At 68.4% G+C, this 111,493-nt stretch carries 105 protein-coding genes, 1 tRNA gene and 3 pseudogenes; 60 read left to right on the forward strand and 49 right to left on the reverse strand.

Features of this window, described 5'->3' with window-relative positions; genetic code table 11:
* Nucleotides 1–774: 774 nt before the first annotated feature.
* Nucleotides 775–1,431: a heme exporter protein CcmB gene (gene ccmB, locus DTQ71_RS11860; protein WP_109564516.1), complete on the reverse strand. Its 657-nt coding sequence runs from the start codon at nt 1,429–1,431 to the stop codon at nt 775–777.
* A gap of 103 nt (nt 1,432–1,534) precedes the next feature.
* Nucleotides 1,535–2,167, reverse strand: a complete 633-nt coding sequence (gene ccmA / locus DTQ71_RS11865; protein WP_109564517.1) for a heme ABC exporter ATP-binding protein CcmA — start codon at nt 2,165–2,167, stop codon at nt 1,535–1,537.
* A 216-nt stretch (nt 2,168–2,383) separates the two neighbouring features.
* On the opposite strand from ccmA, the gene acnA reads away from it, so the two are divergent.
* The 4 genes and pseudogenes from acnA to DTQ71_RS24905 form a co-directional block, all read left to right on the forward strand.
* Complete coding sequence (acnA, locus tag DTQ71_RS11870) at nt 2,384–5,176, forward strand: aconitate hydratase AcnA (RefSeq protein WP_109564518.1); 2,793 nt, start codon at nt 2,384–2,386, stop codon at nt 5,174–5,176.
* A gap of 431 nt (nt 5,177–5,607) precedes the next feature.
* Complete coding sequence (locus DTQ71_RS11875; protein ID WP_109564519.1) at nt 5,608–6,072, forward strand: methyltransferase family protein; 465 nt, start codon at nt 5,608–5,610, stop codon at nt 6,070–6,072.
* Between the two features lie 83 nt (nt 6,073–6,155).
* Nucleotides 6,156–6,836, forward strand: a complete 681-nt coding sequence (locus DTQ71_RS11880) for a DUF1223 domain-containing protein (RefSeq protein WP_109564520.1) — start codon at nt 6,156–6,158, stop codon at nt 6,834–6,836.
* Nucleotides 6,837–7,308: 472 nt separating this feature from the next.
* Nucleotides 7,309–7,401 (forward strand): annotated as a pseudogene (locus tag DTQ71_RS24905) (transposase); the annotation flags it as partial.
* Between the two features lie 411 nt (nt 7,402–7,812).
* Here DTQ71_RS24905 and DTQ71_RS11890 read toward each other — a convergent pair.
* A complete protein-coding gene (locus tag DTQ71_RS11890) occupies nt 7,813–8,832 on the reverse strand; it encodes a LacI family DNA-binding transcriptional regulator (RefSeq protein WP_109564806.1) in 1,020 nt (339 codons plus the stop codon).
* Between the two features lie 127 nt (nt 8,833–8,959).
* On the opposite strand from DTQ71_RS11890, the gene hisD reads away from it, so the two are divergent.
* From hisD to comE, 4 genes are read left to right on the forward strand one after another with little or no spacing between them, the layout of a single operon-like run.
* On the forward strand, nt 8,960–10,267 hold the full coding sequence (hisD, locus tag DTQ71_RS11895) for a histidinol dehydrogenase (protein WP_109564521.1): 1,308 nt from the start codon (nt 8,960–8,962) through the stop codon (nt 10,265–10,267).
* Nucleotides 10,264–11,214 carry an alcohol dehydrogenase catalytic domain-containing protein gene (locus DTQ71_RS11900; RefSeq protein ID WP_109564522.1) on the forward strand — a complete coding sequence of 317 codons (951 nt, stop codon included), beginning with the start codon at nt 10,264–10,266 and terminating at the stop codon, nt 11,212–11,214. The genes hisD and DTQ71_RS11900 overlap by 4 nt, the downstream gene beginning before the upstream one ends.
* 13 nt (nt 11,215–11,227) lie before the next feature.
* Nucleotides 11,228–11,734, forward strand: a complete 507-nt coding sequence (locus DTQ71_RS11905) for a sulfopyruvate decarboxylase subunit alpha (protein WP_109564523.1) — start codon at nt 11,228–11,230, stop codon at nt 11,732–11,734.
* Nucleotides 11,731–12,285, forward strand: a complete 555-nt coding sequence (gene comE / locus DTQ71_RS11910; protein ID WP_109564524.1) for a sulfopyruvate decarboxylase subunit beta — start codon at nt 11,731–11,733, stop codon at nt 12,283–12,285. The genes DTQ71_RS11905 and comE overlap by 4 nt, the downstream gene beginning before the upstream one ends.
* A gap of 635 nt (nt 12,286–12,920) precedes the next feature.
* On the opposite strand, the gene DTQ71_RS11915 is transcribed toward comE, so the two are convergent.
* The 4 genes from DTQ71_RS11915 to DTQ71_RS11930 form a co-directional block, all read right to left on the reverse strand.
* A complete protein-coding gene (locus DTQ71_RS11915; protein ID WP_109564525.1) occupies nt 12,921–13,499 on the reverse strand; it encodes a nucleoside/nucleotide kinase family protein in 579 nt (192 codons plus the stop codon).
* Nucleotides 13,496–14,266, reverse strand: a complete 771-nt coding sequence (locus tag DTQ71_RS11920) for an ATP-binding cassette domain-containing protein (protein ID WP_109564807.1) — start codon at nt 14,264–14,266, stop codon at nt 13,496–13,498. The genes DTQ71_RS11915 and DTQ71_RS11920 overlap by 4 nt, the downstream gene beginning before the upstream one ends.
* 85 nt (nt 14,267–14,351) lie before the next feature.
* Nucleotides 14,352–15,410 carry an ABC transporter permease gene (locus tag DTQ71_RS11925; RefSeq protein ID WP_109564526.1) on the reverse strand — a complete coding sequence of 353 codons (1,059 nt, stop codon included), beginning with the start codon at nt 15,408–15,410 and terminating at the stop codon, nt 14,352–14,354.
* Between the two features lie 181 nt (nt 15,411–15,591).
* Nucleotides 15,592–16,614, reverse strand: a complete 1,023-nt coding sequence (locus DTQ71_RS11930) for a sugar ABC transporter substrate-binding protein (protein ID WP_109564527.1) — start codon at nt 16,612–16,614, stop codon at nt 15,592–15,594.
* 137 nt (nt 16,615–16,751) lie between these two features.
* Here DTQ71_RS11930 and DTQ71_RS11935 point away from each other — a divergent pair, with 137 nt between their 5' ends.
* Nucleotides 16,752–17,930, forward strand: coding sequence for an ROK family transcriptional regulator (locus DTQ71_RS11935; RefSeq protein WP_109564528.1), 1,179 nt, complete (start codon nt 16,752–16,754; stop codon nt 17,928–17,930).
* Here DTQ71_RS11935 and DTQ71_RS11940 read toward each other — a convergent pair.
* Nucleotides 17,927–18,811 carry an amidohydrolase family protein gene (locus tag DTQ71_RS11940; protein ID WP_109564529.1) on the reverse strand — a complete coding sequence of 295 codons (885 nt, stop codon included), beginning with the start codon at nt 18,809–18,811 and terminating at the stop codon, nt 17,927–17,929. The two genes, DTQ71_RS11935 and DTQ71_RS11940, sit on opposite strands and share 4 nt — an antisense overlap.
* Nucleotides 18,812–18,895: 84 nt before the next feature.
* Between DTQ71_RS11940 and DTQ71_RS11945 the strand changes: the two genes are divergently transcribed.
* Nucleotides 18,896–19,666: an HpcH/HpaI aldolase family protein gene (locus DTQ71_RS11945; RefSeq protein WP_109564530.1), complete on the forward strand. Its 771-nt coding sequence runs from the start codon at nt 18,896–18,898 to the stop codon at nt 19,664–19,666.
* A gap of 82 nt (nt 19,667–19,748) precedes the next feature.
* Here the strand turns inward: DTQ71_RS11945 and ispG are convergent, their stop codons facing one another.
* The 3 genes from ispG to hemA form a co-directional block, all read right to left on the reverse strand.
* The gene (gene ispG, locus DTQ71_RS11950; protein WP_109564531.1) at nt 19,749–20,882 is read right to left on the reverse strand and encodes a flavodoxin-dependent (E)-4-hydroxy-3-methylbut-2-enyl-diphosphate synthase; all 1,134 of its coding nucleotides are present in this window, start codon (nt 20,880–20,882) and stop codon (nt 19,749–19,751) included.
* Nucleotides 20,883–20,967: 85 nt separating this feature from the next.
* Nucleotides 20,968–22,296, reverse strand: a complete 1,329-nt coding sequence (locus tag DTQ71_RS11955) for a RodZ domain-containing protein (protein WP_109564532.1) — start codon at nt 22,294–22,296, stop codon at nt 20,968–20,970.
* 137 nt (nt 22,297–22,433) lie between these two features.
* Nucleotides 22,434–23,660 carry a 5-aminolevulinate synthase gene (gene hemA, locus DTQ71_RS11960; RefSeq protein ID WP_109564533.1) on the reverse strand — a complete coding sequence of 409 codons (1,227 nt, stop codon included), beginning with the start codon at nt 23,658–23,660 and terminating at the stop codon, nt 22,434–22,436.
* Nucleotides 23,661–23,898: 238 nt separating this feature from the next.
* Between hemA and DTQ71_RS11965 the strand changes: the two are divergent.
* Nucleotides 23,899–25,261, forward strand: a pseudogene (locus tag DTQ71_RS11965) (M20/M25/M40 family metallo-hydrolase).
* Nucleotides 25,262–25,298: 37 nt separating this feature from the next.
* On the opposite strand, the gene DTQ71_RS11970 reads toward DTQ71_RS11965, so the two are convergent.
* The 3 genes from DTQ71_RS11970 to ppk2 form a co-directional block, all read right to left on the reverse strand.
* Nucleotides 25,299–25,619 carry a hypothetical protein gene (locus DTQ71_RS11970; protein ID WP_109564534.1) on the reverse strand — a complete coding sequence of 107 codons (321 nt, stop codon included), beginning with the start codon at nt 25,617–25,619 and terminating at the stop codon, nt 25,299–25,301.
* Between the two features lie 185 nt (nt 25,620–25,804).
* The gene (locus DTQ71_RS11975; protein ID WP_109564535.1) at nt 25,805–26,422 is read right to left on the reverse strand and encodes a TetR/AcrR family transcriptional regulator; all 618 of its coding nucleotides are present in this window, start codon (nt 26,420–26,422) and stop codon (nt 25,805–25,807) included.
* Nucleotides 26,415–27,287 (reverse strand): polyphosphate kinase 2, encoded by an 873-nt coding sequence (gene ppk2, locus DTQ71_RS11980; protein ID WP_109564536.1) that lies wholly within the window; start codon nt 27,285–27,287, stop codon nt 26,415–26,417. Before ppk2 ends, DTQ71_RS11975 begins: the two co-directional genes overlap by 8 nt.
* Nucleotides 27,288–27,378: 91 nt before the next feature.
* Here ppk2 and DTQ71_RS11985 point away from each other — a divergent pair, with 91 nt between their 5' ends.
* Complete coding sequence (locus DTQ71_RS11985; protein ID WP_109564537.1) at nt 27,379–27,681, forward strand: GCN5-related N-acetyltransferase; 303 nt, start codon at nt 27,379–27,381, stop codon at nt 27,679–27,681.
* A gap of 54 nt (nt 27,682–27,735) precedes the next feature.
* On the forward strand, nt 27,736–28,230 hold the full coding sequence (gene coaD, locus DTQ71_RS11990; protein ID WP_109564538.1) for a pantetheine-phosphate adenylyltransferase: 495 nt from the start codon (nt 27,736–27,738) through the stop codon (nt 28,228–28,230).
* A 9-nt stretch (nt 28,231–28,239) separates the two neighbouring features.
* On the opposite strand, the gene DTQ71_RS11995 is transcribed toward coaD, so the two are convergent.
* The 5 genes from DTQ71_RS11995 to DTQ71_RS12015 all read right to left on the reverse strand — a co-directional run bounded on the left by DTQ71_RS11995 (nt 28,240) and on the right by DTQ71_RS12015 (nt 33,701).
* Nucleotides 28,240–28,446: a hypothetical protein gene (locus DTQ71_RS11995; protein ID WP_109564539.1), complete on the reverse strand. Its 207-nt coding sequence runs from the start codon at nt 28,444–28,446 to the stop codon at nt 28,240–28,242.
* The gene (locus DTQ71_RS12000) at nt 28,443–29,561 is read right to left on the reverse strand and encodes an aromatic ring-hydroxylating oxygenase subunit alpha (protein ID WP_109564808.1); all 1,119 of its coding nucleotides are present in this window, start codon (nt 29,559–29,561) and stop codon (nt 28,443–28,445) included. The genes DTQ71_RS11995 and DTQ71_RS12000 overlap by 4 nt, the downstream gene beginning before the upstream one ends.
* 213 nt (nt 29,562–29,774) lie before the next feature.
* Complete coding sequence (ilvN, locus tag DTQ71_RS12005) at nt 29,775–30,338, reverse strand: acetolactate synthase small subunit (RefSeq protein ID WP_109564540.1); 564 nt, start codon at nt 30,336–30,338, stop codon at nt 29,775–29,777.
* 193 nt (nt 30,339–30,531) lie between these two features.
* Nucleotides 30,532–32,304 (reverse strand): acetolactate synthase 3 large subunit, encoded by a 1,773-nt coding sequence (locus tag DTQ71_RS12010; protein ID WP_109564541.1) that lies wholly within the window; start codon nt 32,302–32,304, stop codon nt 30,532–30,534.
* Nucleotides 32,305–32,651: 347 nt separating this feature from the next.
* Entirely contained in the window at nt 32,652–33,701 is a 1,050-nt protein-coding gene (locus DTQ71_RS12015) for a sodium-dependent bicarbonate transport family permease (RefSeq protein ID WP_109564542.1), read from the reverse strand.
* Between the two features lie 156 nt (nt 33,702–33,857).
* Here DTQ71_RS12015 and DTQ71_RS12020 point away from each other — a divergent pair, with 156 nt between their 5' ends.
* The 3 genes from DTQ71_RS12020 to DTQ71_RS12030 are packed head-to-tail and all read left to right on the forward strand — an operon-like array spanning nt 33,858 to nt 36,027.
* On the forward strand, nt 33,858–34,571 hold the full coding sequence (locus DTQ71_RS12020) for an HpcH/HpaI aldolase family protein (RefSeq protein ID WP_109564543.1): 714 nt from the start codon (nt 33,858–33,860) through the stop codon (nt 34,569–34,571).
* Nucleotides 34,568–35,566 carry a hypothetical protein gene (locus DTQ71_RS12025; protein WP_109564544.1) on the forward strand — a complete coding sequence of 333 codons (999 nt, stop codon included), beginning with the start codon at nt 34,568–34,570 and terminating at the stop codon, nt 35,564–35,566. Before DTQ71_RS12020 ends, DTQ71_RS12025 begins: the two co-directional genes overlap by 4 nt.
* The gene (locus DTQ71_RS12030; protein WP_109564545.1) at nt 35,563–36,027 is read left to right on the forward strand and encodes a YaiI/YqxD family protein; all 465 of its coding nucleotides are present in this window, start codon (nt 35,563–35,565) and stop codon (nt 36,025–36,027) included. Before DTQ71_RS12025 ends, DTQ71_RS12030 begins: the two co-directional genes overlap by 4 nt.
* 96 nt (nt 36,028–36,123) lie before the next feature.
* Here DTQ71_RS12030 and trpE read toward each other — a convergent pair whose 3' ends face one another.
* The 4 genes from trpE to ssb are packed head-to-tail and all read right to left on the reverse strand — an operon-like array spanning nt 36,124 to nt 41,281.
* A complete protein-coding gene (gene trpE, locus DTQ71_RS12035; protein WP_109564546.1) occupies nt 36,124–37,626 on the reverse strand; it encodes an anthranilate synthase component I in 1,503 nt (500 codons plus the stop codon).
* Between the two features lie 7 nt (nt 37,627–37,633).
* Nucleotides 37,634–39,505, reverse strand: a complete 1,872-nt coding sequence (locus DTQ71_RS12040; RefSeq protein ID WP_109564547.1) for a SurA N-terminal domain-containing protein — start codon at nt 39,503–39,505, stop codon at nt 37,634–37,636.
* A 58-nt stretch (nt 39,506–39,563) separates the two neighbouring features.
* Complete coding sequence (locus tag DTQ71_RS12045) at nt 39,564–40,763, reverse strand: aminotransferase (RefSeq protein WP_109564809.1); 1,200 nt, start codon at nt 40,761–40,763, stop codon at nt 39,564–39,566.
* A 20-nt stretch (nt 40,764–40,783) separates the two neighbouring features.
* Nucleotides 40,784–41,281 (reverse strand): single-stranded DNA-binding protein, encoded by a 498-nt coding sequence (gene ssb / locus DTQ71_RS12050; RefSeq protein ID WP_109564548.1) that lies wholly within the window; start codon nt 41,279–41,281, stop codon nt 40,784–40,786.
* A 202-nt stretch (nt 41,282–41,483) separates the two neighbouring features.
* Between ssb and DTQ71_RS12055 the strand changes: the two genes are divergently transcribed.
* Nucleotides 41,484–42,083 carry a lytic transglycosylase domain-containing protein gene (locus DTQ71_RS12055; protein ID WP_109564549.1) on the forward strand — a complete coding sequence of 200 codons (600 nt, stop codon included), beginning with the start codon at nt 41,484–41,486 and terminating at the stop codon, nt 42,081–42,083.
* Nucleotides 42,084–42,220: 137 nt separating this feature from the next.
* Here the strand turns inward: DTQ71_RS12055 and DTQ71_RS12060 are convergent, their stop codons facing one another.
* Nucleotides 42,221–42,868, reverse strand: a complete 648-nt coding sequence (locus DTQ71_RS12060; protein WP_109564810.1) for a response regulator — start codon at nt 42,866–42,868, stop codon at nt 42,221–42,223.
* A gap of 165 nt (nt 42,869–43,033) precedes the next feature.
* Between DTQ71_RS12060 and DTQ71_RS12065 the strand changes: the two genes are divergently transcribed.
* A complete protein-coding gene (locus DTQ71_RS12065; protein ID WP_146204850.1) occupies nt 43,034–43,312 on the forward strand; it encodes a hypothetical protein in 279 nt (92 codons plus the stop codon).
* An 85-nt stretch (nt 43,313–43,397) separates the two neighbouring features.
* Nucleotides 43,398–43,727: a VPLPA-CTERM sorting domain-containing protein gene (locus DTQ71_RS12070; RefSeq protein ID WP_170125416.1), complete on the forward strand. Its 330-nt coding sequence runs from the start codon at nt 43,398–43,400 to the stop codon at nt 43,725–43,727.
* A 240-nt stretch (nt 43,728–43,967) separates the two neighbouring features.
* Here DTQ71_RS12070 and DTQ71_RS12075 read toward each other — a convergent pair whose 3' ends face one another.
* Entirely contained in the window at nt 43,968–45,365 is a 1,398-nt protein-coding gene (locus DTQ71_RS12075) for a cache domain-containing protein (RefSeq protein WP_109564552.1), read from the reverse strand.
* Between the two features lie 990 nt (nt 45,366–46,355).
* On the opposite strand from DTQ71_RS12075, the gene DTQ71_RS12085 reads away from it, so the two are divergent.
* From DTQ71_RS12085 to DTQ71_RS12120, 8 genes are all read left to right on the forward strand, one after another.
* On the forward strand, nt 46,356–47,438 hold the full coding sequence (locus tag DTQ71_RS12085) for a TRAP transporter substrate-binding protein (protein ID WP_109564554.1): 1,083 nt from the start codon (nt 46,356–46,358) through the stop codon (nt 47,436–47,438).
* A gap of 63 nt (nt 47,439–47,501) precedes the next feature.
* Entirely contained in the window at nt 47,502–48,419 is a 918-nt protein-coding gene (locus tag DTQ71_RS12090; RefSeq protein ID WP_109564555.1) for a TRAP transporter small permease subunit, read from the forward strand.
* Between the two features lie 75 nt (nt 48,420–48,494).
* Nucleotides 48,495–50,849, forward strand: a complete 2,355-nt coding sequence (locus DTQ71_RS12095; RefSeq protein WP_109564556.1) for a TRAP transporter large permease — start codon at nt 48,495–48,497, stop codon at nt 50,847–50,849.
* Nucleotides 50,850–50,893: 44 nt separating this feature from the next.
* Entirely contained in the window at nt 50,894–51,556 is a 663-nt protein-coding gene (locus tag DTQ71_RS12100; protein WP_109564557.1) for a DUF533 domain-containing protein, read from the forward strand.
* 104 nt (nt 51,557–51,660) lie between these two features.
* Nucleotides 51,661–52,773: a PAS domain-containing protein gene (locus DTQ71_RS12105; RefSeq protein WP_109564558.1), complete on the forward strand. Its 1,113-nt coding sequence runs from the start codon at nt 51,661–51,663 to the stop codon at nt 52,771–52,773.
* Between the two features lie 70 nt (nt 52,774–52,843).
* Nucleotides 52,844–53,344: a peptidylprolyl isomerase gene (locus DTQ71_RS12110; protein WP_109564559.1), complete on the forward strand. Its 501-nt coding sequence runs from the start codon at nt 52,844–52,846 to the stop codon at nt 53,342–53,344.
* Nucleotides 53,337–53,888, forward strand: coding sequence for a peptidylprolyl isomerase (locus DTQ71_RS12115; protein ID WP_109564560.1), 552 nt, complete (start codon nt 53,337–53,339; stop codon nt 53,886–53,888). Before DTQ71_RS12110 ends, DTQ71_RS12115 begins: the two co-directional genes overlap by 8 nt.
* Before the next feature lie 83 nt (nt 53,889–53,971).
* A complete protein-coding gene (locus tag DTQ71_RS12120; RefSeq protein ID WP_109564561.1) occupies nt 53,972–54,925 on the forward strand; it encodes a DUF3179 domain-containing protein in 954 nt (317 codons plus the stop codon).
* A 33-nt stretch (nt 54,926–54,958) separates the two neighbouring features.
* Here the strand turns inward: DTQ71_RS12120 and DTQ71_RS12125 are convergent, their stop codons facing one another.
* Nucleotides 54,959–55,147: a hypothetical protein gene (locus DTQ71_RS12125; protein WP_109564562.1), complete on the reverse strand. Its 189-nt coding sequence runs from the start codon at nt 55,145–55,147 to the stop codon at nt 54,959–54,961.
* Between the two features lie 64 nt (nt 55,148–55,211).
* Nucleotides 55,212–56,462: a tyrosine--tRNA ligase gene (gene tyrS, locus DTQ71_RS12130; protein WP_109564563.1), complete on the reverse strand. Its 1,251-nt coding sequence runs from the start codon at nt 56,460–56,462 to the stop codon at nt 55,212–55,214.
* Between the two features lie 67 nt (nt 56,463–56,529).
* Here tyrS and DTQ71_RS12135 point away from each other — a divergent pair, with 67 nt between their 5' ends.
* From DTQ71_RS12135 to pgi, 4 genes are all read left to right on the forward strand, one after another.
* Nucleotides 56,530–57,672, forward strand: a complete 1,143-nt coding sequence (locus DTQ71_RS12135; protein WP_109564564.1) for an anhydro-N-acetylmuramic acid kinase — start codon at nt 56,530–56,532, stop codon at nt 57,670–57,672.
* 30 nt (nt 57,673–57,702) lie between these two features.
* Nucleotides 57,703–59,157: a glucose-6-phosphate dehydrogenase gene (gene zwf / locus DTQ71_RS12140; RefSeq protein ID WP_109564565.1), complete on the forward strand. Its 1,455-nt coding sequence runs from the start codon at nt 57,703–57,705 to the stop codon at nt 59,155–59,157.
* A 105-nt stretch (nt 59,158–59,262) separates the two neighbouring features.
* Entirely contained in the window at nt 59,263–59,934 is a 672-nt protein-coding gene (gene pgl / locus DTQ71_RS12145) for a 6-phosphogluconolactonase (protein WP_109564566.1), read from the forward strand.
* A 24-nt stretch (nt 59,935–59,958) separates the two neighbouring features.
* Entirely contained in the window at nt 59,959–61,545 is a 1,587-nt protein-coding gene (pgi, locus tag DTQ71_RS12150; RefSeq protein ID WP_109564567.1) for a glucose-6-phosphate isomerase, read from the forward strand.
* Nucleotides 61,546–61,558: 13 nt separating this feature from the next.
* Here pgi and DTQ71_RS12155 read toward each other — a convergent pair whose 3' ends face one another.
* The 5 genes from DTQ71_RS12155 to DTQ71_RS12175 all read right to left on the reverse strand — a co-directional run bounded on the left by DTQ71_RS12155 (nt 61,559) and on the right by DTQ71_RS12175 (nt 67,291).
* Nucleotides 61,559–62,362 (reverse strand): cyclic nucleotide-binding domain-containing protein, encoded by an 804-nt coding sequence (locus DTQ71_RS12155; RefSeq protein WP_109564568.1) that lies wholly within the window; start codon nt 62,360–62,362, stop codon nt 61,559–61,561.
* Nucleotides 62,363–62,458: 96 nt separating this feature from the next.
* Nucleotides 62,459–63,889, reverse strand: coding sequence for an aldehyde dehydrogenase family protein (locus tag DTQ71_RS12160; protein ID WP_109564569.1), 1,431 nt, complete (start codon nt 63,887–63,889; stop codon nt 62,459–62,461).
* 110 nt (nt 63,890–63,999) lie between these two features.
* Complete coding sequence (locus tag DTQ71_RS12165) at nt 64,000–65,544, reverse strand: ABC transporter ATP-binding protein (RefSeq protein ID WP_109564570.1); 1,545 nt, start codon at nt 65,542–65,544, stop codon at nt 64,000–64,002.
* The gene (locus DTQ71_RS12170) at nt 65,541–66,344 is read right to left on the reverse strand and encodes an ABC transporter permease (protein WP_407066404.1); all 804 of its coding nucleotides are present in this window, start codon (nt 66,342–66,344) and stop codon (nt 65,541–65,543) included. Before DTQ71_RS12170 ends, DTQ71_RS12165 begins: the two co-directional genes overlap by 4 nt.
* Nucleotides 66,345–66,352: 8 nt before the next feature.
* Nucleotides 66,353–67,291: an ABC transporter permease gene (locus DTQ71_RS12175; RefSeq protein WP_109564572.1), complete on the reverse strand. Its 939-nt coding sequence runs from the start codon at nt 67,289–67,291 to the stop codon at nt 66,353–66,355.
* Between the two features lie 369 nt (nt 67,292–67,660).
* Between DTQ71_RS12175 and DTQ71_RS12180 the strand changes: the two genes are divergently transcribed.
* Both DTQ71_RS12180 and DTQ71_RS12185 read left to right on the forward strand, forming a co-directional pair.
* Nucleotides 67,661–68,194 carry a biliverdin-producing heme oxygenase gene (locus DTQ71_RS12180; RefSeq protein WP_109564573.1) on the forward strand — a complete coding sequence of 178 codons (534 nt, stop codon included), beginning with the start codon at nt 67,661–67,663 and terminating at the stop codon, nt 68,192–68,194.
* 87 nt (nt 68,195–68,281) lie between these two features.
* The gene (locus DTQ71_RS12185) at nt 68,282–70,441 is read left to right on the forward strand and encodes an esterase-like activity of phytase family protein (RefSeq protein WP_109564574.1); all 2,160 of its coding nucleotides are present in this window, start codon (nt 68,282–68,284) and stop codon (nt 70,439–70,441) included.
* A gap of 131 nt (nt 70,442–70,572) precedes the next feature.
* Here DTQ71_RS12185 and DTQ71_RS12190 read toward each other — a convergent pair whose 3' ends face one another.
* Together DTQ71_RS12190 and DTQ71_RS12195 are read right to left on the reverse strand one after the other, a co-directional pair.
* Nucleotides 70,573–73,098 carry an ABC transporter permease gene (locus tag DTQ71_RS12190; protein ID WP_109564575.1) on the reverse strand — a complete coding sequence of 842 codons (2,526 nt, stop codon included), beginning with the start codon at nt 73,096–73,098 and terminating at the stop codon, nt 70,573–70,575.
* Entirely contained in the window at nt 73,095–73,787 is a 693-nt protein-coding gene (locus DTQ71_RS12195) for an ABC transporter ATP-binding protein (protein WP_109564576.1), read from the reverse strand. Before DTQ71_RS12195 ends, DTQ71_RS12190 begins: the two co-directional genes overlap by 4 nt.
* Before the next feature lie 43 nt (nt 73,788–73,830).
* On the opposite strand from DTQ71_RS12195, the gene DTQ71_RS12200 reads away from it, so the two are divergent.
* Nucleotides 73,831–74,496 carry an arylesterase gene (locus DTQ71_RS12200; RefSeq protein ID WP_109564811.1) on the forward strand — a complete coding sequence of 222 codons (666 nt, stop codon included), beginning with the start codon at nt 73,831–73,833 and terminating at the stop codon, nt 74,494–74,496.
* Nucleotides 74,497–74,625: 129 nt separating this feature from the next.
* On the opposite strand, the gene DTQ71_RS12205 is transcribed toward DTQ71_RS12200, so the two are convergent.
* The gene (locus DTQ71_RS12205) at nt 74,626–76,584 is read right to left on the reverse strand and encodes a bifunctional 2',3'-cyclic-nucleotide 2'-phosphodiesterase/3'-nucleotidase (RefSeq protein WP_109564577.1); all 1,959 of its coding nucleotides are present in this window, start codon (nt 76,582–76,584) and stop codon (nt 74,626–74,628) included.
* A gap of 147 nt (nt 76,585–76,731) precedes the next feature.
* On the opposite strand from DTQ71_RS12205, the gene DTQ71_RS24630 reads away from it, so the two are divergent.
* The 4 genes from DTQ71_RS24630 (at nt 76,732) to DTQ71_RS12220 (ending at nt 79,375) form a co-directional block, all read left to right on the forward strand.
* On the forward strand, nt 76,732–76,854 hold the full coding sequence (locus tag DTQ71_RS24630) for a four-helix bundle copper-binding protein (RefSeq protein ID WP_281271240.1): 123 nt from the start codon (nt 76,732–76,734) through the stop codon (nt 76,852–76,854).
* A 365-nt stretch (nt 76,855–77,219) separates the two neighbouring features.
* A complete protein-coding gene (locus DTQ71_RS12210; RefSeq protein ID WP_109564578.1) occupies nt 77,220–77,645 on the forward strand; it encodes a TadE/TadG family type IV pilus assembly protein in 426 nt (141 codons plus the stop codon).
* A 60-nt stretch (nt 77,646–77,705) separates the two neighbouring features.
* Entirely contained in the window at nt 77,706–78,047 is a 342-nt protein-coding gene (locus tag DTQ71_RS12215) for a hypothetical protein (protein WP_170125417.1), read from the forward strand.
* On the forward strand, nt 78,044–79,375 hold the full coding sequence (locus DTQ71_RS12220; protein ID WP_109564580.1) for a pilus assembly protein TadG-related protein: 1,332 nt from the start codon (nt 78,044–78,046) through the stop codon (nt 79,373–79,375). The genes DTQ71_RS12215 and DTQ71_RS12220 overlap by 4 nt, the downstream gene beginning before the upstream one ends.
* Before the next feature lie 495 nt (nt 79,376–79,870).
* On the opposite strand, the gene rplI is transcribed toward DTQ71_RS12220, so the two are convergent.
* From rplI to rpsF, 3 genes are read right to left on the reverse strand one after another with little or no spacing between them, the layout of a single operon-like run.
* The gene (gene rplI, locus DTQ71_RS12230) at nt 79,871–80,506 is read right to left on the reverse strand and encodes a 50S ribosomal protein L9 (RefSeq protein ID WP_109564582.1); all 636 of its coding nucleotides are present in this window, start codon (nt 80,504–80,506) and stop codon (nt 79,871–79,873) included.
* 10 nt (nt 80,507–80,516) lie between these two features.
* Nucleotides 80,517–80,744 carry a 30S ribosomal protein S18 gene (gene rpsR, locus DTQ71_RS12235; RefSeq protein WP_109564583.1) on the reverse strand — a complete coding sequence of 76 codons (228 nt, stop codon included), beginning with the start codon at nt 80,742–80,744 and terminating at the stop codon, nt 80,517–80,519.
* A 12-nt stretch (nt 80,745–80,756) separates the two neighbouring features.
* A complete protein-coding gene (rpsF, locus tag DTQ71_RS12240) occupies nt 80,757–81,110 on the reverse strand; it encodes a 30S ribosomal protein S6 (protein WP_109564584.1) in 354 nt (117 codons plus the stop codon).
* Between the two features lie 176 nt (nt 81,111–81,286).
* Here rpsF and DTQ71_RS12245 point away from each other — a divergent pair, with 176 nt between their 5' ends.
* Nucleotides 81,287–81,913: a DNA-3-methyladenine glycosylase I gene (locus tag DTQ71_RS12245; RefSeq protein WP_109564585.1), complete on the forward strand. Its 627-nt coding sequence runs from the start codon at nt 81,287–81,289 to the stop codon at nt 81,911–81,913.
* 57 nt (nt 81,914–81,970) lie between these two features.
* On the opposite strand, the gene DTQ71_RS12250 is transcribed toward DTQ71_RS12245, so the two are convergent.
* Entirely contained in the window at nt 81,971–82,399 is a 429-nt protein-coding gene (locus DTQ71_RS12250; protein ID WP_245947478.1) for a PRC-barrel domain-containing protein, read from the reverse strand.
* A gap of 204 nt (nt 82,400–82,603) precedes the next feature.
* Nucleotides 82,604–83,818 (reverse strand): acyl-CoA dehydrogenase, encoded by a 1,215-nt coding sequence (locus tag DTQ71_RS12255; RefSeq protein WP_109564586.1) that lies wholly within the window; start codon nt 83,816–83,818, stop codon nt 82,604–82,606.
* 99 nt (nt 83,819–83,917) lie between these two features.
* On the opposite strand from DTQ71_RS12255, the gene DTQ71_RS12260 reads away from it, so the two are divergent.
* The 9 genes from DTQ71_RS12260 to DTQ71_RS12300 all read left to right on the forward strand — a co-directional run bounded on the left by DTQ71_RS12260 (nt 83,918) and on the right by DTQ71_RS12300 (nt 95,076).
* On the forward strand, nt 83,918–84,805 hold the full coding sequence (locus DTQ71_RS12260) for an AAA family ATPase (protein WP_109564587.1): 888 nt from the start codon (nt 83,918–83,920) through the stop codon (nt 84,803–84,805).
* A gap of 79 nt (nt 84,806–84,884) precedes the next feature.
* Nucleotides 84,885–86,117 carry a vWA domain-containing protein gene (locus tag DTQ71_RS12265; protein WP_109564588.1) on the forward strand — a complete coding sequence of 411 codons (1,233 nt, stop codon included), beginning with the start codon at nt 84,885–84,887 and terminating at the stop codon, nt 86,115–86,117.
* Between the two features lie 71 nt (nt 86,118–86,188).
* Nucleotides 86,189–86,650 (forward strand): DUF1203 domain-containing protein, encoded by a 462-nt coding sequence (locus DTQ71_RS12270; RefSeq protein ID WP_109564589.1) that lies wholly within the window; start codon nt 86,189–86,191, stop codon nt 86,648–86,650.
* 134 nt (nt 86,651–86,784) lie between these two features.
* On the forward strand, nt 86,785–88,956 hold the full coding sequence (locus DTQ71_RS23805) for an OmpA family protein (RefSeq protein WP_177876725.1): 2,172 nt from the start codon (nt 86,785–86,787) through the stop codon (nt 88,954–88,956).
* Nucleotides 88,957–89,096: 140 nt separating this feature from the next.
* The gene (locus DTQ71_RS12280) at nt 89,097–90,062 is read left to right on the forward strand and encodes an XdhC family protein (protein WP_109564590.1); all 966 of its coding nucleotides are present in this window, start codon (nt 89,097–89,099) and stop codon (nt 90,060–90,062) included.
* Nucleotides 90,059–91,051, forward strand: a complete 993-nt coding sequence (locus DTQ71_RS12285) for a molybdopterin-binding protein (protein WP_109564591.1) — start codon at nt 90,059–90,061, stop codon at nt 91,049–91,051. Before DTQ71_RS12280 ends, DTQ71_RS12285 begins: the two co-directional genes overlap by 4 nt.
* A gap of 84 nt (nt 91,052–91,135) precedes the next feature.
* Nucleotides 91,136–91,627 (forward strand): (2Fe-2S)-binding protein, encoded by a 492-nt coding sequence (locus DTQ71_RS12290; protein WP_109564592.1) that lies wholly within the window; start codon nt 91,136–91,138, stop codon nt 91,625–91,627.
* A gap of 147 nt (nt 91,628–91,774) precedes the next feature.
* A complete protein-coding gene (locus DTQ71_RS12295; RefSeq protein ID WP_109564593.1) occupies nt 91,775–94,144 on the forward strand; it encodes a xanthine dehydrogenase family protein molybdopterin-binding subunit in 2,370 nt (789 codons plus the stop codon).
* Between the two features lie 131 nt (nt 94,145–94,275).
* Nucleotides 94,276–95,076, forward strand: coding sequence for an FAD binding domain-containing protein (locus DTQ71_RS12300; protein ID WP_109564594.1), 801 nt, complete (start codon nt 94,276–94,278; stop codon nt 95,074–95,076).
* Nucleotides 95,077–95,154: 78 nt separating this feature from the next.
* Here the strand turns inward: DTQ71_RS12300 and DTQ71_RS12305 are convergent, their stop codons facing one another.
* The 4 genes from DTQ71_RS12305 to DTQ71_RS12320 form a co-directional block, all read right to left on the reverse strand.
* Nucleotides 95,155–95,520, reverse strand: a complete 366-nt coding sequence (locus tag DTQ71_RS12305) for a hypothetical protein (RefSeq protein WP_109564595.1) — start codon at nt 95,518–95,520, stop codon at nt 95,155–95,157.
* A gap of 74 nt (nt 95,521–95,594) precedes the next feature.
* Nucleotides 95,595–96,161: a L,D-transpeptidase gene (locus tag DTQ71_RS12310; protein ID WP_109564596.1), complete on the reverse strand. Its 567-nt coding sequence runs from the start codon at nt 96,159–96,161 to the stop codon at nt 95,595–95,597.
* Between the two features lie 166 nt (nt 96,162–96,327).
* Nucleotides 96,328–97,425, reverse strand: a complete 1,098-nt coding sequence (gene ychF / locus DTQ71_RS12315) for a redox-regulated ATPase YchF (RefSeq protein ID WP_109564597.1) — start codon at nt 97,423–97,425, stop codon at nt 96,328–96,330.
* 153 nt (nt 97,426–97,578) lie between these two features.
* Nucleotides 97,579–97,764 carry a hypothetical protein gene (locus DTQ71_RS12320; RefSeq protein ID WP_109564598.1) on the reverse strand — a complete coding sequence of 62 codons (186 nt, stop codon included), beginning with the start codon at nt 97,762–97,764 and terminating at the stop codon, nt 97,579–97,581.
* 111 nt (nt 97,765–97,875) lie between these two features.
* Here DTQ71_RS12320 and trpA point away from each other — a divergent pair, with 111 nt between their 5' ends.
* Nucleotides 97,876–98,667 (forward strand): tryptophan synthase subunit alpha, encoded by a 792-nt coding sequence (gene trpA, locus DTQ71_RS12325; protein WP_109564599.1) that lies wholly within the window; start codon nt 97,876–97,878, stop codon nt 98,665–98,667.
* 10 nt (nt 98,668–98,677) lie between these two features.
* On the opposite strand, the gene DTQ71_RS12330 is transcribed toward trpA, so the two are convergent.
* The 3 genes from DTQ71_RS12330 to DTQ71_RS12340 form a co-directional block, all read right to left on the reverse strand.
* On the reverse strand, nt 98,678–99,937 hold the full coding sequence (locus tag DTQ71_RS12330; RefSeq protein WP_109564600.1) for a hypothetical protein: 1,260 nt from the start codon (nt 99,935–99,937) through the stop codon (nt 98,678–98,680).
* A gap of 122 nt (nt 99,938–100,059) precedes the next feature.
* The gene (locus DTQ71_RS12335) at nt 100,060–100,404 is read right to left on the reverse strand and encodes a hypothetical protein (RefSeq protein WP_109564601.1); all 345 of its coding nucleotides are present in this window, start codon (nt 100,402–100,404) and stop codon (nt 100,060–100,062) included.
* 3 nt (nt 100,405–100,407) lie between these two features.
* On the reverse strand, nt 100,408–101,097 hold the full coding sequence (locus DTQ71_RS12340) for a DUF599 domain-containing protein (RefSeq protein ID WP_109564602.1): 690 nt from the start codon (nt 101,095–101,097) through the stop codon (nt 100,408–100,410).
* 86 nt (nt 101,098–101,183) lie between these two features.
* Here DTQ71_RS12340 and DTQ71_RS12345 point away from each other — a divergent pair, with 86 nt between their 5' ends.
* The 9 genes from DTQ71_RS12345 (at nt 101,184) to DTQ71_RS23175 (ending at nt 109,560) form a co-directional block, all read left to right on the forward strand.
* Complete coding sequence (locus DTQ71_RS12345; RefSeq protein WP_109564603.1) at nt 101,184–102,617, forward strand: FAD-linked oxidase C-terminal domain-containing protein; 1,434 nt, start codon at nt 101,184–101,186, stop codon at nt 102,615–102,617.
* Nucleotides 102,618–102,669: 52 nt separating this feature from the next.
* Complete coding sequence (locus tag DTQ71_RS12350; RefSeq protein ID WP_109564604.1) at nt 102,670–103,761, forward strand: FAD-binding protein; 1,092 nt, start codon at nt 102,670–102,672, stop codon at nt 103,759–103,761.
* Nucleotides 103,758–104,087 (forward strand): hypothetical protein, encoded by a 330-nt coding sequence (locus tag DTQ71_RS12355; RefSeq protein WP_109564605.1) that lies wholly within the window; start codon nt 103,758–103,760, stop codon nt 104,085–104,087. The genes DTQ71_RS12350 and DTQ71_RS12355 overlap by 4 nt, the downstream gene beginning before the upstream one ends.
* Before the next feature lie 7 nt (nt 104,088–104,094).
* On the forward strand, nt 104,095–105,489 hold the full coding sequence (gene glcF / locus DTQ71_RS12360) for a glycolate oxidase subunit GlcF (protein WP_109564606.1): 1,395 nt from the start codon (nt 104,095–104,097) through the stop codon (nt 105,487–105,489).
* Nucleotides 105,490–105,549: 60 nt separating this feature from the next.
* Complete coding sequence (locus tag DTQ71_RS12365; protein ID WP_170125418.1) at nt 105,550–106,398, forward strand: trypsin-like serine peptidase; 849 nt, start codon at nt 105,550–105,552, stop codon at nt 106,396–106,398.
* Between the two features lie 131 nt (nt 106,399–106,529).
* On the forward strand, nt 106,530–107,318 hold the full coding sequence (locus tag DTQ71_RS12370) for a trypsin-like serine peptidase (protein WP_170125419.1): 789 nt from the start codon (nt 106,530–106,532) through the stop codon (nt 107,316–107,318).
* A 63-nt stretch (nt 107,319–107,381) separates the two neighbouring features.
* A complete protein-coding gene (locus DTQ71_RS12375; protein ID WP_109564609.1) occupies nt 107,382–107,936 on the forward strand; it encodes a tetratricopeptide repeat protein in 555 nt (184 codons plus the stop codon).
* 41 nt (nt 107,937–107,977) lie between these two features.
* Nucleotides 107,978–108,063: transfer RNA gene (locus DTQ71_RS12380), tRNA-Leu, on the forward strand.
* A 372-nt stretch (nt 108,064–108,435) separates the two neighbouring features.
* Nucleotides 108,436–109,560 (forward strand): hypothetical protein, encoded by a 1,125-nt coding sequence (locus DTQ71_RS23175; RefSeq protein ID WP_146204852.1) that lies wholly within the window; start codon nt 108,436–108,438, stop codon nt 109,558–109,560.
* 162 nt (nt 109,561–109,722) lie between these two features.
* Here DTQ71_RS23175 and DTQ71_RS12385 read toward each other — a convergent pair.
* A pseudogene (locus DTQ71_RS12385) lies at nt 109,723–109,935 on the reverse strand (IS66 family transposase); the annotation flags it as partial.
* 177 nt (nt 109,936–110,112) lie between these two features.
* Between DTQ71_RS12385 and DTQ71_RS23495 the strand changes: the two are divergent.
* Nucleotides 110,113–110,385 carry an amidohydrolase family protein gene (locus tag DTQ71_RS23495; protein ID WP_170125415.1) on the forward strand — a complete coding sequence of 91 codons (273 nt, stop codon included), beginning with the start codon at nt 110,113–110,115 and terminating at the stop codon, nt 110,383–110,385.
* A gap of 129 nt (nt 110,386–110,514) precedes the next feature.
* Here the strand turns inward: DTQ71_RS23495 and DTQ71_RS24910 are convergent, their stop codons facing one another.
* Nucleotides 110,515–110,724, reverse strand: a complete 210-nt coding sequence (locus tag DTQ71_RS24910) for a hypothetical protein (protein WP_425452102.1) — start codon at nt 110,722–110,724, stop codon at nt 110,515–110,517.
* A 181-nt stretch (nt 110,725–110,905) separates the two neighbouring features.
* Here DTQ71_RS24910 and DTQ71_RS12400 point away from each other — a divergent pair, with 181 nt between their 5' ends.
* Nucleotides 110,906–111,196, forward strand: coding sequence for a PhnD/SsuA/transferrin family substrate-binding protein (locus DTQ71_RS12400; protein WP_109564611.1), 291 nt, complete (start codon nt 110,906–110,908; stop codon nt 111,194–111,196).
* The last annotated feature ends 297 nt before the right edge of the window (nt 111,197–111,493 follow it).

Consider the following 111,493-nt stretch of genomic DNA (forward strand, 5'->3'; position numbering starts at 1 on the left):
ACGCGCCGCCGCAGCCCTACCGCTCATCCCCTCCCCGATCAGACGCGCGAAGCGACGCCGCACATCCATCGACAACGTTCTCGCCATGACAAGACACCCGACAGAGGGAGCCACGGGACCGCCGCCAACGCAAAATGTGACTCGGAGATAACGTCCGGTGCTTTAATGGAGGGGAGCTTGCGGTCAAGCGAGGGGAAGGGACTCGGTTCGAGCCGCTCTTGCCAGCGCGCCGATGCGCGGTGGAGCCCGGGGGCGCCTGTGGGTCGCCATGGTCGAGCGGTTGGTCGAGGCGGCCGCTCGCGGCGAAGCCCGAACGGTGGCCGCGTCGGTCGAAGGCCTCGCCGCAGGGCGCGGTCGCAACGCGCCCAGATTGCGTCGATCTCGCGCTCTCGCCGGCCCCCCAACGTCGTGGAACGCTCTGCCCCGCGTCTCTGGGACCGGTGCCATATCGCAGGCATCGGTCGCCTCTGGTCACATGCCTGGAGCCTCGGCTGTGGCATGCCGGGCGGGGCGAGACGGGCCGAGAATCCGCTCCAACCGGCTGGGCCAGGGAAAGGTCGCGGCGGCGATGGTCGTCACCTGAGCGGGAGACATGAGGGGCTTGGGCTTCGCCGAAGGGCTGGACGGTGCAGGGCACGCTGTTCAGCGTCTCGGTGGTCGCGACCTCCATCGCCGTCAGACAGGACAGGCCCCCGTCGGGCATCCCACATCGCCCCCTATCGCGCTTGGGGCGCAAGGCGGTTGGAAGGCGCGACCTCGCCCGGTCGGCCGGGGCTATCTCAGGTTCACCCGCAGCGCCGCAGCGGTCGCGAAGGGGAGGAGGGCGACGCAGCCCAGGGTGACCCCGCCCATCAGCGCGAGCGGCGTCGAGGCGTCGAGCCCTTCGGCCCCGCGCCGCACGACCTCCGCCCCGAAGACCAGGGTCGGGATGTAGAGTGGAAGAACAAGCAGGGAGAGGAGGAGCGAGCCGCGCTTGAGCCCAACGGTCAGGGCCGCGCCGAAGGTGCCGATCCAGCTGAGTGCCGGCGTTCCGATCGCGAGCGACAGGGCGAGCCAGGGCAGCGCCTGACCCGGCAGGAAAAGCAGAAGCGACAGCGGCGCGGCGATCAGCGTCAGGGGCAGGCCGGTCGTGACCCAATGCGCCAGGGCCTTGACCGAGGCCGCGCCCTCCAGCGGCACCGGGGCAGTGGCGAGCAGGTCGAGGGAGCCATCCTCCGCGTCGAGCGCCCAAAGACGGTCGAGCGACAGCAGACAGGCGAGTAGCGCGCCGAGCCAAAGGATACCGGGCGCGATCGGGGCCAGCAGGTCGGGCTGCGGGCCCACCGCGAGCGGGACCAGGGTCGCCAGGATCAGGAAAAAGGCGAGCCCTAGGCCAAAGCCGCCGCCGGCACGCAGGGCGAGGCGGAGGTCGCGTTGAAGCAGTGCTAGCATTGGCCGATAGGGGGGAGGGGGGCTCTGCCCCCCGTCGCCAAGGGCGACTCCCCCCGAGGTATTTCGGGCAAGATGAGGACCGGGCCATGTGGGCTGGGCGGGGTCATTCGACGGCCTCCGCAAAGGGGTCGGCGGCCCTGTCGGGGGTGCCGCGCGCGGCGAAGGTCGAGATGTCGAGCAGCCGGGTCTCGGGCAGGCCCAGATCGATATGGGTGGCGATGAGGGCCGCGCCCCCGGATGCCAGATGGGCCTGCACAGCCGCGGCGAAGCGGGCTGTGTTCTCGGCGTCGAGAGAGACCGTCGGCTCGTCGAGGAGCCAGATCGGACGGTCAGTCAGGACGAGGCGGGCCAGGGCCGCGCGGCGTTTCTGTCCCGCCGAGAGATCGGCGGCGCGGCGGTTGCGGAGGGGGGCCAGGTCGAAGGCCGCCTCGGCGCGGGCGGCGGCTGCGGGTCCGGTGCCGAAGGCCGCGGCCCAGAAGGCCAGGTTCTCTGCCACGGTCAGCTGCGCTTTCAGCCCGTCCGCATGCGCGCCATAGGCCATCGCCTCGGTGGGGGCCGTCACCTTGCCGGCGACGGCCGGGGTCAGGCCGGCAAGCGTCCGCAGCAGCGTCGTCTTGCCCGAGCCGTTCGGCCCCCGAAGGATCAGCGCCTCGCCCGCCCGCACGCGAAACGACACGTCGCGCAACACGATCGCCTCGCCGCGGCGGCAGGTCAGGGATTGGGCTTCGAACTCCATCCCGGGGGTGATGGCCTATCCGTCGCCTTAGGGGAAGGGCAGGACGAAGGGTCGCGTGCCGGGCGCTTGCCAGAACGTGGCGGAAGGGCGCACGGTAGAGCGGCGAAACCTGTGCCCGAGCCAATTGTATGCGACGGCATACATTGATCTTGCCAAACCCCCGCCCGTGGTGCAGATGACGCGCAAGCGCGTAAGACGCCAGACCGGAGGACGCCCATGACCATTCAAGTCGGAACAGACACCGCCAAGACCCGCCGCCAGCTGACCGTCGGCGACCAGACCGTCAGCTACTACTCGATCGCCGCCGCGACCGAGGCGGGGCTGGGCGATTTCTCCAAGCTGCCGGCCGCGTTGAAGGTCGTGCTGGAGAACATGCTCCGCTTCGAGGATGGGGGCCGGACGGTCTCGGTCGAGGACGTGAAGGCCTTCGCCGAATGGGCCGAGAAGGGCGGGAAGAACCCCCGCGAGATCGCCTATCGCCCGGCGCGCGTGCTGATGCAGGACTTCACCGGGGTGCCGGCGGTCGTCGACCTCGCCGCCATGCGCGACGGCATCGTCGGCCTCGGCGGCGACGCGCAGAAGATCAACCCGCTGAACCCCGTCGACCTGGTCATCGACCACTCGGTCATGATCGACGAGTTCGGCAACCCCCGCGCCTTCCAGATGAACGTGGACCGCGAATATGAGCGGAACATGGAGCGGTATCAGTTCCTCAAATGGGGCCAGACCGCCTTCAACAACTTCCGCGTAGTTCCGCCGGGCACGGGCATCTGCCATCAGGTGAACCTGGAATATCTGGCCCAGACCGTCTGGACCGACGAGGACCAGGCGGGCGAGACCGTCGCCTATCCGGACACGCTGGTGGGCACCGACTCGCACACGACCATGGTCAATGGCGCGGCCGTGCTGGGCTGGGGCGTGGGCGGCATCGAGGCCGAGGCCGCGATGCTGGGCCAGCCGATCTCGATGCTGATCCCCGAAGTCGTGGGCTTTGAGCTGACCGGCGAGATGGTCGAGGGCACGACGGGCACCGACCTGGTGCTGAAGGTCGTGGAGATGCTGCGCGCGAAGGGCGTGGTCGGCAAGTTCGTGGAGTTCTACGGCTCCGGCCTCGACACGCTGCCGCTGGCCGACCGGGCGACCATCGCCAACATGGCGCCGGAATACGGCGCGACCTGCGGCTTCTTCCCGATCGACGCCGAGACGCTGCGCTACCTGCGCACCACGGGCCGCACGGAAGAGCGTATCGCCCTGGTCGAGGCCTATGCCAAGGAGAACGGGTTCTGGCGCGATGCCGATTACGCGCCGGTCTACACCGACACGCTGAGCCTGGACATGGGCACGATCGTGCCCGCCATCTCCGGCCCCAAGCGGCCGCAGGACTATATCGCGCTCGACAAGGCCGCCCGCGCCTTCGTGGAGTATGTCAGCGGCGTGCGCGGCGCCGAGGACGCGTCCGCCAAGGCCGAGACCCGGTGGGAAGGGGAGGGCGGTGCGCCCGAGCCTGTCGACATCCCGGGCGACGAGGGCCATCACCGGAAAGGCTTCGTCGCGGGCGGGGAGGCCGACCGGTCGCAGCTCCATGACGGCTCCATCGTGATCGCGTCGATCACCTCCTGCACGAATACGTCGAACCCCTATGTGATGATCGGCGCGGGCCTCGTCGCGCGCAAAGCGCGGGAGCTGGGTCTGAACCGCAAGCCCTGGGTGAAGACTTCGCTGGCGCCGGGCTCGCAGGTGGTGTCGCATTACCTGGAGGCGGCCGGCCTTCAGGACGACCTGGACGCCATCGGGTTCAACCTCGTGGGCTATGGCTGTACGACCTGCATCGGCAACTCGGGGCCGCTGGCGCCGGAGATCTCCAAGGCGATCAACGACAACGACCTGATCGCGACCTCGGTGCTTTCGGGCAACCGCAACTTCGAGGGCCGGATCTCTCCGGACGTGCGGGCGAACTACCTCGCCTCGCCGCCGCTGGTGGTGGCCTATGCGCTGGTGGGCGACATGAATGTCGATATCACCAAGGAGCCGCTGGGCACCGACAAGGACGGCAACCCGGTCTATCTCAAGGACATCTGGCCCTCGCAGCAGGAGGTCGCCGAGCTGGTCGAGAAGACCGTGACCCGCGCCGCCTTCCAGGAGAAATATGCCGACGTCTTCAAGGGCGACGAGAAGTGGCAGTCGGTCGAGGTGTCGGGCGGCGAGACCTACGATTGGCCGGCGACCTCGACCTATGTGCAGAACCCGCCCTACTTCCAGAACATGGCCAAGGAGGCCGGGGAGATCCACGACATCGTCGGCGCCCGCGTCCTGGCGGTGCTGGGCGACATGATCACCACCGACCACATCTCTCCGGCGGGCTCCTTCAAGGAGAGCTCGCCCGCCGGCCAGTATCTGATCGAGCGGCAGGTGCCGGTTCGGGAGTTCAACTCCTACGGCTCGCGCCGTGGCAACCACGAGATCATGATGCGCGGCACCTTCGCCAATATCCGCATCAAGAACGAGATGCTGGACGGGGTCGAGGGTGGCTACACGGTCGGGCCGGACGGCGAGCAGACCTCGATCTACGACGCCGCCATGGCCTGGCAGGCGCAGGGCGTGCCGCTCGTGGTCTTCGGCGGGGAGCAGTATGGCGCGGGCTCGTCCCGTGACTGGGCGGCCAAAGGCACGGCGCTGCTGGGGGTCAAGGCGGTGATCGCCGAGAGCTTCGAGCGCATCCACCGCTCCAACCTCGTCGGCATGGGCGTGATCCCGTTCGAGTTCACCGGCGGCGACACCCGCAAGAGCCTGGGCCTGACCGGGCAGGAGCAGGTGACGATCGAGGGGCTCGGCGATGTCCGTCCGCTCCAGGAGGTCGAGGCCAAGATCGCGATGGCGGACGGGACCGAGCAGACGGTCACGCTCAAGTGCCGGATCGATACCGAGGTCGAGATCGACTACATCAAGAACGGCGGCGTGCTGCACTACGTGCTGCGCAACCTGGCCCAGTCGCCGGTCGCCGCGGAGTGACGCCTCATCCATCCTGACGGATGTCTTCGGCGGGGCCTTCGGGCCCCGCTTGCTTTTTGCGGCGGCATGGGCGCAGGCTGCGGCATGGGGGCCGATCTCTTCATCTCCGGAGCCATGCCGCCTTTCGGCGCGGGCTTTGTCGTTTGTGACCAGTCGCGGCTGATGCGCCCTCCAAGAGCCGGGGGCCGCGTTCGGTCTCGTCCCTGTCCCAAGATCGCTGCCGCCCCGCGCCGCCTCGGTCTTGCCCGCCCCAGGCGGCGCGCGGCGGTGGAGCTGGACGCAGGCGCGCTGGCGGCCCGATCCCCCCGGGGAGAGCGGATCGCGCGCCCGTTGCGCCCGGTGGGGGGCGGGGCCGGGGGCGCCACCGCGCGCCCTGCCGAAGTGTTGACGCCGGGAGCAGCCATGCCAGGGCACGCGCGCGAGGCCCGCCCATGAACCTCGCACGCCATCTGAAGGGCTTCCCCGACCTGCCGCCCATCTGGCTGTTGGGCGCGCTGTTCTGCGTCTGGAGCCTGGGTCGCGGGCCGGGGCCGTCCGCCGCCGGTGCGATCGGCCAATGGCTGGGCGGCGCGCTGATCGTCGCCGCGCTGGCCCTGATCGGTTGGGCGGCGCTCTGGTTCCTGCGCAAGCGCACGCCGATCGAGCCGCATCATCGGCCTGAGGCGCTGATCGTCGAGGGGCCCTATCGCATCAGCCGCAATCCGATCTACCTCGCGCTCGTCACCATCGCGCTCGGCGCCGCGTTGCGGCAGGACAGCCTCCTGGCGCTGTTGCCCGTGCCTGGGCTGTGGTGGGTTCTCGACAGGCGCTTCGCCGCCCCGGAGGAGGCGGGCCTGCGTTCCGCCTTCGGGAGCGCCGCCGAACCATACCTGAAAGCCACGCGCCGTTGGATCTGATCTGTCCCTCACCGCACGGTGATTGGCAAAGGCGCCAGGGCTCCTCTAGGTATCGGACCTGACCGAACGACCGGACACCGCCTATGCGTCTCGCCACTGCCGCCTTCGCCGCTTTGTTGCCTCTCTCAGCCGCCGCCGATCCGGTTGTGGTCGAACTCTACACCTCTCAGGGCTGTTCCTCCTGTCCGCCCGCTGACGAGATGCTGGGGGAGTTGACCGCGCATGAGGACGTGATCGCCCTCTCGCTTCACGTCGATTACTGGGATTGGATCGGCTGGGAGGACACGTTCGGCAAGGCCGCCCATTCCGAGCGTCAGCGCGCCTATGCCTCGGCCGTGGGTTCCAGTGTGGTTTACACGCCGCAATTCGTCGTCGGTGGGGCCGATCAGGTGGCGGGGCCGTCGGGGATGAAGCTGGCGCAGCTGATCGAGGCGCACCGAGGCGCCACGGGGGACGTTCTGCGCGCTGCCTCCACCGCCGAAGGGCGCAAGGTCGTCGCGATGGAGGTCGAGGGCGGCGGGCAATTGGTGCTGGTCACGGTGCTCCCGCGGGCCGAAGTCAAGATCATGCGGGGCGAGAACGCGGGTCGGGTCATGACCTATCACAACGTGGTCATCGGCTGGGACGTTCTGGGCGAGTGGTCGGGCGAGGCCGGAAGCTTCTCCCTGCCCGCGCCCCGGGACGGTTATGCGCAGATCGTGCTGGCGCAGAGGGTCGACGGGGGTAAGCTGGGGCCGATCCTCGGCGCGGTGAAGCTCGACTAGGGCCGCTTGGGACTCGATCCCGGGCGTTCGTGTGTCCGTTAGGAGGTCGGCGGAGCGGGGGCGGGTCTGGGGCACGCGCAAAGCGGCGCGTGACACCGCGCGAGCCGTGGCGGCCGGGCACGGAGCCGCACATCCGACGATCGCGGGCGGAGATGTGAGGGCAGGGGCCGCGACAAACGGTGGGACGGCGGCAGAGGTTCCAGGCTCGAAGAGACATCCATGGGTGGCCGCTCCAAGTGCCCACGCGACTCCCCTCCCGCGCCGGGGCTGTGGGTCGAACGGACACTAGGCTCTTTAACTTATTAGGATTTGGTCCACGGGTCCTGGGTGCTTCAACCTTCCCGAGAGGTTTGGGGAGCGGGATGGCCAGGGGGCATTCTTGTATGAGCGATGCGGAGTGGGGGCGGGTCGCGCCGCTTCTCCCCTGCGGTCAGCGCGGTGCGTCGACGACTGCCGGGTGATCTCTCTGCACATGCTGCGGTCAGGGGCGCGGTGGCGGGCCTGCCCGGAGGGCTACGGCTCTCACACGACCGTCTACAAACGCTTCACCAGGTCGTCCCGGCAGGGCGTCTCACATGGGATCTGCGAGGCGCCGGCCGGCCATGCCGGCATCCACGGGTCGCATGCGGAGGTCTCGATCGACGCGCCCCACGTCAAGGCGCACCGCTCGGCGGCCGACGCAAGAGGGGGAGCCTTCGCGCAGGGGATAGGCTGCTCCCGCCGAGGGGGCGTCCAGGCTGCACGGGCTCGCAGAGCGCGGGAGGCAAACGGCCAACTCGTCCACGACCTTCCGGCGCGTCTCGATCCCATAGGATCGGACCGCCCCTCCCGCGCGCGAAACCTCGTCGAGCGAAGGTGGCGCCGCCTCACGGACTTACGCCGCGTCGCGACCCGATACGACACGCTCGGGCGAAACGTCTTCGCCGCCGCTCACATCGCCGCAGCCTGCACCTGCTGGATTAATGGAGTCCGCAGCCTAGGCGGCCCGCGGTACGGGACCAAGCGAGCCGCGCAGGCGCAGCACACAGGGCAGCGCGACGCTGTCTGGCTGCGCCCCGGTGCGCACCATCTCCGTCAGCATGATCGCGGCGCGCGCGCCCATCTCCCCATGGGGGATCGAAACGGTGGCCAGCGGCGGGTCCGCGACGGTCGACAGCTCCGTGTCGTCGAAGCCGGTGATGGAGACGTCCTCGGGCACGCGCAGCCCCATCGCCCGGGCCTGCCGCAAGGCGCCGAGCGCCAGCACGTCATTGCCGCAGATCACGGCGGTAGGCGGATGCGGGGCCGTCATCAGGTCGGCCATGGCCCGGGCGCCTGTCTCGATGCCGTAGGGCGTTTCGATCACCGTCAGGGTGGCCGGGTCCAGCCCCTGGGCCGCCATGGCGGCGCGCACGCCCGCCACTCGGTCCCGCGTCCGGTCGTTGAACCGGGTATGGCCCGAGATCGTGGCCAGCCGCCGATGGCCCTGCGCCAAGACGGCCGCGGTCATCTCCGCCATCGCCGCCTTGTTGTCGAAGCCAACCGAGGGCCGGGGCTCGGACGGGTCATAGACCCAGGCCACCAGGACCGGCACCCGATGCAGAGCGAGGAAATCGTAGAGCGCCGGATCCCGCTCATGGCCGATCAGCAGCAACCCATCGGCCCCGCGGGCCACCAGCGTCCGGATCTGCGCCGCCTCCAGGTCCGGTCGATAGGCGGAGGAGGCCAGCAGCAGCGTCATCCCCTGCGCCACGAGACCCGTCTGGAACGCCTGCAAGCCGCGCGCGAAGACCGAGTTTTCCAGAGTGGGCACGATTGCTCCGATCGTGTCGGTCCGCTTGGCCGCGAGCGCCCGCGCGCCGAAATTCGGCGAATAGCCGATCTCGGCCACCGCCGCCTCGATCCGTTCCCGGGTCTCGCGTTGGACGCGTTCGGGCGCGTTGAGGCACCGAGAAACGGTCGCCGTCGAGACGCCCGCGCGGCGGGCGACATCGGCCAGGGTCGGGGTCTTGGTCATGCGCGCGGCGTCCATGTGGCGGGGGTGTAAGGAAGACCGATAGCAGATCGTCTGCCCTCATGTAAGCGCTTGCATCGCTCGATGAAAGCGCTTACATGACGACTCAGCGATGTGGGGAGGATTCGACATGGCGCGCGAGTATCTGAAAAAGGCCACCAAGACGGCGCGGTCCGACGCAGCCGACGTTTCGGCCACGGTGCAGGGCATCCTGGACGATATCGAGCAGGGCGGCGACGCCAAGGCGCTGGAATACGCGGCCAAGTTCGACAAATACGACGGCCCGATCCTGATGTCCGAGGCCGAGATCGAGGCCGCCTGCGCCCAGGTTCCCGAAAAGCTCAAGGCCGACATCGAGTTCAGCCACGCCAACGTCAAGCGTTTCGCCGAGCTTCAGAAATCGACCATGACCGATGTCGAGACGGAGGTCGTTCCAGGCCTCATCGCCGGTCAGAAGGTCATGCCGGTCGAGGCCGCGGGCTGCTACGTGCCGGGCGGGCGCTACAGCCATATCGCCTCGGCCATCATGACGGTGACGACGGCCAAGGTCGCCGGCTGCAAGCACATCACCGCCTGTTCCCCGCCGCGCCCCGGCGTCGGCATCGCCCCGGCTATCGTCTATGCCGCCAAGATCTGCGGCGCGGACGCGATCCTCGCCATGGGCGGAGTGCAGGGCGTGGCCTCCATGGCGTTCGGCCTGCACGGGCTGCCCAAGGCGAACATCCTGGTGGGCCCGGGCAACCAGTTCGTGGCCGAGGCCAAGCGCATCCTCTACGGCCGTGTCGGCATCGACATGATCGCTGGTCCGACCGATTCGCTGATCCTGGCCGACAAGACCGCCGACCCGGAGATCGTCGCCGCCGACCTCGTGGGGCAGGCGGAGCACGGCTATAACTCGCCGGTCTGGCTGGTCACTGACGACCGCGCCCTGGCCGAGACGGTGATGGCCCGCGTGCCCGAGCTGATCGCCGAGCTGCCCGAGGTGAACCGCGACAACGCCACCGCCGCCTGGCGCGACTATGCCGAGGTGATCCTCTGCGACGGGCGCGAGGAAATGGCCGCGACCTCCGACGAATACGCGCCCGAGCACCTGACGGTGCAGGCCGAGGATCTCGACTGGTGGCTGGACCGGCTGACCTGCTACGGCTCGCTCTTCCTGGGCGAGGAGACGACGGTGGCCTTCGGCGACAAGGCCTCCGGCACCAACCACGTGCTGCCGACCAGCCGGGCCGCGACCTATACCGGCGGTCTGTCGGTGCACAAATACATGAAGGTCGTGACCTGGCAGCGGGCCACCCGCGAGGGGGCGAAGGACGTGGCCATCGCCACCGCGCGGATTTCCCGGCTGGAAGGGATGGAGGGCCATGCCCGCACCGCCGATATCCGGCTGGCCAAATACTTCCCCGGCGAGAACTTCGACCTGAGCGCTGAGGAGTGAAAGCGCTCGTCTATACCGGCCCCGAGGCGCTGGAGGTCCGGGAGGTCCCGGATCCCATCGCTGCCGATGGGGAGGTCGAGGTTCGGGTCGCGCGGGTCGGCATCTGCGGCTCGGACATGCACGCCTTTCTCGGTCATGACGAGCGGCGCCCGGCTCCGCTGATCCTGGGCCATGAGGCGTCAGGGCTTGCGGGCGGCCGCCGGGTGACCGTGAACCCGCTCGTCACCTGCATGACCTGCCCCGCCTGCCTGCGCGGAGAGACCAATCTCTGCGCGCGCCGCCAGATCATCTCCATGCCCCCGCGAGAAGGCGCCTTTGCCGGTGCCGTCGCCATGCCGGAGCGCAACCTCGTCGATGTGCCCGATCACGTGACCGACGCACAAGCGGCCCTGGCCGAGCCCATCGCCTGCGGCTGGAACGGCGCGCGCAGCGGCATCGCCGCCGCGGGCGTGGCGGACCGGGCGCTGGTTCTGGGCGGCGGGGCGATCGGATTGGGCGCCGCGCTCTGCCTCATGGCGCAAGGCGTGGGCGACGTCACAGTGGTCGAGCCCAACGACATGCGCCGCGCCTTTCTCGACGGGCATGTCCAGACGGCCGCCAAGGCGCCCGACGGCGCCTTCGATGTGGTGGTGGACGCGGTCGGGATCGATCCGACGCGGGCGGCGGCCTCCGCCGCCGTGCGGCCCGGCGGCGCCATCGTCCATATCGGTCTGGGCGGCGGGCAGGGGGGGCTGGATCTGCGGCGCATCACGTTGCAGCAGATCGCCTTCCTCGGCATCTACACCTACACGGCGCAGGACTTCCGCGACACCTGCGCCGCCATGTTCGACGGTCGCCTGGGCCCCCTGGACTGGGTCGAGGAGCGCCCGCTCACCGAAGGTGCCCGCGCCTTCGCCGACATCCGCGCGGGGGCCGTGGCGGCCCCTAAGATCCTACTCGTTCCCTGAAAGGAGCCCCGTTTTGGATATCGACAAGAGGATTTGCGACGACCTGGTCGCGAACGACATCTCGTTCGTCACCACCGTCCCCTGCAAGCAGCTGGCCGGCGTGATCGACGAGGTCGAAAAGCGCCCCGAGATCTTCCACATCCCTTCCAACAAGGAAGATGAGGGCATGGGCCTCTGCGCCGGCGCCTGGATGGGCGGCAAGCGGCCGATGATCATCATGCAGAACACCGCGCTGGGCGTGACGCTGAACACGCTGGCGACGCTGACGCAGTTCTACCGCATGCCCCTGCCGATGCTGATCTCCTATCGCGGAGAGCTGCGGGAGCCCGTCGCCTGCCAGGTCGAAATGGCGGTCCACACCAAGGCCCTGCTCGCGCAGATGCACATCCCGACCTACCATTTCCACTGGCAGAAAGATGTCGAGGAGTTCGACAACATCCTCAAATACACCTTCATGTGCAACAAGCCCGTGGCGATCCTGACCGACGCCAATTTCTGGGGAGGCTACGGCGACCAATGATCCGTTCCGAAATCCTGAAAGAGATCGCTCCGATCCTTCGTGACCAGCTGGTGGTCTGCAATATCGGCATCCCGTCGCAGGAGCTGCACGCGATCGACGACCAGCCGACCAACTTCTACATGCTGGGCACGATGGGCCTAGCCTCGTCGATCGGCCTGGGCCTCGCGCTGGCGCAGCCCAAGACGGTGATCGTGATCGACGGCGACGGCTCGATCCTGACCAATATGGGCACGCTGCCGACCATCGCGAACAACGTGGCCGACAACTACATCCTGATGATCATCGACAACGGGTCCTACGGCTCGACCGGGGATCAGCCGACCTATACGGGCAAGAAGACCTCGCTCGCCAAGGTCGCCGAGGCCTGTGGCTGCGAGAACGTGATCGAGTGCAAGGATGTGGACACCGGTGAAGTGCTCCAGAAGGCTATCGACTCCAAGAAGATGCACATCATCGTCGTCAAGTGCGACAGCGGCAACGCCAAGATGCCCGTCATCACGATGGATCCGGTGGTGATCAAGCATCGCTTCATGGAAGCCGTGAAGGCCTGAGGGCCGGCGGTCCAACAGTGAGTATTTAGAAACCCGTGATGAGGGGCGCGCGTCTCTCCTCATCACGGGTTGTAAAATACTCACGACGCGACGGGAGCGGCTGGGTACGTCCTCAGGACAAGGGCCCGTCCCCCGCCCGCGCCCCTGCGCCCTCCCGCCCACGCGTTACGCCAGGCGCAGTGCGTCGTCGGTCATCTCCAGCCGCGCCGTCCCCTCCCCGTCGATCTCCGGCCAGCCCGGCGGGTCGGGCCGCGGTCGCCCGTCGCTCTCCACGATCACCGACCGCGTAGCGCCGGGGATGCCCCCGGCGCCGGCGGTGGCGATCTCGCGGAAGTGGTCGGAGATAGGCCGACAGACCTTGCCGCCCGCGCCGCGCCTCTGGCTCGCAGCCGAAGCGATCCTTCCGATCTGCTCGATTGACCTCCTCGGCCGTTCATCCGACAGGACTGCGGAAACCTGACGGGCGCTCGAACGGCGCTGGGAGGCAGCGGCGGACGGGACGACGTCTTGCAGTGTGGCTTTCCTGCCCGGAGAGGGCCGTGACGGCAGAGATCGGATGTGACGGGGCGACGTTTCTCACGTCTAGGCTTGAGACGCGCGGACAGCCGTGCCCCGCCCGCCGGATGGGCGAGCGGCTATGTCAGAACCAAATCCGGTTTCCGCGACCCCTCGCGGACCAGCCGTGCGTTCGGCATGTCGTTGCCGTCGATCTTCGCGGCACGCGCCTCGGGCGTCATCCAGGCCCAGCGCTCGGCAAGGCGGAGGCGCAGCTCGTCGTCCGGCACCTCCAGCCGGGCGGTGATGTCCCACTCGATGTCGCGCCAGCCCGGCGCGTCGAGCAGCAGCCAGTTGCCTTCGACCACGACGACACGTGTCTGGGCGGGGATATGGCCAGCGCCCGCGATGGCTATCTCGCGGGAGCGGTCGAAGATCGGGTGATAGACGTCCTCGCCCGCGCGCAGCGCCGCGACGGTCCGGGCGAAGCCGCCCAGGTCGAAGGTCTCGGGCGCGCCCTTGCGGGGCAGCAGGCCGCGCGGTCCGAGGATCCTGTCGTCCAGGTGAAAGCCGTCCATCGGCAGCACCGCGCCGCCGGTCCGCTCCGCCAGGGTTTCGGCCAAGGTCGACTTACCGGAGGCGGGCGGGCCGGCCAGCGCCACCACCACCCGGTCGCCCGGATGAGCTTCGATGCGGGCGAGCAGGGCGTCGAGGCTCACGCGGCCTCCGGCTCCTTGGCGCCGGTCATGTAGGCCACGGCGTCGGACATCGTATGTTCCTTTGGGTCGATGACCGTCAGGCGCTTGCCCAGGCGATGGACATGGATGCGGTCGGCGACCTCGAAGACATGCGGCATGTTGTGGGAGATCAGGATGATCGGGATGCCCCGTGCTTTCACGTCCTGGATCAGCTCCAGCACGCGGCGGCTCTCCTTGACGCCCAGCGCCGCGGTCGGCTCGTCCAAGATGATGACCTTGGAGCCGAACGCGGCGGCGCGGGCCACGGCCACGCCCTGTCGCTGACCGCCCGACAGGGTCTCGACCGCCTGGTTGATGTTCTGGATCGTCATCAGGCCCAGGTCGCTCAGCTTTTCGCGCGCGAATTTCTCCATGGCGGCGCGGTCGAGCATCCGCAGATACTTGCCTCGCCAGCCGGGCTTCCGCATCTCCCGACCCATGAACATGTTGTCGGTGATCGAGAGGGCCGGGGACATGGCGAGCGTCTGGTAGACCGTCTCGATCCCTGCCTCCCGAGCATCGATGGGCGAGGTGAAATGAACCTGCTTGCCTTCCAGCCAGACCTCGCCCTCGTCGGGGATCACGGCGCCGGAGACGGCCTTGATCAGGCTCGACTTCCCCGCACCGTTGTCGCCGATCACGGCGAGGATCTCGCCGGGATAGAGGTCGAAGTCGCAATGGTCGAGCGCGGTTACGCGGCCATAGCGCTTGACCAGGTTGCGGCCTTTGAGAATGGGCTCCTGGGTCATGGCGACACCTTTCTGATCCATTGGTTCCCGTTCGGATCTACTGTCACGATGGGAACGGTGCAGTCCGCGGTCCGGTCGAGCAACGTCATGCCGACACCTTCCTGATCCACTGGTCCACGGCCACGGCGGCGATGATGAGCACGCCGATGAGGAGGTAGGTCCACTGCGCGTCCGCGCCGAGCAGGCGCAGGCCCAGGGTGAACACGCCGACGATCAGCGCGCCGAAGAACGTCCCCAGGATCGAGCCGCGCCCGCCGAAGAGCGAGATGCCCCCGATCACGACGGCGGTGATGCTCTCGATGTTGAGCAGCTGGCCCGAAGTCGGAGAGACCGAACCGATCCGGCCGATCAGCGCCCAGCCCGCCATCGCGCAGATCAGACCGGCGAGGCCATAGACGGAAATCAGCGTCATCTTAACGTTCACACCAGAGAGCTGCGCCGCCTCTGGGTCGTCGCCGACCGCGTAGACATGCCGCCCCCAGGCCGTGTGTTTGAGCACGAAGGCCAGGACGACGACGAGCAGGACCATGAAGATCACGCCCACCGTAAACACCGCGCCGCCGATCGAAAACTTCGCCCCCAGCAATTGCAACAAGGGGGCCGCTTCCTGGATGTCCTGCGACCGGATCGTCTCGTTGGCGGAGTAGAGGAAGTTCGCCGCCAGCACGATCTGCCACATGCCCAGCGTCACGATGAACGGCGGCAGCTTCATCACGGCGACCAGCCACCCGTTGATGCAGCCGATGGCGGTGCCGAACATCAACCCGCAGGCGACGGCGACCTCGACGGGCAGGCCGTAGCGGAATGTGAACTGGCCCATGATCACCGAAGAGATCACGGCGATGGCGCCGACGCTCAGATCGATGCCCGCCGTCAGGATGACCAGGCTCTGTGCCGCCGCCACGATGCCCACGATCTGCACCTGTTGCAGGATCAGCGTGAGCGCGAACGGGCTGAAGAAGCGCGAGCCGAGCAAGAGGCCGAACACGATGACCGATGCGACCAGTACGATCAGCGGCACAAGCGCGGGGTTCACGTGGAGCAGGTGCTGGATCGTCCCGACGATGCCGCGGTTCTTATGTTCGAACTCTGCGACTTTGTCGGCGCGGTTGATCGCGGATTCGTAGCTGTCGGATTGGGACATCTTTGGCCTCTCGCCGGATGAGGGTGCGCGCGGCCTGGGACCGCGCGTCCGGTTGGTCTGAGGGTGCTAGGCCTGGGTCAGCCTGGCATCTGGGGAGGCCGAGCCGGTGATCGGCTCCGCCCGATCGCATCCCGGAGGCCCCGCAGGGCCCCCGCCGGGCGTGAGCGCCCGATGTGGATGCTCAGCCCCAGCAGAGCTCTTTGCCCTCGGCGACCGAGATGCTCTCGATGCCGTCGACGGGCTGGTCTGTCACAAGGCCCACGCCGGTGTCGAAGAACGCCTTGCCGGGCGTTGGTTCCGGCTTGGTGCCTTCCTCGGCCCAGGTCTTGATGGCCTCGACCCCCAGCGATGCCATGAGCAGCGGGTACTGCTGCGAGGTCGCGCCGATCACGCCGTCCTCGACGTTCTGCACGCCGGGGCAGCCGCCATCGACGGAAACGATCAGCACGTCGTTTTCACGGCCGATCGCACGGAGCGCTTCGTACGCACCGGCAGCGGCAGGTTCGTTGATCGTGTAGACGACATTGACCATCGGGTCGGCCGCCAGGATGTTCTCCATCGCGGTCCGTCCGCCCTCTTCGGAGCCTTGGGTGACGTCCTGACCGACGATGCGGGGGTCCTCTTCGTCGCCCCAGCGGTTCGGGTCTCCCAGTTCAATGCCAAAGCCGTCCAGGAAGCCCTGGTTGCGCAGAACGCCGACGGTCGGCTGGGAAACCTGGATGTTCAGCATCGCGATCTTGGCGTTCTCGGCCTCGTCGCCCATCTGCGCGCGCGCCCACTGTCCGATCAGAAGCCCCGCGAGGTAATTGTCGGTCGCGAAGGTGGCGTCAGCTGCGTCGGCGGGCGTCAGAGGCGTGTCCAGGGCGATGACCAAGAGGCCCGCGTCCCGCGCCTGCTGGACGGCGCCGGTGATGGAAGACGTGTCCGAGGCGGTGATCAAGATGCCCTTGGCGCCGTCGAGAATGCAGGTTTCGATGGCCTGAACCTGCGTCTCGTGGTCGCCGTCGAACTTGCCTGCGAAGGTCTTGAGCTCGACGCCAAGCTCTTCGGCCTTGGCGGTCGCGCCCTCGCGCATCTTCACGAAGAACGGGTTGGTGTCGGTCTTGGTGATCAGGCAGGCCGTCGTGGTGGCGTGGGCGTCCGCGAAGGCGGACCCGGTCATGGCCGTAAGCGCAAGAGCCGTGCCAGCGAGCAGTTTCTTCATCTTGGTATTCCTCCCAGTGGGACGGCACGATTCGGCCGTCATCACGCGAGATTTGACGCGAATCGAGAGAGGCGTCAATTAATAAATCCGGTTGATTTATTAATCCGCCTTTGGCACGGAGGAGGGCGGAGGTGCGGATGCCCGACGACGCCAATCCGATGATCGGCTCGGTTGCGACCCGGCGCGACCAGCGCGATTACAACGAGAGAGTGCTGCTCTCGGCGATTGCGCGGCTTGGCGCGGCCCCCGCCGCGGAACTGGCTCGCCGCACCGGCCTGTCGGCGCAGACCGTCTCGGTGATCCTGCGGGCGCTGGAAGCCGATGGGCTGATCGCGCGCGGCGCGCCCCGGCGGGGCCGGGTCGGTAAGCCGTCGGTGCCCATTGAGATCGCTGCGGACGGGGCGTTCTCGGTCGGGTTGAAGGTCGGCCGGCGCTCGGCGGATCTGGTCCTGATGGATCTGCGCGGAGAGGTGCGGGGGCAGCTCCAGACCGCCTATCGCTATCCGCTCCCCGAGGATGTCTATCGCTTCGTCGACCGGGCGCTTGAGGCGCTCGGCCGCGAGCTGCCCGCCTCCGCGCGGGACCGTCTCTGCGGCCTCGGGCTCGCCATGCCGTTCGAGCTTTGGCGCTGGGAGCGGGAACTGGGCGCCCCGCCGCGAGGCTTGGACGCCTGGCGCGATACAGACCTCGCCGCCGAGATGGCCCATCGCACGGGGCTGGAAACCGTGGTGGTCAACGACGCGACCGCCGCCTGCCGTGCCGAGGCGATGCTGGGCCGCGGACCGGGCGTTTCCGACTGGGCCTATCTTTATGTCGGGTCGTTCATCGGTGGTGGAGTGGTTTTGGGTGGGACGGTTTATGAGGGGCCGCACGGCAATGCCGGCGCCTTCGGCGCGATGCAAAGCCGCACAGTGGATGGCCGGTCGGCGCCTCTGGTCGAGACGGCGTCGCTCTACCTGTTGGAGATTGCCATCACGGGAGCCGGCGGGGATCCCCGGCTGCTCTGGACCGAGCCGAGGGACTGGTCCGCCTTCGAGCCGCAGATCGCCCCCTGGATCGATGAGACCGGCGAGGCCATTGCCCGTGCCGCCGTTTCCGCCTGCGCGGTGATAGACTTCGCGGCGGTGGTGGTCGACGGCGCCGTGCCGCCTCCGATCCGCGCCCGCCTCGTGGCCCGCATCCGGGAGGTTCTGCCGGGGCTCGACGCTCGCGGGCTGGTTCTGCCCAAGGTGATCGAGGGGCGGGTGGGCGAGAACGCCCGCGCCGTCGGCGCCGCCTGGGCGCCGCTTTCGGCGCGGTACCTTTCGATCGGCTAGGGCTGCGGAAACCCGTAGAGCCGCGCGGGCGTATCGCTCAGAATGGCGCGCCGCGCCGCCTCCGATGTCACGACATCGAGAAAAGCGTCGAGCAGCCGCCCCGCATCCGGCTGCTTGGCGTCGGCCAGCATGATATGCGGCCAGTCTGAGCCCCAGAGACAGCCCTCCGGGTTCGCCCGGACCAGGGCGTCGACATGGGCGGCGGCCGCGTCATAGGGCGCATCGCTGAGCCGGTAGGCCCCGGAGAGCTTGACCAGGGCCGTGCCCTCCGCGACCAGCGCGCGCAGCATGTCGAAGCCCGGCTCGGCCAGTCCGGCGCCCAGATCGGGCCAGCCGATATGGTCGAACACCACGGGTACCGGCATCTCGCGCACCTGCGGGGCGAGATCCTCCATGTGCCTGTGCGCGTTCATCAGCATCTGCACATGCATCCCGCGCGCCGCCAGCCGCGGCGCCATCGCGCGCACGCCCTCCCAGGTCAGGATGCCGCCATGGACGTAGTTGAGCCGCACGCCCATGACCCCGGCCTCGGCCAGCGCGTCCAGCTCCGCGTCGGTGGCGCCGTCGCGGACCAGCCCGATCCCGCGCGCCCGGTCGCCCAGCCGGGAGACGGCGTCGACGGTCACGGCATTGTCGCCGCCGTAGAGGATCGAATGGACGATCACGGCCCGCGCGAGGCCGAGCGTCTCCAGGTGCCGCTCCAGCCGCAAGGCCCAGTCCTCCAAGCCGCCCGGCGCCGGGTCTTCCACCCGCCCCTCCCAGAGCGGATAGTCATCGGCGAGCATGTGGACATGGGCATCGCAGGCGCCAGGGGGCAGGGACGCCTTGGGGCGCGAGGGCGGGTCGAGCGGGAGATCGGCGTGATGCATGGGCCGGAGCATGGTGCGGGATGAATACCTATGCAACCACCGCTTGACCCGGCGCGCCGGGCGCGGTCGTATGGCGGCCAGCCGGGAGGTAGGATCATGGCGGACGCGAAGTTCAAGACACGGATGTTGGCGGGCGAGGTGCTGGCGGGCACTTTCTTCAAGACCCCCGCCCATGAGCTGGTCGAGGTGCTGGCGAAATCGGGCCTCGACTTTCTGTGCCTCGATGCGGAGCACGCGCCCTTCGATCACGGCCGGATGGATACCTGCCTGGCGCTGACCCGCGCTCTAGGCGTCCCGGCACTGGTCCGGGTGCCGACTGGCTCGCCGATGGAGATCCTGAAGGCGCTGGACGGCGGCGGCTTGGGCGTGGTCGTGCCCCATGTCGATTCGGTCGAGAAGGCCCGGGCCGTGGCCCGGGCCGCCCATTTCGGCGAGGGCGGGCGCGGTTATGCGGGCTCCACCCGTTGGGCGGGCTTTGCGACGCGGGGCATGGCGGATGTGCTGGCGCAGGACGCGGAGACCATCGTGATCGCGCAGATCGAAGAACCCGCGGGGGTCGAGGCCTGCGAAGAGATCGCGGCCGTGGACGGCATCGACGGGCTCTTCGTCGGCCCCGCCGACTTGTCGGTCTGCTACGGCGTCACCGACATCACCGCCGAGCCGGTGCGCGCGGCGATGGCGCGGGTGGGGGCGGCCTGCAAGGCCAATGGCAAGGCCTTCATGACCTTCGCGCCGAACGCGGCGGCCTGCAGGCCGTTGATGGAACAGGGCGTGACGATGTTCTTCGTCGCCTCGGAACATGCCTTCATGTTGCAGGGCGCCCGCGCCGTCGCGGATGCGCTGCACGATATGGGCGAGGCGGACTGAGCCACGACGGGGGAGGGGGGCTCTGCCCCCCGCCTTCGGCCCCCCCCGGGATATTTCTACAGGGAAGAAGAGGGGTGGGGGCTTATTCCGCTGCGGTGGCCTCGGCGGCTTGGGCGGCCTCGATCTCGGCGGCCTTCTTTTCGACCTGCTCGACGATGTGGTCGATCATCTTGTCGTTGTCCAAGGCGTGGCTCTTAGAGCCGGCCAGATAGACCATGCCGCGCCCGTTGCCGCCGCCGGTGAAGCCCACATCGGTCATCAGCGCCTCGCCCGGGCCGTTGACCACGCAGCCGATGATGCTGAGCGACATGGGCGTCTTGATATGCTCCAGCCGCTTCTCCAGGATCTCGACGGTCTTGATCACGTCGAAGCCCTGGCGCGCGCAGGAGGGGCAGGAGATGACGTTGACGCCGCGATGGCGCAGGCCGAGCGACTTGAGGATCTCGTAGCCGACCTTGACCTCTTCCACCGGGTCGGCGCTGAGCGAGACGCGGATCGTGTCGCCGATCCCCATCCAGAGCAGGTTGCCCAGACCGATGGCCGATTTGATCGTGCCGGAGACGAGGCCCCCGGCCTCGGTGATGCCGAGATGGATCGGCGCGTCGGTCGCCTCGGCCAAGCCCTGATAGGCGGCGGCGGCGAGGAAGACGTCGGACGCCTTGCAGCTGATCTTGAACTCGTGGAAATCGTTGTCCTGCAGGATGCGGATATGGTCGAGCCCGCTCTCGATCATCGCTTCGGGGCAGGGTTCGCCGTATTTCTCCAGCAGGTGCTTTTCCAGCGAGCCCGCATTGACGCCGATGCGGATGGAGCAACCATGGTCGCGGGCGGCCTGGATCACCTCCTTCACGCGGTCCGCGCTGCCGATATTGCCGGGATTGATCCGCAGGCAGGCGGCGCCGGCTTCGGCGGATTCGATGCCGCGGCGGTAGTGGAAATGGATGTCGGCGACGATCGGAACGGGGCTTTCGCGGACGATCTCTTTCAGCGCCTTCGACGACGCCTCATCCGGCACGGAGACGCGGACGATGTCGGCGCCCGCCTCGGCGGCGGCTTGGACCTGGGCGACGGTGGCGGCCACGTCGGTCGTCAGCGTGTTCGTCATGGTCTGGACGCTGATCGGGGCATCGCCGCCGACGGGGACGGTGCCGACCATGATCTGGCGCGACTTGCGCCGGTCGATCTGGCGCCAGGGGCGGATCGCGTGGAGGGACATGGGGCGGCCTCGCTGTCGTCTCGGCCGCTTGGCTGCCGCGGCCCTTTCGATGAGGTAAGCCCCTAAGCGGCGCTGCGCAACCGCGTCACTCCGCCGGGATATCCTGGCCGGGCAGCGCGGCTTCGGCGGCAAGTTCGGCCACCACGCGCGCGATGGGGCTGTCCTCCGTCAGATCCGCCACGGCGAAGCTATCGCCGATGGTCGCGGCCGAAACCTCGGTGGTGGCGACCTGCGGGCCGGGGGCCACGGGGCCGTAGGTCGTGCCCGCGACGGAGAAATAGACCGCGCCGGTATTTCCCGTTCGCAGCGACACCTCGCCCTCGGAGGCGGGAACCTCATAGGTCTCGCCCTGCTGCATCGTCCGCTCAAAAATCGTCGAGCCGTCGGCGGCGCGAATGCGGACCCAGGCTTCGGCGGTGGCGACCACGACGATGGCTTCCGGTTCGGAGGCGAGGACTTGCGGGGTCGCGGGGGTTTCGGCGGTCTCGCTCGGCTCGCGCAGCGCTTCTGCCAGGGCCAGATTGACCCCAGCGGCGATGCTTTCGGGCGTGCCGGTGGCCAAACCCGCGTCAGCTGCGATCGAATCCGCCGGCTCGATCGAGGCGAGCGCCCCGGTGGAGCCCGGCGCGATGGTGGAGATCGGCTGGTCGCGCGCCGTCAGGATCGGCGCGTCCAGGGCCTGCGGGCGATAGAGGCGGGAAAGCGCCTCGGTCGCGGGCATGTCCACGCCGGCGACCTCGGGGGCGGCGCTTGCCGGGGCCACGGGGGCGAGGGGGTCGAGTTCCGCCAGGAGGGCAGGCTCTTCCTCGACCGGGGCGACCTGCACGCGCTGGATTTCCTTCACGAGGGTCCAGCCGCCATAGCCCAGCCCGCCGACCAGCAGCGCGAGCACGGCCAGCGAGCCCAGCGCGCCCGGCTCGAAGCCCGCGAAGACGGGGGTGGTCTTTTTGGCGAAGGGGTTGCCGGCGCTCAGCAAAGGGTCGATCGGCTTCGCTTCGGTCTTGGGCTGGCGCAGGGCCGATCCGCGGCCCGCGGCGGGGGCGGCCAAGGCGGCGCCCAGGCCGTCGCGGCGCGACAGGGCGGATTCCATCGGCCGCAGCGACCCGATCCCGCCAAAGCCGGATTCTTCGCAGAAGCGAGCGAACACGATTTCGGGGTCCATACCGAGATAGCGCGCGTAGCTGCGCACATATCCGGCGACGAAGGATTGGCTGTCGAACGCCTCCAGGTCGGCATTCTCGATGGCGGCGATGTAACTGGCCTTGATGCGCAGTTCCCGCTGAACGTCCATGAGCGACTTGCCGAGCGTCGCCCGTTCGCCGCGCATCTCGTCGCCCAAACGCATCTCGTACGAGTCGAACCCGCGCTCAGGATTTTCGACGATAGTCTTCTTCTTCGACTTGCGGCCGAACATCAGCCTGCCCCTTCAAAGGTTGTGGTCGCGCCGTCTCTGGGTGCGATTCCGTCCCGTTGAACGAACCCCGGCCTTTACCGTGGGTCCCACTGCTTCGCGTAGACTAGCAGTGTTCCCCTCACAATGCACGGGCCTTGTCAGCCGGCCGCATGGGCGCGATTCAGCGCACAATGCGACCACAGATCGTCCATCGCGCGCACCAATGCGTCTATCATGGGCGGTGTGTGGACGGGCGAGGGGGTGAAGCGCAGCCGCTCGGTGCCCCTCGGGACGGTGGGGAAGTTGATCGGCTGAACGTAAACCCCGTGATCCGAGAGCAGGCGGTCCGAGATCATCTTGCATTTCACCGGGTCGCCGACATGGACGGGGACGATGTGGCTCCCGTGGTCGATGATCGGTAGGCCCAGGCCGCGGAGGCGCAGTTTCAGAACCGCCGCCCGCTCCTGATGGAGGGCGCGCAGATCGTGATCGGTCTTGAGGTGGCGGACCGAGGCCGCGGCGCCCGCGGCAACGGCGGGCGGCAACGAGGTCGTAAAGATGAAGCCGGGCGCATAGCTGCGGATCGCGTCGCACATCCGGGCCGAGGCGGCGATGTAGCCGCCCATCACGCCATAGGCCTTGGCCAGCGTGCCGTTGACGATGTCGATCCGGCCCATCAGCCCGTCGCGCTCGGCCACGCCGGCGCCGCGGGGGCCATACATGCCGACGGCGTGGACCTCGTCGATATAGGTCAGGGCGCCGAATTCCTGCGCCAGATCGCAGATCGCCTCGATCGGGCCAAAATCGCCATCCATGGAATAGACGCTCTCGAAGGCGATCAGCTTGGGCGCTTTCGGGTCGTCGGCCTCCAGCAATTCGCGCAGGTGCGCCACGTCGTTATGGCGGAAGATGCGCTTGGCGCCGCCGTTGCGGCGCACGCCCTCGATCATGGAGGCGTGGTTGAGCGCATCCGAATAGATGATCAGACCGGGGAACAGCTTGGGCAGCGTGCTCAGCGTGGCGTCGTTGGCGATATAGGCCGAGGTGAAGACCAGCGCTGCTTCCTTGCGGTGCAGATCGGCGATCTCGGCTTCCAGCGCCTTGTGGTAGACCGTGGTGCCCGAGATGTTGCGCGTACCACCAGACCCGGCGCCGGCGGCGTCCAGGGCTTCGTGCATGGCTTGCAGCACCACGGGATGCTGGCCCATGCCGAGATAGTCGTTGCCGCACCAGACGGTGATCTCCTGGGTGGAGCCGTCGGGCTTGTTCCAGGTCGCGTGCGGAAAATGGCCGCGATGGCGCTCGATATCGATGAAGGTGCGGTAGCGGCCTTCGCTGTGCAGGGCGGCAATCGCGGTGTCCAGCGCCTGGGCGTAGTCGGTCATTCGGCGTCCTCGTCAATCTTGGTCCGGCGCTTACCGGGTCGTCGGCAGGGCGCACAGGCCACAGATTGTCGCGTCATTTAGGGTATGCCGCAGGATTCGCCAACCGGTTGTGCGCTCCGGTTGAGCCGCTTACCTCCGCGACAGGCTGCGGGCGCGTCTCTGGCCGGTCAGAGCGCGCCGCGACTGCAATGGGCACGCCCGCTGCGGTGGGCGTGAGGGTGCGTCGTCAGAGGTCCACATGCCCGACTCCCTCCCTGAAATCCTCGATCGCATCGACGCGGCGCAACCCGCCGCCTTGGCCCGTCTGTCGGAGTTGCTGCGCATTCCGTCGATCTCCACCGATCCGGCCCATGCCGCCGATTGCCGGGCCGCCGCCGACTGGCTGGTGGCGGAGCTGGACACGCTCGGCTTCGACGCCTCGATCCGGGAGACGGCGGGCCATCCGATGGTGGTCGCCCATGGCGGGGAAGGGGCGCGGCACGTGCTCTTCTGCGGCCATTACGATGTGCAGCCGGCCGATCCGCTCGAATTGTGGGAGACGCCGCCCTTCGAGCCGGTGATCGGAGCCTCCGCCATCCGCGCGCGGGGGGCGTCGGACGACAAGGGCCAGCTGATGACCTTCCTGGAGGCCTGCTGCGCCTGGATCGACGTGACCGGTAAGCTGCCTTGCCGGATCACCGTGCTGCTGGAAGGGGAGGAGGAATCCGGCTCTCCGGCGCTGGTGCCCTTCCTGGAGGCGCATGCCGAGGAGTTGCGCGCGGAGATCGCCCTGGTCTGCGATACCGGCCTCTATGACGGGCAGGTCCCGGCCATCGTCACCCAGCTGCGCGGACTTCAGGGGGAGGAGGTGACGATCACCGGTCCCAACTCGGATCTCCATTCCGGCGCCTATGGGGGGGGCGATGAACCCGGCGCGCGTGCTTACCCGCATTCTGGGCCGGCTGCATGACGAGACCGGCCGGGTGACCGTCCCCGGCTTCTATGACGGAGTCGGCATGCCGCCGGAGGAGGTGCTGGAGAATTGGCGCGGCCTCGGCTTCCGGAGCGAGGCGTTTCTCGGGGATGTGGGCCTCTCGATCCCGGCGGGCGAAGCGGCCTATTCGGCGCTGGAGCAGCTATGGGCGCGGCCGACAGCCGAGATCAACGGGATCGAGGCGGGCTATACCGGGGCCGGGTTCAAGACCGTGCTGCCCTCGGTCGCGCGGGCCAAAGTGAGCTTCCGCCTGGTGGCGGGGCAGGATCCGCACCGGCTGCGCACGGCTTTCCGCGACTGGGTGATCGCCCAGCTGCCCGCCGATTGTCGGGCCACATTCGCGCCCCACGGGGCCGATCCGGCAGCGGCGATGCGGCTCGACCATCCCGCGTTTGAGGCCGCCCGCGCGGTGCTGACCGAGGAATAGGGGCGGCCCGCCGCCTTTGTCGGCGAGGGCGGGTCGATCCCGATTGTGGGGCATTTCCAGTCCATCCTGGGCATGGACGCGCTGCTGACCGGATTTGCCCGCGACGACGACCGGATCCACGCGCCCAACGAAAAATACGATCTGGAGAGCTTTCGGAAAGGCGCCGGGTCTTGGGCGCGCCTCCTGGACCGGCTGACCTGAGGGGGGCGCCCCCGGCTGAGTGCCGGGGGCGCTGATGTCATTCGGATTCGGCGCCGATGCGCTCGAAGATCTCGACGGCCAGGGTAGGCGTGCCCGGCACGAAGGTCACTCCAACGGTTCCGCGGCGGTCGTCCTGGCCATCCGCCTCCGCGTTGAACTGCGCGAAGACCGGCTCATGGCTATGAGCGCGGGCCGAGATCGAGACGACGTCCGGGCCGGGCACCGAGATGTGCTCGCTGGTTTTGCGGTCCTGGTTGAAATGGGCGATCGCGCCGTGCAGGCCGCTTTCGACCTGGGTGGCGGAGGCGGCGCCGGTCAGGGCGGCGACCGCGACAAGGGCGGAAACAAGAGTTTTCATGGCGTCGGTTCCTTTCGGGCCGAGGTCCCGTGTTACGCCGGGGCCTGATTTGAGGGGCAGGGGCGATGCTCTGCCGATGACCGGGAGCTATGCCCGAGGCCCGCTCTCATCAATGAACGCTTGCGTGAGATGTGCAGGATAATGGTGCGAAATCGCACGTCCACTGGCGGCCAGCGCACAGTCGGTCAGGCTTCCGCTTCGATCAGGCCCAGGCCCCGCAGATAGACGCCGATCCCGGCCTCCAAAAGATCCTCGGGCGCGAAGGGCGTGTTGGCACCCGGCTTGCCCCGGGCGAACAGCTCCACGACCCCATGGCACATCGCCCAGATATGGGCGCTGACCATTGCCGAGGGCGGGCGGCGCTCGGGCGGGATGTGACGCGAGAGGTTCTCGGCGGCCTGCTCCAGCACCCCGCGGGAGCGGGCGACGGCGCGGGCGAGATCCGGCGTCGCATGGCGCGACAGGCCGCTTTCGAACATCGCCATGTAATGTCCGGGATGCTTGCGCGCGAAGGCGAGATAGGCCCGGCCCGTCGCCTCGAAGGCCCGTAGGGCGGAGGGCTGGCCGCTTTCGAAGGCGTATTCCATCAGGTCGCCGAAGATCGCGTGGCCTTGCAGGGCGCATTCGATGATCAGGTCTTCGCGCCCCTCGAAATGGCGGTAGACGGCGGCGGGGGTCACGCCCGCCTGCTTGGCCGCCTCCGACAGGGTGAAGCCGGTCGGCCCCTTCTCCTCGATCAGGGAGAGCGCCGCGTCGACCAGCGCCTGACGCAGGTTGCCGTGATGATAGCCGCGCTTAGGCACCGGCCATCCACAGCTCGGGCCCGCCCGCGATGTTCGGGTCGATCTCCAACACGGCATCGTCGCGGCCCGCATAGGGGATGCGCGACAGGATCGCCGCGATCGCGTTCAGCCGCGCCCGCCGCTTGTCGTCGGAGCGGATGACGGTCCAGGGTGCGACGTCGAAATGCGAGCGCGCGAAGGTCTCGCCGATGGCGGCGGTGTAGGCGTCCCATTTCCACAAGCCCTCGACATCGATCCGCGACAGCTTCCATTGCTTGAGCGGATCGCCCTCGCGCGCGAGCATCCGGCGCAGCTGCTCGGCCTGGCCCACATTGAGCCAGAGCTTCACCAGGATGATGCCGTCGCGGACCAGCAGGTGCTCCACTTCGGGGAGTTGCTCGAAAAAAGCCTCGCGCTGGGGATCGGTGCAAAAGCCGAAGACCTTCTCGACCACAGCGCGGTTATACCAGGAGCGGTCGAAGACGGCCAACTGGCCCGCGCTGGGCAAATGGCGGATGTAGCGTTGGAAATACCACTCGCCGGCCTCGGTCTCGGTCGGTTTGGACAGCGCGACGATCTTGGCCGAGCGCGGCGAGAGGTTGTCGGTCAGCCGCGAGATCGTGCCGCCCTTGCCCGCCGCGTCGCGCCCCTCGAACACGCAGACGATCCGCGCCCCTGTCTCCCGCATCCAGGACTGCATCTTGACCAGCTCGATCTGGAGCGCGTCGAGCCGATCCTGATAGAGATTTTTGTCGAGCCAGCGGTCGTAGGGATAGTCGTCCGTCAGCACGTCCTTCTTGTGGCCCTCTTGGATCGCGGTTCGCACCTCCTCCGGCGCCGCTTCTTGGAAGAAGCGCGAAATGGCGGCGTCGAAGGGTTTGGGCATGCACGTCTCCTCGGGCTCTGTCTTATATGGCGATGCGTGGGGCTTGGGCCACCCCTTGGCGGGCGGGCCGCTGTCCCCTAGCTCCGCGCTCATGGACCGCCGCCGCCTCGAAGCCGTCTGGCTTGACCTGACCCGCCGCCGCCTGCCGGAGGCCGCCCGCTCGGCCCGCCACTGGCCGGTGCGCGCCGATCATTGCTTTCAGCGCATCCTGCTGGACCATGCCACGGGCGGGGTCTGGTATGACGCGATCCCCAAGCGCCCGGCCTATGCCCATGCGCCCGAGGCCGTGCTGCGCCGGGCCGTCGCGCTGGGCGAGGCGGTGCTGGCGGGCGAGGCGGACCTCGCCGCGCTGAACCGACAAAGCCTCGTCTGGCGCGGCAAGCGCCTGGCTTGAACCGCGCGCGCCCCCGTGCCACGCAAGAGCGGCACGACCGAGGGGGACACGCGCATGAGGACTGGTTTGTATCCGGGGACCTTCGACCCGATCACCCTGGGACATACCGACATCATCAAACGGGCCTGCCGTCTGGTCGACCGGCTGGTGATCGGCGTGGCGATCAATCGCGACAAGGGCCCGCTCTTCACATTGGAGGAGCGGGTGGCGATGGTCGAAGCCGAAGCCGCCTACTGGACGGCCAAGACCGGGACCGAGATCGTCGTCCACCCGTTCGAGAACCTGCTGATCGATTGCGCCCGGGATGTCGGTGCGCAGGTCATCGTGCGCGGCCTGCGCGCGGTCGCCGATTTCGAGTATGAGTTCCAGATGGTCGGTATGAACCGCGTGCTCGACGACCAGATCGAGACCGTGTTCCTGATGGCCGACGCGAAATACCAGGCCATCGCGTCGAAACTCGTCAAGGAAATCGCGCGGCTGGGTGGCGACGTGTCGCGCTTCGTCACGCCGTCGGTGAATGCGGCGCTTCAGGCCAAGTTCGCCGGCTGATCCGGGCCGTCAGGCGCGCCCCTGGGCGCGCAGCGCCTGCTCGATCCGGGCGGCGCGGACGTCTCCGGCCTCCAGTGCGAAGATCCAGGCCTGGGTGAGGAAGAACGCCGCCGCGTCGGGAGCGGCCTGCTCGGCCGCTTGCTGATAGAGGCCCACGAGCCCGGGCCCGTCGCCCTGCGCATGGGCGTCGAGCAAGGCGTCATTCAGGGACGTCATCCCGTAAGTTTCTCCGCGACCCAGGCGTGGAAGCGGTGCGTTGGCCCATCCATCGCGGGCGAGAACCGCCCGCCATCGAAGCCCGGCGCGGCCCGCCCGCGCTGCATCCCTTCGACGACGAAGACGTCTTCTTCGAAAACCTCGCGCCATTGCGCCGTGTTGCGGTCGGCGAGGCCCGCGTCGAATTCCGGCGTGGTATAGTAGATATGCACGTCCTCGGTGGTGCGATCGACGCCCTCGGGCCGCAGGACGATGGCGAAGGCGTGGTCGCGATGCACACCCAGCAGCACGTTCGGGAAGAGGGCCAGATACTCCGCGCCCGTGTCCCACTTCGCCGAGAGACCCGGGAAATCCGGGAAGCGCGTCTCGCCATCCGTCAGCTGGCGGTAGACGGTCGTCCCCTGGCCCGCAAAGCCGCCATCCTCGATGTTGTAGTGATCCTCGAGCCGTGAATAGGCGTTTAGGCCGGGATGGACCCAGGGGAGGTGGTAGCTCTCGCAGTAATTCTCGACCGCGAGTTTCCAGTTGCACCCGACCTCCAGCGTGAAGCTGCGGCCGTCATGGTAGAGCGGCGCCTCGAATTCCGACCAGCGGGCCAGGGCGGTTGCGTTCGCCTCCTCGAAGGGGGGCGCGGTGCCGTCGAGATTGACGAAGACCACATCGCGCCAGACATGGCTGCGCACCTCGATCAGGCCCAGCGTGCTGCGGTCGACCTGCGGGTCGACATTGCGGCCCGGCCCGCCGACATGGGGCGTGGCGACCAAGTCGCCTTTCGTCGAGTAGCACCAGGAATGGTAGGGGCAGCGGATCGCGCCCTCGATCCGGCGCGGCTCGGCCACGAGGATCATGCCGCGATGGCGGCAGACATTCTGGAACACGCGGACCGTGCCCTCCCGGTCGCGGATCAGCAGGAGCGGCGCGCCCGCGAGGTCCAGCGGCACCGCGTCGCCCGTCCGGGGCACTTGCGCTGCCACGCCCAGCGCGGCCCAGCTGCCATGCAGGACGGCTTGCGCCTCGGAGGCATAGGTCTGGGGGGCGGTGTAATGGTGGTTGGGCAGGCCGTTGGCCTCTGCGATGGGGCGGCGCACCGCAGCGAGCGCATCGTAGTCTTTCATGCCAACCTCCGGTTCCGACGTCCGGAGGAATTGGACCCGGTCCATGGCCGAACCGTCGCGCCTGACCGCGACGAAGGCTTGTCCCATGGCGACCTCTCCGCCGCCTATGCCACGGGCAACCGCCCGAGATGTGCGCCCCGACGGCGCGGCGGTCGATCTCTCAGGGGCGGCCGGGCGTTCGGCCGGTTGACGGCGAAGGCCCGGCCCGCTGCGCTATTGGTTGCCACGGCTCAGCGCGGCCACTCCCGTGCGCGCCATCTCGACCAGGCCGATGGGGCGCATCAGATCGGCGAAGGCGTCGATCTTGCCCACATCGCCGGTGATCTCGAAGACGAAGCTGTCGAGCGTCGAATCGACCACGTTGGCGCGGAAGATCTCGGCTAGGCGCAGCGCCTCGATCCGCTTGTCGCCGGTGCCCTGCACCTTGAACAGCGCCAGTTCCCGCTCCACGGCCTTGCCCTCGACGGTCAGGTCGCGGACGTCATGGACGGGCACGATGCGGCCCAGCTGCGCCTTGATCTGCTCGATCACCTGGGGCGTGCCGGTGGTGACGACGGTGATGCGGCTGAGATGCCCTTCATGGTCCACTTCGGCCACGGTCAGGCTTTCGATATTGTAGCCGCGGCCCGAGAACAGGCCGATGACCCGGGCCAGCACGCCCGCCTCGTTATCGACGATCACGGCGATGGTGTGCCGTTCGCTCACATCCGAGAAGGTCGGGCGAAGGTTATAGGCGGAATGGCTCGTGGAGCCTTTTTTGAGTTTGAGCGGGGACATCTTTATCTTTCCCAGGTCTGTCCTGGCTCGTCTTGGAACCAGGCTCCGGCTTCGTAGGTCGCTCCGATCGGGGAGCGGAATTCGAAATGGCGGGGCGCTCAGAGGCGGAGATCCAGGGGGTCTGGCCCTGGATCCGCGCCTGCGCGCCCGTTGCCCCTCACGGAGCGGATGGCCCGCGCCGCATTGGAGGTCGTCACACCAGCACCGAGCCTTTGGCGTCGATCACGCCCTGGGTCTCGGCCTCGCCCAGCAGCATCTCGTTATGCGCCTTGCCCGAGGGGATCATCGGGAAGCAGTTCTCATGCTTGGCAACGAGGCAATCGAAGATGACCGGTCCGTCATGGGCCAGCATCTCGCGGATCGCGTCGTCCAGGTCGTCCGGGTCGGAGCACACGATGCCCTTCGCCCCGAACGCCTCGGCCAGCTTGACGAAGTCCGGCAGCGCCTCGGACCAGGACGACGAATAGCGCTCCCCGTGCAGGAGTTCCTGCCACTGGCGGACCATGCCGAGACGCTCGTTGTTCAGGATGAACTGTTTCACCGGGAGACGGTACTGCACCATCGTGCCCATCTCCTGCATGTTCATCAGCCAGGACGCTTCGCCGGCCACGTTGATGACAAGCCCGTCCGGATGCGCGACCTGCACGCCCATCGCCGCCGGCTGGCCATAGCCCATCGTGCCCAGGCCGCCGGAGGTCATCCAGCGGTTCGGATCCTCGAAGCCCATATATTGCGCGGCCCACATCTGATGCTGGCCGACCTCGGTGCAGATGAAGCGGTTGGGGTGATCCTTGGTCAGCGCCTCCAGCCGCTCGACGGCGTATTGGGGCCGGATGATCTTGCCCTCCTGCTTGTAGGACAGGCACTTGACCGTCTTCCACTGCTCGATCTGCGACCACCATTTCTGCAGCTTGGCCGTGTTGACCTTGCGGCCGCGCGCCTTCCACAGCCGCAGCGCATCCTCCAGAACATGGGCCACGTCGCCCAAGATCGGAACGTCGGTTTTGACCACTTTGTTGATGCTGCTGGGGTCGATGTCGATATGGACCTTCTGCGACTTGGGGCTGAAGGCGTCGATGCGCCCGGTGATCCGGTCGTCGAAGCGGGCCCCGATATTGATCATCAGATCGCAGTCATGCATCGCCATATTGGCCTCGTAGAGACCGTGCATGCCCAGCATTCCCAGCCAATGCTTGCCCGAGGCGGGATAGGCGCCCAGCCCCATCAGCGTCGAGGTGATCGGAAAGCCCGTCGCCTCGACCAGTTCCCGCAGAAGCTGGCTGGCCGCGCGCCCCGAGTTGATGACGCCGCCGCCGGTGTAGAAGATCGGGCGCTCGGCGGTCTCGATCAACTCGACCAGATGCTCGATCGCCTCGATGTCGCCCTTGAGCCGGGGCTGATAATGCGAGGTCTCGACCTGCTTGGGGCCGACATAGGTGCCGCTGGCGAATTGCACGTCCTTGGGGATGTCGATCAGGACCGGGCCGGGGCGGCCCGAGGTGGCGACGTGGAACGCCTCGTGGATGACGCGGGGCAGGGCGTCGGTGTCCTTCACCAGCCAGTTATGCTTGGTGCAGGGACGGGTGATGCCGACCGTGTCCGCCTCCTGGAAGGCGTCGGAGCCGATCATGAAGGTCGGAACCTGCCCGGTCAGAACGACGATCGGGATCGAGTCCATCAGCGCGTCGGTCAGGCCGGTGACGGCGTTGGTCGCGCCCGGGCCGGAGGTGACCAGCGCGACGCCGGGTTTGCCGGTCGAGCGGGCATAGCCCTCGGCCGCGTGCACGGCGGCCTGCTCATGGCGCACGAGGAAGTGGCGGATGTCGTTTTGCTGGAAGATCTCGTCATAGATCGGCAGCACCGCGCCGCCCGGATAGCCGAAGACGGTATCGACCCCCTGATCTTTCAGTGCCTTGACGACCATCTGCGCCCCGGTGATTTGCCGTGCGCCCGTCTGCTTGTTCATCCGCTTGTTCCTCTTCCCACCCACTTCAACGAAAAACCCCCGGAGGCTGGGCTCCGGGGGCGCATGGTGACCGATATGGTCGCTGACAGTTCAGCCCATGCGCCCGAGTTCGATTTCTACGAGAAGCGTTGCCATCGGTTTGGTCCTTTAACTGACCGCATCCATACCGACCGGGGCGGGGGGGTCAACAGGGAGAGCGGAGAAAATTGCGCCAGAAGGCGTGCGGTCGGAGGAATGTTGCGTAATCCGCCACAGGAGGCGGCCGTGGGCGATGCGGGACCGGTGCGGGGCAGCGCCGCTGCGACTCGGTCCGGGGGCGGGACTGGCCCCGGCCCCCGTGTTACGCCTCACCCGACCGCCAGCTCCGCCAGCGCGACCCAGAGCGGGATCGCCAGGATCGCGACCGGCGTGCCCAGCCCGGTCGACGCGCCGATATATGCAGACGGGTTCGCCTCGGGCAGGGCGCCCCGCATGGTCGGAGGGCCGGAGATGTCCGAGGACGAGGCCGCCATGACCGCCAGTAGGATCATGCCGCCCTGGCTGAAGCCCGTCAGGTGATGCGCGACCAGACCCGCGCCCAGCCCCATCAGCCCATGCACCAGCGGCGCCAGCAGCGCGTAGGAGACATAGGCCCCCGCCACCTTGCGCAACTCCGACAGGCGGGACCACGCTTCGATCCCCATGACCAGCATCAGGATCGACAACAGCCCGCGAAACAGCGGCTCATAGAAGCTTCCATAGACCGAGTCCGGCTCGGCGAAGAGGCCGATCGCGAGGCCAACCAGCAGCGCCGAGATCGCAGGCGACTGCGCCGTGTCCTTCAGGATCCCACCGATCAGGCCGCGCTCGACCGGCGCTTGCCCGCCGCCGCCCAGCGCCACGGTCCCGCCCGCCTGCAACCGCGCCGCCGCGTTGCGCGCCATGCCGACCTTGGCCACGACGATGGCGGTCACCAAGGCGGCCACGTCCATGAAGGGATAGAGCGCGCCGATGAACCCCTCATAGGCGATCCCCTCATCGTCCAGGATCGCCATCCCCGCCGCCAGCGTCGAGGCCGAGACCGCGCCGAACAGGCCCGCCGTCGCCATGCCGTCCGCCTCCGAGACGCCCTTGCGGCGGGCCAGGGTCGCCTTCCCCAGCAGCACGATCGCGATCCCCACGACCGCCGCCAACAGGGCCGGCACGGCCAACTCCGTCAGGTTCGCTTCGCGCACCGAGATGCCGGCGCCCAGCCCGACCTTCAGCAGCAGCAGCATCACGACGAACTTGTAGACCGGGTCCGGCACCGTCAGCTTGCTGCCGCAGGCCGCCAGCAACATGCCTCCGATCAGAAAGGCGAGCGTCGGCTTCTGGAGTTGGTCCAGAAGGGTCAGCGGGATCGAGAGCAGGGCGTCCATATCAAACCTCCGAAACTGGGTCGGAGCGGCATATGGCCTGGCGGAAGCTAAAATAAAAATACAAGTGTTTTGTAGAAGCGTTCTACAATATAGAACAAACGCAATCCCCTTGCCAGGGACGCGACGGGCTGGCACCTCGACCCGGGGAGGACCGCCATGAACATGCTGAAAGACAGGCTCGCACGGGGTGAGGTCACGCGCGGCCTCTGGCAGAACCTGCCCGGCCCCGAAGCGGCCGAGATCGCCGCCCGCGCGGGCTTCGACTGGATCGTCCTCGACGGAGAGCACGGGCCCTGGGATCCGGTGGGCCTGCGCCTGAAACTCATCGCGGCGCCGGAGGGCGTGGTTCGTATTCCCGCGCTCGAGGACTGGATCGTCAAGCAGGCCCTGGACCTCGGCGCGCGCACGCTGCTCGTACCCATGGTCGACACGGCCGAGCAGGCCCGCGCCGCCGTCGCCGCCGCGCGCTATCCGCCCGAAGGGCGGCGCGGCGTCGGGGCGATGGTGGCGCGGGCGGGCCGCTGGGGCGCAGATCCCGGCTATCTCGACCGCGCCAATGACGAAGTCTCGATCTGGGTTCAGGCCGAAAGCCGCATGGCGCTGGAGAACCTGGAGGAGATCTGCGCGACCCCCGGCGTCGACTGTGTATTCATCGGTCCCGCCGACCTTGCCTGGGACATGGGCCTGCGCCCCGACGCGCCGGAATTTCAGTCGATCCTGGCCGAGGCCATCGCCCGCATCGCCGGTTGCGACACGCCGCCGGGCATCTTCGCGGCCCAGCCACAGCGCTGGATCGAGGCCGGAGCGCGGGTCGTATGCCTCGGCTCGGACGCGATGGTGCTGACATCCGGCCTCGCCGCGCTGCGATGATCCGTCTCGCCGCCCGGGGCGTGCGCGCCGAATGGGAGCCGGGCTGCGGCCACGTGCCGGTGCTGGAGATCGGTGGCGCGAAAGTGCTCCACGCCGCGCCTTGGCGCAGGGAGCCCGCGATCCAGGCCGACGCCTCGATCCCGCTGGTGGACCGGCGCCTGGGCGGCACCTTCGTCTGTGCCCCGTTCGGCCAGGACGATGCCGATGGCGGTCCGCCCCATGGCCTTGCGGCGAACGCGCCCTGGACGCTGACGCGCGCCTCTCCCTCCGCGCTCACGGCCCGCCGCGCCCTGGCCCGTGGCCGCATCGAAGCGCGCATCGCGCTGCGCGACGACGAGCCCGTGCTCTACCAGACCCATGTGCTGGAGCTCGACGCGCCCTGCACCTTCGCCCACCATCCGATGATCCAGGCGCGGGCGGGCGGTCGCCTCTCGGCCAGCCCGCCCGAGGCCGCCCTGACCTGGCGCGCCGAGGCGCCGGTCTATGCCCCGGACCAGCGCGCCGAAGGCTGGACCGTCGCCACGCCCACCGGACCCCGCGACCTGCGCGACCTGCCTCTGGCCCCTCACGAGGATTTCGTCGCCCTGACCGGCCCTCGGACGGGGCTCGCCTGGACCGCGCTGCGCCGCACGGCCGAGGCCGACACGATCCTCATCCTCCGCCGTGCTGAGCAACTCCCGCTCACCCTGCTCTGGCTGACGAACGGGGCGCGGCAGGCGCCGCCTTGGAGCGGCCGGTTCCGCAACGTGATCGGCATCGAGCACGCCGTCTGCGCGGGCGCAGATGGCACAGCCGCCGCCCTCTCCCGTTCCGGCCGCGTCGCTGCCGAGGGCCTGCCCACCGCGCTTCGCCCCGGTCGCCACACGATCCCCCACGCCATCCTGCGCCTGCCGGAACCTTTGGAGATCGAGGATGTCGCGCTGTCCGACCGTCTCACACTCCAGACCGACCGGGGCCCGCGCACCGTCCCCTTCGACCGGAGCTATTTCGCGTGATCCTCGTCGATGCCGATGCCTGCCCCGTGAAGGGCGAAATCCAGGAGATCGCCCTCCGTCGCGGCATCTCTGCGGTCTTCGTCGCTGCGACCTATCTGCGCCTGCCCGACCATCCGCTCTTCAAGATGTTCGTCGCGGGCGACGCCTTCGACGCGGCCGATGACGCCATCGCGCAAGTGGCGCGCCCCGGCACCGTCACGATCACCGCCGATATCCTGTTGGCCGAGCGCGTCATCAAGGCGGGCGGCGCCGCGCTCGATCCGAGAGGCCGGGAATACACCCAGGCGACCATCGGCGACAGCGTCGCCACCCGCGACCTGATGGCCGAGCTGCGCCCAGGCATGATGGGCCAGCAAGGTGGCCAGTCCAGCGGCCCGCCCCCCTTCGGCCCCGCAGACCGCGCAGCGTTCAAGAACGGCCTCGACCGCATCCTGACCCGGATCGCGCGAACGGGCGCCTGATCGCGCCAAGTCTACTAAAATTGTCCTGGCCTTCTTCTGGCCGGAAATACTCCGGGGGGAGTCGGCCTCCGGCCGACGGGGGGCAGAGCCCCCCTTTTAGCGATTGCCTCCGGGCACGAACCGCCCGGCTTCCTCGGCCGCCATGCGCAGCGCGCGCGACTTGTTGACCGTCTCCTGCCACTCCGCCTCGGGGTCGCTGTCATGGACGACGCCGCCGCCCGCCTGGACGTAGAGCTTGCCGTCCTTCACCACGCCGGTGCGCAGCGCGATGCACATGTCCATGTCGCCGCCGGCCGAGAAATATCCGACGCCGCCGCCATAGATCCCGCGCTTCTCCGGCTCCAACTCGTCGATGATCTCCATGGCGCGGACCTTGGGCGCCCCCGAGACGGTGCCCGCAGGCAGGCCGGCGAGCAGGGCGGAGAGCGCGTCATGCTCCTCGGACAACTCGCCCACCACGTTCGAGACGATGTGCATCACATGGCTGTAGCGCTCTACGATAAACTTCTCGGTCGGGCGCACGGTGCCGGTCTTCGCGACGCGGCCCACATCGTTGCGGCCCAGGTCGAGCAGCATCAGATGCTCGGCCAACTCCTTTTCGTCGGCCATCAGATCGGCTTCGAGCGCGCGGTCCTCCTCGGGGGTGGCGCCGCGGGGGCGGGTGCCGGCGATGGGCCGGATCGTCACCTCGGAGCCGAAGACGCGGACCAGGATCTCGGGCGAGGCGCCGACGATCTGAAAGCCGCCCATGTCGAAATGGAACATGAAGGGCGAAGGGTTGGTCCGCCGCAGCGCCCGGTAGAGCGAGAAGGGTGGCAGCGGGAATTCGTAGGTCCAGCGCTGGGACGGGACGACCTGGAAGATGTCGCCCGCCGCGATGTAGTCGCGCGCCTTCTCCACGGCGGCCAGATAGGCGGGCTTGTCGAAATTCGAGACCGGCTCGGGCAGGTCGAACGGCTCGGCCATGCCGCGGGTTTCGGTCACGCCGCGCGAGAGCGCCGCCAGCGCGTCCTGCAACCGCTCCGCCGCCTGGGCATAGGCCGCCCGGGCCGACTGGTCCGAGGAGCCCCAGACCGGGGCGACGAGGATCACCTCGCCCTTTACCCCGTCCAGCACCGCCACGACCGAAGGTCGCATCAGCATCGCATCCGGCACGCCCAGCGGGTCGGGATTCACGTTCGGCAGGTGCTCGACCAGGCGGATCATGTCGTAGCCGAGATAGCCGAAAAGCCCGGCCGACGCGGCGGGCAGGCCCTCGGGCAGGTCGATCCGGCTCTCGTCCAGCAGCGTGCGGATCGCGTCGAGCGGCGCGCCCATGTCCTCCCAGGCGTCGGGGTCGTAGCGGGCCGCGCGGTTCACGCGGCTAGTCTCGCCCCGGCATTCCCAGATCAGATCGGGGCGCATCCCGACGATCGAATAGCGCCCCCGCACCTCGCCCCCCGTGACCGACTCGAGTACGAAGGAGAAGGGCTGCGCCTCGGCCAGCTTCAGCATCAGCGAGACGGGCGTGTCGAGATCGGCGGGCAGGCGCGTCCAGAGAACCTGGTTCGCGCCGGTCGCGTGGGCAGCCTCGAAGACCGGGAAGGCGGGTTCGATCATGGCGCGCTCAGCCTCCGCCCAAAAGCTGGGTCTGCACGGCCTGCACCGCCTGCTGGTCGACGGTGAAGCCGATATCGGCCCGCACCGCCTCGGCGAAGGAGGCGAAGAGATCGCTCGCGACCTGGGAGCGGATCTGCTGCTCGACCGCGGCGATCAGATCGGCGGTCTGCGGATCCTCCGGGTCGGGCGCGGCGACCGCGTCGATGCGCAGCACGAAGGCCGTCTCCCGGTTGCCGCGGCGGGCCAGAACGGCGCCTTCCTCGGCTTCGAACAGCTCGGCCACGAGCGCCCGGGGCAGGCCCTCGATCACCCCATCGCGGGAGATATTCTCCAGCGTCTCCGGCGTCAGGCCGACCTCCTCGAAGCTCTCGCCCGCCTCGAGTCGCGTGGCGACGGCCTCGGCCGCCTCGGCCAGGCGGCGGGCGTCGTCATCGTCGCGCCAGGCTTGCTCGACCGCGGCGCGCACGTCCTCCAGGGCGGGGCGCTGCGGCGGCTCGATCGCCTCCAGGCGCAGCGCGAAGAGCCCGCCATCGGCGAGATCGCCCAACTCCGGGAAATCGCCCTCGGCGACGGCCAGCGCGGCGCTGCGGAAGGCCTCGTAATCGACGATCCCGCCGGACGCGCCCGGGCGCAGCGCGACAGTGCCCAACTCCATCGACGTCTCTTGCGCCAATTCCTCCAGCGTCGCGCCCCCGGCGAGCAGGTCGTCGATGCTCTCGCGGCTCATGTCGATCTCGCGGCGCGCGGCGTCGCGGGCGAGGGCGTCGCGGATCTCGTCGCGGACCTCCTCCAGCGGCACCTCGGTCGCGTCCAGGATCGCGTTGACGCGGAACAGGGCCGGGCCCAGCCCGGTCTCGAGCGGTCCGGCGATCCCAGGCTCTTCCAGGGCAAAGAGCGCCTCGGCCACGGCCGGGTCCAGATCGTCGCGGGAGACGTCGCCGATATCGACATCGTCCAGCGTCAGCCCCCGATCCTCCACCAGCGTGTCGAAATCGGTCTCCCCGGCTTCCAGCGCGGCCAACGCCGCCTCAGCTGCTGCCTGGTCGCGGAAGATCAGCCGTTCCGCGAGCACGCGCTCGGGCTGGCGGAACTCGGAGCCCAGCTCCTCGTAGCGCTGCGCGATCCGGTCCTCGGGGATATCGACCTCGTCCAGGATCATCGAGGGCGTCACCCAGGCATAGGTGATCTGGCGCGTCTCGGGGATCTCGAAGGCGGCGCCGTTCTCTTCGTAGAATGCGGCCAGTTCCTCCTCGGTCGGCGCGCGGGAGATGCCGTCGAGCGCGCCGCGGCCCAGTTCGGCGAAGGTGACGGTGCGGGTCTCGGCCAGCCAATCCACGATGGTCTGGCTATGGGCGTCGCGCACGCCGATGCCGCCCACGACCGCCGCCTGAAGCAACTCGGCCCCCGCCTCCGCGCGAATCCGCTCTTCGAAGCGGCGCTCGTTCATGCCGATGGAGCGCAGGGCGAAGCTATAGCCCTCGCGGTCGAATTCACCGGAAATGCCGCCGAAGGCCGGGTTCGAGCGGATGCGCTCTGCCACCTCGGCGTCGCCCACCGACAGCCCCATGCGCCGTGCCTCTTCCTCCAGCGCCGCCAGCGCCAGGAGCCGCTCCATCACCTGCTGATCGAGGCCGAATTGCTGCATCTGCTGCATCGTCAGGCGCTGACCCGTCTGCTGTTGCAGCCGGTTCTGCTCCTGCCGGATGGCGTTGGCGTAGTCCTGCACGGTGATCTCGCGCTCGCCCACGGTGGCGACCGAGGTCAGATTACCGCCGAACTGCCCCACCCCGAAGCCGCCCAGCGCCAGAATCAGAAGGCCAAGGATCGCCCATACGACGAGATTGCCCTTCTTCTTCGGCCGTCTTTCTTCGTCCGCCATCGCGTCCTCCTGCCTGCGTCCGCGTTCCTAAGACGGGCCGCGGGCGGCGGCAAGCGGATCAGAGGCCGCGGGCGGTCACGTCCCTCAGGCGATCGAACAGCGTCGCTATTCCCTGCAGATCGGCATTGGCATAGGCGATGCGCAGCGTGGCCTCCGCCCGGCCGGAGCCGCCCTGTTCCCGCGTCGGCCCGAACATCGTTCCGGGCAGCAGCAGGAGCGAGGCGCGGTCCACCAGCGCCTTGGCGACAACATCGGACGGCGCGTCGAACGGGTGCGCGACATAGGCGAAATAGGCGCCGCAGCCCAGCGCCCGCCAATCCGGGAGCGCGGCGAAGCCCGCATCCATCGCCGCCCGCCGCGCCAGGATTTCCCGCCGTTCCCCAGCGAGCCAGTCGCCCAGGTTCTCCATCCCCCAGAGCGCCGCGCGCTGGCCCAGCCCGTTGGGGCAGATCGCCACGGTGTCGAGCCATTTCTCCACCTGGGCGAGCCGCTCGGGCGAGGAACAGATGGCGCCGACGCGGTGGCCCGTCAGGCGATACGCCTTGGAGAAGGAGTAGAGCTGGATCAGCACCTCGTCCCAGTCCGGATCGGCGAACAGGTCGTGGGGCGCGCCCTCCCGCGCGTCGAAATCGCGATAGGTCTCGTCGACGATGAGCGCCAGGCCGCGCGACCGGGCGAGATCGCGGAACGCGGCGACGAGGTCGGCGGGGTATTCCACGCCGCCCGGATTGTTGGGCGTGACCAGCACGATGGCGCGGGTGCGGTCGTCGATGAGCGCGGCGCAGGCCTCGGGGTCGGGCAACAGGTCGTCGCCGGTTTCCAGATAGCGCGCCTCGATCCCTTCCATGTCGAGCCACATCTTGTGGTTGAAATAGAAGGGCAGAGGCAGGATGACATTGTCGCCCTTGCCCGCGAGCGTCGCCAGAGCGGCGGTGAAGGCTTGGTTACAGCCCGAGGTGATCGCGACCTGATCGGCGCGGACCGTGCCGCCATAGGCCGCGGACCAGTCGGCGGCGACCTTGGCCCGCAACTCCGGCAGGCCCAGCACGGGGCCGTAGAGATGCGTGGCCGGGTCGCTCAGCACGATTTCGGCCATCGCCTGACGCAGAGGCTCGGGCGGAGGATCGGCGGGCGCGGCCTGGCTGAGATTCAGCAGCGGGCGGTCCGCCGGGAAACTGGCATTTGCGATCCAGCGCCGCGCCTCCATCACCGGGGGCGGGAAGGTCGCTGCGAGGGCGGGGTTCAGGGGGCCGTGCATCTCAGGCATCGCCAACGGGCTCAGAACGGGATCTCGTCGTCCATGTCCGAGCCGCCGCCAAAGCCGCCGCCCTGGCTGCCGCCGCCATAGCCGCCCCCGGAGGAGCCGCCGCGGTCGTCATAGCCACCCCCGCCATAGGAGCCGCCGCCACCGCCGCCGCCTTCGCCACGCGAATCGAGCATCGTCAGTTCCGAGCGGTAGGGGCGCAGCACGACCTCGGTGGAATAGCGGTCTTGCCCGGACTGGTCCTGCCATTTGCGAGTCTCCAGCTGGCCCTCGATATAGACCTTGGAGCCCTTGCGCAGATACTGCTCCGCCACGCGGATGAGGGGTTCGCTGAAGATGGCGACCGAGTGCCACTCGGTCTTCTCGCGCCGCTCGCCCGAGTTCTTGTCGCGCCAAGTCTCGGAGGTGGCGATGCGCAGATTGCAGACCTTTCCGCCGTTCGAAAAGCTCCGAACCTCCGGGTCGCGGCCCAGATTCCCGATCAGGATCACCTTGTTCACACTTCCGGCCATGGCTCGCTCCCCGCTCCGTCGCCCGGTCCGTCTGACCCGGCGATGGTTAATATCCGGTTAGCCCCTACAGGGTCGCTGGGGGAGACGAAAGGGGAGGCGGGCTTGGAAAGTGGGCGCGTCTTGGCTAGGGTCGCCCAAGTTTTCAGACGGGCCGCGTCAGACGGCCCGCGACCATGATTTCGACAGGAACGGGGGGTGCGACATGCGGCATCTGGTAGGGGCGCTGGCCCTGGCGCTCGGCGGGGTCTGGATGGCGCCGCCCGCCGAGGCGCAATCGGCCGGGCGGGATCGAATCGCTCTGTTCTCGCAGCAAACCGCGCTGATGGACCGGCGCTTGAGCAAACAATACGCCCATTCCAGCCGCCTCGTTCCCGAAACGCCCGGCTTGCGGTCGCTGTCCACCCGCGAACGCATCCCGCGCTATGACGGCTCGATGCGGTCCCGCTACCTGCCCGAGGCGCGGGCGGCGGCGCGGCGCCATGGCGTGCCCGAGGACCTGTTCCTAAGGCTGATTCGTCAGGAATCGGGGTGGAATCCCAATGCCCGCTCCCACAAAGGCGCGTTGGGTCTGGCGCAGCTGATGCCCGGCACCGCCCGCCTGCTCGGCGTGAATCCGCGCGACCCCCGGCAGAACCTGGAGGGCGGCGCCCGCTACTTAGCCCAGCAATACCGCAAGTTCGGCTCCTGGCGGCTGGCGCTCGCCGCCTACAACGCCGGCCCCGGCGCGGTGGAGCGCCATGGCGGCGTCCCGCCCTTCCGCGAGACGCGCAACTACGTGCGGGTGATCCTGGACCAGGGCTGACCAGCCGTCCGGCCGAGCCTCGACGGCCCGTCCCTCCTTACTTCTGGCCAGAAATACTCCGGGGTCTGGGGCAGAGTCCCAGTCCGTCGTTCCCGATCGGCGCGCCTGTCGGGGCCGCGCGCGCGCCCCGGATCGGGTCAGCCGCCGAGGCCCGTCCCTTGCAGCACGCCATGCTCCATCGCGTAGCGGGTCAGGCCAGCGGTCGACGAGATCCCCAGCTTGCGCTTGATGTTCTTGCGGTGGGTCTCGACCGTCCGCACCGAGATGTCGAGCTCGTGGGCGACTTCCTTGTTGGACCGCCCGCGCGCCAGGAGAAGCAGGATCGTCTGCTCCCGCGAGGTCAGCGGCTCGGTTCCGTCCGGGCCGGGTTCCAGCGCCTCTTCCGCGCCTGGGCAAAGATAGCGCTCGCCTCGCGCGACCGTCTCGATGGCGCGGCGGATCTCGTCGCCCGGCTGGTCCTTGAGGCAATAGCCGACCGCGCCGTGCCGCATGGCGGTGGCGACATATTCCGGCGTGTCGTGCATCGACAGGATCAGGACGGCGATGGCGGGATAGCGCTCCTGCAGGATCTCGGTCGCGGCGAGGCCGTTCATGCGCGGCATGTTGAGGTCGAGCAGGACGACGTTGGGCGCTTGCTTGGCGCAGGCCTCGACGGCGGATTGGCCGTCGCGGCAGGTGCCCACGACCTCCAGGTCGTCATAGGTCTCCAGCAGGGCGCGCAGCCCGTCGGCCACCATGGCGTGATCGTCCACCACGAGGACGCGGATGGGGGCTTTGGAGGACATGCCGGGGCGATACGCCACGCGGTCCGGCGCGGCAAGGCGGAGAAGCGGAGACGCCGTGACCGGCATCGGGGAGGGGAGAGCCAAACCTCTTGCTTGTCGCTTCGGCAGCATGATTTACCATAAGGGAAGCATAACCCGGGTCGAGACGCGGCGATGGGGAAGCACATGAAACACAGAAATTTCGTTCTCGCAGCGATCGCATCGGTCTTGGTCGCAGCTGGGCCGGCGGCGGCCGCGACGCTCTGGAACCAGGCTCCCAGCGGAAGCAGCGGGATCGTGAACCATGGTGCGCCGGGCGGTACGGTGGACTATGCGTACATCCTCAGCGGTGTCGCCTTTTCGAGCGATGTGGTGATCGACAGCATCCAGACCCTCAACTTCAATACCGGTGGATTCCCCTTTCCGTCTTCGGTCGACGCGGTTGTGAACATCTTCGACCAGTGACCCCCTGACATCGACGAGCGATCCGTCCGCGGGAGGCGATCTTGGGCGCGTCACCACGGCGTCGCTTGTTCAGTCCGGGCGCGAGGTGACCGCTCCCGTGAACGGGCTCGGCATCGCGCTGTCCGCGGGGACATACTGGATCGGCCTGACCCCGGTCTTCGATTGGCAGAATCAGATCGCGCGCCTCGACACGTTCACATCCGCGGCGCAGGGGCCCTCGGACGCCCTTTTGTTCGGGCCGACTTTCGGTGGGCCCGGAGGCTTGGTGATTTCCGGCATTATCGCTGCCTCCGATGCGAATATCCGGATCGACGGCAGCTTCGCCGACGGGGTCGTGCCGTTGCCGGCCGGGGTGTTCCTACTGCTTGGCGGGCTGGGCGCCCTAGGGATGACCGCGCGCCGCCGGGCCGCCTGATCCGAAGGCGCCGCCACGGGCGCACGTGGCCGCGCGTCATGGGGCGGCGCGCGTCGGTCGCCCTCGAGTCCTGTCCCGCGTGGCGGGGAGCCCGGACGTTTCGGCACAGGGATGCCTACGGTCGGTTGGGTGACGCTTTTCGGCCCGGCGGGGCGGGGCGTCTGCGAACTCGCCCAAAGGTTTCGCCTTTATATCAGATGGATGCGCGGTGTCCTTCATCCATCGGCGGCGGGGGCGGAGCTATTCCGCGGCCTGTCTCGGGGCGTCCTGCCCGGCCGGGGCGAGCAGGTGCGTCAACGGAACCGTCGCCTCGACCACCGTTCCGCGCCCCTCCGGCCCGGAGGTCAGTGTGAGCGTGCCGTCCAATTGCTCGATCCGCTCGGCCATGTTGCGCAGGCCGAGCCCGTGGCGCGCACGGCTGATCCCGCGTCCATCATCCTCCACGCGCAGCGTCGCGCCGCGCCGGTGTCCGTAGACGCGCACCGACACCCGGGTCGCTTCGGCATGGCGCTCGATATTGGTCAGGGCCTCTTGGGCGATGCGGTAGAGCGCCGTCTTGGCCTCGATATCGAGGCGGTTGCGGAAGACCACGGTGCGGAATTCGACCGAAATGCCCGTTCGGGCCTCGAACGCCTCGCAGAGCGTCTTGAGCGCGGGGCTGAGTCCCAGATCGTCCAGAACGCCCGGGCGCAGGTCGTGGCTGATCCGGCGGACCTCGCCGATGGCGCTTTGCAGCCCCTCGATGGCCGCGTCGACGGCGCCTTCGGCCTTTGCGTCGCCCTTGGCGGTCAGGCGGCGCGCCAGTTCCAGCCGGAAGCGGATGCCGGCCAGCAGCTGGCTGATCCCGTCATGCAACTCGCGCGCCACGCGGCCGCGCTCCTCCTCCTGGGTGTCGAGGACGCGCTGGGTCAGCTCCTTGAGCTTCACATCGGCCAGACGGCGTTCGCGCACGGTAATCAGGAACCCGCTGGAAAAGACGGCGAGCAGGGCCAGCAGAGCGATTGCCCCGATTCGGAGGAACTGCGCGCGCACCTCGGCCCGCACGTCGGCCCGCGCGGTCTCGACCTGGGCCAGAACGTCGTCCAGAAAAACGCCGGTGCCGATGGCCCACTGCCAGTCCTGAAGTCCGATCACATAGGTCAGCACGGTCGATTCTTCGCCCGTCGAGGGCTTGCGCCAGATATAGGAATGGTAGCCGGCCCCCTGGCGCGCCAGCGCGATCAGCCTGTCGGTGACCGGCGTGCCCTCGGCATCCTCCAGCCCCGACCAGTTGCGCCCGATCAGCCAGGTCTGGCGCGGGGCGACCAGATTGGTCCCGTCATAGTCGAACACGAAAAAGAACCCGTCCTGGCCATAGATCATCGCCGACAGGATTTGCGTCACCCGCAGCTTCGCCGCCTCGTCGTCGGGGGCGGCGTTGCCGTAGATCGTGATGAAGGAGGTGCGGGCGAGTTGCAGGTAGTTGCGCAATTCGCGCTGCTTGGCTGTGATCATGGCGGCTTCGAGGGTCTCGATCTCTCGCTGGGCCATCCGCTCCGATTGCAGCGTGACAAGCACGGCGATGGCCCCGACCGCGACGATCAGGGGCAGGGCGGCCAGCAGCAGAAGACGCTGCCCGTAGGAGAGGCGTGACAGCATGGGGTCGATGAAAGGGCATTCCGTCCCCGAGGACCAGCCCCCGCAAGGCTCGCTCAGTTAAAGAGCTGCCGAGCCGCGCCGGGATGGAGCGGCGTCGACCGGCCCTCCGTCCTCATCCCCACCGGGGGCAGACGCCCCGACGGGGGCCGAGCGCGCGTCGAACCGGCAGAACACAGGTCCGAACGGGTGGGAGACTGTTTCGGTCGGCCTGTCCCTCTCGGGGATGGTCACGGTCTCGCGGCCTCCAGGTCGCGACATCCGCCGGATTGCCGAGACAGGTCTGGCCGGCGACGCTGATGTCGCAGGAGGCGCGCCTGTTCGAGCGGGGCCTCCCTGTCGGCCGCAGATCCCGGGCGACTGCAATTCGATGTCGCGTTCGGCTGCTTTTCCGAGATCCACGATGGTCCCCCGCTCTTCGGCGGAACGTCGGTGCGCCGCCGCATGGCTGATCTGGGGGGCCGAGATCGATCCGGGCGTCGCTGTGATCGGCCAGCAGCAGGTACAACGCCTCGGGAGGCGGCGAAGAAAGCACGCCCCGTCCGTGATGTGGCCCTGCTCGCAAAGGGCCCCGGTGCCCTTGAAGGCGGCGAGCACGCGGAATTGCGCGATCCAGAGGCGACAGGCCCCATCGCGCAGGCCGCTCAGAGGGCCGACCGAGCTATCGGAGCTGGCCGCCGCACGGGACGTGCCCTCGGCCCCGACCCGCCCGCAGGTCGTCAGCCCCATGGGACAAGCCATGCCGGTCTGGTCGTCCGTCCCGACCACGAGGCCGATCGCGCGCCCGATCATGAGGCTGTCGGACGCAGTTCCCTGGCGGCGGAACGGCGCAGCGCGTCCATGGCGGCGTCGTGCTCACTGAAAAGGCGCTATGCGTAGAATCCGGTATTTGACACCACGGCGGCGATCCCTAGAAGTCGCGCTACGCCTCAGACCGGGGCAGTCCCGCCGCCGGGAGGGTCGGTGGGCAACAAAACCCATAGGGAGGAAGAGATGGACCGCCGTTCATTCCTTAAGAATTCCGCGATCGGTGGTGCTGCCGCCGGTGCGACCGCGCTTGCTGCGCCCGCCTACGCGCAGGGCAACCGCACGCTGACCATGGTCACCACCTGGGGCCGCGGCCTCGCCGGTGTGCATGACGCGGCGCAGCGCGTCGCCGACAGCATCACCGCGATGTCCGATGGCCAGCTGACTGTCGACCTCAAGGCGGCGGGCGAGCTTGTGGGGGCCTTCGAGGTGTTCGACGCCGTGACCGCCGGTCAGGCCGACATGTATCATGGCGCCGACTATTACTTCGTCGGTCAGCACCCGGGCTACGCTTTCTTCACGGCCGTGCCCTTCGGCATGACCGCTCAGGAGCTGGCCAATTGGTACTACCATGCCGGCGGCATGGAGCTGCATGACGAGCTCGGCCAGATCTTCGGCCTCAAGTCCTTCCTCGGTGGCAATACCGGCGCTCAGTCGGGCGGCTGGTTCCGTCAGGAGATCACCGGCCCCGAGGACTTCCAGGGTCTCAAGTTCCGTATGCCGGGCCTTGGCGGCCAGGCGCTGGGCAAGATGGGCGCTTCTGTGCAGAATCTGCCGGGCTCGGAAGTGTACCAGGCCCTGTCTTCGGGCGCCATCGACGGCACCGAGTGGATCGGTCCCTGGGCCGACGAGAAGGCCGGCTTCCAGGAGATCACCAAGATCTACTACACCGCCGGCTTCCACGAGCCGGGCGCGGGCCTCTCGGTCGCGACGAACCGCGACGTGTTCGAAAGCCTCACCCCCGCTCAGCAGAAGATCATCGAGATCGCTTCGGCTGAAGCCCACCAGTGGAACTTGGCGCAGTTCCTGGCCGAGAACGGCACCGCGCTCCAGCGGCTGCAGTCGGGTGGCGTCACCGTGCGCGAGTTCCCCGACAGCGTCTGGGACGCGATGGGTGCGGCCTCTCAGGCCGTGATGGACGAGAACATGGGCGACGACCTGTTCAAGAAAATCCACGACAGCGCCATGGAGTCGATGCGCGCCTCCTCCAGCTGGATCACCCGGTCGGAAGGCACCTATCGCAATCAGCGCGACCGCGTCCGCGGCTGACGCGAAACCGGCCCGCCCCCGCTGGGGGGCGGGCAACCCACCTACCGGCCGTCGGGGGGCGCCATGTTCGACGCGATTTCCTGGTTCTTCACGAATCTCGCCTTGGCTTTTTACAACCTGGGCTACGCGATCCTGAACCCGAGTTCCTGGTTGGCCTGGACGACCTCCTGGGAGACGCTGGAGGACAAGCAGAGCCTGATGCGGCTCATCTACTACGGCGCCTCGGCCGAGCTGTTCTTCGTCATCTTGGCCGTCTTCCTGGTCATCACCATCGCAGGCTACTTCTACCGCGACTTCCTCTGGGGGGTCGTGCGCGTCTTCGAGGGCACGCTGAACTGGATCGGACGCATCGCGGCCTGGGCGGGTCTGATCATGGTTATCCAGCAGATCATGATCGTTTTCCTTCAGCGGATCTTCCGGGTCTCCGAGATTTCCATCGGCCCCTTCGGCACGACCTTCACCCGAGACCTGAGTTGGTATTCGGAGGAGCTGAAGCTTTACAACGCGATGGTCGTCTGCCTCTGCGTCGCCTGGACCTTCATCCAGGGCGGGCATGTGCGCGTCGATCTGGTCTATTCCGCCGTCAGCCACCGCACCAAGCGCGCCATCGACATGGCCGGGTCGCTCCTGTTCATGGTGCCGTCGCTGGTGCTGATCTGGCTGTTTTCCTGGTTCTTCTTCTGGCGCTCGATGATCACGCCCGCGACTTCGGCCTCCGAGGATCTGGACCGGCTGCTGATGAAGGGGCGGGCCGTGCGCTGGAACATCGAGACCATCGGATTCAGCCCCAACGGCTTCGACGCCTACTTCCTGTTCAAGGTGCTGATCCTGCTTTTCGCGGCCACGGCCTTCCTGCAGGCGCTCACCTTCTTCTGGCGCAGCTGGCTCGAATACCGCGAGGGCGACATGAGCGCCGACCGCTATCTGGACCGCGACATCCTGGGCGACGAAGATGCCCAGCGCGCGGCGGAAATCCACTGACGCCGGCGCGCGTCCGGCAAGACGACGGGCCACCCGCCCGCCACGAGGCGCGGGGCCGAGACGAGGGGAACTGACATGCCATTCGGATTGGACGGGGTCGAAGTCGGCCTGATCATCGTCTTCCTCTGCCTCTTCGGGGGCATCATGTCCGGCTTCCCGGTGGCCTTCGCCATCGCGGGCGCGGGGGTTATCAGCTTCGGCATCATCGCCGCGCTCGATAGCGCGGGCCTGCTGTTGCACGCGGCCATCGACACCAACTCCGCCGAATACGCCGCGCTCGTTGCCGAAGGCGTCAGGCGCGACACGATCTCGATCTTCCGATACCCCGAACTTCCGCGCGTCCTAGAGCCGGTCTTCGTCGGCGGGTGGGAGCAGGCGATCGACCGCAACATCTCCTTCATCGTCAACCGCATGAACGAGCGCGTCATCGCGGGCGCCTCCATCGAGACGCTGCTCGCCGTGCTGATGTTCGTGATGATGGGCATCACGCTGGAGCGATCGAAGATCGCCAACGACCTGCTGACCACCATGGCGCGGGTGTTCGGGCCGCTGCCGGGCGGCCTCGCCGTCTCCATCGTGATCGTGGGCGCGTTCCTGGCCGCTTCGACGGGCATCGTCGGCGCGACCGTCGTGACCATGGGCCTGCTGGCGCTGCCGACGATGCTGCGCAACAATTACTCGCCCGAGCTGGCCACCGGCGTCATCGCGGCCTCCGGCACGCTGGGGCAGATCATCCCGCCCTCCATCGTGATCGTGCTCCTGGGCACGCTCGCCGGCGACATCTACTCCACCGCGCAGGAGAATCGCGCCCAACTGGTCGGGTGTTCCGATGCGCTGACTTATCTGGGCGAGCCGGCCGTCGTCTCGGTCGGCACGTTGTTCCAGGCGGCGCTGCTGCCGGGGATCCTGCTGGCCTTCCTCTATGGCGCCTATGCCTTCGGCTTCGCGCTCCTGAACCCCAGCAAGGCGCCGGCGGTCGTGATGGCGGACGGCCAGGGCACCGTCTCGACCCGCGAGGACATGCTGACCTGGGCGCTGGGCGTGCCCGTCGCTCTGGTCCTGGGGGCCATCGTGCTGGGCCAGACCGGCATCATCGGCAGCCAGGACGTGCGGGTGTCCAGCTTCTCGGACGCGGGCTCCACCGCGTCGCTGCGCACCAATGTCTCGCCCGACTGTCAGGCCGCCATGATCGATCTGCACGGGCAGGCGGCCTGGGACGAGGCCGTCGCCCAGCAGGCCGAGATCGACGCCGCCGGCGGCGTGCAAATGGCCCAGGAACGCACCGCCGAAGAGCTGGAGGCCGCGCGTCAGGCCGCCATCGCCGCCGCCGCGCCCATCGGCACCGGCATCGCGGTCCTCTTCATCGGCCTCGCGCTCGTCCTGTCTACGGCGCGCGCGGTCAATCCGCTCGCCGATGGGCGGCCGCTTCTGATCGGGGCGGGAGGCGTGGCGCTCGCCTTGCTGATCGACTGGCTTCTGATCGCGCCGACGACCACGTCGGGCACGACCTTCGTGCTGATGGCGATCCCGATGGCTCTGGTGCTCTATGGCGTCGGCCCGGCCTTCTCGCGGCTGGCTCAGAACGAACTCCTGCGCGTGGTCTTCCCGCCGCTGGTGCTGATCGTGGCCGTGCTGGGCTCGATCCTGGGCGGCATCACCAACCCGACCCCGGCCGCGGCGCTGGGCGCGGGCGGCGCGATCATGCTCGCCGCCTATCGCAAGCTTCAGGAGGAGGGCGGCGGCAAGGGCTCGATCATCCTCATGGCCTCGCTCGCGCTGGTCGTGATGCTGCTCTTCGGGATCAATTTCGACCTGCGGACCGGGCTGGAGACCACGACCACGGCGGATGTGATCGCCACGGTGATCGCCCAGATCTCCTATCACATCGCGTTCATCGGCCTGCTCTATGCCTGCTGGGTGCTGTTCCGCACCGGCGTGCTGGCCCCGGTGGTGCGCGAGACGGCCAAGGTCACGTCGATGGTGTTCACCATCCTGATCGGATCGCAGCTTCTCAACCTCGTGCTGATCTCCTTCGGGGGCGAGCACTACATCCAGGACTTCCTGCGCAGCTTCGATAACGAGCTGAAGGTCTTCCTGATCGTGATGCTGGTGCTGTTCATCCTGGGCTTCGTCCTCGATTTCCTGGAGATCATCTACATCGTCATCCCGATCGTCGGCCCCGTCATCTATGGCGGCACCTTCGACCCGAAATGGGTGACGATCATGATCGCGGTGAACCTGCAAACCTCGTTCCTGACGCCCCCGTTCGGCTTTGCCCTGTTCTACCTGCGCGGGGTGGCCCCGAAGGAGGTCACGACGGGCCATATCTATCGTGGGGTGCTGCCCTTCGTGCTCATTCAGGTCGCGGGTCTTGCGATCCTGTGGTTCTTCCCGGCCATCGTGACGATCGTGCCCAATCTGCTACCCTGAGGCCGGCCGCGCCGGGCGGCGCGTCTCTGCCACGGAGGTCGACCATGTCTCTGAAGCGCACGGCCATGAGGATGGCGATCGCTTTCGCGGCGGCCAAGGGGTACCAGGCCTTCCGCGCGAGAGGCGGGATGCGGGGCCTGCGCGATGAGCTCAATCGCGTCGGCGGGTCGGGCGGGCTGCTGGGCGGCAGGGACGGTGGCGGCCTGGGGGCGGTGCTCAATGCCCTGGGGAGCGGAGCCTCGACGCCGGGCGGCCTGGGCGGGATCCTTGGGGGCCTCGCCGCGATGGCGGGCGGGTCCGGGGCGCTGGGCGGCCTGGGGACCACGCATACGATGGAGATGGCCGAACGGGGCCCGCAGGATGACGAAACGGCCCGCGCCATGATCCGCGCCATCGGTCAGGCGGTGCGCGCCGACGGCGAGATCGACGCCGCCGAACGAGAGATCCTGCACGACCTGATGGGCGAGATGGAGACCGAGGAGGAGCGTGCCGCCCTCGACGCGGGCTTGCGGGAGCCCGTCGACCCCGAGGCGCTGGCCCGCGACGTGCCCATCGGCCACGAAGCCGAGGTTTATGCCGCCGCGCTCACCGCCATCGACCCGGACCGACAGGCGGAGACGGCGTTTCTGTCCAGTTTCGCCCGGGCGCTGCGCCTGCCCGAGGCGGAGGTCGCGCAGCTTCACGCCGCCGCCGGAAAGGCGCGCTGACCGGCCCGCGCAGAGCCTTGACGCGCTGTCGGCGCGCCGCTCCTCTGGAGAATTCGGGGCCGAATGCTAACCTCTAGAGCAGGTGCGGACGATACGGGGCGGCCATGGCTGCGAAGGACAATCCTCAGGAAGACGTCTATTTTCGCGTCGGCGAGGCGATCCTCGCCAATGTGCCGCTCTCGATGGTGCTGACGGACCCGACGCGGGACGACAATCCGATCATCTACGTCAACTCTGCCTTCGAGCGTCTGACCGGCTATACCGCCTCCGCGGCGGTGGGGCGCAATTGCCGGTTCCTCCAGGGCGAGGACCGCGATCAGGAGGAGATCCGGATTCTGGCCGACGCCATCGCCGCGCGCGAGTCGGTCACGGTCACTCTCAAGAACACCCGCGCGGACGGCCGGACCTTCCGCAACCGGCTGATGATCTCGCCGATCCTCGACCCGGAGGGAGAGCTCCAGGCCTTTCTCGGCATCCAGACCGAAGTGCTCGACACCGTCCCGGCCCAAGGCACCGCCGTGCAGGCGCTGGACGACCGGCTCGACGAGATGCAGCACCGGATCAAGAACCATCTCCAGATGGTCGCCTCGCTGGTTCGGATGCAGTCCACCGCCGGGGAGGGGAGCGCGGGCTACGAGTTGCTGTCGCGGCGCATCGACGCCTTGTCGCTGCTCTATGACGAGTTCTCCAGCCCGCCGCAGGCGCAGGCCCCGCGCTATGACGTGGTCTCGGCTGGGGGCTATGTCAGCCGCGTCGCCTCGACCGTGGGCGCGCTGGACGGCCGCCGGGACATCCGGGTGACCATCGACGTGGACCCCGTCTACATGCGCAGCGAACCGGCGGGGGAATTGGGTCTGGTGGCCTCCGAAATCCTGTCCAACACCTTGCAGCACGCCTTCGAGGGCCGACAGGAGGGGCTCGTCTCGGTCAGCCTCAAGCAGGGCGGAGGCGATCGGGTGCGTCTGACGGTCAGTGATGACGGGGTGGGCATGTCCTCCGACTGGCCGCGCGAGGGCAATCTGGGCGCGCGCATCGTTCAGGGCTTGGTGCAGAAGCTGGGCGGCGACCTGAAGGTGACGACCGGGCCGGGCGGCTCGGTGATTACGCTCGATCTGGACAACGTTCTCGACACCTCGCTGGAGCCCGGCGGCACGCGCGTCGTGTCCGACACCGCGCGCGGCCGGGATGGCGGTCCGCCCGCGTTGGAGAGCGATTGAACGGCGCGGCCTTTTCCTCGCAGCGCCGCCGGCATAGGTAGGCTGCAACAAGATACGGAGGACGCCCGGCATGGCCGAGATCAAAGATCCAGAGAACACCATCATCATCGAGCTCAAGGACGGGCCGGTCACCATCGAGCTTCTGCCCGACATCGCGCCGGGCCATTGCAACCGGATGAAGGAACTGGCCCGCGAAGGCGCCTATGACGGCGTTGTGTTCCACCGGGTGATCGAGGGCTTCATGGCCCAGACCGGCGACGTCCAGCACGGCAAGGAAGGCGGCTCCATGGCGCGCGCCGGCACCGGCGGCAGCGACAAGCCGAACCTCAAGGCCGAGTTCTCGGGCGTGCCCCATGATCGCGGCACGCTGGGCGCGGCGCGGTCCCAGAACCCGGACTCGGCCAACAGCCAGTTCTTCATCAACTTCGCCGACAACCATTTCCTGAACCGCCAATACACGGTCTATGGCCGTGTGATCGAAGGCATGGAGCATGTTGACAAGATCACCCGGGGCGAGCCGCCCGCGAACCCCGACAAGATGATCTCGGTCAAGGTCGCCGCCGATGCGTAAGCTGGCCGCCACCGCGGTCGCCCTGCTGGTCGCCGGCGGCGCGCATGCGACCGGGCTTGAGATCGACGTGACCGGCGAGGCCGAGGGCACCATCGTCATCGACCTGTTCGAGGATCTGGCGCCAAATCACGTCGCGCAGGTCTCGCAACTCGCGGGGGAGGGCGCCTATGACGGCGTCGTCTTCCACCGGGTGATCGAGGGCTTCATGGCCCAGACCGGCGACGTCCAGCACGGCCGCATCGGCGGCAACATGTCGCTGGCCGGGACCGGCGGGAGCGATCTCGACGATCTGGACGCCGAATTCTCGGACCGTCCGTTCGAGCGCGGCGTCGTCGGCATGGCCCGCGCCGCGAACCCGAACTCGGCCAACAGCCAGTTCTTCATCATGTTCGCGCCTGCGCCGCATCTGAACGGCCAGTATACCGTGATCGGGGAAGTGACCTCGGGCATGGAAGTGGTCGATGCGATCAAGCGCGGCCAGGGCCGCGGCGGGGCCGTCACCGGCCGGCCGGACGTGATGGAAGACGTACGCGTCATCGACTGACGAACGGGGGCGGCGGGCCGATGTCCGCCGCGCTCGCGCCGTTGTGACGAGCGCGTGCCCGTCCCGGATGCTATCCTGGCGCCATGCGTGCCATCATTCTCTCCCTCCTGCTTCTTGCCACGCCTGCCGCGGCGGATCCCGATTTCTGGCGTCACGAATGGCCGGGAACCGATTTCTCCCGCAGCGCGATTCCCTGGATCGAGGTCCGGTCGGGCGGGCCGGGGCGGGACGGGATACCGGCGCTCGACGCGCCGGATTTCATCCCCGCCGCCGACGAGACACGCCTCGCCGCGCGCGAGCCGGTGATCGCGCTGGAGATGCCCGGCGCCGTCCCGCGTGCCTATCCCATCCGGTACCTGACCTGGCACGAGATCGTGAACGACACGGTGGGCGGCCTGCCCGTCGCCGTCACCTTCTGTCCGCTCTGCAACTCGGCCGTGACCTTCGACCGGCGGGTCGGGGATCGGGTGCTGTCCTTCGGGGTGACGGGCAAGCTGCGCCATTCGGACATGATCATGTATGACCGCGAGACCGAGAGCTGGTGGCAGCAGGCCGTGGGCGAGGGGATCGTGGGCGAGATGACGGGGGTGCATTTGACCATGCTGCCATCCTGGATGGAGCCCTGGTCGGAGTTCCTGTCCCGCAACCCCGACGGGCTGGTGATGGCCCAGCCACGCGCCAACCGGCCCTACGGCCGCAACCCCTACGAGAGATACGACTCGTCGCAATGGCCGTTTCTCTACACCGGCGACGCCCCGCCCCATGGGATCGAGCCGTTGGCGCGGGTGGTTCGCGTGGGCGAGAGGGCCTGGCCGTTGGAGCGTCTGGCGCGCGCCGGGCGCGTCAGCGAAGCCGACGTCACGATCGACTGGCAGCCGGGGCAGGCGAGCGCCCTCGATACGGGCGATCTGGCGGAGGGCCGCGATATCGGTTCGATCCGGGTGCGAAACGCGGATGGCGCCGACGTGGTGCATGACGTCATGTTCGCCTTCGCGTTTCACGCCTTCCATCCGGACGGGATCTGGATGGTGGAGTAGCGCCCCGGCCCGTTCGGGCCGGGACGTCTGCGGTCATTCGTCGGTCGCGGTGACGTCGGGGCTGGGCACGACGTCGGCTTCGCCCTCACCGGGCTCCCCGGCCATCAGTGTGACCAGGGCGAAGACGAGGATGCCGGCAAAGACGAGACCGGCGGTGATGCCGATCAGCGGGCCTGCGTGGTGGCGTTTTTGCTTTTCGATATTGGTGTCGGGGGCGCTCATCGCGGGCCTCCTTCGGTTGATGCGGGTTCGCTGACAAACCCGCGCCAACCGTCGGAGGTTCCGATCACTCTTGCCGGACCAGCGCGTGCCGCTTGCGCCCGGCCGACAGCTTGACCGGCTCGGCGAAGGCCTCCCCCGAGAGCACGAGGCCCGGATCGCTCAGGTGTTCGTCGTTCACCCGCGCGCCGCCTTCGGCGATCAGGCGCTTGGCCTCCTTGCCGGATTTGGCGAGCCCCGTGCGCACGAAAAGCTGCACGATCGAGACGCCCGCCGCGACCTCCTCGGGCGTGACCGTGACGGTTGGCAGGTCATCGCCCGCGCCGCCCTTTTCGAACACCTCGCGGGCTGTCGCCTCGGCCGCCGCCGCGGCCTCCGCCCCGTGCAGCAGCGTCGTTACCTCGTTGGCCAGCCGGATCTTGGCGTCGTTGATCTCCACGCCTTCCAGCGCGCCGAGCCGCTCGCATTCCTCCAGCGGCAGTTCGGTATAGAGCTTCAGGAAGCGGCCCACATCGGCATCGGTCGTGTTGCGCCAGAACTGCCAGAACTCATAGGGCGAGAGCAGCTCCGCATCGAGCCAGACCGCCCCAGACTGCGACTTGCCCATCTTCTTGCCGTCCGACGTCGTCAGCAGCGGCGAGGTCAGGCCGAAGACCTGGTCGTCGAGGATCCGCCGGGTCAGGTCTATGCCGTTGACGATGTTGCCCCACTGGTCGCTGCCGCCCATCTGAAGCAGGCAGCCGTGGCGGCGGTGCAACTCCAGGAAGTCGTAGGCCTGGAGAATCATGTAGTTGAACTCCAAGAAGCTGAGCGACTGCTCCCGGTCGAGACGCGACTTGACCGACTCGAAGCTGAGCATGCGGTTGACGCTGAAATGGCGTCCGACATCGCGCAGGAAGTCGAGATAGTTCAGCCCATCCAGCCATTCGGCATTGTCGAGGATGATCGCGTCGGAGGGGCCGTCGCCGAAAGTGACGTAATTGGTGAAAACCTTGCGGATGCCCGCGATGTTCGCGGCGATCTGCTCGGGCGTCAGCAGCGGCCGCTCATCGGCGCGGAAGCTGGGATCGCCGACCTTGGTCGTCCCGCCGCCCATCAGCACGATGGGCTTGCCGCCGGTCTTTTGCAGCCAGCGCAGCATCATGATCTGGATCAGCGAGCCAACATGCAGCGAGGACGCCGTGGCGTCGAAGCCGATATAGCCCGGGACGACCCCAGCAATCAGCGCTTCGTCCAGCCCCTGATAATCGGTGCAGTCGGCCAGAAAGCCACGCTCGATCATCACGCGCATGAAGTCGGATTTGGGGTGGTAGGTCATCTCGGGTTAGGGTCCTCTCTGTGCCAGGGCCTCTCAATAGGGCCGTGGCGGGCGAAGGGGAAGGGACATGCGGCCGATCCGGGCCTTGGGGACGATGTCGGGGACTTCCCTCGATGGGGTGGACGCGGCGGAGCTTTGGACCGATGGGGAAAGTATCGCGCGGTTCGGCGAGCGCCGCTATCGGGCCTATGACGACGCCGAGCGGGCGGCGATCCGCGCGGCGCTCGGGCGTTGGCCGGGCGAGCCAGGCGTGGAGGCGGCGGCCGATACCGTCGAGGAGGCCCATCTCGCGCTGCTCCGGCAATTCGGGCGGCCCGATCTGGTCGGGTTTCACGGCCAGACCCTGGCCCATGACCCGGCCCATCGGCGCACCCATCAGGCCGGGCGCGGCGATCTGCTGGCCGAGGCGCTGGGCTGGCCGGTTGTCTGGGATTTCCGCACCTCCGACGTCACGCTGGGCGGGCAGGGGGCGCCCCTGGCGCCGGCCTATCACCACGCCTGCGCCCGCTATATCCGCGCCGCCGAGCCCGTGGCCTTCCTCAACCTGGGCGGGGTGGGCAATCTGACCTGGGTGGACCCGACCGCGCCGATGGAGGAGACCGGCGCGCTGCTGGCTTTCGATACGGGGCCGGCCAATGCGCCGATCGACGATCTGGTCCGGGCGCGCACGGGCGCGCGATATGACGCGGGCGGCGTACTGGCCGCGGCGGGACGGGCCCGGCTGGATCTGGTGGGCGCGCTGCTGAGTCTGCCCTATTTCGAGGCCGAGGCCCCGAAATCCCTGGACCGGGACGATTTTGCCGAGGCCGGAGCGGAGATCGACGCCTTGCCGCTGGTCGATGCGGTGGCAAGCTGGGTCGCGGTGGTCGCCGGCGCCGTCGCCCTGGGGCTGGAGCTCTGCCCGACGCAGCCTGCGCGCTTGCTCGTGACCGGAGGGGGGCGGCACAATGCAGCCATCATGGAGGCGCTGCGGCTGGCGACGCTGTGCGACGTGCAGCCGGTGGAGGCGGTGGGGCTCGATGGGGACATGCTGGAGGCGCAGGCCTTCGCCTTTCTCGCCGTGCGGGTGGCGCGCGGCCTGGCTACGTCCTTCCCGGGGACGACGGGGGTGCGGGCCAATGTCGGAGGTGGCAAGATTTCGGGCGATCTGGACCTTTCGGCGCTGGAGGCTAGACAGCTTGCGGGCCGCCGCGTAAGAGGCGACCGTTAGCGCTATCAGCGCCAGCGAGAAGGACCCGCTATGGTTTCCAGAACGATTCCCGTCGACGATTTCGACCTGGTGCTCTTCGGCGCCACAGGCGATCTCGCCGCCCGCAAGATCCTGCCGTCGCTCTATCGTCGTTTCGTCGCCGGCCAGATGCCCGAGAGCGCCCGCGTCATCGGGGCGGCGCGATCGAAGATGGACGATAAGAGCTTCCGCAAACTTGTCCGCGACGCGCTGGCCGAGTTCGTCAGCGAGGCGAAGCGCGACAAGAAGACGATCGACGCCTTCGTGGCCCAATGCAGCTATATCGCGATCGACGCCAAGGGCGAAGGCGGCTGGGAGCAGCTGAAGGAGGCCGTGCGCGACGAGGCCGTGAAGGCCTTCTATTTCTCGGTCGCCCCGGCGCTTTTCGGCCCTCTGGCCGAGCGGCTCCGGTCCTATGGCATCGCCTGTGAGAACTCCCGCCTGGTGGTCGAAAAGCCGTTCGGCGTCGATCTCGAAAGCGCAAGGCAGCTCAATGCCGATCTCGCCGCGAGCTTCGACGAGCATCAGATCTACCGCATCGATCACTTCCTCGGGAAAGAGACGGTCCAGAACCTGATGGCCGTGCGCTTTGCCAATGTCATGTTCGAGCCGCTGTGGAATTCCCGCTATATCGATCACGTCCAGATCACGGTGGCCGAGACGGTCGGCGTGGGCGGGCGCGGGGCCTATTACGACAAGTCGGGCGCGATGCGGGACATGGTGCAGAACCACCTGATGCAGCTGCTCTGCCTGACGGCGATGGAGCCTCCCAATCATTTCGACGCCGACATGCTGCGCGACGAGAAGCTCAAGGTGATCCGCGCGCTCGACCCGCTGACACCCGCCGAAATCGTGCGCGGTCAATACCGGGAGGGTCCGGACGGGCCGTCCTATGTCGAGGATGCGGAAAACCCGGAGAGCCGGACCGAGAGCTTCATCGCGCTCAAGATCGCGGTGTCGAACTGGCGCTGGAAGGGCGTGCCCTTCTATCTGAGGACCGGCAAGCGGATGAGCCGGCGGCTGAGCGAGATCGTCGTCCAGTTCAAGGAAACGCCGCATTCCATCTTCGACCGGACCGAAGGATCGCCCGCCAACACGCTGACGATTCGACTCCAACCCGACGAGGGGATGGACCTCTCGGTGACCATCAAGGAGCCGGGCCCGGGCGGCATGCGGCTGGTGAATGTGCCGCTGGACATGACATTCGCCGACGCGCTGGGCCCCCAAGGCGAGGAGATCCCCGACGCCTATGAGCGCCTCATCATGGACGTGATCCGAGGCGACCAGACCCTGTTTATGCGCGGCGACGAGGTCGAGGCGGCCTGGGCCTGGACCGACCCGATCATCGAGGGCTGGGTCGAACGGCGCGCGCAGCCCTATAAATACGCTCAGGGATCCAGCGGGCCGGAAGAAGCGTTGATGTTGATGCACCGCGACGGCCGGCGGTGGCGCGAATTGGAGGAGTAGAGTAACGCGAGGGACTGCCGTCCCTCGCGCTCCCTGCTTCAAGGGGCCCGCGGGGCCCCTTGAAAATCCCCCGGAGTATTTCCGGCCAGAAGAAGGAGCGGGCGTATGAAGCTGATCGACTATCCCGACCGCGAAATCCTGGCGATGGGCCTGGCGGACGCCCTGGCCTCGTCGCTCAAGAACAGCCTGATGGTTCATGACCATGCGAGTTTCTGCGTGCCGGGCGGGTCCTCGCCGGGCGAAACCTTCCGTGCGCTCTCGGGCGCCCGGCTCGACTGGGAGCGGGTGCATGTCTTTCTTAACGACGAGCGCTGGGTGCCCGAGGGGCATGCGCGCTCGAACACCTCGCTGCTGAAGCGGACGCTGCTGACCGACCGGGCTGCGGCGGCCACCCTTGTGCCCCTGGTGAACGAGGCCGAGACACCGGAGGATGGAATCCCCGGGTTGATCGACGGGTTCGAGGGCGAGTTGCCGATCTCGCTCCTTCTGCTGGGCATGGGCACGGATGGGCACACGGCGAGCCTCTTCCCGGGAGCGGACCGCCTGGCCGAAGCGATGGCGCCGGACGCGCCGTTGCTGCTGCCGATGCGAGCCGAGGGCGCGGGGGAGCCGCGCATCACATTGTCGCGCCCGGCCCTTGAGGGCGCGATGGAGACCCATGTCCTCATCATGGGCGAGGAGAAGCGCGCCGTGCTGGAGAAGGCGCGCGGCGCCGACCCAATGGAGCTGCCCATCGCCGCGTTCCTCAATGACGCGACCGTCCACTGGGCGGCCTGACCAACGACCGCGAAAGGAGCCATCATGGAGTTTTGGACCGGTATCGAGAGCTTGCGCAGCCAGACCGGCGGCGACATCGCCGACCTTCTGGCCGACGAGGCCCGCAATGCGCGGCTGCGCGCGCGCCACGGGGCGATGATGTTCGACGCCTCCAAGACGTCGATCCCGACTGCGGCGCTGGACACTCTGCTGGAGATGGCCGCGGGCGTGCCCGCCCGGCGCGACGCGATGTTCGACGGGGCCGCGATCAACGAGACCGAGGGCCGCGCCGTGCTGCACACCGCGCTGCGCGGGACGCGGCCGGTCATGGTGGATGGCGCCGATGTCATGCCGGAGGTGCAGGACACGCTTGCACGGATGCGCGACTTCGCCCGCGCCGTGCGCGACGGCAGCTTCGCGCCGAACGGGCGGATCACGGATGTCGTCAATATCGGCATCGGCGGCTCCGATCTGGGGCCGGCCATGGCGACGATTGCTCTCGCGCCGTTCCATGACGGGCCGCGCTGCCATTTCGTGTCGAATGTGGACGGGGCCGACTGGGCCGACACCGCCAAGGGGCTGGACCCGAAGACGACGCTGGTGATCGTTGCCTCCAAGACCTTCACCACCATCGAGACGCTGACCAACGCCAAGACGGCCAAGGCCTGGATGGGGGAGGCCGTCGCCGATCCCGCCGCGCAATTCGCGGCGCTCTCGACGGCGCAGGACAAGACCTCGGCCTTCGGGATCGACCTCTCCCGCGTGTTCGGCTTCGCCGACTGGGTGGGCGGGCGCTATTCGATGTGGGGGCCGATCGGCCTGTCGCTGATGATCGCCATCGGACCCGACGCGTTCGACGCTTTCCTGGGCGGCGCGCGGAGCATGGACGACCATTTCCGCACGGCTGACCTGGCCGAGAACATGCCGGTTCTGCTGGCCCTGATCGGGATCTGGCACCACCAGGTCTGTGGGTATCCGACCCGCGCGGTGCTGCCCTATGACAACCGTCTGGCGCGGCTGCCGGCGTATCTCCAGCAGCTGGAAATGGAGTCGAACGGCAAGGGCGTGACGATGGACGGCGCGACCTTGCCCGGGCCGGCGGGGCCCGTGGTCTGGGGCGAGCCGGGGACCAACGGACAGCATGCCTTCTACCAGTTGATCCATCAGGGGCGGACGCCGGTGCCCTGCGAGTTCATGGTCGCCGCCAAGGGGCATGAGCCTGCGCTGGACAACCACCACAAGCTGCTGATGGCCAATTGTCTCGCCCAGTCCGAGGCGCTGCTGCGCGGCCGCAGCCTGGACGAGGCCCGCGAGAAGGTCGCGGGCAAGTTCGAGGGCGCGGAGCTGGAGCGGCAGGCCGCCCATCGCGTCTTCGAGGGCAACCGGCCCTCGACCACACTTATCTATCCGCAGCTAGACCCCGCCACGCTGGGCGCCATCGTCGCGCTCTATGAGCATCGGGTCTTCGTCGAGGGCGTGATGCTGGGCATCAACAGCTTCGACCAATGGGGCGTGGAACTGGGCAAGGAGCTGGCGACCTCGCTCGGGCCGCTGGTGGACGGGGCGGACGCGTCGGGAAAGGATGCGTCGACCCAGGCCCTGCTGGCGCAGCTGCTCGCCTGGCGGGACTGAGACGCGGCCGGGTTCAGCCGGGCTGGGCGGGCGCGGCCTGCGGGCCGCGCGCGGGCTGGTCGAGACCCGGTCGCGGCGGGCCGGCTTCGCCCTCGCCCGTTGCCAGGAAGCGGGCGATCCGCAGGTTGGCATTGCCCAGCTTGTAGCGGCTCGCGCGGCTCAGCAGGCCCTCCAACTGGAGCCGGGTCGCCTGGTTGCCCGCGATCACGGCCTGCAACTCCTTCACGGGCAGGCGCAGAACGCGGGTCCGGTCGGTTGCCCGGGCCGTGCCGATCGAGGGCTCGCCGTTCAACACGCTGAGTTCGCCGACGAAGGTTGGGGCGGGCATCGTGGTGATGCGGGTGCCCTCCACGATAATGTCCACCGCGCCGTCCCAGAGCACCCAGAGCGCGTCGACGGGCTCTCCCTGGGTGACGAAATCCCGCCCCGGCTCGACATCCACCCATTCGGCGCGGTCGAACATGCGGCGGGCGACCAGCGGCTCCAGACCGCCCAGCATGTGCTGACGCAGAGCCTCCTCTTCGTCGGTGAACCGAATGCGGCGATGCGCGATGTAGCGGCGGGTCATGCCGCCCAGGGAGATGACGATCCAGCTTATCTGGACGATCGCGGAGTAGAGGTTGAAATTGGTGACGAGGCTCACGAGCACCAGCGCCGAGGCCGTCAGGTTCAGCGCCGGGTAGAGATAGCCGGTCCCCTTTATCACCGCCGCTTGAAGCAGCAGGTAGGAGCCGAGATAGAAGCCGACGCCGATCATCCCGGCCAGATTGAACAGGCCGGGCGGCAGGGTTTCGGCAGCGGTCAGGATCGCGTCCATGCGGACTCCGTCGCGGATTCTGGGCCGGCGCGACGGAGGGGTTCAGGGGCCGGGCCGTCGGCCTAACCCCTTGGCTGTCAACAATCCGACCTTGCGTCAACCGTGCCGGGCGGCGACCGTCTTGAGCTGGCTGAAGCCATAGAGCGCCTCGAAGCCCTTCTCGCGCCCATGGCCCGACTTGCCGACGCCGCCGAAAGGCAGTTCGACCCCGCCGCCCGCACCGTAATTGTTGAGAAAGACCTGGCCCGCCTTCAGGTCGCGGGCGAGCCGCATCTGGCGGCCGCCATCACGGGTCCAGACCCCGGCGACGAGGCCGTAATCGGTGCCGTTGGCGATGGCCACGGCCTCTTCTTCCGTCTCGAAGGGGATCACGACCTGAACCGGGCCGAAGATCTCGGCCTGGGCGAGGCGGTGATCCGGGGCAACGCCGGTGAGCAGGGTGGGCGCGACATAATGGCCGCCGCTGCCCTGGATCTGGCCCTGGGCGGCGACGGTCAGGTCGCCCGCCTGCGCCAGGAAGCCCTCGACGATCTCTTTCTGGCGGGCGGAGATCAGCGGCCCGACCTCCAGATCGTCCAGCGCCGGCCCGACGCGCAGCGCGCGGTAGCGTTCGGCCATGCGGGAGACGACCGCGTCATGCACCTCCCGCTGGACCAGGATGCGGGAGGCGGCGGAGCAGGTCTGACCCGCATTCTGGATCCCCGCATTCACCAGGAAGGGCAGCGCGGCGTCCAGGTCGGCATCGGCGAAGACCAGCTGGGGGGACTTGCCGCCCAGCTCTAGCGTGACGGGCACCACGTTGGCCCCGGCCGCTTGCTGGACCTTGGCGCCGGTGGCGACGGAGCCGGTGAAGCTGACATGGTGGATGCCGGGATGGGCGGCCAGGGCGGCGCCGGCCTCATGGCCGAGCCCGGGGACCACGTTCAGCGCGCCGTCCGGCAGCCCGATCTCCTGCGCCAGACGGGCGAAGGCGAGCGCGGTCAGGCAGGCCTCCTCGGCGGGCTTCAGGACGCAGGCGTTCCCCATGGCGAGCGCGGCGCCGACCGAGCGCCCGATGATCTGCATCGGATAGTTCCACGGCACGATATGGCCGGTCACCCCATGGGGCTGGCGCAGGGTGTAGACGGTGTAGCCGTCGAGATAGGGGATCGTCTGCCCGTGCACCTTGTCGGCGGCGCCGCCGTAGAATTCGAGATAGCGGGCCAGGGCCACGGCATCGGCCCGGGCTTGGGTCAGGGGCTTCCCCACGTCCTGCGCCTCCAGCCGAGCGAGCTCGTCCACCCGGGTCAGGACCAGGCGGCCCAGGTCGGTCAGCAGCCGCCCGCGCTCCGTCGCCGTCACCCGGCCCCAGGCGCCGCGCCGGGCGTCGTGGGCGGCGGCGACGGCGGCGTCGATCTCGCCGGACTGGCCGCGGGGGATCGCGCCGATGGGTTGGCCGGTCGACGGATCCTCCAGCGTCAAGGTCTCGGCGGCGCGCACCCATTGGTCGCCGATCAGCATCTCTTCGGTGTCGAACCAGGCTGGCATGTCGTTCCTCCCCTCTGCCGGTGGCGCTTGGTGGCACGGGGGGGAGCGAGGGGCCAGCCCCTCGCGCTCCCCGGGATATTTAAACAGGGAAGAAGAGGGGCGGGGCTCGGTCAGGACGTGAGCCAGCTGTCCGGGATGGTGGGGGCGGCGGCGATGAGTTCGGCCGTATAGTCGGATTGGGGCGCGGACCAGACCTGGGCGATGGACCCGTCCTCGACGAACCGGCCGTTCTGCATCACGAGGACGCGGTCGCAGATGGCGCGGACGACCGTCAGGTCGTGGCTGATGAACAGATAGGCGAGGCCCAGCCGCGCCTGGAGATCGTCCAGCAGGCGCAGCACCTGGGCGCGAACGCGGACATCGAGGGCGGAGACGGCCTCATCGAGCACCAGCACCTCCGGCTCGGTGATGAGCGCGCGGGCGATGGCGATGCGCTGCCGCTGGCCGCCGGAGAATTCGTGCGGGTATTTGGCGAGGTCCGAGGCGCTCAGGCCGACCTGCTCCAGCGCTTTGGCGGCGCGGGCGCGGGCGTCCTGGGGACGGCCGGTCAGGTGGAACGGCTCGGTGACGATGCGGGCGACGGTCCAGCGGGGGTCGAAGCTGCCATAGGGGTCCTGGAACACGACCGAGAGGCGGGCGCGCTGGGCGTTGGTCATCGCGGTGCCGCCGGGCGCGCCCATGAGGGCGATTTCACCGCCCTGGACCGGCTCCAGCCCGAGCAGGGCGCGGGTCAGCGTGGACTTACCGCAGCCCGACTCGCCCACGAGGCCCAGGCTCTCGCCGCGATGGAGGGTGAAGCTGACGGCATCCACCGCCGTCGTGGCGCCGTAGCGGCGGGTGACGGCCCGGGTTTCCAGCACGGGGGCGGTCGCATGGGCGCGGGGCTGGCGCGGGGCCGGGCGGGAGGCCGCGAGCAGGTCGCGCGTATAGGGATGGGCGTGGGTGCGGAACAGCGCCTCGGTCGCGCCCTGCTCGACGATCCGGCCCGTCTGCATGACCGCGACATGGTCTGCGGTGCGGGCGACGACCCCCAGATCGTGGGTGATGAGGAGGAGCGCCATGCCCTGCTCCTCGACGAGGTCGCGGAGCAGGGCCAGGATCCCGGCCTGGGTCGTGACATCGAGCGCCGTCGTCGGCTCATCCGCGATCAGCAGGCGCGGGCGGCGGGCGATGACCATGGCGATGCAGACCCGCTGGCGCTGGCCGCCCGACAGCTGGTGCGGGTAGCGGTCCAGAGGCACATGCGCGAGGCCCACCCGGTCCAGCCGGTCGCGGGCGATCCGCTCCGCCTCGGCCCGGCCGGTGCCGCGCAGGCGTAGCGTCTCGGAGACCTGGGCGCCGATGGTCTGGACCGGGTTCAGCGCGGTCATCGGCTCCTGGAAGATCATGCCGATGTCATTGCCGCGCAGGTCCAGCCAGGCGCGCTCGGGCAGGGTCAGCAGGTCGCGCCTGTCGAGCGTGGCGGTGCCGGTGGTCTGGCTGCCTTCGGGCAAGAGGCCGATCAGGGCGAGCGCGGTCATGGACTTGCCCGAGCCGCTCTCGCCCACCAGGGCGGTGACGCGGCCCGGCGCGATGTCGAGCGAGACGTCCTGGAGGATCGGCATATCGTGGATCGAGAGGCCAAGGCCCGCGACCCGGATCAGGGGTTCGGTCATAGGGCGCGGCGCCTCAGCCTCGGGTCGAGCGCATCGCGCAGCCCGTCGCCCAGGAGGTTGAGCCCCAGCACCATCGCGACGATGGCGAGGCCGGGCAGGACGGCGAGCTGCGGCTCGGTGTAGATCATGGTCTGCGCGTCGGCGAGCATCCGGCCCCAGCTGGCCGTGGGCGGCTGCGCGCCGAGGCCCACATAGGACAGGGCGGCCTCGGCCAGGATGCCCAGCGAGAACTGGATGGTGGCCTGCACGATCAGCAGGTTGGCGATGTTCGGCAGGATGTGCTCGGCGGAGATGCGGGCGCGGCCCTTGCCCGCCACCCGCGCCGCCATGATGTAGTCGAGCGTCCAGAGCGGCAGGGCCCCGCCCCGCGCGACCCGGGCGAAGACCGGGATGTTGAAGATGCCGATGGCGAGGATGGCGTTGACAGCCGAGGGGCCGAAGACCGCCGTGATCAGGATCGCGATCACCAGCGAGGGGAAAGCGAAGATCAGGTCGTTGGCGCGCATGATGACTTCGTCCAGCCACCCGCCCCGATTGGCCGCGGCCCAGAGGCCCAGGGGCACGCCCGCGCCCACGCCGATGCCGACCGCGACCAGCGCAACGGCGATGGACGTGCGTGCGCCTTCCATCAGCATCGATACCATGTCCCGTCCGAAATGGTCGGTGCCCAGCGGGTGAGCCAGCGACGGCGGCAGCAGGCGCTGCGAGATGTCCAGCCGGGCGACGTCATACGGCACCCAGGCCAGCGAGACCGCCGCAGCCAGCGTGAACACCGCCGTCAGCACGACGCCGATGGCCATCGCGCCCCTCATCGGCGCAGCCTCGGGTCGGCGAGGGTGTAGGCGACCTCGACCAGGAAGGTCACGCAGATCACCGCGAAGACCAGCAGCATCGTCACCGATTGCACCACGATCAGGTCGCGCTGGGTGATCCCCTGGAAGATCAGGCGTCCGAGGCCCGGCAGGAAGAACACGTTCTCGATGATGATCGCGCCGGCCAGCAGGAAGGAGAATTGCAGGCCCAGGATCGTCAGCACCGGGATGGCCGCGTTGCGCAACGCGTGGCGGAGGACGACGGCGCGGCGGCTCAGGCCCTTGGCGCGCGCGGTGCGGATGTAGTCGCGGTCCAGCGTGTCCAGCACCGCCGAGCGCAGAACCCGCGCCAGGATCGACGCTTGCGGCAGGGCCAGGGCCAGCGCGGGCAGGGTCAGGGATTTCAGCGCCGCGCCCGGGTCCGACCAGCCCGGAAAGCCTCCCGCCGAGACCCACCGGAGTTGCACCGCGAAGACGAAGACCAGGAGCATCGCGAACCAGAAATTCGGCACCGCGATGCCGAGTTGCGTCGCCCCCATGATCCCCCAATCCGCCGGGCCGCCCCGGCGGGAGGCCGCGATCAGGCCTACGGGGATCGCGATCAGGATCGTCAGCGTCAGCGCATAAAGCGCAAGCGGCGCCGAGACGGTGATCCGGTCGGCCACGAGGTCCGCCACGGGGACGCGATAGGTATAGGAGGTGCCGAAATCGCCGGTGAGCATGCCGGCGACCCAATGGAGGTAGCGGTCGAGGAGGCTGCCCTCCAGGCCAAGCTCGGCGCGGAGGGCGGCGACGGCCTCGGGTTCCGCGTTGAGGCCCAGCATGAAGGCGGCCGGATCGCCGGGCACGGCTTGGAGCATCACGAAGATCACGACGCTCGCCACGGCCAGCGACAGGCTCAGGGACAGGGCACGGGTCAGGAGGGCGCGCGGCATGGCCGGACGCTAACCCCGGGCTCGCCCGGGGGAAAGGGCGGGCGTGGCGACCCCGGGGTGAGAGGGGCCGATTTGTGCCGCGCCCGCGGGAGAATTGCGCACCGTCCGCAGCTTTCGTCGCGCGTTATCGGTCCGTCAACCGATCGGCTGGTATTGGGACGCCCAGCGCAGCGCTCAAGGAGGCGACTTGGACCATCTGACTGACGTCCCGTCTCGGGCCGCCGCTCCGGTCATCGGGGGGCGGGGGGCGATGATCCACCTGCCTGGGTCGCGCGATCCGCGCAGCATCGTCTCGGGGCGTGCGCCTGCCCCGGCGAAACCGCGCGACAGCGGGGCGCCGGCCCATGCGGACAAGCGGCGGCGGGGAACATGATGGACGGCGGCGCGTCCGAGGATTTCCGCTTCGCTCTGCGCGCGGCAACGCGCGGGGACCATGACCGGGTCGACAGGCTCGTGACCGGACTCGACATCGCGACGCGCGCGGGGTTCGCGCGCTTTGCCCAGGTCCATCTTGCCTGTTTTCGGGCGGTTCAGGACGAGGCGCCGTCGGCGACGCTGGCGGCGATGGTTTCGGCCCTGCGCGCCGATCTGGCCAAAGTCGCTCCGGCCGCTCGGGTCTCCGTCGCGGTCCTGGGGCCGGTCGATCCCTTGGCTGCCGCCTATATGGTCGAAGGCTCCCGCATGGGGACGCGCGTTCTGCATGGGCGGTGGGCCGCCTCCAAGGACGCTCTGGTGCGCGCGGCCGACCGCTATTTCGGCTTGCCGCCGGACAAGGGGGGCTGGCGCGCCGTGACCTCGGCGCTCGGCCAGGTCGCAATCGGTTCGCCCCGCGCCGCCCGGATCGAAGCCGACACGCGGCGCCTCTTCGCGCTCTTCGCCGACCGTCTGGAGGCCGAGGGCTGACGCGCTGTCACGGAACCGTCGCGCAGCCGTAATACGCCCGTCACCGAACCTGCCGACACCGCCCGCGACATGACCGAAGGGGGCCACATGGTTCGTCATCTTCTTCTGGGGGCTTCGGCCCTCGCCCTGGCCACGGGCGCGCAGGCGCAGGGCTTCAACCGCATCGCGAGCTTTCCGGTCACCGCCAACCTGCCCGAAGGCGCGGACCCCGAGACCGAGACGGCGCCCGAGATCATCGCCGCCTCCGGCGATACGCTGGTCTATACCGACAGCCCGCTTGGGGCGCTGGGCTTCATCGACATTTCCGATCCGGCGAGCCCGCAGCCGCTGGGCGCGATGATGCTGGAGGGAGAGCCGACCGCCGTGGCCGTCGCGGGCGGCTTCGCCCTGGTCGGGGTCAACACCTCCGAGAGCTTTACCGACCCCTCGGGCCATCTGGTCGAGATCGACATCGCGTCCCAGACCGAGATCGGCCGCTGCGACCTGCCGGGCCAGCCCGACAGCGTCGCCGTGGCCCCGGGTGCGAGCTTCCTCGCCGTTGCCATCGAGAACGAGCGGGACGAGGACCTGAATGACGGGGTGATCCCCCAGATGCCCGCCGGCTCGGTCTTCATGGTGGACCTGACCGCCGAGGGCCTGATCGACTGCGGCACAGCGCGGGTGGCCGACGTCACCGGCCTGGCCGAGGTCGCCCCCTCCGATCCCGAGCCGGAATTCGTCGCCATCAACGCCGCGGGCGAGGTCGTGGTGACCTTGCAGGAAAACAACCACATCGTGGTTCTCGACCGGGACGGCGCGGTTCTGTCCCATTTCTCCGCTGGGGCGGTCGACCTGACCGGCATCGACGCGACCGACCGCGACGGCGCGGGCCGCGGCGCGCTCACCTTTGGCGAAGCGCAGCCCGGCCGCCTGCGCGAGCCGGACGCCGTAGCCTGGATCGACGATGACCATTTCGCCACCGCCAACGAGGGCGATTACGAGGGCGGCTCGCGCGGCTGGACGATTTTCAACCAGGACGGGACCGTCATCTACGAGAACGGCACCGGGTTCGAACACGCCATCGTCGAGATCGGCCACTATCCCGACCGCCGCAGCGATGCGAAGGGCGTCGAGCCCGAGAGCGTCGCCTTCGCTGAGGTGGCCGGCACGCCGATGGTCTTCGTCGGCTCGGAGCGGGGCTCGGTCGTCGGCGTCTACGACGTGACCGACCCGGCCGCGCCGGTTCTGGCACAGCTGTTGCCCTCGGGCGTCGGGCCGGAGGGCTATGCCGTCCCGGCCGATCGCGGCCTGCTGGTGACCGCGAACGAGGGTGACCTGACCGAGGATGGCGGCGCCCGCGCCCATGTCATGATCTACCGCTATGGCGCGGCCGCGCCGGTTTATCCGCATCTCACTTCGGAAGGTGCGGATGAGTTGATCGGCTGGGGCGCGCTCTCGGGCCTCGTGGCCGATGGCGACCGGCTCTATGCGGTCAATGACAGTTTCTACGGCATGCAGCCGCGGATCTTCACCATCGACCCGAGCCAGATCCCCGCCCGCATCACCGGCTCTGTCGACGTCACCCGCGGCGGCATGCCCGCGCAGAAGCTGGACCTGGAGGGGATTGCGACGGACGGGGAGGGCGGCTTCTGGCTCGCCTCCGAGGGGCGGTCGGACCGGCTGGTGCCGCACGCGCTCTACCGCGTCGATGCCGGGGGCGAGATCCAGGAGGAGATCGCGCTGCCGCAGGCGCTGCTGGACGTCGAGACCCGCTTCGGGATGGAGGGCGTGACCCGTGATGGCGAGACGCTCTACATCGCGATCCAGCGCCCCTGGCGGGACGATCCGGCGGATCACGTGAAGCTGCTGCGCTACGACATCTCCGCCAAGGAGTGGGCCGTCGCCCATTATCCGACCGAGCCTGCCGAGACCGGCTGGGTCGGCCTCTCGGAGATCGTCGCCCATGATGGCGCGCTCTATCTGATCGAGCGCGACGACCAGATCGGCGCGGCCGCCCGGATCAAGCAGATCACCCGGGTCGCGCTGGACGGGGTGGCGTTCGTTCCCCTCGGTGAGACGCCCAACGTCGTCGAGAAGGAGGTCGTGCGCGACCTGCTGCCCAACCTGCGCGCCACGGGCGGCTATGTCGTCGATAAGGTCGAGGGGCTGGCGATCCTGGCCGACGGCACGGCCTATGTCGTGACCGACAATGACGGGGTCGATGACAGCTCTGGCGAGACGCTGTTCTTCACGGTCCCGCTCAACTGAATTCCAGCAGGGTCATTTTAGAAGGCGACGGGCCAAGCATACCCCATGCCGGGCCAATTTTCTTAAAGGGCGGTGGGCATGGTGATGCCCACCCTACGCGCACCGGAGCCCGGCCCTGTCTGGGGCGCGCCTCAGTCCTGCGCGCGCAGGATCCGGGCGGGCCGGGCGGCGAGGGGACGCCAGGCGAAGGCCAGACCGGCGAGCAGGGTCGCCAAGGCGCCGCCCAGCACGATAGCCAGCGCCGAGACGGGCTCGAAGGCATAGGGCGCTTCCATCACCAGCGTCAGCACGCCCCAGCCGGCGGCAGCGCCCCCGAGGATGGCCACGACCCCCGCCGCCGCGCCCAGAAGCGCGGAGCGGATCGCGAAGCTGGTCAGGATCGTCCCGCGCGTGGCCCCCACGGTCTTGAGCACCGAGGCCTCGAACACGCGCCCCCGCTCCCCCGCCGCCGCCGCGCCGATCAGCACCACGAAGCCGGTGAGCAGGGTCGCGCCCGCGCCCCAGGAGGTGGCGGCGGCCAGGGCCGAGAGCGCCTCGGTCACGAGGTCGATGGCGTCGCGCACTCGGATCGCGGTGATGTTGGGCGCGTCGCCCGCCACGTCGCGCAGGATCTGCCCCTCGGCCTCCTGCTCGGCATAGACGGTCGAGAGCCAGGTATGCGGGGCGCCGCGCAGGGCCGCTTCGTTGAAGATCAGCACGAAGCCGATCCCGCCCGAAGAGAAATCCACTTCCCGGAAGGACGTCACCGTCCCCGCGACTTCGCGCCCCAGCACGTTCATCACGATCTCGTCGCCCAGTTCGACGCCCAGCTCGTCCGCCTCCTCCTGCGCCATTGAGATCTGGGGCGGGCCGTCATAGCCCTCGGGCCACCATTCCCCGCCGGTGATCCGGGTCCCGGGGGGCAGGGTGTCGGCGAAGCTGATGCGCCGGTCGCCGCGCGTCACCCAGTGATCGAACTCCCGCGCGGGGGTGCCGTCGATGGACTGGACCACGCCGCCCAGCATCGGCGCATAGTCGACGCGGCTGACGGCCGGGTCGCCTTGCACGCGGTCCAGGAAGGTCTCCAGCTGGTTGGGCTGGATGTCGACGAAGAAGTAGGAGGGCGCGACCTCGGGCAGGTCGCGGTCGATGGCGGCGCGCATATTGGCGTCGATCTGCCCCACGGCGGCCAGCACCGTCAGGCCCAGGCCGAGCGACAGCACCACCGCCGTCGCCTCGCCTCCCGGCCCGCCCACGGCGCCGAGCGCGAGGCGCAATGCCGGATTGCCCCGGGCAAGACGCGTGCGCGCGAGGCGCCGCGACAGCACCCGCACGCCCCAGGCCGCGCCGATCAGGACCGCCAGCGCCGCGAGGATCCCGCCCGAAGCATAGAGCGCCAGCTCCGGGATCCCCGACAGCCAGGCCGACGACCCGATCAGCACCAGCACGGCGACGGCCAGGGCGGCCATGTAGCGTTTGCGCGGGAACCCCCTCGCGGGACCGGAGGCATCGCGGAAGAGCGACGCGGCGCGCACCTGCTCGGTCCGCGCCAACGGCCAGAGCGTGAAGATCAGCGCCGTCAGCGCGCCATAGAGCGCGGCTTCGACCAGCGGGAAGGGGTGGACGCCCAAGGCGACCGGCACCGGCAGTTGGGCTTCGATGAAGGGCGCGGCGGCCAGCGGGATCAGCACTCCCAGGATCAGGCCCAGCAGGATGCCGATCCCGGCCAGCACCCCGATCTGCATCAGATAGGCCGCGAAGATCGTCCGCCCCTCGGCCCCCACGGTCTTGAGCGTCGCGATGACCGGCGTCTTGCGCTCCAGATAGGCGCGCACGGCCGCCGAGACGCCGACGCCGCCCACGGCCAGACCGGCGAGGCCGACCAGCACGAGGAACGACCCGATCCGCTTCACGAAGCGCTCCACCTGCGGCGCGGCGTTGCGCCGGTCGCGCCAGCGCGCGCCGGTGCCTTCCAACTCGACCTCGACCTGCGCCCGCAGCACGTCCAGCGCCTCGTCGGTTGTGTCGGGCGGCAGCAGAAGGCGATACTTCGTCTCGAACAGCGAGCCCTCGGCCAAGAGGCCCGCCCCCGCCAGCGCCGCGCTGGACACCAGGGTGCGCGGGCCCAGGCCGAAGCCGTCGCCGCCCGCATCCGGCTCCCGCTGCAAGAGCGCCGTGATCGTCAATTCCCGCGTGCCGAGCCAGAGCGCATCGCCGACTTCCAGCCCCAGCCGGTCGGCCAGGACCGGATGCACGATCACGCCGTTTCCGGCCAGCGCCTTGTCCAGGGAGATGTCGGGGGCAATCTCCACCGCGCCCACGAGCGGGTAGAGATCGTCCACCGCCTTCACCTGGGTCAGGGCGCGGTCGGCCTCGATCCCTTCGCCCGTGGCGGCCATGGAGCGGAAATCGTAGATCTCGCTCATCGTCCCGAGGCTCGCGAGATAGGCCCGCTCCGCCTCGCTGCCGCGGCGGAAGTCCCATTCGATCTCCGCGTCGCCGCCCAGGATATTGCGGCCCTCCCGCTCCAGGCCCTCGGTGATCGAGACGCGGACGGAGCCGACCGCGGCGATGGCGGCGACGCCCAGGGCGAGACAGGCGAGAAAGATATAGAAGCCGCCCAGGCCGCCGCGCAGCTCCCGCCCCGCGATCCGGGCGGCTTGTGCGAGCCAGGTCATTCCGCCGCCTCCGCCGTGCGGCGCGTCTCCCGGTCCAGCCGCCCGTCCACCAGCCGGATCGTCCGGTCGCAGCGGTCGGCCAACTCCTGGCTATGGGTCACGAGAACCAGCGTCGCGCCGTGCCGGTCGCGCAGGCCGAAGAGCAGATCCATGATCGCCGCGCCGGTCGCCTGGTCCAGGTTCCCGGTTGGCTCGTCGGCCAACAGGATGTCGGGGCGGGGGGCGGCGGCGCGAGCCAGGGCCACGCGCTGCTGCTCGCCGCCCGACATCTGCGCGGGGTAGTGGCCGGTGCGGTGGCCCAGGCCCACGGCGTCCAACTCGGCCGCCGCGCGGTCGAAGGCGTCGGCCACGCCGGCCAGTTCCAGCGGGGTGGCGACGTTTTCCAGCGCGGTCATGGTCGGGATCAGGTGGAAGGATTGGAACACCACGCCCATATGCCCCCTGCGGAAGCGGGCCAGCGCGTCCTCGTCCATCGCCGTCAGGTCGTGGCCCAGCGCCTCGACCGCGCCGGAGGTCGCGCGCTCCAGCCCACCCATGAGCATGAGGAGAGACGATTTGCCACTGCCCGACGGCCCGACCAGCCCCACCGTCTCCTTGGCGGCCACCTCCAGCGAGATGTCGTGCAGGATGTCGACGACACCCGCATTGCCTTGCAGCGAGAGCGATACGTCGCGGAGCGACAGGACCATGGGAAACCTCCGGGCGATGTGGCGTTTCGCTCGATATGGGGCGATGCGGCGACTGAACAAGGCGGTTCAGTTTTGCGCGCTGCCCGTTGTTTTGGCATTCGCCGCGCCCGCCGCCGCCGAGCCCGTCACCGTGGTTGCCTTGGGCGACTCGCTGACGGCGGGCTACGGACTGCCGGAGGGGCAGGGCTTCGTCCCCCAATTGCAGGCCTGGTTGGAGGGGCAGGGGATCGCGGCGGAGATCGTCAACGCGGGCGTGTCGGGTGACACGACGGCGGGCGGTCTGGCGCGCCTGGACTGGGCGTTGTCGGAGGGCACGGACGCGATGATCGTCGCACTGGGCGGCAACGACCTGCTGCGCGGCATCCCGCCGGCGGCGAGCCGGGCCAATCTGGCGGCGATCCTGACCGAGGTGGCCGAGGCGCGTGGCCTGCCCGTGCTGGTGATCGGGCTGGAGGCGCCGGGCAATTACGGCCCGGCCTTCCAGGAGGCGTTCGACGCCATGTATCCCGAGCTCGCCGCGGAATATGGCGCGCTCCACGAAGACTCGTTCCTGGGCCCGCTCGTGACCGAGCTCGACGCGGCCACCGCGCGCCAGCGCTACATGCAGGCCGATGGCATCCACCCCAACCGCGAGGGCGTGGGGGTCATTGTCGAGGCGCTCGGCCCCAGCGTGGCCGAATTGGTCGCGCGCGCGGGGCAGAACCGGTAGCCGCGCGCGGCGCCTCCCTTCTTCCCTGCCCAAATATCCCGGGGGTCCGGGGGCTGGCCCCCGGTCCTCCCGATCGATCTGGCGGGTCCGTCAGCGGCTAAATCGAGCCCGTCGCGCCCCCCGCCGCCGTCACATCGTCATTCGGAACCGCAGGAATCCGTCCTCCGAGACGTCCAACTCCTCCAGCGTCACACCGGGCACGCCGTCGGCATAGGCCGCGCCGCCCGGGCCGGTCTCGAAGATCGCGGTCGTGCCTTCCATCGGAACGAAGGACCAGTTCGCGTCGGCCGAGGGCGAGATCGTGCCCTGCTCCACGATATAGCGGACGATCACGTCGCGGTTCGTGTCCGGCGCCTCCAAGATGACGGTCGAGCCATCCGCCCCGGGGAAGCTGCCGCCGCCGCCCGCGCGGTAATTGTTGGTGGCGATGACGAATTCCTGCTCCGGGTCGATCGGGGCGCCCTGATAGGTCAGGTTCACGATCCGGTTCGCGTCCGGGTTCACCACCGCGCCGTCGCGGTCGAAGCGGGCGGGCTGGCTCAGATCGATCTGATACTCCACGCCGTCGATCACGTCGAAATTGTAGGAGGGGAAGTCCGGGTTGAGCAGGACGGCATCCTGGGCGCCCGGCTCGATCTGGTTGAACATCCCGGCAGAACGCTCCAGCCAGTCCTTCACCTGCTGGCCGGTCACGCGCACGGCGCGCACCGTGTTGGGATAGAGGTAGAGGTCGGCCACGTTGCGGATCGCCACGTCGCCCGCGGGCACGTCGGTGAAGTATTCCGCGCCACCGCGCCCGCCCGCCTTGAAAGGCGCGGCAGCCGACAGGACCGGCAGCCCCTCATGCGCGGTGCCGACCAGCAGAGGCTCGACATACCAGCGCTGGGCGTTGGAGACGATCTGCACCGACGGGTCGTCGGCCACCAGCGCGAAATAGCTGTGGAGCGGCGCGTCGGTCTTGCCGACCGCGCGGCGGACATAGGCGAGGGTGGCCTCGTGCTCCGCCTCGGTCGCGGCCAGGACGTCCGCCGCGCTCTCGACCTGCGGCTGCCAGGAGCGGTCCTCCTGCCGCACCGCGATGGGCCGCAGGGTCTGCTCCGAGGCGGCGATGCGCCAGCCCGTGCCGTCCCGCTCAAGCATCAGGTCGACCAGGCCCATATGCGAGCCCCAGAAGCCGGGCATGACGGCGGGCTTGCCGTGGATCGTGCCAGCGGCGGCGTCCACGCCCTCCACGCCCTTATAGGCGCTGCCCGGGAACTCCCGGTGGTGGTGGCCGGTCAGGACGACGTCGATGCCGGGCACGGCGGCGAGCGGGACGGAGGCGTTCTCCATCATCTCCTCATAGGCCGCTGGGCCGATCCCCGAGTGGCTGAGCGCGATGACGATGTCGGCGCCCGCCTCGCGCATCTGCGGCACATAGGCCTCGGCGGTCTTGACGATGTCGCGGACCGAGACGTTGCCCTCCAGATGGCGGCGGTCCCAAGTCATGATCTGGGGCGGGGTGAAGCCGATGATGCCGATCTTGATCGGCGCCGTCTCGCCGGCGCCATCTGTGATCTGGCGCTCAAGGATGACATAAGGCGGCACCAGGGTGTCGTCCTGGGCAGGGGTGGCGCCCATGGTCTTGGCGACATTGGCCAGAACCACCGGGAACTCGGCCCCGGCCAGGGCCTTCATCAGGAAGTCGAGCCCGTAGTTGAACTCGTGATTGCCGATGGTGGCCGCGTCGAAGCCGACCGTGTTCATGGCGGTGATGATGGGGTGCATGTCCCCCTCCTTCATCCCCCGCTCATAGGCGATGTAGTCGCCCATCGGGTTGCCTTGCAGAAAGTCGCCATTGTCGAGGACCAGGGCGTTGCCCGATTCGGCGCGAAGGTCGTCGATCAGGGCGGCGGTGCGGGCCAGGCCGACCGTATCGACCTGCCGGTCGCCGTAATAGTCGTAGGGCCAGACATGGACATGCAGGTCGGTCGTCTCGGCGATGCGCAGGTGGGCCTGCCCCGCCTGGGCGCGGGCGGCGAAGGGGTGGACCATGACGAGGCCGGTGGCGGCCGTCTTGGCAAGAAAGTCGCGGCGGGTGAAGGGCATCGGATTCTCCGTCTCTGATGATGCGACGTTACATGCTTCGCCCGAATGCTCATCGGTTTTGTGACATGCGCTGGGTGGAACCGGGCCGAGGAGGGGCAATTGCCTGCTGAACGGGCAGACGACCGTTCATGCTCATCGACAGGACGTGTGCCGAGCGCCCGGAGCTGGCGGGGCGCGGGCGCGCGCCATGACGAGGCGCACTGCACCCGCTGCGCCAAGATGTGCGGCGACTGCGCCGACAACTGCCGGGTCGCGGCGGCGAACCTGTGAGGCGGGGTTATGTGAGTGTGCCGCTTTAAAGGCGGAGACTCACATCATCGGACGGTCTGCGCGTGTCCTGTCGCGCGCTCCGTGGCTTGGCTTTGGGATGACGCCACAGGGCAAGGGGCTGCCACGAAAGTGGTGTCGGGTCGGACGTTTTCGAGAGCAGCCGCCGCCCCGGCGACGATTGATGCGTATTTTGCGCAAATCCGGTTTCCCATACAGCGCCAATGGCTCTCCGTGGCCCCCTTTGTCGCTCGGCCGGCGGGGGGACCTTTATTCTGCCCCGGCACTTTCCGCTTCAAGCCCTGAACCCGCCGCACTGATGTCCAATGGGAGAGACAGTAGTATTTCGTTCTGGTCGATAGAGTTGAATGATGATGGCTGACGTTGCCGATGACATGCTGCGGTTCGTCCGAGACGAGAGCGGGGGCATGGAGACGATATCGGTTCTCCTCTGGATGCCGCTCGTCCTGTCCCTGTTCATGCTTGTCGCAGACCTTTCCTATGTGCTCTTCAGCCGGTCCAACCTCATGAGGATTGCCGAGGACGGCACGCGGCTGCGTTCGCTTGGTGTCTTCGAAACTGACCTCGAAGTGGTGGACTACATCGGGCAGAAGGTTGCGCCGAGCAGTACGCTGCCGCCGACGATCAGCAGCACGGTCAGTCTCGGCGTGGTGCGGACACAACTCCAGGTCAACGTCTCTTCGATCGAGATGCTCGGGATCATCTCGCGGCTCTCCAACGACGTGCAACTCACGATCGCGGTCAGCCAGTTCAAAGAGAACCCGGAGGTCTGACAAATGCGCGCGCGCCTCTTGGGCTTCATACGATCTGAAAGCGGCACTGCCACTGTGGAGGTGTTGTTCTGGGTCGTTCTCGTCGTTGGACTGCTGTTGACCACTTTGGGGGCGAGCCTCGCCCTGCAAGGCTACGTCGCCGTGACGCGCGGCATCCATGAGGGCCACCGGCAACTCTCAATCGGTCAGTTCAAGACCGTGGAGGAGACCGAGACATATATCGAGACGCAAATCGCGTCGTTCTATGCGGGCGCGGATGCGACCGTGACTCTTGTCGGGAACATGGTCGATACGACGGTCACAATTCCTTGGAGCGCCATCGACCCCACCGGGCTTCTGGACGCCGTCGGGGTCACGTCGGTCTCCTTCGCCGCCATGCATCGAGTGGAGTGGATACCATGATACGAGCTTTCAGACCCTCCAAGCGGTCACGCCGCGCGTTCGCCACCGACGAATCCGGGGGCATCACGGTCTTCGGGCTGTTCCTGTTCATGGCCTGCTGCGGGATGGCCGGCTTGGCGCTCGACGTCTCGCACGCTTTCCTGACGCGCACCAAGCTCCAGGCCGCCGCGGACAGCGCAGCGCACGCCGCGCTCGTGGCGCGTCAGACCCAGACCGAAACGGAGGCGGCGCAGATCGCACTGGACGTCGTGGAACGGTCGCTTCCGGCCGCGGCGAACGGCCAGGTGATCACGACGGACGACGTGGTCTTCGGCCTCTGGGACGAGACGCTGCGCACCTTCGTCGCCTCCACCGGAGCTAAGGACGCCGTCATGGTCGACACCGCGCGCATCGAGGCCCGCGGCAATCCGGTCGGCGCGTTCCTTCTGCGGATCGTTGGTCAGGACTCCTTCAGCGTCTTGCGCAAGTCGGTCGCCTATACCTTCGAGCCGCGATGCATGCTCGAGGGCTTCGTCGGCGAGGAGTATGTCGACGTCACCAGTAACAACTACTACACACAAGGTTTCTGCATTCATTCCAACGGTTATGTCGAGGTCTCGAGCAACAACACCTACGAGGAAGGTGTGATCGTCTCGATGCCCGACCGCAACGACATCGTGCTTCCGAGCAGCGGCTGGGAATCGAATGACGGCCTCCGGGAGGCCATGCGGGACTCCTATTACGAGATCAACGCGGCCGAGCGCGTCGCGATCATGCGCGCCGGCCTGACCGATCCCACATCGCCGATCTATCCGGACTACCTCACGACCCATTTTCCGGTGACGCTCTCCTGGCAGAGCGTGATCGACGAAACCACCTGGCAGCCTGGCCGGATCCACGAAGTCACGTGCAACAGTTCCAACCAGCGCGTGCGCGTCGCGGGCGGCACGGTCTTGCGCCGGGGCGTGCTAATTACGAATTGCGAGGTCGCCTTCGGGGCCGACGCGGCGGCGGAGGACGTGAACCTGGTCACAACGAGCCCGTCGCTCGACTCGATCACCGGGGCGTCCGGCATCCGGATGGGCCTCGACGATGACTGCGCCCCAGGTGGCGGCGCACAGTTCTTTACACTGGGGGGTATGCGCGTCCCCGCGAGCTTCCGGATCTTCGGTTCGCGTGTGATTGCGGGCGGTCCGGTCAGTTTCGTTGCCGATACCGGCGGCATCGATGGCGCGCACGTCGTCAGCGATGCGTACGTCTCCGCGACCGCAGGCGGCACGATCGGGTTCTGTGGAGTCGAAGGGCTCCCTGAATGGTACAAGCAGCGATACTACCGGATCGTGTTCTGACGCGTCGGAAGATCTTACTGGAACAGATTTGAGCGGAACGATCCCAGGCGCTCGGCGCGCCTGGGGCCGCGCGAAGGCCCGCCCCAGCTTGCAAGAGAAGACAGGCCGCAGATCCTTCCCGGACGGATATGGCAGGGGACCGGAGGGAAGACCGCTTCCGGAGCGCAGATTGACCCGGCTCGGAACCCGTCTCGCATCAGGAGAAGGTCAGGTCGCCGCTCGCCACGAACTCGCGTGCGTCGGCCAATTCTCTCCCAGCATGCAACAAGGCACCCTCAACTAAGATCGCGCCAGACCGGCCGCCCATTGAAATCGGCTCCCCGTCGGATGTGCCTGCGAGGAGCAGGGCTGGACCATCCGCTGTCTCCGCGGCCCTGAGGACGAGCGCGTCGTCCGTCTTTTGGTCGGGGCCACCATCGGCGGCCACTCCGTGCAAGTCTCGAAAGAAAAAGGCCGCCCCGAAGGGCGGCCTTGCATCTCGCAAACTCCGATGCCTCAGACGTCCGGCTGGTCGTCGCCGCCGGAGCGGCCCTCGGGCGTCGACACCGGGCCGCTATCGTCGCCGAAATCGTCCGCGGCGCCGCCGATATCGTCGAACAGCTCCTGGATCTCGAACTCGGCCGCGGCCTCTTCCTCGGCGGCCAGCTCCTGGATGGACTTGCCGGCGGCCTGAAGCTCCGCTTCCTCGGGGGAGCGGGCGACGTTGAGCTCGATCTCGACCTCGACCTCGGGGTGCAGCACCACGGTCACCTTGTGCAGGCCGAGATACTTGATCGGCGCTTGCAGCGCGACCTGGCCGCGATGCAGCGTGAAGCCGCCCTCGGTCGCCACCTCGGCCGCATCGCGGGTCGAGACGGAGCCATAGAGCGCGCCCGCGTCGGAGGCCTGGCGGATGACGACGAATTGCTGGCCGCCGAGACGGCCGGCCATCGCTTCGGCCTCTTTCTTCGACTCGAGGTTGTCGGCCTCAAGCTGGGCCTTGCGGCTCTCGAAGGCGGCGACATTGGCCTCGGAGGCGGTCAGCGCCTTGCCCTGGGGCAGCAGATAGTTGCGCGCATAGCCGGGCTTGACGTCGACGACGTCGCCCATCTGGCCGAGTTTGGCCACGCGTTCCAGCAGGATCAGTTGCATCTCTGTCTCCTCACTTCACGGCGTAGGGCAGCAGCGCCAGGAAGCGCGCGCGCTTGATCGCCTGGGCCAGCTTGCGCTGGTTCTTAGCCGAGACGGCGGTGATGCGGGACGGGACGATCTTGCCGCGCTCGCTGATATAGCGCTGCAGCAGGCGGGTGTCCTTGTAGTCGATCTTGGGCGCGTTGGGACCGGCGAAGGGATCGGTCTTGCGGCGGCGGAAGAAGGGTTTGGCAGCCATTGTCCGGTCTCCTTAACGGCGCTCGCGGCGGGAATCCCGCTCGTCGCGCTTTTGCATCTGGATCGAGGGGCCTTCCTCGTGGGCGTCGACCTTGACGGTCAGCACGCGCATGACGTCGTCATGCAGGCGGGCGAGGCGCTCCATCTCCTGCACGGCGGCCGAGGGCGCGTCGGTGCGCAGGAAGGCGTAATGGCCCTTGCGGTTTTTGTTGATCTTGTAGGCCATCGTCTTGACGCCCCAATACTCGCTGTCGACGACGGTGCCGCCATTATCCGCGAGAACGGTGGAGAAGTGTTCGACAAGGCCTTCGGCCTGCGCGTTGGACAGATCCTGACGCGCGATCATGACATGCTCATAGAGCGGCATGTGTGCTCCTGTTCTTGTAACGCGTGTTTCATAGACCGGATCGAGGCCCGTCCTCCGGTCACGAGAGGCCACGCGGGTCATCGTGTCGACGGGTCCGCGCTCCATACACGTCTGAGCGCCGCGCGCAAGCCGTGCCGTCGCTGGACGCCGGCGCGGGGCGGCGGCAAGGTGCCGGCATGGATGGCCTGCATCAGGACGCGGACGGGGTGGTGCATTGCGCCTGGCAGCCGGACAACCCGGCCGTTCGCGCCTATCACGACAACGAATACGGGCGCCCCTCGGCGGACGAGACCCGCATCTTCGAGAAATTCTGCCTGGAGATTCTTGCCTCGGGGCTCAATTTCGGCAACCTCCTGCGGCGCCGTGAGCTTGTGCGGGAGGCGTTCGACGGCTTCGCGCTGGACCGGGTGGCGGAGTATGGGGTGCTGGACCTGGCGCGTCTGATGCGCGCCGATGGGGTCGTGCATAACGAACGCAAGCTCCGCGCCTGCCTGCACAACGCCCGGCTCGCCCGCGCTCTGCGCGCCCGGCCCGGCGGCTTGCCCGGGCTGCTTTGGGCCCATGAGCCGGGGCCGGAGGAGCGCCCCGACCGCATGACCCTCGACTGGATGCGGGCCAATCCGACCAACGCTTCGGCCGCGCGGCTGGCCCGGCGGCTCAAGGCCGAGGGGTGGCACTGGGTCGGTCCGGTGGTCTGCTACGGCGTGTTCCAAGGGCTGGGTCTGGTCAACGACCACCTGGAGGGCTGCCCGTTGCGGCCCGCCTGCTCTGCCGCGCGGGCGGATTTCGTCCCGCCGGCATGAAAAGGGGGCCCCGCGCGGGGCCCCGATCTCGTGGCGTCAGGGACGGGCTCAGTCGAACTAGGCCTCATCCACGCTTTCCAGCGACTCCAGCTGCTCTTCGCTCAGCCGGGTGACATAGGCGTAATTCGCATCGTCGATCGCGACGAGGCGGACATCGCCCACCTCGACCATCACGTGCTTGTCGCCCGGGTCGAGGAAGCCGCCGATTTCGGCCACGACGCCGACCTTCTCGCCGGACGGGTTGAGCACGACGTCTTCGATCTCGCCGATCTGGTTGACTCCGTCGCCATTGATGTCGAACGCATCCCAAGAGCCTTCGGTTTCGCCCCAGGTTGTCTCGTCATACTGAGCGGCGATGGAATGGACCGGCGCGCCGGTGATGTCGCGGGTGCGGATCAACTCGGAAATGTCGACCATCTGAGCCTGAGCGGCCAGGGGCGCCACCAAGGCGGCGGCGAGTGTGGTGGAGGTCAGGAAGCGAACCAAGTCGCGTGCCTGTCTGTTTGCGGGCTGGTGCGCAGACAACGTAGCTCGCCGCGCCTCAGTGCTGGCGGCGTTCGAGTCTGGAAGAAAATCTGTCGCAGTGCTGGGCGCGCGGTCAGGCCCCCTGGAACGCAAAGCGGCGGCCCCCGGAGGGACCGCCGCCGACGCCGCGACCCGACAGGGTCGGGCGGCTCGTTCCGGCTGTCCTTAGAAGAACGCCTGAAGCCCGGTCTGCGCCCGGCCCAAGATCAGCGCGTGGACGTCATGGGTGCCTTCATAGGTGTTGACCGTCTCCAAGTTCATCATGTGGCGGATCACGCCATATTCCTCGGAGATCCCGTTGCCGCCATGCATGTCGCGCGCCAGCCGCGCCACGTCCAGCGCCTTGCCGCAATTGTTCCGCTTCATCAGCGAGATGGCCTCGGGCGCGGCCGTGCCCGCCTCCATCATGCGTCCCAGCTGCAACGAGCCTTGCAGGCCCAGCGCGATCTCGGTCTGCATGTCGGCGAGCTTTTTCTGGACCAGCTGGGTCTGCGCCAGGGGGCGGCCGAACTGTTTGCGGTCCAGCGTGTATTGCCGCGCCTGGTGCCAGCACGCCTCCGCCGCCCCCATCACGCCCCAACTGATGCCGTAGCGCGCGCGGTTGAGGCAGCCGAACGGTCCCTTGAGCCCCGAAACCCCAGGCAGCAGAGCATCCTCGCCGACCTCGACCCCGTCCATCACGATCTCGCCGGTGGTTGAGGCGCGCAAAGACTGCTTGCCCTTGATCGTCGGCGCCGAGAGCCCGGTCATGCCCTTTTCCAGCACGAAGCCTCGAATCTTGCCGTCATGGGCGTCGGACTTGGCCCAGACGACGAAGACATCGGCGAAGGGCGCATTGGAGATCCACATCTTGGACCCGGTCAGGCGGTAGCCCGTGTCGGTCTTCTCCGCCCGCGTCTTCATTCCGGCGGGGTCCGATCCGGCATCGGGCTCTGTCAGGCCGAAACAGCCGATCAGATCCCCGGCAGCGAGCCCCGGCAGATATTTCTGCTTCTGCTCCTCGGAGCCGTAGGCATGGATCGGATACATCACGAGCGAGGACTGCACCGACATCATCGAGCGGTAGCCGCTATCGACCCGCTCGATCTCGCGCGCGACGAGGCCATAGGTCACGTAACCGGCGCCGAGACCGCCATATTCCTCCGGAATGGTCACGCCCAGAAGACCGGCGTCGCCCATCTTCTTGAACAGGCCGGGATTGGACGTCTCCTTAGCATAGGCCTCGCGCACGATCGGCGCCAGCTCGGTCTCGGCGAAGGTGCGCGCCGCGTCGCGCAGCATCCGCTCCTCCTCGCTCAACTGGTCCTCCAGACGCAGCGGGTCGTCCCAGACGAAAGCGGACAGGTCGGGGCCGTGCCCCTCGGATGCGATATCCTTCATGGCGTTCTCCTGTGGGTTGCGCCGCAAATAGACCGTCCGTGCCCTTCGCGCAACGCGCAGGCAGGTCGCAGGTTGACCCGCGCCCGCGCCCCATGCCCCATGTCGGCCATGAACAGCATCGACGACGTGCAGGCCGCGCTGGCCGCCCAGAACTACGTATGCGGCCGGGCGCTGGCCACGGTGACCTTCCTGGCGCTGACGCTCCAGCGGCCGCTCTTCCTGGAGGGGGAGGCGGGCACCGGCAAGACCGAAATCGCCAAGGCCCTCGCCGCCGCGATGGGCCGCCGCCTCATCCGCCTGCAATGCTATGAGGGGCTCGACGCCGCCTCCGCCGTCTATGAGTGGAACTTCGCCGCACAGATGATCGCGCTGCGCCGGGCCGAGGCCACCGGAGAAACCCCGCCCGATCTCTTCTCCGACGAATTCCTGATCGCGCGCCCCCTGCTGGAGGCGATGCGCCCGCAGCCGGGCGGCGCCCCGGTCCTGCTGATCGACGAGATCGACCGCACCGACGCCCCCTTCGAGGCCTTCCTGCTGGAGGCGCTCTCGGACTTCCAGGTCACCATCCCCGAGACCGGCACGGTCAAGGCGCCCGAGCCGCCCATCGTGATCCTCACCTCCAACCGCACCCGCGAGGTCCACGATGCGCTCAAGCGCCGCTGCCTCTACCATTGGGTCGACTATCCCAGCCATGAGCGCGAGATGGAGATCCTCGCCGCCCGCGCCCCCGAGGCGTCCGAACGCCTGAGCCGCGAGGTCGTGGCCTTCGTGCAGCGGCTGCGCACCGAGGATCTCTTCAAGAAGCCCGGCGTCGCCGAGACGCTCGACTGGGCGAAATGCCTTCTGGCCCTCGACATGATCGAGCTCTCGCCCGAGGTCATCTCCGACACGCTCGGCGCGCTGCTCAAATATCAGGACGACATCCAGAAGCTCCAAGGATCCGAGGCCAAGCGCATTCTCGACGAGGTCCGGGCGGAGATCGCCTGATCGACATGGTCGCGCCCTCCCTCATCTTGCCTCAAATACCTTGGGGGTCCGGGGGCTAGCCCCCGGTCCGCCATCCGCCATGGAGCACGCCCCCCTCGACCTCCCCGAGCACCCGAAGCTCGCCGGCAACATCGCCTATTTCGCCGCCGCGCTGCGCCGCGCGGGGGTGCCGGTCGGCCCTGACCGCTTGCTGCTCGCGACCGAGGCCGTCGCGGCGGCGGGCTTTACCGACCGCGCCGATTTCCACCATACGCTCCAGGCCGTCTTCGTGCAGCGACCCGAGCATCGCGCGATCTTCGACCAGCTTTTTCGCCTTTACTGGCGCGACCCGCGCTACCTCGAGCACATGATGGGCCTGCTGACCCCGACCGTGCGCGGCGTCCAGGAGGAGCGGCGCGCCAAGCCCGCCGAGAAGCGGGCCGCCGAAGCGCTGCTCGACCAGGCCGAGGAGCGCCCGCAGGAAAGCGACGAGGCGCCCGAGGAAGAGGTCGAGATCGACGCGACCGCCACCGCCTCCGGCAAGGAACGGCTCCGCACCCTCGATTTCGAGCAGATGTCCACCGCCGAGATGGCCGAGGCCAGGCGCATTCTCTCGACGCTGGCGCTGCCGGTCCGTCCGCTGCCCTCGCGCCGAACCGAAGCCGCCCCAAAGGGCCGAATCGATCGCCGCGCCACGCTGCGCGCCGCGCTTCGCCGGGGCGAGATCCAGGCGCTCAAGCGCGCGCGGCCTCGGACGCGCTGGCCCAATCTCGTCGCGCTCTGCGACATTTCGGGGTCGATGTCGTCCTATTCGCGGGCGCTGCTGCACTTCCTTCATGCCGTGGCCAACCGGCAGGGGCAGGGTTGGGCCGAGGTGCATGCCTTCACCTTCGGCACCCGGCTGACCAATATCACCCGCCATCTGCGCACCCGCGACGTGGATGCCGCATTGGCCGCCGCCGGCGCGGAGGCCCAGGATTGGGAGGGCGGCACGCGGATCGGCGACGCGCTACACGCCTTCAACCGGGACTGGTCGCGGCGCGTGCTGGGGCAGGGGGCCGTGGTCCTCCTGGTGACGGATGGGCTGGACCGGGGAGATCCCGCCATGCTGGAGCACGAAGCGCGGCGCCTGCACCTGACGGCGCGCAAGGTGATCTGGCTCAACCCGCTCCTGCGCTGGGACGGCTTCGCGCCCAAGGCCCAGGGCATCCGCGCCCTGCTGCCCCATGTCGACAGCCTGCGGGCGGGCCACTCGATCGGCGCGCTGGAGGGCCTGGCCGAGGCGTTGTCGCGCCCGGATGACGTGGGCGAGCTGGCGCGTCTGCGCGGCTGATCGCGCAGGATCCGGGTCGCGCGACGCCCGCGCCCTGCGCCAGGCACGGGGCCTCAGAGAAAGGACGCCCCATGCGCATCACCCCGCTTGACCCCGCCTTCGTCGCCGCCATTCGGGCCGGCGGCCCCGACGCCAACGGACAGCCCCCGGAGCGGGCCACCTCTCCGGGCGCGGGCACCCCCTGCCGCAATTGCCTGCACGACATCTCGGAGGGCGACGAGATGCTAATCCTCGCGGCGCGGCCCTTTCCCGCGCCGCAGCCCTATGCCGAGACCGGGCCGGTCTTCCTGCATGCCGAAGCCTGCACGGCCTGGAACGCGCCCGGCCTGCCGCCGGTCATGGCGGTCTCCCCGGACTATCTGATCAAGGCCTACTCGGCCGATCATCGGATCCTCTATGGCACAGGCGCCGTCGTGCCCTCGGGCGCGCTCGGCGCAGAGATTGAGGAGCGACTCGAGCGCGAGGATGTGGCCTTCGTCGATATCCGCTCCGCCCGGAACAACTGCTTCCTCGCCCGTGCCGTGGCCGGGTAGCGGTGGGGCGGAACCGGCCGCGCCCGGGCGGCGTTGGGTCGCGCGCACGGCCGCTATCGCATATCCAACCGGCCACGCATAACCCTGCCAATGGGGGCACACGCCCCCGAACATGTTCCTTCAGGAGGTCGCATATGCGCCGTCCCGTCTCTCATCTCGCTGCCATATGCGCCTCGCTCGCGCTGGCGGTGCCCCCCGTCACGCTACCGCTGCACGCGCAGGAGCGGCTCAATCGCGAGCAGGCGATTCAGCTCTGCGTGGAAAAGACCGGCTCCCGGGATCGCCAGACCGTGGGGGCCTGCGTGGTCGAGGAATTCGAGGCCCGCGGACAGCAGGGCGCCGCCGACGAGGCACGCCGCATTCTGGAGCAGGAGGCCGCCGATGCCGCCGCCGCCGAAGAGGCGGCCCCCCCGATGGACCGCGACCGCGCCATCCAGATCTGCCGGGAACGGCTCGAGTCCGACGACCGCCAGACGGTCGGCGCCTGCGTCGCCGATGAACTGGAGGCCGCGGGGCAGGTCGAGCAGGCGCAGCGGGTCCGCGAGGTGCTCGCCGAAGAGCGGCGTCAGGCGGCGCGGGCTGCCCAGGAGGCGCGCGAGGCAGAGGAACGGCGACAGGCCGAAGAGGCCCGCGCCGCGGAAGACCGCCGGCAGGCCGAACAGCGTGCCGCCGAGGAAGCCCGCGCCGCCGAAGAACGCCGCCAAGCCGAGCAGCGCGCCGCCGAGGCGGAAGCCGAGGCCGCCCGTCGCGCCGCCGAGGAGGCGTCCCGCCTCACCCGGGACGAAGCCATCCGCATCTGCGTCGACCGGCTGAACACCCGCGACCGCCAGATCGTCGGCGCCTGCGTCGCTGACGAGTTCGAAGCGGCGGGTCAGACCCGCCAAGCCGAGCGCGTCCGCACGGTCCTCGCCGAGGAGGCCGCCGCCGCCGAGGCCGCCGCCGCGCGCGCGGCCCAGGCGCAGGCCGAGGCGGAGACGCCGCCGGACCCGGATCGGATGCCGCTGACCCGTGAGGCGGCGCTGGAGGCCTGCCGCGCCGAGCTGGGACAGGTCCGCCGCACGACTCTGCGCGCCTGCATCGCCGACAAGCTGGAGGAAGACGGCCAGATCGCGGTGGCCGAGCGGATCCGGGCCAATCTGCCGGAGAGCCGCATCGCCGACGAGGTCGCCCAACGCGGGGAACCCGAGCTGACCGAGGCCGAACGCCAAGCGGCGGAACGCGCCGCCGGGGCCCTCGACGGTCAGGCCGCGACCGCCGCCGCCGCCGGTGGTGCCAGCACCGAGGTCGTGGAAGAGACGGTCGCGCTGGGCGAGGTCCGCTCTTCCGCGGACGATTTCGACACCACCGCCGTCGTGACCGACGACGATGATGGCGGCCTGTCGCGCAGCCAGAAGCTGGCGCTGGGCGCGCTGGGCGCCTTGGCTGTCGGGACGCTGCTGAGCAACCGCAACCGCGTCGTGTCGAATTCCGGCGACCGGGTGGTGGTGCAGCGCGACGATGGCGATCTGCAGGTGCTCAAGGATGACGACGCTTTGCTGCGGCAGCCGGGCTCCAACGTACGCACGGAAAACTTCGAGGACGGCTCGACCCGTACCACCTTCACCCGCGAGGATGGCAGCAAGGTCGTCACGATCCGCGACGCCTCGCTGCGCGTGCTGCGCCGGACGCTGATCGAGCCGAATGGCGAGGAATTCGTGCTGATCGACGACACCCGGGAGGTCGCGCCCGTCGATGTCTCGCAGCTGCCGGATCAACCGGTGGTGGCCCGGGCGGGCTCGGCCTTGGACCCGCTTGCGGGACTCGGCGTCGCGCCCAGCGACGACCCGCTGCGGGACGCACTGATGCGCGAGGCCGGGCTGACCTCGCCCGCAGTCGACCGCCGCTTTTCGCTGGCCCAGGTGCGCAACATCCCCGAAGTGCGCGCGCTGGCCCCGGCCTTCGAGGTGGCGGATGTGACCTTCGCCTCGGGCTCCGCCGCCATCGCGCCGGAGCAGGCCCGCAACCTGACCGACCTCGCCCGTCTCGTGCTGGAGGCCATCCGCGAGAACCCGCGCGAAGTGTTCCTGATCGAGGGCCACACGGATGCGGTGGGCGACGCGGCCTACAACCTCGCCCTCTCGGATCGCCGGGCGGAAAGCCTGGCGCTGGCGCTGAACGAGTATTTCGGCGTTCCGGTCGAGAATATGGTCGTGCAGGGCTATGGCGAGCAGTTCCTGAAGGTTCAGACCCTCGGCGATGAGCGGGCCAACCGCCGGGCCACGGTGCGGCAGATCACCGGGCTGCTGCGCACGGCGGCGGCGAACTGATCTTGCCGTGATGCGCGCCGGGCGGCCCGTCTCTGGAAAGAGGCGGGCCGTTCCGCGTATGGATGGGACGGGACCGGGGGCCAGCCCCCGGACCCCCGGAGTATTTTCGGCCAGAAGAAGGGCCAGAAGAAGGGGAAGACATGCGGGAGAGCCTGGACGACGCGCCCAAGGCGGCGCTGGACTGGCACCGCGCGGGCAAGGGCGCGGCGCTGGCGACCGTGATCGAGACCTGGGGCAGCGCGCCCCGGCCGGTCGGATCGCAGCTCGCTATCTCGGAGGACGCGGAGCTTGTCGGCTCCGTCTCGGGCGGCTGCGTCGAGGGCGCGGTCGTGGCCGAGGCGCTGGACGCGATGGGCGACGGGCGGCACCGGGTGCTGGAATACGGCGTCTCTGACGACGAGGCGTTCGCGGTGGGCCTCGCCTGTGGCGGCACCATCCGCATTCTGCTGGAGCCGGTGGGCGGCACGCTGCCTCCCGACCTGCTGGAGGAACTGACCACCCGCCGCGACCGCTCCGAGCCCGTGGGGCAGGTCGTCGATATCGAGACCGGCGCGACGCATCTGACCTCCGACGTGGCCGAGCGGCTGCGCGCCACCGGCAGCGGGTTCGAGCCCGAGAGCGCGCGCTTCGTCACCCTGCACGCGCCGCCGCTCAGGCTTGCGGTGGTGGGGGGCGTGCATATCGCCCAGGCGCTGGTCCCGATGGCGCGGCTGGCGGGCTATGCCCCGACCGTCATCGACCCGCGCGAGGCGTTCGCCTCCGCCGCCCGGTTCCCGGAGACGCCCCTGGTCCATGACTGGCCCGACGAGGCCATGCGCGCCTTCGCCCCGGACGCCCGCAGTGCCGTGGTTCTGCTGACCCATGACCCGAAGCTCGACGACCCCGCGCTGATCGAGGCGCTGCGCTCGCCTGCCTTCTATGTTGGCGCGCTCGGCTCCACCCGCACCCATGCCAAGCGCGTGGCGCGGCTTGCCGAGGCCGGGCTCACCGCCGAGGAGATCGCCCGGATCGACGCGCCCATCGGCCTTGATATTGGCGCGCGCAGCCCGGGCGAGATCGCCGTCGCGATCCTGGCGGCCATGATCCAGGCCCTGCGCCGCCCATGAGATTCGGGCCCGTCCCGGTGGCCGAAGCCGAGGGCCATGTGCTCGCCCATGCGGCCGAGGGCCGGCCGGGGGATGGGCGCATCCCCAAGGGCACCGTGCTGACGGCGGATCACATCGGCGCCCTGATCGCCGCGGGCCGGAGCGAGGTGATCGTGGCCCGGCTCGACCCCGGCGACGTGGACGAAGACGCCGCCGCCGACCGGTTCGCCCTCGCCATCGCCGGACCAGGGCTGGAGCCGAGCGCCGCCGGGACCGGGCGCGTGAACCTGCGCGCCAGGGGGTCGGGCATCGTCGCCATCGACACAGCCGCCATCGACGCGGCCAACCGCGTCGATCCCGGAATCACCGTCGCCACCGTGCCCTCCTGGCAGCGCCTGCCCGAAGGCGGCCTCGCCGCGACGATCAAGATCATCCCTTTCGCGGTGCCGGGCGACGCGCTGGATGCGGCCTGCGCCCAGGCGGCGGGGGCGATGACGCTGCTTGGCCCGGCCCTCGCCTCCGCCACGCTGATCGAGACGCGGCTGGGGGCCGAGCCGCTCCCCGACAAGGGGCGGCGCGCCATGGCGGCGCGCCTCGACCGCTTCGGCGTGGCCCTTTCGGAGCGGGTCACCGTGCCCCATGCCGCGCGGGATATCTCCGAGGCGCTGCGGGCGGCGCCAGGCGAGCTTCTGCTGATCCTGACGGCCTCCGCCACCAGCGACGTGCGCGACGTGGCCCCCGAGGGGGTGCGGGGCGCGGGCGGGTGCGTCATCCATTACGGGATGCCAGTCGATCCGGGGAACCTCCTGTTCCTCGGCATGCTGGGCGACCGGCCGGTAATCGGCTTGCCGGGCTGCGCCCGCTCGCCGGCGCTCAACGGGGCCGATTGGGTGCTGGAGCGGGTGATCTGCGGCCAGTCTCCGTGCGAAATCGACATTCCCGCGATGGGCGTCGGCGGCCTGCTCAAGGAAATTCCGACGCGCCCGCAGCCGCGGGAACGGCGGCGCTGAACGCGGCCTGCGGGCTGCGGCGAATTTGCGGTTCCCCACCCGCTTCGCCTGTGCTTACCTACGCCCAACAGGGAGGATTCAGAGATGGAAAACGTCACCTTGACCGTCAACGGTAAGGAACGTTCGGCCCCGGCCGAGGGCCGGACGCTGCTGGTGGAGTTTCTGCGCGAGGGGCTGCGCCTTACCGGCACCCATGTCGGCTGCGACACGTCGCAATGTGGCGCCTGTCTCGTTCATGTGGACGGGGAGCCGGTGAAGGCCTGCTCCGTCCTGGTGCAGGACATCGCCGGCGCCGAGGTCACCACGATCGAGGGTATGGCCAATGCCGACGGCTCGCTGGGTACGATCCAAGCCGCCTTCCGGGAGCATCACGGGCTGCAATGCGGTTTTTGCACACCGGGCATGGTGATGGCGGCGGCGTCGCTGCTCAAGGAGAACCCCAAGCCGACCGAGGCCGAGGTGCGCCACTACCTCGAAGGCAATATCTGCCGCTGCACCGGCTATCACAACATCGTCAAGGCGGTGATGGCCGCCTCGGGGCAGGACGTGGCGCCGCCCGCGGTCGCCGCCGAGTGACGAGATAGGGGCGGGCCAGCCGCACGGGCCAGCCCCTGCCCGGGGGCGCGGACGGGAGGAGCCGCGCCCCCACCCTTAGCCATCAGTCGCCCCCTCGAGGAGAGGGCGCGCGCGCCGCGACCGGCGCCGCCACACAGGGAGAGAGACATGCCGAAGGATCACGGAATCGGAGCGAGCTCCAAGCGCCGGGAGGACGCGCGCTTCCTTACGGGCAAGGGCCGCTACACCGACGATATCAACGTCGCGGGGCAGGCCCATGTCGCCTTCCTGCGCTCGGACGTGGCCCATGGCCGTATCAACGGGATCGACACCTCGGCGGCGGAGGGAATGCCTGGCGTGCTCCGCGTCTTCACCGCCAAGGATTTCGAGGGCGTCGGCGGCCTCCCCTGCGGCTGGCAGATCACCTCGATCGACGGCAATCCCATGCAGGAGCCCAAGCACCCGATCCTGGCCGATGGCAAGGTCCGCCATGTCGGCGACCCCATCGCCGCCGTCGTCGCCGAGACCGCCGCGCAGGCCCGCGACGCCGCCGAGGCCATCGTTCCCGACATCGAGACGCTGCCCGCCGTCATCGACATGAAGGCCGCCCTGGCCGAGGGCGCGCCCAAGGTCCATGACGACCTGACCTCGAACCTCTGCTACGACTGGGGCTTCGTCCAGGAGAACAAGGAGGCCGTCGATAAGGCCGTGGCCGAGGCCGCCCATGTCACCACGCTGGAATTGGTAAACAACCGCCTCGTCGCCAACCCGATGGAGCCCCGCGTCGCCGTTGGCGACTACGCGCTGCATTCCGACGAGTCGACGCTCTACACCACCTCGCAGAACCCCCATGTGATCCGCCTGCTGATGGGCGCCTTTGTCCTCGGCATCCCCGAGCACAAGCTGCGCGTGGTCGCCCCCGATGTGGGCGGCGGCTTCGGCACCAAGATCTTCCACTACGCGGAGGAGGCGTTCTGCACTTTCGCCGCCAAGGAGTTGCAGCGCCCGGTCAAGTGGACCTCGACCCGCTCCGAGGCGTTCATGTCCGACGCCCATGGCCGCGACCATGTCACCAAGATCGAACTGGCGCTCGACGCGGACAACAACTTCACCGCGATCCGCTGCCAGACCTACGCCAACATGGGCGCCTATCTGTCGACCTTCGCGCCCTCGGTCCCGACCTGGCTGCACGGCACGCTCTTGGCGGGCAACTACAAGACGCCGCTGATCTACACCAACGTGAAGGCGGTCTTCACCAACACCGTCCCTGTCGATGCCTATCGCGGCGCGGGCCGGCCCGAGGCCACCTTCCAGCTGGAGCGGGTCATCGACATGGCCGCGCGCGAGCTGGGCGTCGATCCGGTGGCACTCCGCCGTCAGAACTTTATCACCGAGTTCCCCTATGCCACCCCCGTGGCCGTCGAATACGACACCGGCGACTACGAAGGCACGATGACGAAGCTGCTCGCGATGATCGACCGCGACGGCTTCGCCGAACGGCGCAGGCAGAGCGAGGCCAACGGCAAGCTCCGCGGTCTCGGCATCAACTGCTATATCGAGGCCTGCGGGATCGCGCCCTCGCAGCTGGTGGGCCAGCTCGGCGCTCGCGCGGGTCTCTACGAATCCGCCACCGTCCGCGTGAACGCGACCGGCGGCCTGGTCGTCATGACAGGCTCGCACAGCCACGGGCAGGGACACGAGACCTCCTTCGCCCAGGTCGTGGCCGACATGATCGGCATCGACGAGGGCCAGGTCGAGATCGTCCATGGCGACACCGCCAATACGCCCATGGGCATGGGCACCTACGGCTCCCGCTCGCTGGCGGTGGGCGGCTCGGCCATGGTGCGCGCGACCGAGAAGATCATCGCCAAGGCCAAGAAGATCGCCTCCCACCTGATGGAGGCCTCCGCCGACGATATCGAGCTCAAGGACGGCAAGTTCACCGTCGCCGGCACCGACAAGGAACTGGCCTGGGGCGATGTGACCCTCGCGGCCTATGTGCCCCACAACTACCCGCTGGACGAGATCGAGCCCGGCCTGGAGGAGACGGCGTTCTACGACCCGAACAACTTCACCTATCCCGCCGGCGCCTATGCCTGCGAGGTGGAGGTCGATCCCGAGACCGGCAAGGTGGACATCCTCGCCATGGCCGCCGCCGACGATTTCGGCAATGTCGTCAACCCGATGATCGTCGAGGGTCAGGTCCATGGCGGGCTGGCCCAGGGCATCGGACAGGCGCTCCTGGAGAACTGCGCCTACGACGCCGACGGCCAGCTGCTCAGCGCGTCCTACATGGATTACGCGATGCCGCGGGCCCATGACATGCCGATGTTCCAGGTCGACCACTCGTCGCAGACGCCCTGCACCCACAATCCGCTGGGCGTGAAGGGCTGTGGCGAGGCGGGGGCCATCGGCTCGCCCCCCTCGGTCGTCAACGCGGTGATCGACGCCCTGCAATCGGGCGGCCATGACGTGCGCCATATCGACATGCCCCTGACCCCGGCGCGGGTCTGGTCGGCGATGAACGCCGCGAAGTGAGTCCTCGGGGCGGCCAGAACGCCGCCCCGCCCATCGCAGGAAGGAAAGGCCCCTTTTTCTTCCCTGCTCAAATATCCCGGGGGGTCCGGGGGGCTGGCCCCCCGGCCACGCCGGTCACGGAGAGACCACCCATGTACGACTTTACCCTCACCCGCCCGACCACCATCGCCGACGCGGTCAGCGCGCTTCAGGGCGAGGACGCGCAGCCCATCGCTGGCGGCCAGACCCTGTTGCCGACGATGAAGGCCCGGCTCGCCCAGGCCGAGACGTTCGTCTCGCTGACCGGGATCAGCGAGATGCGCGGCATCTCCGCCGCGGATGGCGTCCTGACCCTAGGCGGCGGCGCCACCCATGCCACCGTCGCGCGCGAGGCGGCGGCCAGCTACCCGGCGCTCGCCTCCCTCGCGGGCCGGATTGGCGACCCGGCGGTGCGCACCCGCGGCACCGTGGGCGGCAGCATCGCCAATAACGACCCCTCCGCGTGCTATCCCGCCGGCGCGCTGGGCTCCGGGGCGACGATCACCGCGACCGGGCCGAACGGATCGCGCGAGATCGCGGCGGACGATTACTTCCAGGGCATGTTCGCCACCGCCTTGGAAGAGGGCGAGATCATCACCAAGGTCGCTTTCCCGATCCCGGAGAAGGCCGCCTACGAGAAGATGCTCCAGCCCGCCTCCCGCTTCCCGCTGGTCGCGGTCTTCGTAGCGAAATACGCTGACGGCGTGCGCGTCGCGATCACCGGGGCCTCGACCGATGGCGTCTTCCGTTGGTCCGAGGCGGAGGCGGCGCTGAGCGGCGATTTCTCCCCAGCCGCGATCGAGGGCCTGACCCCGCCCTCCAATGACATGATTTCGGACCTGCATGGCACGCCGGAATACCGGGCCCATCTCTGCAAGGTGCTGACCGCCCGCGCCGTTCGCTCTGCGCAGTGAAGCATCCCCGCCGCGCGCCCCGGCGCGCGGCTCCGCCCGCATGGCGATCACGTCGGAGGTGGTCGACGCGCGCCCCGCTCACGCGCGGACGTTCACCAACCCTTCGCGCGCTTTCCTGCATCCGACCGCGGCCATCCCTCCGGTGATATGCGCGACGTCGACGAGGCCCTCGCGCAACCGCACGTAATAGGGCGTGTAGCCGACATAGCCGCCAAACCCGTTGGTCGCGTTGTATTCCCCGCAGATGATCTGATCCCCGCCCGCGGTCGCGAATTGCCGGGCGTTGCGAAAGCGCGCGCCTTCGGGATCGCGCAGGGCTTCGCGAATATGGGTCTGCGCGATCTGGGCGTCCTCCGCGCGCAGCGCGACCGGGCTCACGGAGACCGGTTCGCTCGCGACGCAGGCCGAGAGGAGAGGAAGAGCGAGGAGGACGAGGCGCGACATGACGCCACCCTCCCCGTAATAGGGTTACGAAACGGTTAACGCCGCCCCCGGCAGGCGCGGCGTCATGGGGACGGTCAGACCATTTTCGGATGCAGCACGACCCGCGAGCGGAGCGGCACCCGGTTGTAGAGGTCGATCGCCTGGTCGTTCACCAGACGCGCGCAGCCGTTCGACACAGCGGACCCGATGGTCGATGGGGCGTTCGTGCCGTGGATCCGCAGATAGGTGTCGCCGCGTCCCGGCTCGAATAGATAGAGCGCGCGCGCGCCGAGCGGGTTGTCCGGCCCGCCGGGCATCCCGTCTTCCCACTCCTTGTAGGCGGGGTTGCGTTCGATCATCGACTTGGTCGGCGTCCAGGAGGGCCATTCCTTCTTCGCGCCGACATAGAATTCGCCGCTCTCGTAAAGGCCCGGCCGGCCGACCCCGACCATGTAGCGGATCGCCCGCGCCCCCGGCAGGGTCCAGTAGAGCATGAAGCTGTCGGGAATCACGTGCAGCTCGTTGGCGGGGATCTCCGGCCGGATATCGACCTCGACCGGCAAAAGCGACGCGGGCGAGGTCTGTGCCCCGGCCGGTTCCACGGCCGCGAGGCCCAGAAGGCCGACGGCCGCACCGCCCATCAATACGTCACGTCTGTGCATCTCAATCGCTCCTTCCAAGAACCCGAACACCCCTGGCAGGGGGGCATGCGGAGGGGTCGTCCCGCAGGTTGTCTTTCTATCACGGAAACGCGCGGCGGCGCGCAAGGTTTCGCCGTTCACGATCCCGCGTATCGGGGCGGAGCCGTGCCCGCAGCGCCGCAGCAGGTCAGGTGTTGAACAGGAAATGCAGCACGTCGCCGTCGCGTACGGTGTATCCCTTGCCCTCGGCCCGCATCTTGCCCGCCTCCTTGGCGGCCTGCTCGCCGCCCAGCGCGACGAAATCCTCGTAGGAGATGGTCTCGGCCCGGATGAAGCCTTTCTCGAAATCGCCATGGATCACGCCCGCCGCCTTGGGCGCGGTCGTGCCGACGGGAATCGTCCAGGCCCGCGCCTCCTTGGGGCCGACGGTGAAATAGGTCTCCAGCGACAGGAGCGCATAGCCTGCGCGGATCAGCCGGTCGAGCCCGGCCTCCTCCAGCCCCATCTCCGCCAGGAACTCCGCCGCCTCCTCGTCGGAAAGCTGTGCGATCTCCTCTTCGATCTGGGCCGAGATGACGACATGCGCGGCGCCCTGCGCGGCGGCCATCTTGGCGACCGCTTCGGAATGCGCATTGCCACTCGCGGCCGAAGCCTCGTCCACGTTGCAGACGTAAAGGATCGGCTTCGCCGTCAGCAACTGCAACAGGCTCCAGGCGCGCGCGTCCTCCGGGTCGATCTCCAGCGAGCGGGCCGGGCGCCCCTCTTCCAGCGCGGCCAGTGCGGCCTTCAGCAGCCGCTCCTGCTGGACCGCGTCCTTGTCGCCGCCGCGTACCTTGCGGCTTAGGCCCTGGAGCCGCTTCTCGATCGATTCCATATCGGCGATCATCAGCTCGGTCTCGATCACCTCGGCATCCTCGACCGGGTTCACGCGGCCCTCCACATGGGTCACGTCCCCATCCTCGAAGCAGCGCAGCACATGGGCGATGGCGTCGGTCTCGCGGATGTTGGCCAGGAACTGGTTGCCCAGCCCCTCCCCCTTGGAGGCCCCCTTCACCAGACCGGCAATGTCCACGAAGGTCATGCGGGCCGGGATCTTCTGCTTGGACTTGGCGATCTCGGCCAGGGTGTCGAGCCGCGCGTCGGGCACGGCCACGTCGCCCACATTCGGGTCGATCGTGCAGAACGGAAAATTGGCCGCCTGCGCGGCGGCGGTCTTGGTCAGCGCGTTGAACAGGGTCGACTTGCCGACATTCGGCAGACCCACGATGCCCATCTTGAAACCCATGACGCTCTCCTTCGCGGCCCGCGCCCGCTTAGCCTCGCGCCCTGGCAGGGGCAAGTGGACCTCCCGCTCCGAGGCGCCCCTCTTCTTCCCTGTAAAAATATCCCACGGGGGTCCGGGGGTGTGAAACCCCCGGCGCTCTCCGCCTGTGCGGCGCTAGAGAGGCTTGTTGCGCCGCTCGAAGATGATGAACCAGGCCAGCAGGATGAACATCGGATGGGTCAGGCCGCCCGAGAAGAACAGCGCCGGGACCCAGATGAAGAAGACGACGATCCCCAGGATCGGCCGCCTGGCGAGCAGGATCGACAAAGGGGGCAGCAGGAGGGCGAGCAGATAGTTCATATGGGTGACATGGGCACGGGCTTCCCCCCCGTCCAGAGCCTTGGCGCCTGTCCACGATTGACCTTGCCGCCCGGCTCGGGCACCCCTCGGCCAGCCAGACCGGAGCGTTCCATGACCCGCATCGATGCCACCTTCGCCCGCCTCGCCCAGGAAGGCCGCCGCGCCTTCGTCGCCTATGTGATGGCCGGGGACCCGGATGCCGAGACCGCGACCGAGATCGTCAAGGGCCTGCCCGCTGCCGGCGTCGACGTGATCGAGCTGGGCGTGCCCTTCACCGATCCGATGGCCGACGGCCCGACCATCCAGCTTGCCGGGCAGCGCGCGCTGGAGGGGGGCATGACGCTCGACCGCACGCTCGACATCGTCCGCGCGCTCCGGGCGGAGGACGACACCACGCCCGTCGTGTTGATGGGCTACTACAACCCGATCTATTCCAAGGGCGTCGACCGCTTCCTGGCCGAGGCGACCGAGGCCGGGGTCGATGGGTTGATCGTGGTGGACCTGCCGCCCGAGGAAGATGACGAGCTCTGCCTGCCCGCCCAGGCGGCGGGGATGAACTTCATCCGGCTCGCCACGCCCACCACCGACGACAAGCGCCTGCCCAAGGTGCTCCAGAACACCTCCGGTTTCGTCTATTACGTCTCGATCACCGGGATCACCGGGACGGGCGCGGCCTCGGCCGCGAAGGTCGGACCCGAGGTCGCGCGGATCAAGGCGAAGACCGACCTGCCGGTCATCGTGGGCTTCGGCATCAAGACGCCCGAGGCCGCGCGCGAGATCGCGGGCGTGGCCGATGGCTGCGTCGTCGGCTCCGCCATCGTCGAGCGCATCGGCAAGGGCGACAGCGTGGCCGACGTGCTGGCCTATGTGAAATCGCTGGCGGACGGGGCGCATTCCGCCTGACGGCGGCGGGTCAGCAGTTCTCCGACGGGTTCTCCAGCGGGCAGCTCTGGTCGCCCGCCTCACAGAGCGCGTCCACGAAGTCGGCCAGGCTTTCGCAATAGCCCGTCCCGTCCTCGCCCTCTTCCCAGGCCTTCGCGATGGCTTTGATCAGATCCGCGATTTCCGGCTTGAAGTAGTCCTTCGGCTTCAGCCCGGGCTGGAAGGGCGTCTCCAGCGGAACGTTGTGGTTCAGGAAGGCGACCTCGCTGGCCAGATCGGCCACGAAGGTCCGGTTTGGTGGCCCGCCCGTGCTGGTGTCGGTGAGGGGGAAATCGAAGCGCCAGGGGTCGTTCGACCCGGCGCAGGCGCCCATCGGTCCCGTGAAGGTAACGCCCGAGAGCGCGAAGGTCTCAAGCTCGGTCGACGCGCTGTAATCGACGGTCGGAAAGGACGGGTTCGGGGATTGCGGCGTGTCGATCGTATGGTTGTCCTCGTCGAGCCAGAGCGTCCGATCGGGGTCGAAGATCCGCAGCCCGCAGAAATTGTCCGGCATCACCGGAAAGCCCGTCTCGTCCAGCGGCAGAACCGGCAGCTGGTCGACATGGAGCGACAGGCGATAATTCGGCGGCGGCAGCGTCGGGCTGAAGCGGATCGTGATGTCCCGGCTTCCGGCCCCGGAGCGGAACTCGATCCAGTCGGGCGTATCGGGGAAGTCGGCGGTGCTGACGCCGGTCGGAGGCGGCTGCTGATCCGGGACGACGCGGCGCAATTCCAGATCGGCCAGGGTCCGGCCCGCCGCCGTCTGCTCGGCGGCGAAGGGCCCGAACGCACCGAAATCGCGCAGCGCGGAGACGGCGCTCGGCCCATCTCCCTGCCGCCAGAGGCCGACATAGAGGACTTCGCCGCCGATCTCGACCGTTTCCATGTCGACCAGTTCCTGGCCATCGGCGATCCGCGTATCGCGCTCCGCGGTGAAGGCCGGGCGCGGCATCGGCGGGGACATCTTGGTCGTGCTGTTTGTGACTTCGGTGCGGAACACCCCGTGATAGAAGGTTTCGCCGTTGAACCGCTCCAACTCGACATCGAACAGGAACATCCCCGATTGCGCGATCTGCTCGCCGGTGGCGAGGACGTCGTCGAGCGGCAAGGCCGCGCCGGCCTGTGCGGCGATGCTGCCGTCATTCCAGACGGCTTCGAATTCGATGTCATCGGCCAGGGCCGGGTTCGGAATCAGGAAAGTGCAGGGATGGGCGAATCGGATCGCGCTCTTCGGAAAATCCTCGGGTTTCAATGGAACTGGGGGCACAAGAAAAACGCGAGCCTTGCGGTGCGGACCGCAGGCCAAAGATGACGTTTCGTAAGCCTACACCATCGGCCGGTTTCGATCACGTGAAGATTTCCGCACCCGGTGGCTCAGCGCAGCGGGAGGGTGAAGGGCGCACCCCAGCCATGCACGCTGTCATGGGCGCGCAGGGTCACGTCCATCACGCCCTCGGGCACGGCGACGCCACTCAGCGACCGGGTAAAAGGTTGCTCCGTCTCGTGAGGATGGAGCAGCTTGCGGTGGCCCAGCTCGGTGCCGTCGGGGGAGAAGACCGACCAGCCATCGGCATAATGCTCCCACCCCGAATCGGGATGGCTGACGGTGACGGAGAAGGTCCAGCCGCTCGGGACTTGTCGTGCCGTCGCGCCTTCGACGATGGGCGCATCGGCCAGGGCCGGCATGGCGAAAAGGAGGAAAGGGAGTGCGTAGCGCATGGCTCAATCCTCCATCAGGACGCCCCGGGAGGTCGATGCAAATTCCCGTGACAGCACCGTCCAGACCGTCACCGCGACGGCCGCCAGCAGGCCCCAGGGGCCCAGCAGCCAGCCCAGCGCCGCGAAGGCGAAATAGACCGCCCGGAGCCCGCGATTGAAATTCAGTGCCGCGCGTACGTTCAACTCCGCCGCCTGTCCGGCCCGGGGCAGGGTGCGCGGGTCCGACGGGTCGTTGGGCACGGAGGCCATGACCACGGCGCAATAGCCGAACAGGCGGTTCGACCAGACGAATTTGAACGCGCCGTAGACCAGCAGCAGCGCGACGACGGCGAGGCGCAGTTGCAGGACTTCCTCCGGCGGGGCGTCGAGGCCCACGCCCATGGCCAAGCCGTCCAGCCGCTCCGCGTTTCCGGCCAGCGCCAGCACGCCGCCGACCGAGATCATCGCCGCCGAGGTCAGGAAGGTCGTGCCCTGGCGCAGGCTGGCCAGGATGGTCGCGTCGAAGATGCGGGGCTGGCGGGTGGTCATCTCCACCATCCAGTCCCGGCGATAGGCCTGCATCAGCCGCGTGACCGAGGCCCGCCCGGGGGGCGGATGCTCGATCACCCAGCCGCTCCCGATCCAAGCCAGGAGCAGCACGGCAAGGGCAAGCAGGTCGGGCGGGGTCAGGGGGACGGGCAGAACGGCGAGCATGCCGCACCCTTATCAGGGCAGTCCCGCCTTGCCTTCGGAGAAATTGGTTATATTATTTTACCAATCCAGACTAGGGAGGCCGTCCGATGGAAATGCCAAAGCCCGATCCCTTCGTGCTCGATCGCAAGGCGGAGCTGATTTCCCGCTTGCTGACGGTGCTGCCCGAGGACGCGGTCATCTCCGATGTTGAGGAAACCCGCGCATACGAGTGCGACGCGCTGACCGCTTATCGCTGTCCTCCGCTGGCCGCGGTGCTGCCCCGGTCGACGCAGGAGGTGTCGGACGTGCTCCGCATCTGCCACGAAATGGACGTGCCTGTCGTCCCCCGCGGCTCTGGCACGTCGCTGGCCGGCGGGGCGTTGCCGACGGCCGATAGCGTCATCCTTGGCGTGTCGCGCCTGACGGATGTGCTTGAGACCGATTACGACGATCGCATCATCCGGGTGCAGACCGGCCGCACGAACCTGTCGGTCACCGGCGCGGTGGAAGCGGACGGCTTCTTCTACGCACCCGACCCGTCCTCGCAGCTGGCCTGCGCCATCGCGGGCAATATCGCGATGAATTCGGGCGGGGCGCATTGCCTCAAATACGGGGTGACGACCAACAACCTGCTTGGCGTGACGCTGGTGCAGATGGACGGCACCGTGGTCGAGATCGGCGGCGCGCATATGGACGCGGGCGGGCTGGACCTGCTGGGCGTGATCTGCGGCTCGGAGGGGCAGCTGGGCATCGTCACCGAAGCCACCCTGCGCATCCTGCCCAAGCCCGAAGGCGCGCGCCCCGTGCTGATCGGCTACGATTCGCTGGAGGTGGCGGGGGCCTGTGTGGCCGACATCATCAAGGCGGGCGTCCTGCCGGTGGCCATCGAGTTCATGGACCGGATCATCATCCGCATCGTCGAGGATTACGCCAAGGCGGGCTATCCCGATTGCGAGGCGCTGCTGATCGTCGAGGTCGAGGGCTCCGAGGACGAGATCGAGGAGCAGCTGGCGCTGATCGAAGAGATCGCCCGCCGCCACGACCCGGTCGAGCTGCGTCGCAGCCAGGGCGAGGACGAGAGCGCCAAGATCTGGCTGGGCCGCAAATCGGCCTTCGGCGCGACGGGGCGGATCAGCGACTACATGTGCCTGGACGGAACCATTCCCGTCAGCGAGCTGCCCCGGGTGCTCGGCGGCATCGACCGGCTGTCGAAGGAATATGGGCTGGCCGTGGGCAATGTCTTCCACGCGGGGGACGGCAACATGCATCCGCTGATCATGTATGACGCCAACACCCCGGGTCAGTTGGAAACCTGCGAGGCGTTGGGCGCCGAGATCCTGAAGCTTTGCGTCGAGGTCGGCGGGTGCCTGACCGGCGAGCATGGCGTGGGCATCGAGAAGCGGGATCTGATGACCCATCAGTTCGCGCCCGAGGACATGGAGGCGCAGATGCGCGTCAAGGATGTGCTTGACCCGAAATGGCTGTTGAACCCCGCCAAGGTCTTTCCGTTGAGCGTCACCCAGGAGCGGCGCGCGGGCTGAGGGGGCGGGAGCCTCCGGCGGGGATATTTTTACAGGAAAGAAGGAGGGGGCCGTGCTTCGACCCGAATCCGAGCAGCAGATGGCCGAGATCGTGCGCGGGGCCAACGGGCCGCTCAGCCTGCGCGGCGGAGCCACGCGACATGTGCCGGGGGCCGGCGAGGCGGTGACCACTGCCGGTCTGACGGGCATCACGCTCTATGAACCGGGCGCGCTGACGCTGGTGGCGCGGGCGGGCACGCCCATGGCCGAGATCGAGGCGGCGCTGGCGGCCGAGAACCAGCGGCTGCCGTTCGAGCCGATGGACCATCGCTTGTTGCTGGGCACCGAGGGGGTGCCGACCATCGGCGGCGCCGTGGCGATGAACGTCTCCGGCCCGCGCCGGGTGCAGGCGGGCGCCTGCCGCGACTCGCTCATTGGGGTGCGCTTCGTCGACGGAACGGGGGCCATCGTCAAGAATGGCGGCCGGGTGATGAAGAACGTCACCGGCTATGATCTCGTCAAGCTGCTCGCCGGGTCGCTGGGGACGCTGGGAGTGCTCACCGAGGTGAGCTTCAAGGTGCTGCCGGCGGCGGCGATGCAAGCGACGCTCGTGCTGGATGGGCTCTCGGTCGAAGACGCGGTGCGCGCCATGGCGGCGGGGCTGTCGTCGCCCTTCGAAGTGACGGGCGCGGCGCATGATCCGGCGGCGGGAAAGACCTGGCTCCGGATCGAGGGGCTGGAGGGCTCCGTCGATTATCGCGCCGGGGAACTGGCGCGGGTGCTGGCCCCCTTCGGAGCGGCGGAGCGGTTGGACCCGAATGAGTCCGACACCGTATGGCGGGCCGTGCGGGATGCGGAGGCGATGCTCGGCGAGGGCGATGTCTGGCGCGTCCATGTCCGCGCGAGCCATGCGCCGCAGGTCGTCGCGCGGGCCCAGGCGCAGGCGGCGCTGCTCGACTGGGGCGGCGGGCTCGTGTGGCTGCGGCTGCCGGCGGGGACGGACCTGCGCGCGCGGCTCGACGGTGTGCCGGGGCACGCGACGCGCGTCCGGGGGCAGGGGCCGGGGGCGCTGCCGCCCGAGGCGCCCGCGCTGGCGGCGCTGACCCAAGGCATTCGGGCGAAATTCGATCCGCGTGGTATCCTGTCCGGCGCCGCCGAGGCATGACCTTCCCGCCAGCCTTCTCTGTGGCTGTCCTGATGCGGCAGGCCCTGGTGCTGCGGCTCTGCGCGGCTCGCGCGCCGCTCCTGGGCGACAGCATCGCCCTGGCCGCGCTGCTGGTCGCTTCGGGCCTGCTGGCCGTCGCCGTTTCGGTCGGCGGAGGCGCGCCGGGGATGTTCGCGCTGATCCTGGCTGCCGCGACGCTGGGCCTGGCCGGGGCCTTCTACTCCTTCCGTTTCGTGTCCGACGCGGTGCCGCGCGCCGTCGCGGCCTTCGTTCTCGCGTGCCTCCCGATCCCCGCGATCGAGCTGGTGCCACGCCTTCCGATCTGAGGTTTCCATGCAGACCACCTTCACACCCGAACAGCTCGCCGATCCGCAGACCGCCCGCTCCAACGAGATCCTTCGGTCCTGCGTGCATTGCGGGTTCTGCACGGCGACGTGCCCGACCTATCAGGTGCTGGGCGATGAGCTCGACAGCCCCCGTGGCCGCATCTACCTCATCAAGGACATGCTGGAGAACGACCGGCCGGCGGATGCCAAGACGGTCAAGCATATCGACCGCTGCCTCTCCTGCCTCGCCTGCATGACGACCTGCCCCTCGGGCGTGCATTACATGCACCTCGTCGACCACGCGCGGGAGCATATCGAAAAGACCTACAAGCGGCCCCTGATGGACAGGCTGCTGCGCTGGACGCTGGCGCAGATCCTGCCCTATCCGTACCGCTTCCGGCTGGCGCTGCTGGGCGCGAAGATCGGACGGCCCTTTGCCTGGGCGATGCCCGACGCGCGGCTCAAGGCGATGCTGGCCATGGCGCCCAAGACCATCCCGCCGGTGAGCCGCAACGACGACCCGCAGACCTTCCCCGCCAAGGACAAGAAGGTTCGTGTCGCGCTGATGACGGGCTGCGCGCAGAAGGCGCTGAACACCGACATCAACGACGCGACCATCCGGCTGCTGACGCGGCTGGGGGCCGAGGTCGTGGTGGCCGAGGGCGCGGGCTGCTGCGGGGCGCTGACCCATCACATGGGCAAGACCGACGACAGCCACGCCTTCGCCGCGAAGAACATCAAGGCCTGGGTGAAGGAGGCGGATGGCGCGGGGCTGGACGCGATCGTGATCAACACCTCGGGCTGCGGCACGACGGTCAAGGATTACGGGCATATGTTCCGTAACGATCCGCTGGCCGAGGACGCCGCGCGGGTGAGCGCCCTGGCCAAGGATGTCTCGGAAGTGCTGCTGGAGCTTCTGCCCAAGGACCACCCGTTCCAGACGCCGCCGCGCCCCGCCCGGGACGGCGTGGGCGGCGTGCCGACGGGGCGCGTGCCGGAGGACGCGGGGGCGGGGCCCCTGCATGTCGCCTACCACGCCGCCTGCTCGCTTCAACACGGCCAGCAGATCAAGGGCGCGCCGAAGGAGCTGCTCAAGCGCGCGGGCTTCACCGTGCTGGAGCCCAAAGACCCGCATCTCTGCTGCGGCAGCGCGGGCACCTACAATCTGATGCAGCCGGAGATCAGCCAGGAGCTGAAACGCCGCAAGGTCGCCACCCTGGAGGCGCGGCAGCCGGACGTCATCGCCGCCGGCAATATCGGCTGTATGATGCAGATCGGTTCGGGCACGGAGGTGCCGATCGTCCATACCGTCGAGCTTCTGGACTGGGCGACGGGCGGTCCCGTGCCTCCTGCGATCGCGCGCGGGGGCCAGTCTGCCCCGCCGGTGCCACAATTGCGCTGACCTCGCGCCATATCGGCCTGTCATCGAACGAGGCAGATGCCCGTTTCCTGGACAGTGTCGATGCGAAATCTCCTTCTCGCTTTCGGGTTGTGCCTCTGCCTGTCCTGCGTGTCAGCCGCCGCCGAGGGGCTTCAGGCGCTGGAGACGGAGGCGGAGATCTTCGGCTTTGAGGCGGTCGGGCGCATCGACTATGTCGGTGCCCGCGAAAGGGGCTTTTGCACCGGCACGCTGATCGCCCGGGATCTGGTGCTGACGGCGGCGCATTGCGTCGTCGATGAGGCCGGGACGGCGCGCGCGCCCTCGGATCTGACCTTCCTCGCCGGTCTGCGTCAGGGCCGCGCCAAGGGCGAGCGGGGGGTGCGCCGCATCTCCATCCACCCGGATTATACCTATAGCGTCGATCCCTCCCGCGACATCGTCGCCTCGGATCTGGCCCTGTTGGAGCTCGACCGGCCGATCGACTATTGGTCGATCCCACCGCTGCCCACGGGCCGGACGCTGGACCGGGGGCAGGGTGTGCAGGTCGTCAGCTATGCGCGCGGGCGTGACGATACCTCCTCGCGGGAGGCGGACTGCTCGGTTCTGGACCGGCAGGACCGGGTGATCGTGCTCGATTGCCAGGCGACCTTCGGCGCGTCCGGCTCTCCGGTCTTCGTGTCGACCTCGGCCGGGTTGCGCGTCGTCTCGGTGGTTTCGGCCATCGGCACATATGACGGGGCGCCTGCAACCTATGCCGTCACTGTGACCGATGCGATGCCCATCCTTCTCAGCGCGTTCCAATCCTCGCCGACGGGGTGGAGCGCGCCTGCGAGAGCGGCGGTCGCGGCCCCCTCGGGGCCGCGCCTCCTGCGCCCCGGCAACCGGAGCGGCGCGAGCGGCCAGATCCGGTTCCTGCGTCCGGGCCAGTGAAGATCTGGCGACAATGCCGCCGTCCGCGCCCTGAAAGTTTCCAACACTGGTAACAATCGCGGCCCGCTCCTGCCGCCTTCGCTCCCTAGTCAGGGGAAAAGACAGACAGGGGGCAAGGCATGCGAACGACCTTGAGCAAGATCACGATCGCCACGCTCGGCGCGTTTCTCTTTCTTTCTTCGCCGGTCTCGTCCGAGGGCCTGCGGACGCTGTCGACCGCCGACGAGAATCGCGGCTGGGAGGCGGTGGGCCGGCTCAATTTCGGGGCGGCCGGGTTTTGCACCGCCGCGATGCTGACCTCCGATATCGTGCTGACGGCGGCCCATTGCCTCTATGACAAAGGCACCGATCTGGCCGTGCCCGCGGACGAGATCGAGTTCCAGGCCGGCCTGCGCTTTGGCCGGGCCGAGGCCGCGCGGGGCATCCGCCGCATCGTGATCCATCCCGACTACGATTTCGCGGATCCGGATCGGCTGGGGCGCGTCGGCTCCGACGTGGCTCTGCTCGAATTGGACCGCCCGATCCGCGACGGCCATGTCCGCCCCTTCCGCACCCAGTTCCGGGTGGGGTCCGGGCAGGAGGTCCAGGTCGTCAGCTATGCCAAATCCCGTGCCGACGCGCCCTCGCGCGAGGAGGCCTGCGAGATTCTCACCCGCGACGAAGAGATTCTCGTTCTGTCTTGCGAGGCGGATTTCGGCTCCTCCGGAGCGCCGGTCTTCGCCAATTTCGACGGCGAGATCCGCATCGTCTCGGTGATCTCGGCCAAGGCCGTCTGGGAGGGCCGCCCGGTCGCCCTGGCCGCCGTGATGGAGGGCGAATTGAGTGCCTTGCTGGCGGAGTTCGCGCAGACGCCGGCCTTCACGCCGGTCGAGCAGGGGATCGCGCCGGGGGAGACGATCGACACGCGCGCGACCCAGTGACGGCTTGACGGCTTGACGGCTTGACGGCTTGACCCTGGGGCAGGGCGCGCCACCATTCCGCGCATGCTCCGACCGATCCTCGCCGCCCTGTTCGCCGCTTCTCCCGTCTTGGCCGAGTGCCCGCCCGCGCCCGACATCTCCGCCGAGATGGACGCGCTGATCGCACAGATCGGCGAGGTGGAGAACGAGATGGCTGCGCGGCCCCTCTCCAACGCCATGTGGGAGCAATGGCTGCGGGCCCCCGACCGTCGGGCGCAGGAGCTGCTGGATGAGGGTATGTCCCGGCGCAGTTCCTATGATTTTCTAGGGGCGATCGCCGCCTTCGACGCGCTCATCGAATACTGTCCGAACTATGCCGAGGGCTACAACCAGCGGGCCTTCGCCAATTTCCTGCGCTCCGATTTCGCGGCGGCGCTGCCCGATCTCGACCGCGCCATCGCGCTGCGTCCGCGCCACGTCGCCGCCATCGCGGGCAAGGGGTTGACGCTGATCTCCATGGGCCGGGTGGCCGAGGGGCAGGACGCCATCCGCGAGGCTGTGGCGCTGAACCCCTGGCTGTCCGAGCGGCGCCTTCTGGACATGCCCGCCGAGCCGCTGCGCGACGGGATCGACCTCTAGGCTTGCCAGCCCGCTTGCGCGACCCTAGGCACGGAGGCCGTGCAGGCGTGGTGGAATCGGTAGACACAGCGGACTTAAAATCCGCCGGGCCCAGCCCATGCGGGTTCGAGTCCCGCCGCCTGCACCATTGAAATCGTTAAGGGATTTTTGCTGCGCCGCCTTGGCGCTCCGGGGGCGAACGGTCTCTGGGTGCCTCATGGCTGCCAGTCAACGTGTAGACTGTCCTGGGGCTTGGCTCTGCAACCGCTGCAATGCGCTGGTGACACGCCCGGCGACGGACGCTCTGAGCATGCACCCCCACCAGCATGAGGTTCTCCGCCATGTTCCGATCCGTTATCTCAGACCACCTGACGCTCGTCCGCGGAATTGGCGTGGATCATGATCCGCTGCCGCCGGTCGGAGCGAAAAACGGTTGTCACTCGGCCAGATTTAGGGGATCTAGCCGTCAAACGACATGCCACTTGGGGAATGTAGGGTACATGCAGGATTTAGTCAGTTCATGAAGCGGCGGGTAGTTGTATGGCCGAGCGAGTCTTTGCGAGCGGGGGTCAAGAGACGCGAATTTGTTTCGGAATATTTTGACGGAGACCGGCTGGTCACCAAGAGAAATGTGTTTTTTGAGACGACGTCTGAGGGGGCTGGCGCTTCACTCCCTACAGCGGATTGGGCACTGCTAAGCGTTCTGTTTAACGCGATGCTGTACAAAAGAGATATCTTCATCAAGGCGCCAATATCGAGGCAGCTCGTTCACAACCTGGATGAGTTTCAAAGGGCCTTTAACATGTGGGCCCCACAGCTAACCGTAGTTGATATTCGTGCGGACCAAGAACTGGATATTGTACCAAAGCACTCAACCAATGAAGCGGTTATGACTTTTTCAGGCGGCGTGGATGCTAGCTTCGCCGCCTACAGGCAAATTTTCAAAAAGCCGGGGTATCGTCATAGAGACTTAAAAGTCGCGATCCTCGCTCATGGATTTGACTTTTCGCTGGGAAAACAGGAGCCATTCGACGTTGCTCGAGCGGCTGCAGAGCAGATGTTGGAAGGGACAGGGGTTGAAGTCGCCGTTGTTCGCACGAACGTAAGAACAATAATGAAGAATTGGGAACTCGCGCATGGCTTAGCGCTTGCTGCATGCTTGCACCTGTTTAGCCAACGATACCAACACGGCCTGATCGCGGGGGATGAGCCCTATACAAATCTGCAATTTCCTTGGGGTTCCACGCCCTTGACGAACCACCTTCTCTCGAACTCCAATTTTTCAATCGAGACAGACGGCTCGGCCTACACGAGAACTACCAAGGTGATGCACCTTTCAAGCTGGAAAGCCGCGGTTAATAATGTCCGTGTGTGTTGGGAGGGGCCAAAGACAGGGAGAAATTGCGGGAAATGTGAAAAGTGCATTCGTACAATTTTGAATTTTCGCGCTTGTGGGCTTAGCTTGCCGTCGGCTTTCCCTTGTGATGTAACCGACGAGCAGATCAGCCTCATCAAAGTAAGGAACAATATCCAGCGCGATTACCTTGAAGACATCTTACGTGTAGCTCGCGAGAGATATGGTGATGTCCGTTGGGTACAGCTCCTTAACGACGTGATCGTTAAATACAATGCTCGCGTTGGTTGAAGCTGAGGAGATGTCTAGACCCCATGATCGGGCCCTGAACTGACTGGGTTGGTGGCCTCTCCCGCAGCATTCTTCGTTCGAGGGTTGCGCCCGGTTGGCGGGCGCCAAGCCTCAAGAATGGGGGAGAGACCAGATGCAGAATAGCACGTTCATTGGACTTGATCCGTCCTGACGCTTCAGCATGTAGGCCATTGCCTCGCCGAGGTCCGACTTGCGCGAGAGGCGGGCGGCCTGCGCCTTCAGCCAGGTGAAGAATTCATCGACCAATGGTCGGGACATCTCCTGCCGGACAGCCCGGCGGTGGTCCGGGTCGGACCCACGAATTGCATCCCGAAGCTTGTAAAGTGCCGCGATGCGCAAGAGCGCCTCGTCGTAAGCATGCGCCGAGGGCCGTCTGGTGGGGATGCTGTCTTGCGGGTTACCGGCGTCCTTATGGACGCACACGAAGACACCCCCCGCATTCAGGTTTTGCCGGTTTCCGACATGGGGCGCCGTCGCCGTTGGACGGATGCCGAGAAGGTCCGGATTGTTGAGGAGAGCTACAGGCCAGGCATGACGCCGGCCGCGCTCCAAGCCCTGGCGTCCGCCGATCCCGATGGCTTGGAGGGCGCCGGGCGGCTGGTCTCGTCCAATCCGGCGCGGGCCCTGGGCCTCGCCGATCTCGGCGTGCTGCGGGCGGGCGAGCGGGCGGACCTGTTCGTGACGGATCGGGCGGGGCGCGCTGTCCTCACCCTCTCCGAAAGCGAGGTCATCCACCACATCGACACGCTCGACCTGAGCCTTGCGAGCCAGCCCGCGCGGGCGCCCTTTAAGAAAGTATCATGAACGGGTCCGTGAGCTGTTACGTCCAAAGCAGATGGTCGGTTCAAGGAATTCATTCGGATGAATCGCCATGAGCTCAGCCCTGATCCTCAGCTCGGTCTCGCGCCATTTCGCTGACACCCGCGCGGTCGATCAGGTGTCGCTGTCGATCACATCCCGATAGTTCGTCGGCGTGATCGGCCACTCCGGCGCCGGTAAGTCCACCCTGCTCTGCGTCGTCAACCGGCTCATCGCCCCCAGTTCGGGGTCGAGTCCGTTTGGCGAGACCGAGATCACGACGCTGATGGGCCGGGCGCTGCGGAATTGGCGGCGCGACTGCACGATGATCTTCCAGTAGTTCAACCTCGTCGACCGCCCGGGCGGACCAACGTCCAGATCGGTCGTCTCGGCTCCTCCTCCTGTGCGACGGCCTAAACGGCGACCCATGGCGGACTCATCCCGACGCTGAACACGCTCAAGCAGGACGGCAAGACTGGCTACTATTCGATCATAGTGGCCCGCTGCGACAGCGGCATCGACACCCTTGGACGACGCCCAGGGCTTGATCCACACCATCGCCGACCCCGATAGCACCTCGGCTATGCCGTGCTTTTCTTTCAACATGGTGGAGCGCGTCGGCCTGGTGCCCGAGGAGTTCTTCGGCACCGTCCCCTTGTCTGGCTCCCATGAGGCGACCCTCTCCTGCGTCTTCAACGGCACCTCCGACACCGCAGCGACCTATCAGGATAACGAGGCCAACGGCGTCTATCAGCGCATGGAAGACAAGAGCGCGATTGCCGCCGGCGAGATCTTCAAGATCTGCGACAGCGCCTAGATCACCTCTGGCCTCTGGACCTTCCGCGCGAACCTGCCGGCCGCGCTGATCGAGGACATCACCACCGCCATCAAGGCGTTTCCCGAGGCCGCCCCAGATGGCTTCAAGCTCAATTCCTCCTGGAGTGCCGAGGATCCGAACGCGGATCTGGGTGTCACCCGCGTCGACCATCAACGCCACGAGTGGATCATCAACATGGGCGCTTGGCTGCGCGACGAGCGCCGGGGCTGAGACGCCGGGCAGGGCGCGGGAGACACCCTCGTGCCCTGCTTGCCGCCCCAAGGGGGCCGACGTGAC

The organism is Jannaschia seohaensis (assembly GCF_900116765.1).
In the GTDB taxonomy this organism is placed as follows: domain Bacteria; phylum Pseudomonadota; class Alphaproteobacteria; order Rhodobacterales; family Rhodobacteraceae; genus Jannaschia; species Jannaschia seohaensis.

Bases quoted from the DNA above. Each gene is read 5' to 3' on its own strand.
- ppk2 (WP_109564536.1), bottom strand. From the start codon at position 27,287: ATGCCCAAACCCTTCGACGCCGCCATTTCGCGCTTCTTCCAAGAAGCG.
- ccmB (WP_109564516.1), bottom strand. From the start codon at position 1,431: ATGCTAGCACTGCTTCAACGCGACCTCCGCCTCGCCCTGCGTGCCGGC.
- DTQ71_RS12160 (WP_109564569.1), bottom strand. From the start codon at position 63,889: ATGCCAGCCTGGTTCGACACCGAAGAGATGCTGATCGGCGACCAATGG.
- DTQ71_RS12285 (WP_109564591.1), top strand. From the start codon at position 90,059: ATGAGATTCGGGCCCGTCCCGGTGGCCGAAGCCGAGGGCCATGTGCTC.
- rpsR (WP_109564583.1), bottom strand. From the start codon at position 80,744: ATGGCTGCCAAACCCTTCTTCCGCCGCCGCAAGACCGATCCCTTCGCC.
- DTQ71_RS12010 (WP_109564541.1), bottom strand. From the start codon at position 32,304: ATGAACAAGCAGACGGGCGCACGGCAAATCACCGGGGCGCAGATGGTC.
- DTQ71_RS12305 (WP_109564595.1), bottom strand. From the start codon at position 95,520: ATGTCGCGCCTCGTCCTCCTCGCTCTTCCTCTCCTCTCGGCCTGCGTC.
- DTQ71_RS12000 (WP_109564808.1), bottom strand. From the start codon at position 29,561: ATGAAAGACTACGATGCGCTCGCTGCGGTGCGCCGCCCCATCGCAGAG.
- hemA (WP_109564533.1), bottom strand. From the start codon at position 23,660: ATGACCGACTACGCCCAGGCGCTGGACACCGCGATTGCCGCCCTGCAC.
- DTQ71_RS12205 (WP_109564577.1), bottom strand. From the start codon at position 76,584: ATGCCCTTCACCCGCCGCGACTTTCTTGCCAAGACGGCCGCCACCGGC.
- DTQ71_RS11945 (WP_109564530.1), top strand. From the start codon at position 18,896: ATGGCGGACGCGAAGTTCAAGACACGGATGTTGGCGGGCGAGGTGCTG.
- DTQ71_RS12095 (WP_109564556.1), top strand. From the start codon at position 48,495: ATGCCATTCGGATTGGACGGGGTCGAAGTCGGCCTGATCATCGTCTTC.
- DTQ71_RS12270 (WP_109564589.1), top strand. From the start codon at position 86,189: ATGCGCATCACCCCGCTTGACCCCGCCTTCGTCGCCGCCATTCGGGCC.
- ispG (WP_109564531.1), bottom strand. From the start codon at position 20,882: ATGTCCCTCCACGCGATCCGCCCCTGGCGCCAGATCGACCGGCGCAAG.
- DTQ71_RS12220 (WP_109564580.1), top strand. From the start codon at position 78,044: ATGATACGAGCTTTCAGACCCTCCAAGCGGTCACGCCGCGCGTTCGCC.
- DTQ71_RS11970 (WP_109564534.1), bottom strand. From the start codon at position 25,619: ATGAAAACTCTTGTTTCCGCCCTTGTCGCGGTCGCCGCCCTGACCGGC.
- DTQ71_RS12065 (WP_146204850.1), top strand. From the start codon at position 43,034: ATGAAACACAGAAATTTCGTTCTCGCAGCGATCGCATCGGTCTTGGTC.
- DTQ71_RS12365 (WP_170125418.1), top strand. From the start codon at position 105,550: ATGCGAAATCTCCTTCTCGCTTTCGGGTTGTGCCTCTGCCTGTCCTGC.
- hisD (WP_109564521.1), top strand. From the start codon at position 8,960: ATGGCGCGCGAGTATCTGAAAAAGGCCACCAAGACGGCGCGGTCCGAC.
- trpA (WP_109564599.1), top strand. From the start codon at position 97,876: ATGACCCGCATCGATGCCACCTTCGCCCGCCTCGCCCAGGAAGGCCGC.
- DTQ71_RS12115 (WP_109564560.1), top strand. From the start codon at position 53,337: ATGCGTAAGCTGGCCGCCACCGCGGTCGCCCTGCTGGTCGCCGGCGGC.
- ilvN (WP_109564540.1), bottom strand. From the start codon at position 30,338: ATGTCCCCGCTCAAACTCAAAAAAGGCTCCACGAGCCATTCCGCCTAT.
- DTQ71_RS23495 (WP_170125415.1), top strand. From the start codon at position 110,113: ATGACGCCGGCCGCGCTCCAAGCCCTGGCGTCCGCCGATCCCGATGGC.
- DTQ71_RS11875 (WP_109564519.1), top strand. From the start codon at position 5,608: ATGAACCTCGCACGCCATCTGAAGGGCTTCCCCGACCTGCCGCCCATC.
- DTQ71_RS12255 (WP_109564586.1), bottom strand. From the start codon at position 83,818: ATGAAGGATATCGCATCCGAGGGGCACGGCCCCGACCTGTCCGCTTTC.
- DTQ71_RS12015 (WP_109564542.1), bottom strand. From the start codon at position 33,701: ATGGACGCCCTGCTCTCGATCCCGCTGACCCTTCTGGACCAACTCCAG.
- DTQ71_RS11890 (WP_109564806.1), bottom strand. From the start codon at position 8,832: ATGACCAAGACCCCGACCCTGGCCGATGTCGCCCGCCGCGCGGGCGTC.
- DTQ71_RS12335 (WP_109564601.1), bottom strand. From the start codon at position 100,404: ATGCGCTACGCACTCCCTTTCCTCCTTTTCGCCATGCCGGCCCTGGCC.
- DTQ71_RS12125 (WP_109564562.1), bottom strand. From the start codon at position 55,147: ATGAGCGCCCCCGACACCAATATCGAAAAGCAAAAACGCCACCACGCA.
- DTQ71_RS23805 (WP_177876725.1), top strand. From the start codon at position 86,785: ATGCGCCGTCCCGTCTCTCATCTCGCTGCCATATGCGCCTCGCTCGCG.
- DTQ71_RS12155 (WP_109564568.1), bottom strand. From the start codon at position 62,362: ATGGACGCGATCCTGACCGCTGCCGAAACCCTGCCGCCCGGCCTGTTC.
- DTQ71_RS12165 (WP_109564570.1), bottom strand. From the start codon at position 65,544: ATGACCGAACCCCTGATCCGGGTCGCGGGCCTTGGCCTCTCGATCCAC.
- DTQ71_RS11985 (WP_109564537.1), top strand. From the start codon at position 27,379: ATGGACCGCCGCCGCCTCGAAGCCGTCTGGCTTGACCTGACCCGCCGC.
- acnA (WP_109564518.1), top strand. From the start codon at position 2,384: ATGACCATTCAAGTCGGAACAGACACCGCCAAGACCCGCCGCCAGCTG.
- glcF (WP_109564606.1), top strand. From the start codon at position 104,095: ATGCAGACCACCTTCACACCCGAACAGCTCGCCGATCCGCAGACCGCC.
- pgl (WP_109564566.1), top strand. From the start codon at position 59,263: ATGAAGCTGATCGACTATCCCGACCGCGAAATCCTGGCGATGGGCCTG.
- DTQ71_RS12245 (WP_109564585.1), top strand. From the start codon at position 81,287: ATGGATGGCCTGCATCAGGACGCGGACGGGGTGGTGCATTGCGCCTGG.
- DTQ71_RS12355 (WP_109564605.1), top strand. From the start codon at position 103,758: ATGACCTTCCCGCCAGCCTTCTCTGTGGCTGTCCTGATGCGGCAGGCC.
- DTQ71_RS11940 (WP_109564529.1), bottom strand. From the start codon at position 18,811: ATGCTCCGGCCCATGCATCACGCCGATCTCCCGCTCGACCCGCCCTCG.
- DTQ71_RS12260 (WP_109564587.1), top strand. From the start codon at position 83,918: ATGTCGGCCATGAACAGCATCGACGACGTGCAGGCCGCGCTGGCCGCC.
- coaD (WP_109564538.1), top strand. From the start codon at position 27,736: ATGAGGACTGGTTTGTATCCGGGGACCTTCGACCCGATCACCCTGGGA.
- ssb (WP_109564548.1), bottom strand. From the start codon at position 41,281: ATGGCCGGAAGTGTGAACAAGGTGATCCTGATCGGGAATCTGGGCCGC.
- comE (WP_109564524.1), top strand. From the start codon at position 11,731: ATGATCCGTTCCGAAATCCTGAAAGAGATCGCTCCGATCCTTCGTGAC.
- DTQ71_RS12295 (WP_109564593.1), top strand. From the start codon at position 91,775: ATGCCGAAGGATCACGGAATCGGAGCGAGCTCCAAGCGCCGGGAGGAC.
- DTQ71_RS12135 (WP_109564564.1), top strand. From the start codon at position 56,530: ATGCGGCCGATCCGGGCCTTGGGGACGATGTCGGGGACTTCCCTCGAT.
- DTQ71_RS12345 (WP_109564603.1), top strand. From the start codon at position 101,184: ATGGAAATGCCAAAGCCCGATCCCTTCGTGCTCGATCGCAAGGCGGAG.
- DTQ71_RS12110 (WP_109564559.1), top strand. From the start codon at position 52,844: ATGGCCGAGATCAAAGATCCAGAGAACACCATCATCATCGAGCTCAAG.
- DTQ71_RS12060 (WP_109564810.1), bottom strand. From the start codon at position 42,868: ATGTCCTCCAAAGCCCCCATCCGCGTCCTCGTGGTGGACGATCACGCC.
- DTQ71_RS12040 (WP_109564547.1), bottom strand. From the start codon at position 39,505: ATGGCGGACGAAGAAAGACGGCCGAAGAAGAAGGGCAATCTCGTCGTA.
- DTQ71_RS12180 (WP_109564573.1), top strand. From the start codon at position 67,661: ATGATGGACGGCGGCGCGTCCGAGGATTTCCGCTTCGCTCTGCGCGCG.
- DTQ71_RS12020 (WP_109564543.1), top strand. From the start codon at position 33,858: ATGAACATGCTGAAAGACAGGCTCGCACGGGGTGAGGTCACGCGCGGC.
- DTQ71_RS11995 (WP_109564539.1), bottom strand. From the start codon at position 28,446: ATGACGTCCCTGAATGACGCCTTGCTCGACGCCCATGCGCAGGGCGAC.
- rpsF (WP_109564584.1), bottom strand. From the start codon at position 81,110: ATGCCGCTCTATGAGCATGTCATGATCGCGCGTCAGGATCTGTCCAAC.
- DTQ71_RS11935 (WP_109564528.1), top strand. From the start codon at position 16,752: ATGCCCGACGACGCCAATCCGATGATCGGCTCGGTTGCGACCCGGCGC.
- pgi (WP_109564567.1), top strand. From the start codon at position 59,959: ATGGAGTTTTGGACCGGTATCGAGAGCTTGCGCAGCCAGACCGGCGGC.
- DTQ71_RS12265 (WP_109564588.1), top strand. From the start codon at position 84,885: ATGGAGCACGCCCCCCTCGACCTCCCCGAGCACCCGAAGCTCGCCGGC.
- DTQ71_RS12200 (WP_109564811.1), top strand. From the start codon at position 73,831: ATGCGGCGACTGAACAAGGCGGTTCAGTTTTGCGCGCTGCCCGTTGTT.
- DTQ71_RS12185 (WP_109564574.1), top strand. From the start codon at position 68,282: ATGGTTCGTCATCTTCTTCTGGGGGCTTCGGCCCTCGCCCTGGCCACG.
- DTQ71_RS12340 (WP_109564602.1), bottom strand. From the start codon at position 101,097: ATGCTCGCCGTTCTGCCCGTCCCCCTGACCCCGCCCGACCTGCTTGCC.
- DTQ71_RS11955 (WP_109564532.1), bottom strand. From the start codon at position 22,296: ATGTTCGGCCGCAAGTCGAAGAAGAAGACTATCGTCGAAAATCCTGAG.
- DTQ71_RS12190 (WP_109564575.1), bottom strand. From the start codon at position 73,098: ATGACCTGGCTCGCACAAGCCGCCCGGATCGCGGGGCGGGAGCTGCGC.
- DTQ71_RS11880 (WP_109564520.1), top strand. From the start codon at position 6,156: ATGCGTCTCGCCACTGCCGCCTTCGCCGCTTTGTTGCCTCTCTCAGCC.
- DTQ71_RS11925 (WP_109564526.1), bottom strand. From the start codon at position 15,410: ATGTCCCAATCCGACAGCTACGAATCCGCGATCAACCGCGCCGACAAA.
- DTQ71_RS12100 (WP_109564557.1), top strand. From the start codon at position 50,894: ATGTCTCTGAAGCGCACGGCCATGAGGATGGCGATCGCTTTCGCGGCG.
- DTQ71_RS11930 (WP_109564527.1), bottom strand. From the start codon at position 16,614: ATGAAGAAACTGCTCGCTGGCACGGCTCTTGCGCTTACGGCCATGACC.
- DTQ71_RS12085 (WP_109564554.1), top strand. From the start codon at position 46,356: ATGGACCGCCGTTCATTCCTTAAGAATTCCGCGATCGGTGGTGCTGCC.
- tyrS (WP_109564563.1), bottom strand. From the start codon at position 56,462: ATGACCTACCACCCCAAATCCGACTTCATGCGCGTGATGATCGAGCGT.
- DTQ71_RS12290 (WP_109564592.1), top strand. From the start codon at position 91,136: ATGGAAAACGTCACCTTGACCGTCAACGGTAAGGAACGTTCGGCCCCG.
- DTQ71_RS12210 (WP_109564578.1), top strand. From the start codon at position 77,220: ATGATGATGGCTGACGTTGCCGATGACATGCTGCGGTTCGTCCGAGAC.
- zwf (WP_109564565.1), top strand. From the start codon at position 57,703: ATGGTTTCCAGAACGATTCCCGTCGACGATTTCGACCTGGTGCTCTTC.
- DTQ71_RS12320 (WP_109564598.1), bottom strand. From the start codon at position 97,764: ATGAACTATCTGCTCGCCCTCCTGCTGCCCCCTTTGTCGATCCTGCTC.
- DTQ71_RS12075 (WP_109564552.1), bottom strand. From the start codon at position 45,365: ATGCTGTCACGCCTCTCCTACGGGCAGCGTCTTCTGCTGCTGGCCGCC.
- DTQ71_RS12280 (WP_109564590.1), top strand. From the start codon at position 89,097: ATGCGGGAGAGCCTGGACGACGCGCCCAAGGCGGCGCTGGACTGGCAC.
- rplI (WP_109564582.1), bottom strand. From the start codon at position 80,506: ATGCAACTGATCCTGCTGGAACGCGTGGCCAAACTCGGCCAGATGGGC.
- DTQ71_RS12055 (WP_109564549.1), top strand. From the start codon at position 41,484: ATGCGGCATCTGGTAGGGGCGCTGGCCCTGGCGCTCGGCGGGGTCTGG.
- DTQ71_RS12090 (WP_109564555.1), top strand. From the start codon at position 47,502: ATGTTCGACGCGATTTCCTGGTTCTTCACGAATCTCGCCTTGGCTTTT.
- DTQ71_RS12025 (WP_109564544.1), top strand. From the start codon at position 34,568: ATGATCCGTCTCGCCGCCCGGGGCGTGCGCGCCGAATGGGAGCCGGGC.
- ychF (WP_109564597.1), bottom strand. From the start codon at position 97,425: ATGGGTTTCAAGATGGGCATCGTGGGTCTGCCGAATGTCGGCAAGTCG.
- DTQ71_RS12120 (WP_109564561.1), top strand. From the start codon at position 53,972: ATGCGTGCCATCATTCTCTCCCTCCTGCTTCTTGCCACGCCTGCCGCG.
- DTQ71_RS11920 (WP_109564807.1), bottom strand. From the start codon at position 14,266: ATGACCCAGGAGCCCATTCTCAAAGGCCGCAACCTGGTCAAGCGCTAT.
- ccmA (WP_109564517.1), bottom strand. From the start codon at position 2,167: ATGGAGTTCGAAGCCCAATCCCTGACCTGCCGCCGCGGCGAGGCGATC.
- trpE (WP_109564546.1), bottom strand. From the start codon at position 37,626: ATGATCGAACCCGCCTTCCCGGTCTTCGAGGCTGCCCACGCGACCGGC.
- DTQ71_RS23175 (WP_146204852.1), top strand. From the start codon at position 108,436: ATGAAGCGGCGGGTAGTTGTATGGCCGAGCGAGTCTTTGCGAGCGGGG.
- DTQ71_RS12310 (WP_109564596.1), bottom strand. From the start codon at position 96,161: ATGCACAGACGTGACGTATTGATGGGCGGTGCGGCCGTCGGCCTTCTG.
- DTQ71_RS12375 (WP_109564609.1), top strand. From the start codon at position 107,382: ATGCTCCGACCGATCCTCGCCGCCCTGTTCGCCGCTTCTCCCGTCTTG.
- DTQ71_RS12170 (WP_407066404.1), bottom strand. From the start codon at position 66,344: ATGGCCATCGGCGTCGTGCTGACGGCGGTGTTCACGCTGGCTGCGGCG.
- DTQ71_RS12300 (WP_109564594.1), top strand. From the start codon at position 94,276: ATGTACGACTTTACCCTCACCCGCCCGACCACCATCGCCGACGCGGTC.
- DTQ71_RS12045 (WP_109564809.1), bottom strand. From the start codon at position 40,763: ATGCACGGCCCCCTGAACCCCGCCCTCGCAGCGACCTTCCCGCCCCCG.
- DTQ71_RS12105 (WP_109564558.1), top strand. From the start codon at position 51,661: ATGGCTGCGAAGGACAATCCTCAGGAAGACGTCTATTTTCGCGTCGGC.
- DTQ71_RS12175 (WP_109564572.1), bottom strand. From the start codon at position 67,291: ATGCCGCGCGCCCTCCTGACCCGTGCCCTGTCCCTGAGCCTGTCGCTG.
- DTQ71_RS12195 (WP_109564576.1), bottom strand. From the start codon at position 73,787: ATGGTCCTGTCGCTCCGCGACGTATCGCTCTCGCTGCAAGGCAATGCG.